Here is a 115,343-nt window from a genome sequence, read left to right on the forward strand (position 1 = left end):
GTCTTTTTAATTTATTGTGCCCGGCAATTTCAATGGCGGCGTTTATCACCCTTTGTGTATGTTCCAAATTATGAAAATACATAGTTGCCGGAAGGTTTTCTTCCATTAAGGAGGTAACGTAGGCAGCGGTCCTTTTAACAATACTTATGGCAGACATGTGAGTGATGCGATACTACCCTCACATTCTGTAGAAATTCTGGATAAATGATAGCCTGCATGCCTCTCAACAAAAAGATGACACTTTTATCTTATTTGTGTAAACATGGATTTTGCGTTTTTAAGCAGGATTTTAAACCTGTATTTTAGGTGCATAAATGTTGATAGATGAAAAATACACTTCAAATAGCACAACTTTATTTGCGCTTTGCTTTAGCGATTGGTTTTTTGCTGCCCGTGGCAGATCGCTTGGGTTTCATGGGGCCGGCAGGGCAAAATTCAGTAAGCTGGGGTAGTTGGGATAATTTTGTGGTTTATACCAATACGTTGATGCCATATTTGAGCCGGTGGATGGCAGGTGTCATGGGTTTTTTAGCAACAGTGGCCGAGGTTTCAATAGCCATCATGTTTATTGTAGGTTTTAAGACTCGTACGGCGGCTTATGCAAGTTTTGCCCTTACGCTTACTTTTGCCCTTTGCATGACCATATTTTCAGGAATCAAGGCTCCTTTTAACTATTCGGTTTGGGCCGATAGCGCGGGTAGTTTATTACTGGCAAGTATAGCTACTTATCGCTGGAGCATTGATTTTATATATGATGAAGCTTAGTGTTTGTTAAGGTCTTTTAGTTTCATTTACCTTTGAAGGTATCAAAATAACCGCTTATCAAACCTGGGCTTATTTCATCGCTAAGCAGGCCTATATAATTGTCGGGCCGTATTAACAGGTATAAACCTGATTGTACCCCTAATTTTTGCCAGCTTTCATTAAGGGGTAAATTAACTACTTTGATATAATTTATTAAGTGATCAGGAATTAGGCCGTCGTACCCAATGCTGCCAATACATAACAGGTGAAATTTGGGTTCCAGGAGCAAATGATAGATGCTTTGTAGTTTGCCTTCGTTAGTGGTCATAACGTAGGGGCACCTGTCGCCGGCACTAAATTTTAGCTTCTGTTTAATAAACTGCAGGGAAAGCGGGCTTTTTCTGTACGAATACCAAATTTGGGACAAGATCCTGAAAATGCGTTTTGAGATGCATTGGGTTGACAGTACGAGGCGTAAAATATTGGGCATAACGTAGGTGCGTAATTGATATAAGAACCAGTTACAGCTTGTCATGAATGCAAATATTTTATCGGTAAATTTCATGAGCCATTGGGCAAAAGGGTACCGTTCGTCATGATAGGTATTAATAAGTTTATCATCAGCAACGCCCTGCAGCACCAGGGCCAGTTTCCAGGCCAGGTTATGTGCATCCTGCAAGCCGGTATTCATGCCCTGTCCACCTGCGGGACTATGAATATGTGCGGCATCGCCCAATAAAAAACATCGGTTTATCCTGAAACTGTTAACACAGCGGTGATGTAGTTTATAAACTGAAAACCAGTTTAATTTTTCTATGTTCAGCGACAGCTTAATGTTGGCCGTGATCACATCTTTAAGATCATCAAAAATAACATTTTCTTTGCCTGCAAAACCTTCGGGGAGGGTACCTAAAATGCGGTAATTACCGTTGCCATACATGGGGAAAAAGGCGCAGAAATTAACATGCGACAGTGATGCAATGAGCTTGTTTGCTGGTTGCAGCCAGCTAAGCTTTACATCGGCCACAAAAAATTTATTTTGGTAGGTGCCTCCTTCAAAACTTAATCCCAGTTGCTGCCTTACCGGGCTCGATGAACCGTCGCAAGCCAGCAAGTAGGAGGCTTGAATACTTATTTTCCTGAACGGATCACTTTTATCGTAAAGACTGGCCACAACGTGATCATCATGCTGTTCAAAACTAACCAAACTGGTTCGCCACAAAACGTCACGGCCTGTAGCTTTTAATTGCTCGTAAAGCAGTTCCTCGTTTTTAAACTGTTCAAATGCCTGCAGGTTGGGGAAATCAGTGAGTCCGTTGCCTGCGTTGGCTGTTTCAAGTACTGCTTTTTCCCGGCCATTCATGTAAATTGCAAATTTGCCAATCACCTGTCCCTGTTCAAAAACAGTATCAGCCAAGCCCATTTGCTGGTAAATTTCCATGCTGCGTGCCGTAACCAGCATAGCCCGCGACTCATGGGTAGGTGCCGGCTTGGTATCGATAATAATAAACTCAACGTTAAAGCGGGCCAGCTGGCAGGCGGCCATTAAACCGGTTGGCCCGGCACCGATAATAATTACTTGTGTACGCACGATGTATTACCGGGCTTAAAATATGAAATTAATTGGCAAAGCTCGGCCATTGTTGCGCTATCGCCAGTAATTATTAGCTGCAGCTATTGTAGCAAATTCGGTTGCCACTGTTTGCCCTACGGCAATGAGCATCGCTGCGTCTTCGGCGTAAACACCTCTTAGCTCACCACGAATTTCGGCATCGGGCTGAGTTACTTTGATGATGAGCCTTGCCATTTTAATAGCAAGTTCACGGCCTTCCTGTGGAGTTGCTGTGATTAAGGAGTTGCCCGGGATTAATTGTACTTCTTCTGACATGATGATAAATTTAATTAATTGGTTATTAGGTTGATTAAATAAGATTGTGAATAGCTTATTAAAAAACAGGTTGCAATACAGTGCCCCTTTTCTTAAAATCAGAAAAGCTGATCCCGGTAGCATTTTTAAAGAATTTACTGAAATGGGCCATGTCGCAAAAACCCAGGTCATACGCTATTTTTTTCATGCAGTTGTCGGGGTGTATAGCTTGTTTTTTAGCTTCGGCTGCAACTCTTTGCCTGATGTGATGGCCGGCCGATTGTCCGGTCAATTTTTTTACCACTTCGTTAAGGTAATTGGGGGTTACAGATAATCTGTCGGCGTAATCGGCCACCATTTTATACTCCCTGAAGTTTTTATCGAGCAAGCTTATGAAGTTTTGTAATATGGAGGTATTGCGCGACTGTTTCGGCGCTTGTTCCATCGATTCCAACTGGCGTGAAAGATAGATGAGGAAGATCTTAAAATATCGTTTTAATATTTCGGCACGGTAAAGATTGTGCCGGCTATATTCTTTCATCATTATTTCGGTAATATCATTCATATCATCGGCCAGTTCGCTGTTAATGGTAACGATTGGTGTTTGATTAAATATTTGATGGATAGGGCTGTATATAAGGTCGCGGCCATAATCATCTACATCCAAAAACGAATCGGTGAACGATATTACGTAACCGTGCAGGCCATTGCTAAATTTAAGATCATGCAACTGGCCGGGTTTTATCAGCAGCAACTGATTGGTGTTAACCGCCTCCTTTTGCAAATTGAGCCTGTAATAGCCGTTGCCTGAAACTATCCATATTAGCATGAAATAATTGTTGGGAAGATCGACGCCGTTTTCTTTGATCCATTCGATAGTATGGATTTTGAAAGGGAGGCAATAAGATGCTTTCTCAAAATGTAGCGGTGCAAAATCGTTAAATTGTTTCATGGCTGCGAAGTTTAAAGCTTGTAAGGCATGTGCCTTCTCTCTATTTTCGTGCCGATGTTTTTATTTTATTGATAATCAGTTATTTGTATTTTGTTTTGAATGATGGAGCTTAACGAAATATCATCATATTGTTACTTGAGGAACGAAATATCGCATCTTTTTTATGTCTCTAAACACATATTCCCCGGCCATCACTTGTCAACAGAACGGGTTGTTAAATGGTATCAGGAAAAATAATTTTACCGTTTATACCGACATGAACGCGGCTTAAGGTTGGAGTATAATATATAATATCGCGGGGTATTAATTATATAAATTAATATTGGTTTTATTGCAGGCAGGTAAATGCGATATGTAATTTATACATCAAAATCCATGTTTAATACATCGGCCGGTTTTATGAAGTATATTATTTTTATAAGTTGAATTTGAGTACAGGTTTATGTGTGTGGAGTTATGTGTAGCGAACAAGAACCTGTTAGTTTTAGGCTGACCATAAAAATAATATCAAGTGAATATCAATAAAAACTTATCGCGGTTTTATTGCAAGCTGACACTAACGGGCATTTTGCTTTTGATATCCACAAACTCGCCGGCGCAGCGTCACGATCATATCTTCCAGGCTGTTTTGTGGGCAAAAAATAGTGCGTTTGTTATGAAATGGGATCTTATAATTGTCGGCATTGTGGCGTTGCTTTTCGTTTTTGGGGGGGCTTATGTTGGTTATTGGCAAAAGCAAATAAACAGTAAACGGTTGCAGCTAAAGGAGAAGGAGATCAGTGAGCAAAGTCAAATGCTGCAGCTTTTAACTGCGGATAAAAACCGCTTGCTTGATGAAAAGGACTGGTTACTGAAAGAGGTGCATCACCGGGTAAAAAATAACCTGCAAATAGTGATGAGCCTGCTTAACACCCAATCGGCATTTTTAAAAAATAACGCGGCACTTGCTGCCATCCGTGAAAGCCAGAACCGTGTACAGGCTATAGCGCTTATCCATCAAAAATTATACAGCAGCTCAAACGTAGCCTTTATTGATATTGCTGTTTACATCAACGAACTGGTTAATTATCTTGCCGATTGTTACGACGCTCATGAACGGGGAATCAGGTTTGAACAGCAAATTGAACGTGTTAAAATAGACGTTGCCCAGGCCGTACCTGTCGGCCTTATGCTCAATGAAGCTATTACCAATGCTATTAAGTATGCTTTTCCGCACAAGCGTGGCTTTATAAACATCTCGCTTGGAACACTTGATGATAATAATATCATGTTGAGGATTGCCGATAATGGTATCGGCCTGCCGCAGGGTTTTGATATTAAAGACGCTTCGTCATTAGGTATGGAAATGATGAAGGCCCTGAGCAAACAACTTGGCGGGAATTTTAAAATGGAAAATAACGAAGGCGTTGCAATAACCCTGGTTTTCCGGGCCGAAAGGAATTTCGGGAACATCGAAAATGAATACTATCCTATATAGTATTAACGCTCCATTTATCATAGGCATATGTAATTTGTACTACTGAAACCATAATTAGTACATTGATTTCGGGTATCTCCGGCCCGAACTTTACATTGTTAAATAACAGTTAATAATTAAGCATTAATTAATTGTGCGATAAATGTGTAAAGCCCTCATGCTATGAAAAAGTTTATTTGTTTGGCAGTTGCCTTCTTTACAAGTGTGTTGATGTTTATAGCAGCAGGTTTATTTATTAAGCTTAACACATTTTTGATGGAACCGCTAGTGCCCGCCAGGTTTTTCATAATCGTGCTTTATAGTATATGTTCATTGAAATTTGCTTTGCTGGTTATTATGCTTATGCCGGACAAACCGGTGCTTAAGCAAATAAGCATTGGTTTTATATCGGCCGATATGTTTTTACTGCTATCGGGCAGCGTTACCGATTTGGCAATAAGTGTACCTGTGCCGCTTATTGCAATACAAGCATTACTCCTGCTTTTTTACATGGCTTTGCAAGGTCGTTTATGGCTTTATAAAGCCAACGCAAACACTATTGAAAATGAATTGATGACATCACCTATTTAATGAATGACAATATGCATCACTATGATGAACAATTGATAAACCTCATTATCGATCTGCAGGAGCGGGGCTTTAATCACGATTTTGTAATTGAGAATGAATATATCAGGTGCTTACAATACAACGAACTGATCTTGCCCGATGATTTTGAGATCCTGGAAACTTATCACTGCCAATCATCGGGAAAGAATAATGATTGCAGTTTGGTGTATGCCATCCGGTTAATTAACCACGACATAAAGGGCATATTGATGAGCGATTACAGGGCATATATTAAAGGGATGTCATTAAGCTTATGGTCAAAATTTAATAATGTAATCAGGTTAAATCTATCAGTAGTAAAATAAAATTTAAGAAAAACATATCCAAATGAACAGGGAAATTAGAAATATGGAAAGCCGGGCGGGGCTAATGCCTGAACACACCATAGGAGCAGCATACATAGGTAATTGGAAAATTCAGCTCAGCTCAAATAAGGTATCTTTTTGCCCGCGGATGCGCAAGATGCTTGAGCTATCAAAGGGATATGATGAAAATATCGAAACACTTTTTGGGCTGGTTAAACCCGGGCAGTTGAGCGGACTTATCCATGAGTTTAAGGTTGCCTCCTTTAATGGTACCAAATTTGAAAAGCAGGTGCAAATTGTAACCCCATCCGGTACCGAAAAATGGGTCCGGCTTACAGGTGTTTTATACTCACGCAGGTGGGGTACTGCCGAACAAATGATTGGTACCATTGAAGATGTTACTCAGAAAGTTAACGAGGAATGCCTGAGCATGGCTATTGTAAATCATGAACTGCGTGCGCCGTTAACTATTATAAAGCTCAATACCCAGTTTTTAATTAACCATCTTGCACTCAGCATCAATAAACAACCGGTGAGGTTGCTGAACATGGTTGATCAGCACATTAACGGGATGACCAAACTGATTGATGAATATTTATCACCATCAACCGGCGAGGACAGATCAACACAGCTCAATTATAGCCTGTTTGATATTAACGACCTGGTTGATACAGTGCTTGGTGAAATGAGGATCCTTTATCCCGGACATCGCTTTTGTAAATATCCCACTGCCGATAGCATTTTGGTTAGGGGAGATAAATACAAGATTATCCAGGTGCTGATCAATTATTTAACCAACGCTGCCAAATTTTCGCCACCATGCTCACACATTAACATTAATATAGACTGTAACGAAAATGATGTTGAAGTATCGGTGCATGACGAGGGCGTAGGGATTAATGAGGAAAACAGCCAGGCGCTGTTCCAGAAGTTTTACCAGTGCAATCAAAAATCGATAAGGCAAAAAAACAGCAAAGGCCTGGGTTTGTATATTGTGAAAAGCATTATCCAAAAACATGGCGGTACAGTGAAGGCCGAAAACGGAAAGGATGGAGGTGCTGTATTTTCTTTTAGCTTGCCGCTTAACCAGCAAAATAAATTTAACGTCACCAGCCCGGAAGCAATAAAACTAATGGCATAAACTGTCAGGTTTAAGTAAACGAAACAATAAAAGATATTTATATCTTTTATTGTTGATTTAAATAATTACTTTTGCTTTATAAAGCAATGGGAATATTTTCAAAAACATGTGAGTATGCGGTAAGGGCGGTATTTTTTATAGCCCAGCGCACCGCCGACGGCAGTAGGGTAGGCATAAAGGAAATAGCCGTAAACATTGATTCGCCCGAGCATTTCCTGGCTAAAATACTTCAGGATTTAAGTAGAAGAGGTATTATTCAATCGGTAAAAGGGCCCAATGGCGGTTTTTATCTTGATGCACAAAGCCTGGCCCGCCCGCTATCAGATGTAATAGAAGCGGTTGATGGCGGTGGCATATTCAGGGATTGTGGTTTAGGGTTAAAAGAGTGTTCGTCAAAAAATCCATGTCCCTTGCATCATGATTTTTTAGATGTAAGGAACCGTTTACAAAACATGCTTGAATCTATCACTATAGGCCAGTTCAACGAAGACCTGAACCTGGGAATTGTAGTACTGAAAAAATAAATCGCCCACCCGAAAAGTTAGGCGCGGTCAAAGCATTCCAATTTTAATGAATTAAATAAAAGAGGATGTTGAAGTAGTTAATTAAAGGATAAAAAGGTATTAATATATTATATAAAAACCAAATTAATACCTCAAAGAAATCCGATGGACTTTGAGGTGATATGAAAAGTAGAAGACTTACGAAATTTCAAAAACTTCATAAGTCTGGCTCTGCAACTTGTCGCGAATAGCCGGTTGAAATACACTAAATGGTCTTTTTACGCGCGATTCTTAGACCGGTTAGCACTGGCAAGGTGGTTCGGCTCAATGGAATAATAATTGTGATGGTTACTGCTAAATAGCGTGTATTTCAACAAAATAAACAACTAATGAACGATATACAAGACATAACGTCAATCAAGCTACTGGTTGATGAATTTTATACCAGGGTGCGGCTCGACGGATTATTGGGACCCGTTTTTGCCGAAGTTATAAAAAACGACTGGCAGCCGCACCTTGATAAAATGTACGCTTTCTGGAATGCTGCATTGTTTGGCGTTGCTGGTTTCAGAGGCAATCCCTTTGCCAAACATGCACCGTTGCCTATAAATGACGAGCATTTTAACCGTTGGCTGGAGCTGTTTACCCAAACGGTTGATACGCACTTTGCCGGGCCCATGGCTGATGATGCCAAGAACAGGGCGGGCTTGATGGCGGTAATGTTTCAGAGCAAACTCGCTAATATGAAGGGTGGGACCGGCAGGACTATTGTGTAATCCCCGTAGCCGCGTAATTAATTATAAATATATACTGTTAAAATGATGATTACTAAAGAACAAAAAGAGCTGGTTAAAGCCACAGTGCCTGTATTGAAAGAGCATGGAGTATTATTAACAACTCATTTTTACAACCGGATGTTTACTCATAACCCCGAACTTAAAAATGTGTTTAACATGGGCAATCAGCAAAACAGCAAACAACAAACCGCTCTTGCCATGGCTGTACTGGCTTATGCCGAGCATATAGAAAATCCGGGCGTGTTAATGCCCGTGCTTGATGGCATTGGTCAAAAACATACAAGTCTTGATATCAGGCCCGAGCATTATGCTATTGTTGGCGGTCATCTGATTGCCTCAATCAGCGAAGTATTAGGCGATGCCGCTACACCCGAACTGCTGGAAGCCTGGACCGTCGCTTACAATCAGCTGGCCGCTATTATGACTGGCCATGAGCAAAACCTTTATAGTAAACAAGTGGCAAAAAAAGGTGGCTGGACAGGCTGGCGACCCTTTGTGGTAAAACAGAAAGTAAAAGAATCGGCAGAGATCATTTCCTTTTACCTTTATCCCGCGAACGGTGGTGCGGTACCGGATTTTACACCCGGGCAGTTTTTAAGCGTTCGTTTGTTTTTGCCTGAGCTTAACCTTTTGCAGCCCCGTCAGTACAGCATCTCAAGTGCACCTAATGGTGAGTATTACCGGATTTCGGTTAAACGCGAAGCTGGAACTGAATTGCTTGCCGATGGTATGATCAGCAACCGCCTGCATAATTTTGTTAATGAAGGTGATATCATCGAGGTATCTGCACCGGTAGGTGGCTTTGTACTAAATGGTGATGGTGACCACCCAATAGTTTTCATTAGCGGCGGCGTTGGCCAAACCCCATTAATGAGCATGATGGAAAGCTTGATTAAAAGCGGCAGTAAGCGACCAAAAACATGGGTTCACGGTTGCCGCGATAAAAATGTGCATGCCTTTAAAGAAGTTATTGAACACTGGGAAGGTAAAAACGAAGAGGTTAAAAAGCACATTTTTTATAACCAGATTGAAGAAGGGGTGACTGATGATTTATATGAAGGTTGGGTTGACCTGAACCAACTGGGTGATGAGATCTTTGAGCCCAATACCGAATATTACATTTGTGGACCGGCCGGGTTTATCGAATTGCATTACCGCGAACTGGTTGAAAAAGGTATCGATAAACAACTGATCCATTTTGAAGAGTTCGGCCCGCAAACTTTGCAGTTGAACTAAAAGTAATTGTTAATTGGTGCTGAAGCAGGTTATTTTATCAAAAACTACTTCAGCACCAATTAAACTATCCAATATAATTATCCATTCTTTAGCGTTACTATGCCTTCATTTGGCTGAGCCTGGTATAGTACATAAGTACCTTGTTCATCTTTCGCTGTACTAATCTTTTTGCTTTTTGAACCCTGGGTCACTGTTGCATTTGTCCAGCTTGGTGATACGTAGGTTTTGAGCGTTAATGGCAGATAATACATTCTACTATCAAGGCTATGGCTTACTTTTACCTGTATTATGTTTCCTGTAGTTGAAGCCACAGCTTTGCCGTGCTCACGTTCGCGCATGTAGCGGGTTACATCGCCAAAAGTTGCTACCCATAGTTTATCGTTTTTGCTTTTGATGTATTGGAAATATTCATCGAGCAGGGTGCTTGGCAAGGCTTCGTAACCCATACTGTCAACCCCATGGAAAACAAGTACCAGCCAGGTATTGGTATGATTAAGCGTAGTATCAACCCAAAGTTTCATCATAGGTAGCGGTGTTTTTGTAGTTGCGCCGCGCTGCCATTGAATATAATCTTTATCTGTTGAGCCGGGTGTTTGTTTGCTGGCGCGATCAATTTCCTTTAACCATGGTTCGGGCATGCGATTGCGCAGGGCTGGATAAATTTTGAGTGCGTAGCCCATCACACGGTCGTTTTCAAAACCGTACGGGCACTCGGCCGAAAAGGTATGTTTAGGGCCAAGCTGGGCCAGGATGTCGGCCTTACTTTTTTCCAGTTCCCAAAGCAGATTTGGTTCATCCAAACCTGGCATGCTGGGGTGGGTGATGGAATGACTGGCAAACTCGTAACCTTTGGCGGCATCTTTTCTGAAATCATCCCAGGTTGAACCTATGGATTGTTTAAACTCATCATTGGGTTCGTAACCCGGTTTCAATTCGCCATTGCGGGCTTTAGCATAGATGTCATCCAGCACTTTAAAAGCTTTTTCTTTTTTGCCGCTGTCATACAAACTCCCGGCTTGCGTATGTGATGCGATAGTACCCATATAACCTAAATATCCGGCAGCAGAGCACCGCTCAAAAAAGTTTTGGTTGTTGGTTGGTATGGTTGCCGATTCTTTAATGATCTCCTTTACCGGGCGGCCAATAAATTTTCCATGGTATTTTGAGCCGGGAATGGATCCGGTAATGATGAAAAATGTTGCTGGCATTTTAAGGCGTTCCATTACGGGTAGGGCTTTCCTGAACTGGTTCATGGAGCCGTCATCATAAGTAAGGGAAACAGCCCCGGTTTTGCCGTATTGCCATTTGGTTATTTCGGTTGTGCCCGGTTTGGTTTGGGCGTTGCTTTGCAAGCCTTGCAAGGCAATAAATGCTGTGAGCAGCAGGGTTTTAATTGGTTTATGATTGGTGGTAAGCATAACTAAAATTAACTTTTTAAATTAATTTACAAAGTAATATTGCTGTTTCAATTGGCTGGATATGAGGTGCCATTTTAAATTATATGCTATAATAAAAAAGAGGTTGTACCATGAACCAATTGACCGCCCTTGGTGTTATGCTATCGATAAATTGAAATTTGCCCGTTAATATTTATACAAAAGGGGGGTAACACTTTTTTGTATAAAAAACGATTAATTGTCTGATTGTTAAACATATATGTAAGTGTTTACCCTGGATTCTGTTAACCCTGTTAACCCCCTTTGTTAGCAAATACAAGCCAAACTATATATCGCTTATTAACTGAACAAGTAAAAAAATGAGGCTGATTCTGATTGGTGATACACCCTCATAATGTATTCTAAGTAAGAGGATAGAATTGCGATTAATAACAAAAAAACAGCCCGAAGTTAAAAACTCCGGGCTGTGGGCGTGATAAAGCAGTAGGTATTAAGCTTTTTTAAAAATGCTTGATATATAGCCAATTTCGGCACGTTCAGGTGCCCGGTCGATATAGATCTGACGGTCTTGAGGTGCCCAGGTTCCCAATCCATCAACATAGCGGTTGAACATGCAAAATGCAGCAGCGATCAATACCGTATCGTGGATCTCCTTATCATCGGCACCTTCCGCGCGGGCCGCTTCAATTTGTTCAGTAGTTACATGTTTACCTCCTTTTTGTACGCTGCCTGCAATGGCCAATAGTGCTTTCATTTTCGGTGAAAGATCAGCTGTAGAAAAATTAGCTTTGATGGCATCTATCTCGTCAATAGTGCAGCCGATGTAATGCCCGGCTACTGCGCCGTGCACATTCTGGCAAAAGAAACAATCGTTGAGGTAGGATACATAGGTTGCTATCAGTTCCCGTTCTCCGCGCGATAGGGAATTGTTGTCATCGCGAAGCAGTTGTTCGGCAAGGGCATTTAACGGGGCCTCTGTTTCCGGACTATAAAACATCAGGCCGCGGATGCCGGGCAGGTCGTTATTTAATTCTATATGTGCCATATCTGTCTGGTTAAAAATTAATGCTGCGGTTGTGGTAATACATAGCCTTTAGCCATACGTTTGCCCATTTCGGCATAAGCTTCCGGATCGGTAGGGGTGAGACTGGCGAGGCCGTCAACATAGCGGTTAAACATGCTGAAGGCGGCGGCTATTAACACTGCATCGTGGATCTCGCGGTCGGTAGCTCCTTCTGCACGTGCTGCGTCAACGTCTTCCTGTTTTACTTCTTTTCCTAAGATCTGCACTTTGCCTGCAATATTCAGTAAAGCTTTTAGCTTGGCGCTGATGGGGGCTTCGGTCATCTCGCGTAAAACCTCGTCCACAATTAGTGCATCATCCTCGTATAGACAACGGGCAGCGGCTGCATGACTGCTGTAACAAAATGTGCAGTTGTTACGATATGATACATAAGTGGCTATCAACTCACGGTCGGCCGCACTAAAGGTTGATTCTCCGCGTAATAATACTTCAGCCAGTTCATACAAATACTGACCGGTTTCGGGCCTGAACATTACCAGCGAACGGATGCCCGGAACGCCTTCGGGTACATTGATGTGTGCCATATTTTTAATTAGTGAATTAGTGAGTTATTGAATTAGTGATTTTTTTAATTTTCTAAGCTTTCGGCTTTAAGCCTTCAGCTTTTTGCTTTTTCCTCGCCTTCGGCTTTCTCCTGTACAAATAATACTACCAGCAAGCCTATTATAAATACCAGTGAAAAGATGAATAGCGAGTTACCGTAGCCTCCCAGGGTTGATACCAGCACGCCTACAAATAAAACCGCGGTAGCTGTAAAAATACGCCCGATGTTGAAGCAAAAGCCTGTTGCAGTTGCTTTGATGCCGGTTGAAAATAATTGGGGGATATAGGCTGATAATACGCCCTGGCTCGCCCCAAAGAATAAAGCCAGTATTATTATCTCGATATAAACTGCCGTACTGAATGTAGTATTAGTTTTAAACAGGACGAATGACATACCTGCGCAAACCGCAAAACAGATCACCATGGAGCGCCTTATAGATAGTAAATTAACAAGCCATCCTGAAAAGAAACCACCGGTTAACCCACCCATGCCCATACACATCATGCTCAGGCCGCGTTCTTTTGCGGCATCATGGTCGGTAATCAGGCTTTGCACCCAGGTAGGTAGCCACGAAAATATGGCCCATAAACCTATCAGCATTGTACCGAAGGTTAAGGAGCCAACAATAAGCTCGCGGCGATGGCTTTTAGAGAGGAGCTTGTTCAAGGGATTTTCGCGGTTGGCGATATCGTTACGGTAGTTGAGCCAGTTTTCAGATTCATTCAAAACCAGAGCGCCTATCAATGCCAATGCAAGAGGGATTACCCCGACTAAAAAGCCCGACCGCCATGACGATACAATAAAGTTGATTAGCCCTGCAGAGAAAATACCTACCGGGAAAGCTATGGAAAGAATGCCTATGATCACTGCTTTGCTTTTGGCCGGCCAGACTTCGCTCACCAGCGTTATGGATGTTACCAAAACGCCGCCTACGCCAAAACCGCTGAAAAAGCGGCAACACAGCACGCCCCACCAGGTTGGCATTAACCCGGTTAAAATGGTAAATACGCCATAGCTGCCAATGGCGAGCAGCAAGGCTTTTTTCCGACCCATTTTATCGCTGATTACCCCCCAGGTAAAACCACCAAAGGCCCAGCCGAATATAAAAATGGCATTGATATACCCGCTGATGGCGTTGATTTCATTGGCCGGAACGGCACCCTGTAGATCCTTTACCACAACAGGCAAGTAAACCGACATCAGCGTGGAAACCGAACCGCCCAGGGCAGTACTAAAAAAACAGATCACAAACAGCACCATCCTATAGGCGGCACTGAGGTTTGTTTGAGGTTTTGCAAGCTGCTGTTCTTCAATTGCTAAAGTGCTCATGTTATTCTATTTTAAAAGGTCATCAAATACTATTGAAACATAATAAATGGCGCCAATTGCCGGCGAACCATATGATTGGTAAATACGGTTGTTGAAGATATTGCTGCCACCAACTTTAATTGTTGATTTAAATTTTGGCAGTTTTTTGTTGAACTGCAGATCAACAACTGAATAAGCATCAACGCGACCGGGGCGGGTACCGTTAAATGTGCCATACCAGTCGTAAGCAGTTTGCCAGTGCCATGCCGCGTTAAAACCGAAATCATTGATTACGTTGCTGTTGCCAAATGTTGCATTGGTGCCCCATTTTGGTGTATTGAAAGCCGCAATATTGTTAGGATTAGCGTTGCGAAGGTTAAATACTGATAAAGTTGCGTTACCACCCAAAGCGTAACCGCCGTTAAGCAGGTATGTTAAACCGGCGCTTGCTCCCTGGGCCGATACTTTATCCGGTGCGTTGGTATACAACTGGAAGGCGTGAACCTTACCGTTAGGAATATCAGTTGCGGAGGCTGTGGTAATCTGGCCATCAGAACCAAGAATTGGATTGCTGGGTTGAATAACCACAGTATTCAGAATAAAGTTGGTGTAGCTGCTGTAATAGTAGTTTACGTCAATCAGTAATTTATCCATCATCAAGCCTTTATAGCCCACTTCAAATGCTTTTTGCTGCTCTGGTTTAATGTAGGCTACGCTTGCTTTTTGGAGCAGCCCCTTGTTTTGTTCGATAGCCTGTGGGAATGACGTACCGCTTTGTACCGCCTTGCCAAACGCAGCGCCAAAAGCGCTTACCGATGACGAGGTGAACGAGTTTTCATAAACGTTTAAGCCCTTGCTGTTATTAGGCGCACCGCCCAAAATAGTGATAGGGCCTACGTTAAGGTGGATAAACTGATCAACAGGGGTTGGGTTCCTGAAACCGGTTTGGTATGATGCCCTGAAGTTTGAGGTTTTATCAACCGTATAAACTGCCGAAAAACGAGGAGTGAAGCTGCCTTTAAAGTTTTCGTTTTTATCGTAACGGATAGAGGCTGTCAGTTTCAGATTATCATCAAACAGCTTTTTAGCAGCCTGTAAAAACGAACCGTACTCTTTAATGGTTACACGATTTACCTTGTCATCAAACAAACTGCCATTGGTAAACATCCTGTAATCGCGGAAACTGCCGCCTGCCAAAAGCTCAAACACTTTTATGGCGCTGGTAAAATCATACTGGCCTTCGGCATGGTAAAATTTACTGTTACTGAAAACACCCGCTCCGCTCAAGCCATAATTGTGGATAGATGCATTTTTGGCATTGTTAAATTCAGCAGTACCCGGTAAAAAACGGCCCTGATCAGCAAAAGTTCTTGCGGCAGAATTGCTATTTGGCGTAACACCACTTACCGAACCGTTAAACGCAGCCGCATAACGGGTAAACCAGGTATCATCGGCTTTATCAGGTGTTACAGTGTTTCCGTTCAGGTCTTTTACCCAGTCGCGGTTGATGAATTGGGCCAGGGAGCGGGTATTATATGAGTCGTGCGAATTTTCTTCAACCGAGTAGCCGCGGACGAAGAAGTTGCTGCCTTTTAACTCAATCCTGTGTGTTTGCAAAACAAAGTTATTCAGATCGAAACGGCTGCTGCCGGTATAGCTTGCAGTACCGCGGCCGTAGTTGTATTGGTAGATTGCCTCCAGGTTATTGCTGAAACGGTATTGTAATGCGCCGTTAAGTTTAAGGCTGTAAACGTTGTAGTTCATCAGGTCTTTTTCCTCATAACCTGTTCTGGAAACCAAGCCAATGCCGGGTAAGGTTTTTGTAACCTCATCTCCATAAATATTTAGCGCATCGCGCCCGGGGTTGTTAGGCCCACGTTGTGCTGCCGGTGTTGAAGCGCTTACGTCGGTATAGTTATCGGCATACCAGTCGCGCCCGGTCAGGTATGAGGCATTGATTTTAAACGCGAATTTATCGTTGAAAGCTTTGGCATAGCGGGCTGCAAAATCATACAAGCCCTGTGGTTTAACAACCGATTCGCCGAAGTGATTAAGGCCTGTTTTTACCTGCACGGTTAAGCCCTGGTATTTGAAAGGATCTTTGGTTTTAAGTGAAAGTAAGCCGTTAAAAGCCACCGGGCCATACAAAGCTGAAGCCGCACCTGGAATAACTTCCACGCTTTCGATATCAATATCCGAAGCGCCAAAAAGGTTACCAACTGAAAAGTTTAAGCCTGGTGTTTGATTGTCCACGCCGTCAACCAACTGCAAAAAGCGACTGTTACCCGTGCTGTTAAAGCCGCGGGTGTTGATCTGTTTATAGGTTAAACTGCTGGTAACCGCTTCAAGGCCTTTTAAGCTTTGCAAGCCATCATAAAAAGTAAACGAAGGGTTGTCCTTAATGGCTTTAAGGCTCATTTTTTCGATACTTACCGGCGATTGCAAAATGCTTTGGTTGATACGCGTTGCAGATGATACCACCTCGTTGAGCACAATTGCCTTTTGGGTTAGCTTTATGCTGATATCATTATTGGCAGAGGTTACCTGGCTTTCCTGCACTTCAAAGCCTACTGCCGATATAATGATAGTAAAGGGCAGCTTTAATTTATTGGCGTTTAACGTATAGCTACCTTTTGAGTCGGTAGTGGTGCCGGTGAGTTTCCCTTTTACGGAAATACTTGCGCCGGATACAGGTTTGCCTGTAGCTGCATCGGTAATGTTGCCCGTTATTTTAATTTCCTGTGCAAACAGGTTTATTGAGCTGAGCAGTAATATGATGAATAAAAGTTTTTTCATTGTGATTGGGTTTTACTTTAAATAGGGATTAGGATTATTTTTTCAAATGATCATAGCCTTGCGGCAGGCGGGTATAACCATGGTTAACAAGGCGTTCGGCCAGTACGTTGTAGTAACCGGCATCGGCTGGGAGGGCAGTGGCCAATCCGTCAACATAGCGGTTATAATAGCAAAATAGGGCAGCTATAAGCACGGTATCATGGATCTCAATGTCGGTAGCTCCGGCTGCTTTGGCACGGTCGATGGCTTCGGTAGTTACATTCCGGCCGTTTTGTGCGGTTAGTTTGGCAATTGTAAGCAGGGCTTTCATTTTCTCGGTAACCGGAGCGGTTTCGATGTTTTCCTTTACCTTTTGTGCTGTTTCGGCTTCGCCGGCAAGCAGATCGGCTGCGGCGGTGTGAGCGGTAGTGCAAAAGGTGCATTGGTTGTTGTGTGATACTATGGTGGCTATCAGCTCGCGATCAGCTTCGGATAGGGTGGATGGGCCGCGCAATAAAAATTGCGTAAGGTTACGGATAGGTTGTGCCGGTTCTTTGGCATACTCCAACAGGCCGGTAATGCCCGGCAAATGGCTTTCAAGGGTAATATAAGGCATAAATAATTTTTGAATGTTTGTAGGTTGGGGAAGGGGATGTACCTGTCTGGAGATTACTAATCTTATCGATATATAGCTATTTTCATAGCTCTTGAGCCACGAATAAACTATCGACAGAAATAAATAATAACACAACAGTATAGTGGCACAGCCGCTACCCTAAAAATGAATTAAAACAGGGAGAAGATTAACAAACAGCCTTTGGCGGTTGCTCCGGAATATCCTGGTGAGCAGGAATTAACTGTTGAACCGGGTGAACAACAATTTGTTGAGTATATTTTACAGGGCAGCCAAACTCAAAATGTACAAAAGTGAAATTGAGGTTATCCTGCATAATTATCTTACCAAAGGGTACATGCTCCTTTTGCGGTACAGGGTTCTCTTTTACATCCCTGGCGTTAATGATGTTCTTATCGGCCAGCCGGGTGGTTTCGTAGTTTGGGATGCACATCAAATAAATTGCGCGACTGGTTACGCGCATTTTTTGATAATTGTAGCTGTTGTTGCCAAACCGGATCTGCCCATGAATATTTTCGTAGTTTTTCCAGTCGGTTATGCCAGGCATGTTTACCGGGATTACTACCTCGGTAAGGTCTTTCACATTGTAAAAGCCTTTGGCAGTTTGTTCGGCAAAGTATTTATTGCTTTTGTAAACCATGAACTGATGCAATGCCAGTTGCCCGCCTATATTAAGCAGGTGAAAACCGAGCAGCATTAGAGCAATAAACTTCTTCAATTGGTTTACGAACAATGAGTTGCTTAAAATTGCTGTTTATAAACGTAGTATCCAAATTTATTTAGAATAATTACGCGTAATGTGTAGCTGGTTTTCTTATTCTTTACCGGTTGTGATTAAAAGTTTCAATAGCTCTCGTACTGGTTGAACTTTCGGCTTAAAGAATGTCTTGTTCACGACATGGCTTGTCCGGTTCACATAGTTAGTGATAGGGCACCGGGCGATATCAGGGTATCTTTGAGCATACAAAAAACAAAAATTAATAAATAAATAACACAATGGAAACTATTCAAGAATCAGGTATCAGTAAGATCAAGGTTATCAACGCTATCTCAGCTAATAAAATCGACAAAGTATTATATACCGGTAAAGTTCGTACAGTTGGCGGTCGTGACGGTGGTTCATCTGTTAGTACCGATGGCCAGTTGGATATCAAACATTCAACTCCCGGAACCCCTAAACCAGGCACAAACCCCGAGCAATTATTTGCAGCAGGCTGGTCAGCATGTTTTGAAGGCGCCATCGGTATTGCTGCCGCTAAAAAAAGGATTGCACTCCCTGCCGAATTGGCTATTGATGCAGAAGTGGATTTGGGTATCACTACCGGCGCTTATTTCCTTCAAGCCCGTTTAAATGTAAGTTTGCCAGGTTTGGATGTTGAAGTAGCCAAAGCATTGATTGAAGAAGCACACCAAACATGTCCTTATTCAAAATTGACTTACGGTAATATCAATGTTGAGATCAATTTAGTATAAACCCCTTCCGCCCCCTGAAGGGGGTACTTTAAAAGTCATAAAAAGGCCTGCTCCTGTTAAAGAGAGCAGGCCTTTTTATGTATGGAAAATCACAGATTTAAATCTCTATACTTTCGCCAATGGCTGGTAAAAACAATTTTATCCCTGCCTGTTCAAATTGTTTAAAAGCTTTGTCCTTATCTATTTTAATAAAGCCAAAAGTATCATAATGACCCCCCAAAACCTTATTGGCCTTAACAAGCTTTGCCGCTTCAATGGCATCTTCAACGCCCATCGTTAACATGTCCCCGATCGGGAAAACCGCGAAATCCAGATCAATCCATCTTGCCACCAGTTCCATATCTAAGGTGAGACCGGTATCGCCACTGTAATAGAGATTACCATCATCGGTCTTTAAAGCATAACCGCAGGCCACGCCTGCATAGCTGCCATCCGGAAAGCTGGCCGAGTGTTGGGCAATGAATGATTTGGCAATGCCAAAATCAAAAGTCACCTTGCCGCCAGGGTTTAAAGGATGCACATTTTTAACGCCTTTTTTGCTGAAGTAATCATACACCTCATAAATACCCACAACCATAGCGCCTGTACGGTTGGCTATAGTTTCTACATCCAAAATATGATCGTAATGCCCGTGCGATACAAAAATGTAATCAGCTTTTATTTCATCAATGTTGATTTCTTTTGCCAATTCGTTACCTGTAATAAAGGGATCAAACAAAATGTGTTTACCTCCGGCTACTACCGAGAAGCACGAGTGACCGTAATAGTTGAGTTTCATTGGTTTGCTTTTTTATGTTAATGATGATTAGTTTAAGAGCGGAGTTAAGGCGTTTAAGACAGGCATTGGCAATAGCTTAAAATGATCGTAGGCTGTGTAGGTAAATTTACCTGTTACAGCGTTTATTTTAGGATGTAGAAATGTCATCTTTTTAAGCAGGATATTATCGGCCGAAGAATAAGCTGTGTATGGATCAGGTTTTTTGTTAAAGCCGGCAGGCAGAATGCTATCCGCTTGATTTTGTTTACTGGTATTAGCACCCGGCAACCTGAACTCCGGTGATAATTGCGAAGCGTCAAAGCGGCCTGTTTGGGAAGAATAGTTGCGTCCACCCGCCGGCAGGTTTATTTTAAAAGTAAATGCCTGCTCGGTACAATTTAGTTCGTTTGCCTGGGCATAAACCACAATGCTTAAAAATGTTGCTATGGCAATTAGCAGTAATGTTTTCATGATAGTATTTATTAAAAACAGGATCGACCCTGCGAAGGGCCGATCCTGTTTATGTTAGATTTAGTTATTTTCCACCGGTTTTTTTCTCTTTCCCGTAACGCAGATCAATTCACAATCCTGCGGGTTACGTTCAAACGGTGCCCTTGTCAGGAATGATAAAGAGAACAGTGACAAGAATCCCATTAATAACCGGCCTTGTTTCAACTTGCTCATGATTTTTGAATTTATGGTGGTTATATTTTGGCTACGGCTTCGCTGGTTAAAACAGCTTTTGTTGCAGTTAAAACCTCACCATTATCTTTGTTTTGTATAAAGCCTACTACTTCCCATTCTTGCTGGTTAAATTCTTTAGGAACGCTAATAATGGTTTGGCCTGTTTTTACCTGGCTTAGGGCAACTGTTTTTAAGTCGCGTACAATTTGGGCGTGCGATAAAGTTCTGCCTTCGTTTTCGCCGCGGGCAACTTTGCTGATGGCTGTTTTTTGCACAACGGCTATCAGCAATTGCTGGTTATCAGTGTTGCCTGATAGTTCGTAATTTACAGCAAGCTTATCGCCGGTTTGTTGTGCTTTTAAGGAAACCTGAGCAGTTTGTGCGGTTGTTAATGCATTCGAAATCGCTTCACGAAGTGCCGGCTCATCCGAGCCAACCATCTCAGTTTTACCATTAACTATAACTTGGGGTGTATAAACCTGGGCATTTAAATAGTAACTATATTCTTTTTGACGTTTTGAAAACATGGCATTGCTGAATACATCTTTCCAGCCGAGGTTATTCCAATAATCAACATGGTAAGCTAATATGTAAACAGGCTTTTCCTGTGACTCTTTTTGGATCCTCGCCAGCAATTCATCAGCAGGAGGACAGCTTGAGCATCCCTCTGAAGTAAACAATTCTACCAAAGCAAAACCTTTTCCGGGAGTAGTGTTGTTTTCGGTTTTAGGCGCATTTATTTTACGATTAGCGTAAGCTGCGGTAGCAAGTGCCAGTGCCACGGTACCAACACAAAAGCTAAAAATTTTTAAGGTTTTCATATTTCTTTCGATTTTAATTTACATCAAAATTAGCCTCGAAATGGTCGCTAAAACAGCGTAAAAAAGCCCAACCGGACATATTGTAAGCTCAGTTGGGCATTGTTTGAGTCGAAAGTCTTTAGTCTTAAGTTCTCAGTTGTTTTTAATTGTAGAGACGCATAATTGCGTCCACCGTATGCAAATTACTTTAGCAAATGGTCTGCAAAGTCGCTTGTCCTGCGGGAGACGCAATTATGCGTCTCTACTTGAAAAAATTATACAGCTTTTTAGAACTTCTGACTCAACACTTCCGACTTCGAACTTAAAAGACTATCTATTCTCGAGCCAGCTTAAAAATACCGGCGCTTTTTCTTTATTGATGAGTAATTTCTCGGGAGTTGGAATTGTTAGTTTCACAAACAGCTTACGCATAAAATAATGCTCCACCTCTTTTATCGCACTGAAGTTAACTATGTATTGCCTGTTGAGCCTGAAGAACTGCTCCTGCGAGAGCTGACCGCTGATCTGATCAAGCGACTGGTTAACCACATATTCCTGCTGATCAAAAGTCATGATGGTCGAAAGTTCATTGCGGATGTAGAAGAAGGCTATATTATTGGACGCTATGCTGATATACTTATTATTTTTAAATACCAGGAAGCTTTTTTTACCGGCAGGAGGCGTAACCTGCGATAGCAGGCTGCTGATATCAGGAGATGAACCCTGCTGAAAGAAATTACGCAACTCGTCTACTTTTTTAAAGGCATCGGCAATATCTGTTTTTGAGAAAGGCTTGAGTACATAATCAACGCTGTTGGCCTTAAATGCCTCTAACGAATATTCATCAAACGCGGTACAGAAAATAATAGGGCAGGACACCTTTACCGATTTAAAGATCTCAAAACACAACCCATCCGACAGTTGGATATCCATAAAAATAAGATCGGGCTGCTTGTTCTCTGAAAGATAGGCAACCGAGCTTTCAACACTCTGAAGCTTGGCAATTATTTTTGAGTGCGGTCTTAATTCTAATATGATCGTTTCAAGCGAACGGGCCGCCTTTAATTCGTCTTCAATGATGATAATGTTCATGTATAATAGGTAGTTTAACTTTGAATATTTTATCTTCAGATATGATCTCTATATGTTTATCAAGCAGGTGATCGTAACGCAAATTGATATTCTTAAGCCCAACACCTGTTGATGGTTCTTCAAAGCGCTTTGGTTTTATTTCGTTTTCCATAACGATGTTTTCACCCTCAGTATACAGTTTGATATGCAGGGGATGATCTAATGATACCACATTGTGTTTAATACAGTTTTCTATCAATAGCTGCAGTGTGAATGGGGGAATTAGCGTACCGCGATATTGTTCATGTATAGTATTAGTGAAAATAAAACCGTCTTCAAACCTGGCTTTAAGTAAAAAATTGTAAGCTTCTACAATTTCCAGTTCGTCGGATAAATGAATGAGGTCTAATTTTCGGCTCTCAAGCGTAAAACGGTAAAAATTTGAAAGTTTAAGGATGAAATCTACCGAGTGTTGGTCATTGGTCTCAACCATCGCCTTTAGGGTATTGAGACTGTTAAACAGGAAATGCGGGTTGATCTGCTGTTTCAACAGTTCATATTGTGCGCCAAGGTTATCGGCCTTAATACGTTCCAACTCAACGTTAACCTGCTGGTTTTGGTAGTTCTGGTACAACAGGTTTATAAGCATATAAAATACCAGGTTAATAAGTATGCCCCTTACTTCGATCATCAGCATTACCGGGCCAAAATTCAAATGCGTTAGTATCAGTTGCTGTATGTAGGCTAAGGCCAGCATTACCCCCATACCTATCAGCAGTGTTGTAAGGAGCCGGGAATACGAGATGCTTTTATTCAGTTGTTTATTGCCCGATTGCTTTGGCAGCGTATAGATATTATAGTACCATACAAACAATGAAAATGCTGCCGTAACCGCCGAATTCACTGCCGCTTCAGCGGGTTTAAAATGGCGTTCGGCTATTTGGGGAACGGAGGCCAACAGGCCAAGGAAAATTGAACTGCTCCATATAATTCCGGGAGAGATTTTAAATGTTGTGTCTTTCATTTATTGCAAGGGTTTGCGGAAATAAAATGGTCGCCGGGCAAATATAAAGTTAATTATGGCCTATAGGCCAAATCTGCTGTTGTGTTACTAAAACCACCGTCAAACTTTAATCTGTTTTGACCAAACACCCCAATTATTTCCGTTTGCTGCTAAAATATAACAGGTTTCAATATGGAAATATGGGTTTATGGTACAAGCGGACATCTTATCACCTGAATTAGACATTTTAAACCGCGAATATTACGATAATAGAATTGCAGACAATCGGTTTTGGGCGATGAGCAGATAGGGGTTTCTTAAATCAACCTAAAATAGCTTTGATCAAGATTTTTTACTTAAAATTGTACATTATTTCAGTTAACTGTTCCCGTTAAAAGCAAGCCGCTCAACATTGGAGATTAAAGAACTTATAGATTCTATTCATTATAATAATGATGAATCTGCCTTTAATGAATTGTATAAGCTGCTGATCAATAATCTTAATCAGTTTGCCTGGTCCTTTTTGGGCGATAAGGAAGCTTGCGAGGAGATTATCAACGATCTTTTTGTAAATATCTGGACTGGCCGCCACAAGCTTAACAAGATCTCGAACCCTAAAGTATACTTTTATGTGGCTATAAAAAATGCCTGTCTTAACCATATCCGAAGTAACACCTCAAAAAGAAACCGCGACGCTCAACTTGCCGAAACCTATTATTTTCATTTATCGGTGGATCCCGCGCAATTGCTCATCAGCAAAGAGCTGCAAGCCGGAGTTCTAAACGCTGTAAACAGTCTGCCGCCCCGTTGTAAGCTCATTTTTAAAATGGTTAAAGAGGATGATCTCTCCTGCAATGAGGTAGCCGATATCCTTGGTCTCTCTAACAAAACTGTATTTGCCCAACTGGCCATCGCGTTGAAGAAACTGGATGAGGCACTTGGGAATAAATAGGTTGATCCCCTTCAAAAAAATATTTTAATTTCTTTTAGGAAAAACTGGGAACTGCTGTGTCCTTAAGCCAGAATACCAATTACTATGAGCAAATCCAGGTTTATTGAGTTAATGGCCAAAAGCATGGGCAAAACTGCCAGTGCTGAAGAATTGACCGAACTCGACATGTTTCTTGAACAATTTCCCGACTATAAAAAAACTTACAATGTTACCAATGCTTTAAAAGGAAACGGCACTGAAGCAACAGAAACAAAACCGGAAGAGATTAACGGAAACCTGGAGGAAATCTGGAACCGGATTAAAAGCTTGAACGAAAATTCGGCGAATGATACTAAGATAAAACCAATGTTCAGGTGGCAATGGGTTGCTGCAGTGGTACTGGTGCTTGTTACTACAGGCGTTTTATTTTATAACAGAGCGGTACAGCAGGATACTTTAACCACCGAAAACATATTACATGAAATTCGTGTGCCTTACGGTAAAACCGAAAAGCTCAAACTGCCCGACGGAACACAGGTTACCCTGAATGCAGGCAGTACTTTTTCATACCCTGAGGCTTTTGAAAAAAATAGCCGGGATGTAAGCCTTACCGGCGAAGGTTTTTTTGAAGTTACCAAAAATGCTAAGAAACCTTTTCTGGTACATACTGCTAAGCTTGTTGTAAAGGTATTAGGAACGGTGTTTAATGTTAAGGCTTATAATAATGATAAAACAGTTGAAACTACGCTGTTAAAAGGTAAGGTACAGGTTGAATTAAAAAACAATCCCGAAAAAAAGATTATCCTGTTGCCTAATGAAAAGCTGATTGTTGTTAATAACCGGGAGCCTAAAAGTGTAAAGAGCAAGGAAGGTAAAATTGAATACCAGGTAACCGAATTGCCTGATGTTAAGCCGGATGAAGTGAAAGAAACAGCCTGGGTTGATAACCGCATCCTGTTCACCAACGAGATGTTTGAAGATGTGGCTGCTCAAATTGAACGCAAATACAACGTGCAGGTTGTGTTTGAAGATCGGGCGCTTCGTACCGAGCAGATAAGCGGTTTACTTGATAAAGAAACGTTGAAGGAAGCTTTAGGCATTATTGAACTGACCACGCCGTTCAATTTTAGGGTTGATGGACAAACGGTGTACCTGTCAAAGAAAGATAAATAAAAACAAAATAAACTAACTAACCACTTAATTAACAGCTTATGATATTGAAAACTTACCTGTCAGATTCCTGAAATATCCTCAAATAAACAAGGGAAGAGCTGCCACTCCTCCCCGCAAACAAATAGGATTTTATTAACGGAGTAAGCTATTGTAACACAGCACTTACTCCATCCATTTATTTTCAAAACAAATGTAATGAAAAAAACAAGAAGGGTGTTCCCGCTTCGTGGCGCGCCCGTGTGTCTCAAAGTTATTTTGCTGATGAAAGCAGTATTTTTATTGGTCATGGTTACCTGTGTGCAAGTTTCTGCAAAAGTGTACTCACAGCAGAAATTTACGCTTAACCTAAAGCAGGCCGAAGTAAGCAGTGTCCTTACCAAAATTCAAAAACAAAGTGATTACCGTTTCTTTTACAACTATGCCAGTGTTAAAAAGTTGGGTAGGGTTGATGTGGATGTAAAAGACGCAACTATTGATGAGCTGCTTGCCGTTATCATTGATGATAAGCTCTCCTATAAAATGAGTGATGATCATGTAGTGATCATTGCCAACCAGGAGGATGCCAAAAACCTTGCCCTTATAAAAGGAAAAGTTGTTGATGCCAAAGGTGAACCGCTTATTGGTGTAAACATTAGGCTTCAAGGTACTAATCAGGGTACTACTACCGATCTAAATGGTAATTTCAGTATCGATGCCCCTGTAAACGGCGTGTTGGAAATATCTTATATCGGGTATGAAAAGAAGGTTGTTACTATAACCGGAAGCCAAACTTTAAATATCACCCTCGTTGCCCTGCCATCTGCCTTGACCGAAGTTGTGGTTGTTGGTTATGGTACCAGCAAAAAGGTTGATGTTACGGGTGCAGTAGCAAGCGTTAAAGGATCGGATATTCAAAACTTGCCTGTTAGTACAGCGGCCCAGGCTTTAGATGGCCGTGCAAGTGGTGTAAGTATTGTTCGTAACGATGGTTCACCTGGCGCTGCGCCGAGCATCAGGATCCGTGGAACAGGTACAGTGAATGATGCCAATCCGTTAATTGTAATTGACGGTGTACCTACCAGTAACCCTGACGCGTTAAGTGACATTAACCCCAACGATATTGCCAGCGTCGACATTTTGAAAGACGCCTCTTCAAGCGCTATTTACGGTACACGTGCTGCGAATGGTGTGGTTTTAGTAACTACGAAAAGAGGTACTTATAATCAAAAGCTGGCAACCACTGTTAACTTTTATAGCGGGTTTTCCAACACAACTAAATATCTTAATCTGCTAACGGCTCCAGATTTATTTAAATTAAAAAGGGAACGTTATACAAATGACGGCGTAGCAATTGATGCTCCATGGGATGATAATTATTATGCTACTCAAAGAACTGACTGGCAAAGGGCTATTATGGGTACCGGGCGTGTAACCAATGGCGATGTTAGTATCCAGGGTGGTAATGATGCTTCAAACTATTACTTTTCAAGCTCTATTTATAACGAGGATGGTATTATTGATAAAACCAACTTCAAACGATACAGTACACGTATCAATTCCGAGCATAAGATAACTTCATGGTTAAAACTGGGAGAGAACGTTCAACTGACCTACGGTAATAACAATGGCTTTGATAACAATAATTCGCAAACGGGTTTGATATTTTCGGCTCTGCGTTTTAACCCGGCTATACCGCTGGTAAATCCTGATGGTACTTACGGTACATCAAAGGCTTTTGCTAATCAGTTGGGTGATATCAACAGTCCCTATGCTACTATCCAAATGGCCGACAGGTACACTAAAAAGTACAGGGCCTTGGCCAACGCGTTTGCTGAAATTACCTTTTTAAAGGAGCTGAAATTGAAGGTTAACTATGCCTTTGACGGTACATTTATCCGCAATTATAATTTTAGTATCGCAGATAATAATCAAACAAGGCCAAACCCAAATTCTACCTTAACTCAATCTGAAGAGGAAGTATCGTCACAGTTGCTTGAATCTTTTCTTACGTATGATAAGGTGTTTGGCAAAAGTCACGTAACTTTTACAGGTGGTTATTCTTATCAAAACTTTAAAGATTACGGTTTTAACGCTCAAAGGGTTGGTTATGACGACACCGATCCCGATCAACGGGTGCTTAACCAGGGCAATGGCCAATTCAATTCAAATATCTTGCCTCAGCCATCTTCACTGCAGTCGGGCTTTGCAAGGTTATTTTATGATTTTGACAGCAGGTACCTGGCAACCGTTACTTTTCGTGCAGACGGTTCTTCCAAATTTGCGCCCGGCAAACAGTGGGGGTACTTTCCTGCATTCTCCTTGGGCTGGAGAATTACCAGTGAAAAATTCATGAAAAATATCACCTGGATTAATAACTTGAAATTGACGGGTGGTTATGGTGAGTTGGGTAATCAAAATGTACTGCCTTTTCAGTATCTAAGCTTGATCAAAATTGGCAGTACTTATGAAAATGGTGGTTATGCCTTTGGCGGCACGGGAGTAAGTGGTGCAGCTGTTACAAGTATTGCAAATCCGGATATTACTTGGGAGCGTACTGCTATGACCAACATTACCCTTGATGCTGGTTTCCTGAATAACCAGTTAAATACCACACTTACGTATTTCAATAAGAATACTAAAGATATGCTGATATCACCGCCGGTAGTAGGTTCAGCGGGTTCGGTAGCTATTCCAAATCAAAACATCGGTACAATGAATAACAAAGGTGTCGAAGTTGAAATTAACTATCAAGGCGGCGATAAACTAAAATATTCATTCGGTGCCAATGCTTCGTTTATCAAAAATAAGGTAACTAAACTTAATGGAGAAGGTACTTTCATTGGTTCGACAGTTTACGGGCGTTCAAGCCAGGAAATCTCAAGAACATATCAGGGTCAGCCGATAGCTTCTTTTTACGGATGGAAAACAAATGGCCTTTACCAAACCCAGGCAGAAATTGATAACGATCCGGCGCTTAAAAATGATTCGCGCAAGGCTAATATCAAACCCGGCGATGTGCGTTTTCTGGATTTAAATGGCGATGGCCAGATTGATGGTAATGACCGCACCAATTTGGGCAATCCAAATCCTAATGCTACAGTTGGTTTGCAAGGCAGTCTTTCATACAAAGGTTTTGACTTTGCAGCAAACTTTACCGGCGTATTTGGTGTAAGCCTTTATAATGCCGATAGGATGCAAGGTATTGATCCAACCTATCCGTTTAATCTTTATGCCGAAGACATGAACCGCTGGACAGGGCCGGGCACAAGCAACTCGATCCCGCGTATGTCATTAGATCGTGCTAACGACAATTATCGCACATCCGACCTGTTTGTCGAAAGCGGGAATTACTTTGCCCTCAAAAATGCCACTTTAGGTTATACTTTACCTGCAAGCTGGGCTAAAAAAGCGACACTGAAAAGCGTAAGGTTATATGCATCAGGTCAAAACATATTTTTTATAACCAATTATAAAGGATACACCCCTGAGCTTGGTTATACTAATGGCAACCTGCAGCGTGGGGTTGATGTGGCCCAGTACCCTACGGTACGTACAATTACATTCGGTATAACTGCTAAACTTTAAAATCATGAAATCGAAAATTACAATATATATGGTTATAGGGCTGGCGTTACTCAACAGCGCCTGTAAAAAAGCACTTGATCTTAAACAACAAGGGGTTTATACCTCAGATAATTATTTCAGGAACGAAGTTGATGCTGTAAATGCGGTTTCCGGTATTTATAGCCTTTTAGAAGAAGAGGATTATGTTGGCCACGCGGAGGCTACATTTGATGTTCCATCTGACGATTACTGGCGTTCAGGTGATCATAGCGAGGATGAGGGCATTGAGAACTTAACTTATGATGCTTCAAATGCAGCCATCAGGTATCCATGGAAATGGAGGTATGAAACCATCAACCGGGCAACCAATTGCATCATTAACATCCCAAAGATCACCGCAATATCTGCCGATATTAAAAATCGGAGTATGGGCGAAGCTTATTTTTTACGTGCCTTTGGCTACTGGCGTTTAATGATCATTCATGGCGATGTACCTATCATTACCGAAGATGATTACTCAAAACAAACTTTTAATGTTCCAAAATCGCCAATTGAAGAAGTACGAAAACAGATCGAGTCGGACTTGTTGAAAGCGGTGGATCTTTTGCCTGAAAGCTATGGCTCTGCCGACCGCGGCCGTGTAAGCAAAGGAACTGCATTGGGCTTATTAACCAAGCTTTACATGTATTGGGAAAAACTTCCTGAGGCAATTGCAACCGGTCAAAAAGTGATTTCCAATTCACATTACGCGTTGGCTGCTAACTACGCCGATAATTTTACCCGTGCTAACGAAACCAGCACCGAGTTGCTTTTTTCGATCCAGGCTGTACAAACCGTTGTACAAAATGACTTTACAGTTTATTACATTCCAAGATCATGGAACGGTTATGGCTTTAGTCAGCCATTACAGGGACTTGCCAATGAGTTTGAGGCAGGTGATCCGCGTAAACAGGCTACTTTATTAAGCGTTGGCGACAAGGTTGATCTGGGTGATGGCAAGGGCTTGACAACGTTTACCGCCGATCTTTCTGCTACTGGTTATGCATTTAAAAAGTACGCTGTATTTAATACTGAAGCTGATGGCGGTGGAGTTGACCACAGTTATGCTGTGCCTCTAATGCGTTCTGCAGATATTTATTTATTAGTTGCCGAAGCCTTGATCCGTACACAAGGTGCCGGAGCTGGTGACGCTTTGATCAACCAGATCAGGCATAGGGCTTCTCCACTGTTAAAACCTGTTTCAGGAGCTGGCATGAAAGAGCTGATCCATGAGCGTCGAGTTGAACTGGCGGGTGAAGATCAACGCCATCAGGACCTGATGCGCTGGGATAAAGCTAAAATTGTGGATATAGCGGCAATTTATAACCTTGCTGTTTCCAAAGCTCCGCTTGATCAAAACAAAACGGTAACCTTTGTACGCCCTAAAAACTATTACTTCCCAATCCCCCAGGTTGAGATTGATAAGAGTAAAGGTGTGTTAGTACAGAACCCTAATTTTAAATAATTATATCCTTATACCGGCAATAGGGGAGAGCCTCATGTTGCCGGTATTTATTTCCAGCGTTTAATTATCTGTTGATGAGAAAGTGTTTACTTGTTGTTGCTATTATTTCATTGGGTTTTAAAGCCAGTGCCCAGGTTGATCAGAAAGCCTCGTACGATTTTATTGAAAGAGTAATTCCCGGCAAAGGTAATTTGTTTGTTGTTGAGGCTATCCCGCAACAAAACGGCAAAGATGTATTTGAATTGGAAAGCCGTAATGGTAAAATTGTGCTGAGAGGTAATAATGGCCTTTCTATAGCATCAGCACTAAATTACTATCTTAAAAATTATTGCTTTTGCGATATCGGCTGGAATGGCACAAACCTTAATTTGCCTGCTACTTTGCCGTCAGTTAAAGGCCTCATCCATAAAACCACGCCTTACCAATATCGCTACTACTTAAATTACTGCACGTTTAATTACACCATGGCCTGGTGGGATTGGGAACGCTGGCAAAAAGAAATTGACTGGATGGCCCTGAACGGTATCAATATGCCGCTGGCCATAACCGGCGAAGAAGCCGTTTGGCAAACCGTTTACAAAGACATGGGGTTTACTGATAAACAACTATATGAGTTTTTTAGCGGCCCTGCTTATTTTTCATGGTTTTGGATGGGGAACATTGATGCCTGGGGCGGCCCGCTGCCGCAACATTGGATGGACTCGCATAAAGCATTACAAAAAAAGATTTTAGAGCGCGAACGCTCATTTGGGATGACGCCTGTATTGTCGTCATTTACCGGCCATGTGCCGCCATCATTTAAAGATAAATTCCCCGCTGCTAAGGTTAAAAGAACCAACTGGGATGCCGGGTTTCCAGATGTTTTTATACTTGATCCCGACGATCCGATGTTTGAAACCATCGGTAAAAAATATATAGAGGCACAAACAAAAGAGTTCGGTACCGACCACCTGTACTCGGCCGATACTTTTAATGAAAACGTGCCGCCAACAAATGATTCAACCTACCTGGATGGTATGAGTAAGAAAGTATTCAACTCTATGGCTGCTGCCGATCCTAAAGCTATCTGGGTAATGCAGGGTTGGATGTTTCACTATAATAACAAATTCTGGCAGCCGCAACAGATTAAAGCGCTGCTTAACGCTGTGCCAAACGAGCAGATGATCGTGCTTGATTTGTACAGCGATGCCCACCCGGTTTGGAACCGTACGGAAGCTTACTATGGCAAACCATGGATCTGGAGTATGCTCCAAAACTTTGGCGGGAACATCAGCCTGTTTGGTCGTATGCGCCATGTAGCTGCCGATCCGGCCATGGCCCTGCATGATCCTGAATCAAAAAATATGCGTGGTATTGGTGTTACACCCGAAGGTATCGAACAAAACCCTGCGCTGTTTGCACTAATGTTGGAAAACGTTTGGAACGATACCCCGATTGATGCCGATAAATGGGTAGCTAACTATGCGCAGCGCCGTTACGGACAAGCTAACAATCAGGCAGATGAAGCATGGCACATCCTGTTAAATTCGGTGTACTCAGGCGGCCTAACCGAAGGCGGCCCAGAATCGATCATTGTGGCAAGGCCGATAATAAAAAAATATATCGACAGGGTATTGACCAAACTGGATTATGACCCTATGCAATTGGTTAAAGCCTGGACGCTACTCATAAATGCTGCCGACAGCCTAAAACAAAGTGATGGTTTTCAGTATGACCTGGTTGATGTTACCCGGCAGGTGTTGGCCAATTATGCAAGTCCGCTACAGCAGAAAATGGCTCAGGCTTATCAGAATAAGGATCAGCAACAATTTAAATTATATAGCAGCCAATTCCTGGAGCTCATGGATGATATGGACGCGCTGCTAAGCACGCGCAAAGATTTCCTGTTAGGCAAATGGATCAACGAAGCAAGGACTAACGGCGTAACTGATAAGGAGAAAAACCTTTACGAGTTTAACGCCCGCGATTTGGTTACCCTTTGGGGCGATAAAGAAAGCGGTTTGCGCGAATATTCCAATCGCCAATGGGCGGGCTTAATTAAGGAATATTACAAACCACGTTGGGTAATGTACTTTGGGCAGTTGGATAAGTCGTTATCAACCAAAACCGACTTTAATGCCGAAGCCTTTGATAAGCAGGTAAAGGATTGGGAGTGGCAATGGGTAAACAAGCATGATAATGCTTATACCGATACAGCAAAAGGTGATGCCATTGAAAAATCAAAGCAATTGTTTGCGAAGTATAATGCGATGATTTTGGGGACGCGATAAAAAAATATGAAGTTGAAGACTTACGAAGTTTTTAAAACTTCGTAAGTCTGGATTTTTGATGAATCATGAGAATACGCTACGTTATATTTACATTTATTTTACTACTAACCGCTTTTACAGCAGCCCACAGCCAGAGCTCAAACGATCATATTTTTCCAGCCACAGCAGTTGCAAAGCCTTATATTGATTTTGACAGCAAAGGCTTTATTGTTCAGGGTAAACGCACATTTATCGCATCGGCCGGGTTGGAATACGCCCGCATCCCGCATGAACTTTGGTATGATAGATTACTGCGGATAAAACGGGCGGGTTTTAACTGTATAGAGATCTATACCATCTGGAATTTTCATGAAGAGCAGCCCGGTAAATTCAATTTTACCGGCGACCATGACCTTGGTAAATTTCTGGATATAGTTAAGCAACTGGGCTTATATGCCATTGTGCGTGTTGGCCCGTATTATTGTGCCGAATGGGATAATGGCGGTTACCCTATATGGCTTAAATTTAAAAAAGGACTGCTGGTGCGCGAGGACAATAAGCCTTTTGAGCAATATGTAGATCGTTTTTTTGACCATCTATTGCCGGTGGTATTCCAGAGGCAGATCAATAAAGGCGGCGCTGTGATTTTGGTTCAGTTGGAGAATGAGCACCCCAACGGCTGGGGAACAGTAATGCCTGATGGTTACTTTAAACACCTGCAGGCAAAAGCTTTGGATATGGGTATGCAGGTACCATATTTCTTCAGCGGATTACATCACGCCAGCGATCCGGCCGGTGATGGAAAACTGGATGACGATGAGCGGCCAAACCCATGGTTCTCTACCGAATTCTGGGCTGTTTGGTATTCACAATATGGAGCCAAACCCGGTGATGCCGAACTTTACGATAGGCGCACCTGGAAAATCATTGCTCACGGTGGCAACGGCTATAACTACTACATGGCGCACGGTGGTTCAAACTTTGGCTATACCAATAATGATGAGGACGCAGCTTCATACGATTATGGCACTGGTATAGGCCAGGCCGGTGATCTGCGACCAATCTATTACACTTTTAAACGCGCCGCATGGTTCTCCCGCAGTTTTCAGAATGTATTGGAGAACAGCACTAACGCTGCGGAAACATACAAAGGCATTGCCGTTAACACAACGGTTAAAATATCTGCCCGTACAAGCCCGGCAGGTGATCTGATATTCCTGGATAATCCGGGTACATCTAAGGTAAGTTCATCATTAAATATCAAGGGTAACGAGAACCTGTTTGCGGGAAAAAAGATCAGCCTACAGCCCAAAGAGATTTATCCGTTGGTACACAATTATAGGCTTAACGATGAGGTTACGCTTGATTGGGCACTTACCCGCGTGTTTGCTATTGTTAAGCAGGCTAATACCACAACTATAATTGTTGATGCTGAAGTCGGTGAGCCGCTGTTGCTTCGTTTTAATACAAAAGTGAAAGCCTCGTCGGTATTGTCTTCGGTAAAAATCGATAACAATAATGTGCTTATCGATGAGCAAATGCCGGCAATCGCGGAAAAGGTTGTTGAATATAGTTTTAACGTTGGTTCGCAAACTGTAAGGGTTTTAGTCATGAATCGTGCTTTAACCGATAAAACGTGGATTACCGAAAGCGAAGACAAAAACTACATCATCACTGGGTTGAACTATGTTGGTGAGGCATCGGTTAAAAATGGCCAGTTAAAATTAATAGCAGAAACGCCTTTAACCGAGAGCATAATTCAGAAAGCGGTATTATATACTGATCGCAAGGAGATACCATTCAGCCTTGATGCGCAGAAAGGCAATCAGCAGTCAACTATCAGCTTAGCTAACTGGCAATATAAAAACGCAGCCGTTAACGCGGCAACAAATGTAAACACAAGCAGCTGGCTCAAATCAAAGGATCCGAAGCCAATGGGAGCGGATGACGATATAACTGCCGATGCCTGGTATAGGACTATCATAAATATACCATCCAACGGAAAATATACCCTGCAGGTAAAAGGTGGCGGCAGGGGGCAAGCTTTTATTGACGGCAAACCCACGGCTAAATGGAAACTGAATGATAATGAATTAACACTTAACCTTATCAAAGGCAAACATACACTGGCCGTTTTTGCCGCGCACGACGGCAGGGATAAGTTAGCTGCTTATCTTGGGCCGATAGACCAGGTTGACAGCAAAGGCCTTTTCGGCAATGCGCTCATTAAAAAAGGCGGACCGTTCATTTCTGAGCTTGGCGACTGGTATTTTACCAAAGCAAACAAAAAAGACGATGTAAAACAGGGGCCACCGGCATTTGATACATCGGTTTACAAAAAATATAAAATAGGCGCGGATGTTTTTAACCTGAAAGAGGGTTATGCCTGGTTTCACACTACTATTCCTCAGCAGCCGGCGGGGACTTCAAAATTAGCAGTGCTGTTTAAAAGCGTTGACGAAAACGCCACCGTATTTATTAACGGTAAACAAGTAGCCCATCATGACGGCTGGAACCAGCCATTTGAAGTGAACATTACTGATGCAGAAACCTTAAAACACCCGGTTGATCTTACCCTTTTTATTGAAAATTACTCAAATGAAGGGGGCATCGATCAATCTGTAAAAATCAATGCCATAGGTGATGCCACAGCGGTAATCAACTGGCAATTAAAAGGTGGTCCGGGTGATGCGCAAGCTGTTCAGGGCTGGACGAAGCTTGAAGCAGTTAAGCAAGTAAAAAATGGACCAGCCTTTTATCGCACCATTTTCAGTCTGCCATCATCAGCAAGAAGTACATTCATCTGGCGTTTTGATCCCGATGGATTAGGACATGGCTCCGTTTGGGTTAATGGTCACAACTTAGGCAGGTACCCTGAAAAACTGGATATGAAAAGCCTTTATATCCCCGAATGCTGGCTTAAACCGGGTGTAAACCAGGTGGTGGTTTATGACGAAGACGGCAATAGTATCAATAAAACCCGTATTGTGGCCGAAGAAGCCGCAGGCCGGTTAATCAAAGAAATTTCAATACCCCTTAATTAATATAATTGCAAAAATGGCTGCAACAACCGAAAGATTTACCGCGCTCGATGTTTTCCGTGGTATGACCATTTGCTTCATGATCATCGTTAATGCCCCCGGTTCGGGGGCAAACGTATGGTCGCCGCTTGATCATGCATCCTGGATTGGTTTTACACCCACCGATCTCGTTTTTCCATCATTCCTTTTTGCAGTTGGCAACGCGCTTAGTTTCTCTAAAAAGAAATTTGAAACGGATGCCGCTTTTATAGGCAAGATCTTTAAGCGCACGGTGATCATTTTCCTGCTGGGGTATCTGATGTACTGGTTCCCTTTCTTCCATCGTGAAGCGGGTAATTGGGTGTTTAACCCACTAAGCCATACCCGTATCATGGGCGTGTTGCAGCGAATAGCGCTGTGCTACTTTTTTGGCGCACTGATAGTTCATTATTGCTCGCAAAAGACGGCCATCGTTATCTCTGCTGTGCTTTTATTGGGCTACTGGGCATTCCTGATATTTTGCGGCGAACAGGGTAAAGAGTATACCATGCTTGGCAATGCGGGCACCCGATTAGATATTGTGTTAATGGGAAACGATCATTTATATCACGATAAAGGCGGTCCGATAGCTTTTGACCCGGAGGGTTTACTCAGCACCATGACAGCCATTGTGAATGTAATTGGCGGTTATCTGGCCGGAGCGTTTATACAGCGTAAGGGTAAAAACTATGAGTCGGTTGCCCGTTTGTTTATGTGCGGTGTTTTACTGATTGCTATTTCCTTATTCTGGGCGCAATTTTTCCCGGTTGCTAAAAAACTATGGACGAGTTCGTTCACACTGCTTACCATTGGTATCGACCTTTTGTTGTTGGGTTTTATGGTATTTGCCATCGAAATAAAAAAGGTAAAGAGTAGCACAAACTTCTTTCTCATATTCGGGCGCAATTCACTGGCCATATATCTGCTGTCAGAATTGCTGTTAACCGTGTTCCAAACCATTTGGGTAAAACCACAGCTAAGTTTTTACGACTGGATAAACCAAGTGCTTTATCAAAAGATCTTCCCCGGCGCATTTGGTACACTGGTATTTGCACTAGGTTATATGATGCTTTGCTGGCTGGTGGCTTGGGTGCTTGATAAAAAGAAGATCTACATAAAAATATAATATCTACGTAGAGACGCATCACATGCGTCTCCAACCAAAAGGTCAACGTTGTATTATCAGATGCTGAAGACGCATGTGATGCATCTCTACAAAACATAATTTAAATTGAAGTCATTATCCCATATCGTTTTCGCCTTAGCCGCAGTTTTATTGGGCAGCAACCTCTATGCCCAACATACAGACCATCTGCAATATGTTGATCCGTTTATCGGTACATCACTTAGCAATGTGCTTACCAAATGGGGTAATAATGGAGGTTGTTATCCGGGAGCTGTTGCGCCGTCGGGCAGCGTACAACTAAGTCCCGAAACAAGGACTACAGGGACAAGGGGATATAACTACACCGATAGCTCAATTTATTATTTCAGTTGCTTTGGCCACATGAGCGGTTTTCCTGAAGGATCATCAGGCCATTTTTTTGTGATGCCGTTTAGTGGTAGTGAAAGTTTTGAACCGGGAAAGTCAAGCCTGCATTTTTCGCACAAAAAAGAAACTGCCGTACCGGGCTATTATAAAGTGGATTTTGATAACCAGCGGATTACCGCCGAAGCTACAGCTACTACGAGAACTGGCATGTTTCGGTTTATGTTCAATGGAAGCACTAATCCACAAATTTTCGTTGGAAATGCCGGTGAAATCCAGGCGATATCAAGTAAAGTGATCCATACTTCAGTTGCAAACGCTGTGATAAACTTTAGCGAAGGATATACGGAAAAAAAGGAAGTTAAAGGGAGCTGGGTTTTCACTTTCCCGAAGACTAAAGTGATTACTTTGCGCTTAAGTAAATCATCAGTTAGCTATCTCAATGCACAGCATAATATTGATCAGGAAATCGGTAGCTTAACTTTTGATGAGGTTCGCGCGAAAACCGGCGGCGAATGGGCTAAAGTATTATCGGTAGTTGATATAATCGACGGTAACGAGCAAAACAAAACAGTATTTTATACGGCGCTTTACCATTCGCTGTTATTGCCCTGGGTTGTTGATGATGCTGATGGCAATTATCGGGGGAATGATGGCGAGGTTCATCAAAAAACAGGGCAAAATCAGTACGGGGCTTTCTCTCCATGGGATACTTTCCGGTCGCTGCACCCATTACTTACACTGCTTTATCCACAGAAGCAGCAGGATGTGATCTTATCCATGCTTGATGTTTACAAGCAAAGCGGGCATCTGCCAACAGAAAGCATGACGGGCAATCATGCTATTCCTATCATTGTTGACTCATACTTAAAAGGCATTACCGGTTTCGATAAAGAGCTTGCTTACAAGGCTATGAAGAAGGATTTGATTGATGGCCCATTCGTGCAATCGGACATGGAAGTGTACCATCAAAAAGGCTACGTTCCATTCACCAAACCTGAGTCGGTTACCCGCACTGTAGAATATGCTTATGATGATTGGGCTTTATCGCAATTTGCCGAAAAGGCGATGGGAGATAAACAAACCGCTCAATTATTAGCAAACAGGGGATTTAGTTACCGTAATCTTTTAAATAAAGATGAACTCTTTATGCTTCCGCGTAATGGTGATGAGTTTAAACTGCAGCCCGGTACATCAGGATATAAAGAGGGCGATAAATGGGTGTACTCGTACTTTGTACCTCAAAACGGTAAAGACCTTATTAACATGACCGGCGGCAACGAACAATTCTCCGCCCGGCTTGACCCTGCCCTGCGCAATAATGTTATTCTATTTGATAACGAAACTGTTTTCCATTTGCCTTATATGTTCAATCAGGCAGGTAAGCCTCAGTTAACACAAAAATGGGTGAGGGATATTATGCTCAACAGGTTCAGCGCCACACCCGGTGGTTTACCCGGTAATGATGACTTGGGTTCAACATCAAGCTGGTATGTCTTTAGCTCGCTCGGGATATATCCGGTATGTCCTGGTAATCCGCTTTACACTATCGGTGCGCCTTTGTTCAAATCTGTAACGCTTCATTTACCCAATGGCAAAAAGTTCATCATCGGCAGTAATAATTCATCTGAAAAAAATAATTACGTACAGGCTCTGCATGTGAATGGCAAAGCCTGGCAGCAATTGGCCCTGCCACATTCGGTGTTGGTTAACGGTGGTGCAATGACTTTTGATATGGGGAAAGCCCCAGGTAACTGGCCAACCGATAAAGATCCGATTGAGCTATCGGCCACACAAAAAAATACTGCCTTTAGTATAGCGAGTTATTCGGTCGATAAAAAAAATGCAGTGCCTGACGAGCCGCTTGTGATAAGGTTTAAACTTAAAAATACAGGTAGCAAGGGCATTAAAACCATAAAGCTGTTGGTTAACGGAAAGCCATATAGTTATAAAAACTGCCTGGTTGAGCCGGGACAAACTGTTCAGGATTCTATTGAGTTTCGCCTTTACCCTGTGGGAAAAACGGTACTGAAGCTTGATAATACACTACCGTTGATTGTCGAAGTGAATCTGCCTGCAAAACCGCAGGAGCAAGCTTTTAAAATATCGGGGCTGGAAGTAAAACCGATGATCAGGTTGAATGAAAGCCAGGAAATAAAATACCGGATAAAAAATACTGGCGGATTAAAGCAAACCTTTATTATACCTGTAATCCAGAATGATTCGGTTGTTTTTACCGATAATATTAAACTTGATGCCGGTGAAGTTAAAACCATTAGTCATCATATAAAAGCGTCCAAAAACGGATTTGAATATGTGAGGGTCGATACGGCGAAAACTATCTACAAGGTTTATGAAAATGCTACAGAATCATTATTACTTGATTTCGCATCGATAGCCCGTGGTAAGATAGTAGCTGATAGTTCGGGCTTTCATAACAACGGAAATGTTATTTCATCTTCAGTAACAACTACTAATGATAAACTATTATTTAGCGATAGTACTTATTTGGAAGTCCCAAACTCACCATCTTTGGACAATATGGATGAATCCATTACCATGATGGGATGGGTTTACCCGATGGGCAATGAGAAAGGTTTGGTTGATATCATTACCAAAGGCGATAACGATGTATTGCAAATGACCGATAACAGAACCCTGACTTTTTTTGCGGGCGGATGGGGCAGGGGCGACTGTACTGTAAACCTCCCTGCCGACTGGCAACAACACTGGCACCACATTGCGGGCGTGTGCAACGGCAAAAAGCTGTATGTTTATATCGATAGTGTTTTGGCCGGAACCACGCTGTTAGAGGTAACCGCTGATCTGTCGGTAAATAACAAATGGACGTTAGGCCGAAACGAAGAGTTTCCATCGGAACGCGTGTTTCACGGCTTTATGGACAGAGTGAAAGTATTCAAAGCCGCATTATCTGCTGATGATATCAAAAATATAGTGTCGTCAGAAAAAAAGTAAGCTGGTAGTGTCTCCTACGTTTAAGAACGATATATAACAATCTCTAACTGGCTGTTGATGCTCTTGCTATCAATTGCGATGGCATTATCAGTTCCTGCTTGGCTTCATTAAGCCGCCCGGACAAGCGGCCGAAAAGGATTTCCGCTGCTTGCTTTCCCATATCATATGCAGGTTGTAAAATAGTAGTAAGCGATGGATTAAGTATGGCCGCGGTAATTTGATTGGTAAAACAAGCAACTTTTACATCACAAGGGATCTGTAGTTTCAGTTCATCGCAAGCCAGATAAGTTGCGGTAGCCAGCTGTTCAACGGTAGCTATGATACCATCGGGTTTAACGGTTGCCAAATGCGCTTTGATTATATTTACATTTTCGTCGGTATATTTGTTGGAGCAGGTTACTATTCCTGCATCTTTAACTACAAACCCATTGTCAGTTAAAGCGTTGCGATATCCTTGTTCCCGGGCGGTTAAAATAGAAGGATAGCCACTGATGGTAACCAGTGAGATGTTTTTACATCCGGCTTGCAATAAGTGTGTGGCTGCGTTGTAAGCGCTATTATAGTCGTCGGTTACTATTTTATCCGCAGTAATATCCTCGCACACCCTGTCAAAAAAAACTATGGGGATGCCTGTTTCCTGTAATGTTTTAATATGTCCTGTATCCTGGGTGCTGCTGGCTACGGACATAATGAGGCCATCAACGCGTCCGCTGGCCAGGTCATTAAACATGGATGCTTCCCGTTCATAACTGTCATGGGTAAGGTAGATCAGCGCATGGTATTTTTTTGGCGCGACAATACTTTCAATGCCGTTAATGGCCTGGCTAAAAAAGCTGTCGGCAATTTCGGGTATAATGATGGCTATAGTATTGCTGCTTTGTTTGCGGAGACTGCTGGCATAAGCGTTAGGTACGTAATTTAAACGCCTGGCGGCTTCCATTACCCGCAGTTTGGTTTCAGGACTTATATCATAGCTATCGCGCAGCGCTTTGGATATGGTTGCGGTTGAAAGGTTAAGCTCTTTCGCAAGCGTTTTCATATTCACCTTATCGTTCTTATTACCGCCGGTCATTTTTAGTATTGGTTGTGCTTAATTGTGGAGCAATATAACGAAAAAGATGTTCAGTAGTTTCGACGCGACTCAACCTGAACGGAAGAAGGGCGTTTATATGTTAAAACAATGCGGGGTACGGTTTAAATGAGAAAAGGCACAATTTCTTGCGCCTTTTGTGATCCCGCTGGGACTCGAACCCAGGACCCCAACATTAAAAGTGTTATGCTCTACCGGCTGAGCTACGGAATCATTCTTTAAATTTTTCGCTTACTAAGGCGTGGCTGTTTAAAGGCAGCTTTTGTTTTTAAATAAAAAAGCCTCTTTTCAAAGGCTTTGTGATCCCGCTGGGATTATATTTTGAAGGTATAATACCTCTATTTATCAATAAGTTACGACGATGAATTTGTAATGGGTCACCTAAAAGGTCACCGATTTACTTTGTACTTATATGTACTTGTTTGATGTCGTTTAAAGAACTAATTATTATTTACACAAAGATAATAATTTGCTCATTGAGTGCCAATTTTTATCTAAATTCAATTACGTTATAAGCTCATTGGTTTTATCTAATAAATTCATTATGCAATTTTGTAATTACATAAATTTGTAACTGCATATTTTAATAGGAAAATAAATTTTTATCAAATTTTTAACTTTTCGAATAAGATCTTGTTTCGCTTTTGTGCATCGTGTAATACCTTATCAAAAGGCATCACCTCGAAATAGGCAGAATAAAATTTGCTTTTTACCTTAAACCAACCCCTGCCATCCGGCGTTTTATCAAACTCACGCCTTTCTAAAATTTTGAGTAGAGATGGACGTATATCGCATATTATATAAACATAAAAAGGAGTGCGTTTATCAACTTCCACAACTTTGCCATTACGACCAGTTACTTTGCCGTCCAAAAGCAACTCTATATATTTTTCAGATTGCTCAATAGGGTTTTTACTATCATCATAGTCTTTATAATCATCCCTTTCCGGTTTCTTAAATTCTACGATAGTAAACGAATTATGAGGTGCACTTTTAGATTCTGAAAATGCGAAGGCTTCGTTGTAAATTAGCAAATCGCTTCTATCTGAATCTGTAGACGTTACTTGTTGAACGCTATTGAAGGTTTTATCAGAAGATAGAAATGTGTGATATGAGAGCCTTTCATCAATCAACCAAAGATTTTGTTTTTCATACGGTACTTCATCGGATGTTGTCCTAATTGGGAAAAAAACTGAATGAATAAGTTCCTCATTCTCAAATTTTCCTTGCCCATTAGTTTCAATTAACTGTTCTAATAGTTCTATGATAGTTTTTCTATGCACTATATATCGAGCCAAATCTGACTTTCCTATATCATTAAATTCACTTAAAAACTTTTCATATTTTCTTTGATAGTCTTGATGGGTCGTAATATCCTTTTTTTCAGATAGCAGGTTTATTTTTTCCTGCTTTACTTCAAGACGCCAATCTGCTTCTATTTTATATAGTTCGATATCCAGTTCTTCTTTTGTCAAATCGGGAGGCAATTTCTTTACTTCTTCTGATCTATAATGTAACACACTCCTATATTGTGGCAACTCATCATTTATGATAGGTCTGTATGATTCCACCTTCTTATTTCGGACAACACCTAAATATTCTGAAAGAAGTTCCTCAATAGATTGAATGGATGATCTTCTTACCTTTGCTAAGTTTATATCAATTGACTCGGTGTCCTCATCGTCACCATCTGGAAAATTAAATCCTATTCTTTCGGTATCTACATTTTCGTCCAGAATGTCACCTGTAACATGCACTTGATAAAAGAAAGTAGACTCACCGTCATTGATTGGCTTTTTGCCTAAATCAACAAGTTTTGAATATAAACCTTCTATTATAACACTTCTGTTGTGTGCACAAAAATGAATTTTATGGCTTTGGAACTCAGAGGACTTGGTTAAATATATTTTAAATTCTTTATCTCCGATTATGAAACTACTTGATTTAACCTCTGCTTTGAATTCAGTTCGAAACAACGTTTGTAAGTCGATTTGTAAATTATTCTGATTTCTTAAAATAATTTTAGGAACAGTATCGGTTATAAAGTAAAGTTGAAAATGTGCAACAATTTCGCGTGCTATCGTAAAAAGTTCCTTAGGCAGGGATTTTTGATATTCATCCTTAATTCTATTAAGAGTTATTATGGAACCTGAATGTAAACCATTAACAGGAGGATTGCTAAAATTATGAAAACCTTCTTTAGTTGCACGAAAATCAAATTGAATTGATTTAGTGATTTTATTCTCTTGATAAAAGCTTTTAACCTGAAGGTCTTTAAAGGCTTTTAAACAAACAAATCTACCTACGCCTTTACCGCCTATTCTATTTTGTGATCTGTATCTGCTTCAATATAAGCCTTTAAGTTTTCTTCATTTAACCCAATTCCGTTATCCTGCACAATGAAACTATGAATAGGATATATATCAATGTCACTCATGTTTGCGAGTACTTCCGGAGCACCATTCCTTAGGCATTCAATTATGACTTGGCCATCCTCACTTTTTAATCCTGCGTTTTTCTTCGCCTCCTCAATCGAGTGAATCGAGTTACTAATCAATTCAAATAACGGCATCAGTGGCTTCGTTCTTGGAAGCCTTGTGTTTCTAACCTTGTTGGCGATATTTGAAGTTGGAATAAAATTATTTGGTTCCATTATTTTTCAATTGGGCGATAAATTTCACCGTTAGTAAATCTAATAAATTTAGCTGACGGCATTAAAACTAAAGTTGAATTATAATTTAATAACAGCTGCCAAACATATACTGGAGGTGATTTCTCATTAAAAAAAAACACCTATCTCATACATGAGGTGTGAAAAATATTTTTTTTTCCTTTTCAGCTTTGTTCCATAAAATATTGATTATGGAAAAAGCTATTTCACATTTCGATAAACACGGGAAGATGTTCCGCGACCAACTGATTACGGTTGGTGACCTATTAGAATTTAAAGACTTACTGTTATCTGATATAAAATCTATGCTTAAAGACCAGGTTAGCGGTAAAACCAAAAAATGGTTAAAAGCTATGGAGGTTCGCAAGATGCTCAATATATCTCATGGAAAGCTTCAGGCCCTGCGGGATAACGGTAAAATCCCATTTACAAAATTGGGAAAGGTCACTTATTACGATGCCGATAAAATAGAGGGCCTGATGGAAACAGCGACCGTCGTTAAATTCTAAGCGATGCAAAAGCGTAGAGTTAAACGACGAATCATTGAAAAGCAGAAATCAGTTGAAGTTTTTGATGACATTTTGGCTGAAAACACAAACCAAGGGATGGGTCATCAAATACCGCCACTTGTCGGCTATGTGATAATTTATTTCTGTCAACAAAATATGGCTGTTGGTGATGCTCAAAGTTTCTTTCAACATTATGAAAATTTGGATTGGAAGACGGTGACCGGCAGGCCACAAAAAAACTGGAAAGTTTTGGCAAAGGACTGGATTTATAATGCTGTTCAGCAGACCAAATTTTTGGAACGTCAGGAGGCCAAGCGCGTAGCGTTCCCTGGTACATAATTATAGATTTCTGTATTTGCAGCTTTATGTAATTATAGAATTATGCAAGTAAAGAAAGCTGTAATTATAAAAATACAGCTTTACAGCAAAATGTATTTATAGAGCTCTGCAATTGAAGAGATATGTATTTAAAGATTTACAGCATTCTGCAATTACAGCATTATGTATTTATAACAATTTAGAATTACATAATATGGGAAAGATCATCACGGTGGCCCACCAAAAAGGGGGCGTAGGAAAAAGTACACTTGCCATGAATTTAGCGGTATGTTTTCAGGATCAGCTAAACGTTGCTTTGGTTGATACGGATTTACAGGGTAGCCTCCTTCAGATCAAAGAGGAACTGCCTGGACTGGCAGTTGTAGGTAACGAACGATTGCAGGAAATCGAAAGGTTGGATTACGATCTGATTATAGTCGATACACCGCCATATTTGTCGAACAAACTGCCGGAACTATTCAGTCTTTCGGATTATATCTTAATACCTACCAAAGCAGGTTTTTTTGATGTCATGGCTATTCGGTCAACTATTGCATTAGTAAAGGATGCTCAGGTTAAAAAGCCTGCGATACAAGCCGGCATCGTAATGAATATGATTAAACCCCGGTCAGGTATAACTAAAGAGGTGAGCAGCCTTTTGGAAAGCATGGAAACCCCTGTTTTGGCAACTATGATTCATGACCGGGTAAGCATTGCCAGGTCTTCCATTACCGCTGGGGTACTGCACGGAAGCGATAACAAAGCCATAGAAGAAATAACCTCTTTAGCAGAGGAGATAGTTAATCGCATAAGTGCATAATTACATAAATACAGATTTATGTAACCGTCAAAATCGCTCGTGCAACGACGTAACTAATAAAGTTTACTATGACAGATTATAAAGACAAGTTGGGTGGGTTAGCAGACAAACTTAAAAAGGACACCCCAAAAACGCCTATTCAGGAAGTTCACCCAGTTAAGCAAAGCACCGCAGTTAAGGAGGACGAAGCACAGTTAAATGTATGGATTCCAAAGACGCTTTTAAAGCGTATGAAATCTTACGGAGTACAGTACGATACTTCTTTAAAGGACATAAGCATCGATGCTTTAAAATTCTTCCTTGATACCAAATTGAAGAAGTCGACGGCAGGATAAAAGTCTTAGTGATTGCTGGAAGATTTAAGAAGTTTAAAGGGATGAGATTGCCTCTTAATAGCAATCAGCAAGATAAACGTTTGTCGGACAAACGGATCTTGCCCCTACCTTCCGAAGTCAGTCGAGGGACAGGGTAAAAATCCTCCAGGGTCAGATTTTTAAAGATTACAGATATGGAAAATGAAGATGAAAACAGGGAACGAAAAGTAACCACTCGTTTTAAGCCCAATGAATTTAAAGTACTTGATACCCGTTTTAAAAAAACAAGATTTTTAAAAATGAGCGAGTATATCAGATGTGTTTTGCTCGAAAAACCGATCACTGTAAATTATCGTGATAAGGCAATGGATGAGATGCTGGAAGAACTGGCATTGCTGCGAAAGGAGTTAAATGCTATAGGTAATAATCTAAACCAGGCTGTTCGACAAATAAATAGCGCACACGGTAATGCGGATAACCGACTATGGTTAAATCTTCTTTCCATCATCGGCAGCAAAGTCGATCCCGCGATTGATCAGATCAAAGAACGTATGCTAAGTTTTTCAGAAATATGGTCGCAAAAATTAAAACCGGCAGAAGCATCAGCGGTGCAATAAATTATAATGAACATAAAGTAAGGCTGGGCAAAGCGGAGTTGATTGCAGCGCAAGGCTACCTTAAAGATCCGGCTAATTTATCATTCACTGATAAGTTGGAAAGGTTGACGGACTTGACCATTCGGAATGAGCGAACCCTTGTAAATGCTTTGCATGTTTCTTTAAATTTTGCTGTAAGTGAAAATCTTGATAAGTATGTTTTACAACAAATTGCTGATGAATATATGGATGGTTTGGGTTTTGGTAAACAACCTTATTTAGTCTATCAGCATTACGATGCCGGACACCCTCACCTGCATATTGTAACGACCAATATTAAGCCGGACGGTAAACGCATCAGTTTCCATTTACTCGCAAACAGGGCCTCTGAAAGTGCGAGAAAGCAAGTCGAATTAAATTACAATTTGATAAAGGCAGAAGATCAGGGTAAAAAACAGAACGTTATTAGGAAACCATTGGAGCAAGTTGATTATGGCAAGTCAGAACTTAAAAGATCTATCACCAACGTGGTAAATGAAATTGTAAAAGCCTACAAATTTACCAGCATTCCCGAGCTGAACGCAATACTCAATCAGTACAATATTACTGCTGATCGCGGCTCTAAAGATTCAAGGATGTATGAAAAAAACGGGTTAGTTTATTGGGTGCTTGATGGAAAAGGCAACAAAATTGGGGTGCCAATTAAAGCCAGTAGTATCTATGGCAAGCCAACATTAAAGGTGCTCGAAGACCGTTTTCGAATAAATGAAGTATTACGTAAACCTCTGAAAGAATCAGTAAAATTAAAAGTTCACAAGGCTTTAGTTACTAAGATTTCTAAAACTGACTTCCAAAAAAGGTTAAAGGAAGACGGCATTCAAGTCATTTTCCGGCAGAATGACGATGGTCGATTATATGGGATAACGTTTGTAGATCATGGGTCGAAGTCGGTTTTTAACGGCAGTGATTTAGGCAAAAAATACAGTGCTGCCACATTGATAAATTGGTTTAAGAACGAAGAAATCAACCACACACGATTCGCCGCTAAAGTTGGAAATAACGTTAACCAAGCTTTAAAATTTCCTGACAATATTTCAGGTACAGTTACTGCTACCGGCGATGGGGATTCGCTATTGAATATTCTATTCAAAGAAGAACAACAAGACATGGCTGCTATTGGAAGGCTACAACAAAATAAGCGAAAAAAGAAAAGGAAAGGCCATTCACTTTAAAATTGAACATCATGCAAACAGGCGAAAACGAACAAGCATTAAGAAAGATTATTGACTTTACGAGGTTACTTAGTATTGCAGTTTTAATAGTACATTTTTATTTAAGTTGCTATCCGGCATTTCAAATTTTAGGGTTAACCAAGCCCTTTGTCAATCACATTTTGCTACCCTTATCGAAGATGGTAGTTTTTGCTAAAGTGCTATATGCAAAACTTGCTGCGCTTATTCTTTTGATGATTTCGTTAGTGGGCAGTAAGGGTAAAAAAGATGAATCTATTAAGGCAAGCAGGATTTTTATTTATTGCCTGATAGGGTTAATAATGTATTTTATCAGCGTTCTATTCCTTACAATACCTTATCCACCTACCACTATTGCAATTCTGTACATCGGCATAACTGTAGTTGGTTATTTGCTCCTACTGTCGGGTGTCAGCTTGTTATTCAGAATGCTAAAACTAAATTTAGGAAAGGACATATTCAATAAAGAAAATGAATCTTTTCCGCAGGAAGAGCGCTTTTTAGAAAATGAGTATTCAATTAACCTACCGGCTATTTATAAGCTGAAAGGAAAATCTCGTAAAAGCTGGATTAATATTATCAATCCTTTCAGGGGCACATTAATTGGGGGAAGCCCAGGTTCAGGTAAGTCTTATTTTATTATCCGTCATATCATAACTCAGCATATTCAAAAGGGCTTTACCATGTTAGTTTATGATTTTAAATATGATGATTTAACTAAGATAGTTTACAATGCTCTCCTAAAATACGGCCACTTGTACAAAGTGAAGCCAACTCAATATATTATCAATCTTGAAAATATTATGCACCGGGCTAATCCCTTAGAGCCGCATACAATGATTGATATTACTGATGCAATTGATTCAAGCCGAACGATCATGCTCGGACTTAACCGCGAGTGGATTAAAAAGCAGGGTGATTTCTTTGTTGAATCTCCGATTAACTTTATCACAGCTATTATGTGGTTTCTAAAAAAATATGAAGATGGGCGTTATTGCACATTACCTCACGTAATCGAATTAGCCCAGATTGAGTATAAAGATTTATTTGAAGTTTTATTACAAGAACCTGAAATTGAAGTATTAATAAACCCTTTTGTTTCTGCCTGGCAAAATGAAGCGTATGAACAATTAGAAGGACAAATAGCAAGCGCCAAAATTAGCCTGGCCCGTTTATCATCACCGCAATTATATTATGTATTGAGCGGTAATGATTTTTCAATGGATATCAATAATCCTGATGAACCTAAAATAATTTGCCTCGCTAATAATCCCCAAAAATCTCAAATCTACGGAGCCGTTTTATCGCTCTACATTAACCGTATAAATAAACAAGCAAACCGTAAGGGCCAACTAAAATGCAGTATGATTTATGATGAGTTTCCAACCATTTATTTCAATGGTATAGATAACTTAATTGCTACCGCAAGATCAAATAAAGTCGCGGTTACTTTAGCGGTACAAGATTATAGCCAGTTAAAAAAGGATTATGGGCGTGAGCAAGCTGAAGTTATTTTAAATATTGTTGGCAACATTGTATTTGGACAAGTAACCGGTGATACGGCTAAACAATTATCCGAGCGGTTCGGCAAAATTAACCAAGAAAAAGAAAGCGTTTCAATTAACAGTCAGGACACCTCTATTAGTAAATCTACACAACTGGATTACGCAATACCCGCATCTAAGATATCAGGCTTATCGTCCGGTGAGTTTGTAGGAATGGTGGCTGATGATCCTGATAATAAGATAGATTTAAAAACCTTTCATAACGCTATCCAAAACGATCATGAAGGCTTGCGCCGTGAAGAAAAGGGATACCAGGCCATACCTTTTGTAAGAAATATTAACCAGGCGGAAGTATTAATGGCTTATCATCAAATTAAAGAAGATGTCAAAGGCATTGTAGATAGCATTTTAAGCAAACTTTGTTAGAATAGGCAAATATTTTTCCTAATATTTCATATATAAGAATTAATACAACGTATCCGTTGTGTTAATTTCGTTCGCTTTGCTATTCTTTTATACTTCCGATGAAAAAGGAAGAACTATTAAAAGATTTAGGTGAAAGAATACGCGAAATCCGAAAGGATAAAGGTATTACTCAACTACAGCTTGCCCATTCCATTGGAAAAGACCAGCAATCGATACAACGTTTAGAAGCCGGGAATATTAATCCTTCTTATATCTACCTTCAAGAAATAGCAGATGGTTTAAGCATAACACTTTTGGAGTTGTTACAGTCGCCGGCTAAAACCTAATTTAAAAATTGATTTCCCGCAGAATTTGATTGCTACCCCCCAAGTAGTTAAGCTTTGCTATACAACTATTTTTTTACTTAAACCGTTACTATTTGCTTATATAAATTCTTTACTACTTCTAAACCTATACTTTATCATATGAGAACAATAACTGAGCGTTTCTATAGCGCTTTAGAAAACCAATTGAATGAAGTTTCAATTAATGGTGATTCATTAGCGGATCAATACAAAACGTCAATTCTGCTTTGCAAAAAAGCAATGGCAAAACTTAAAAATTATATCTCCAGTTACAATTTCGAGAGTACCGAGGATGAAATAGAATTTTTTAAAATCGTAAAACCCCAATTTTATAGTAAGTACATATACTTTATTAATGTCTATAATTTTTTGATGCAAAAGCCTTTGGGAAGTGAAGAGATTATCAAAGACTACATCAACTATGAATTGACCGATATAAAACGGTTTTTCGATCATAATCATGCTTTTTATCAGTATTATCGGTCCGGATCTACACAAATGGATGAAGTCTATTTCACTCGTGGCGGTTTCGACGTTCACGTAGAATTAGAAGATTTTGAAGAAGATGAGCTTTATTCCACCAGCCATGATTATAAGCTGTCTAAGATTATTGCAAATGAAAAGTATCAAGATTATCTAAACCTTGAACTGCAAAAAATAATGAATCATGATCAAGAACCACAAGAAATAGGAATTGAGCTGCCTTTAACCTGGACGGCAAATAAAACTGACTTGGTTGAACTAATTTATGCCTTAGTTGCATTGGGAGTGTTTAATAATGGAAACTCGGAAATCAAATCAGTAGTTAGCTTTTTCCAAACGGTATTTCATGTTGATTTGGGGTCTTACTATCATAAATATACAGATATAACACGGCGCAAAAAGGAACGTACATCTTTCTTGGATAAACTTAAGCTCGCATTACTTAGAAGAATTGATGAAAAATTAGATGAAGACAGTGGTCCGCAACAAAAAATGAAATTTGAGTAATTTATAAACCACTATATTTCAGCATTTTATAAAGATATAAATAAAAAAAAACACCTACCTCATGTGTAAGGTGTGAAATAATTTTTTTTACTACCCCAACCTTTGCTTTCACAATCGCCGCATGGTGCGGTGAGGATTAAAGCAAAATAATATGTTGTCCTCTATTTCCTGGCAGCACTATCTCACAGCTGTTGTAATCATAACAATTTCATATTACCTGTATGTGGTGCTCAGGTATTATCAAAAAGAGATTAGCGATCTCTTTAACCGCAAGTCGCAAACCACTGATATCTTTTCAGCAATTCATTCGCCTGCTATTACAGTCATGGGTCAGGCAAAACCTGATAACGGTGTAACAGTTAGCGAAACGCAGAATTTACCCTTCACAGATGTTTTGCCGGACGAACCGGAACATATCGTTAACAAGCCAATCCAAACTGAAATTCAAACCGACCCATCATCTGAATTAGTTTCGGAAGCTGGTAACCTTATTGACGCATTTATGGATGTTGACAATAAGCAGGAGTTTATAACGCTGGTTAATATATTGATTAGCTCTTACAAAAGGTTTCAAGAGCAAATAGACCTACCGGCTGCGCTAAACCACGTAGTGGAAATTTCCAAAGACAAATTAAAATTCACAGTTGCCTTATCCGACTTTCAAAGCACGTGGGCGTAGGCAACAATCCGTTTACACTAATTTAAAATTTATGAAATCTCAAAAAACAGACTTCCGTTTAAGAGCGGTAACATTTTTCAGGCATTTACTGACTACAATCACTTTATTGATAATCAGCCTAAGTCTTTACGCACAGGACGGCAATTCTGGAATAACGGCAGCAACTACACAAGTTAAAAGTTATTTCAGTACAGGAACAAGTTTAATGTATGCTATCGGTGCTATAGTCGGACTTGTCGGAGCGATTAAAGTATTTAAAAAATGGAATGATGGCGAACATGATACCGGCAAGGTTGCTTCAAGTTGGTTTGGCAGTTGTATCTTTTTAGTTGTAGTGGCTACGGTTTTAAAATCATTCTTCGGAGTATAAAATCAAATCATGGCATTATATCAAATAAATAAGGGCATAAATAAGCCAATTGAGTTTAAAGGGTTGAAAGCACAATATATCGGCTACCTGGCAGTTGGGCTGGTACTGTTGTTAATCGGGTTTGCAATAATGTATATCGTAGGCGTGCCTGTTGTGTTGTGTATCATCATCATATCCGTTTTGGGCAGTGCCCTATTTTTTCAGGTATTCAAATTAAGTCATAAATATGGCGAACACGGCTTAATGAAAAAAACAGCCAAAAGGTATTTGCCCAACCACTTGAAGTTTACCACCCGAAAAATCTTTTTACAGCTAAAAAAATAATTATGGCAACACACAGCAAAGCGGAACAGGTATTTCCTGTTTATAAGGTCGAACATAATTGCATGGTTTCCGCAAATGGTGATCTTACTATTGGTTACAAAGTGAATCTGCCGGAAATTTTCACCTTGTCAAATGACGAATATCTTGCCTTCCATGAAGTTATTATAAAAGCGCTGAAGCTTTTGCCTAAAAATACCGTATTTCATAAACAGGATTGGTTTATCAATGATCAATACGAAGCTGTGTTTGCTAAAGAGGGTCATCAGCAGGTCAAAACTTTCTTATCTCATTCCAGTGAACGTTATTTTCACGAACGCGAGTTTTTGCATCATTATTGCCATATTTTCATTACTAAAAAACCTGATAAGTTTAAGCAGTATTCAAGCGCTGTTACTTCACTTATGCGAAAACGTATTGTACCTGTACAAACTACGTGCGACGAACTATTTATAGATTTTCAGGATAGCGCCGGCCAATTTGTAAGAGTTTTGGAGGATAGTGGGTTAATAACCCTTTCACGGCTAAACGATGACGAGTTAGCAGGAACATTAAATAATGCCGGAGTTTTAGAGCAATATTGTTTTCTGCTTAATCAAAGCGAAGCACCAGTATTGAAAGATATTCATATTCAAGATGAGATCAGAATCGGTGACAATCATTGCCAGCTTTATACTTTAAGCGATGCCGAGGATCTGCCGCCCTTATGCGGCCCGAGGATTACCTATGATAAATACAGTACTGATAAAACAAAATTTAGTACTGGCTTTGCTACACCTATAGGTACACTGTTGAAATGTAACCATTTGTACAACCAATATATATTTATCGGTGACAGCCTGCAAACGATCAAAAAACTGGAAGCAAAAAAATTGCGCCTGCAATCGCTCTCAGCTTATTCTCGCGAAAATGCGATTGGCCGTGATGCTACCCACGATTTTTTAAATGAGGCTATTACTCAGCAGCGCTTACCTGTTAAAGCGCACTTTAATGTTTTAGCGTGGACGGATGACCCAGGGCATTTAAAAGATCTCAAAAATAAGGTTAGCTCTTCTTTGGCTCAAATGGATGCACAGCCCAAACAGGAAACCGACGGTGCCGCCCAGATTTGGTGGGCAGGATTGCCAGGCAATGAGGCTGCATTTCCAATGAATGATACTTTTGATACGTTCGTAGAGCAAGCGACCTGTTTCTTGAACCTTGAAACAAATTATCAGTCAAGTATCAGCCCTTGTGGTATTCGCTTGGGTGACCGTCTCTCGGGCAAACCGGTTCATGTGGATATCAGCGATGATCCTATGACTAAGGGAATTACAACAAATCGCAATAAATTTATTTTAGGACCGTCAGGAAGCGGCAAGTCTTTCTTTACTAACCACCTGCTACGGAGTTATTTCGAGCAGGGTTCCCATGTGGTGTTAGTCGATGTCGGACATAGTTATCAGGGGCTTTGTGACTTTGTAGGTGGTTATTACTTCACATATACCGAGGACGAACCAATCAGCTTTAACCCATTCTATATCGCTGATGGTGATTATCTGGACACGGAAAAAAAGGAAAGTATTAAAGCTATGATACTCGCATTATGGAAAAAAGAAGATGAGGGTGTACAGCGGTCTGAATATGTAGCCATATCTGACGCATTATATCATTACTACGAGAAATTGAAAAACCATCCTGATATTTTTCCGTGTTTCGATAGCTTTTATGAATTTCTTAGCGAGGACTTTTATGAAACGATGAGACAATCAAAAGTAAAAGATATACGTTTTGATATTGATAATATGTTATTTGTATTGAAACCATACTATAAAGGTGGTGAATACGCTTACCTGCTAAATGCTAAAGAGAATCTTGATCTTTTGCAAAAGCGTTTTATTGTCTTTGAGTTAGACAATATTAAAGACCACCCAATTCTTTTTCCAGTGGTCACACTAATAATTATGGAAACCTTTGTTTCTAAAATGCGCAAGCTTGCCAAAGATACCCGCAAAATGATTTTGATAGAAGAAGCATGGAAAGCAATTGCCCGGGAAGGTATGGCCGAATATATTAAATACCTATTTAAAACTGTCCGTAAATATTTTGGTGAGGCATTAGTAGTAACCCAGGAAATTGAAGATATAATTAGTTCGCCGGTAGTTAAACAGGCTATCATAAACAATAGTGATTGCAAGATATTACTTGACCAGCGTAAGTATCAAAATGACTTCCCTAAAATACAACAACTATTAGGGATTACTGACAAAGAAACTGCGCTCATTATGAGTATGAACCGCAATAATGATGAAAACTTAAAATATAAAGAAGTTTTCATCAGCCTTAACGGCCAGTTATCAAAAGTGTACCGTACCGAAGTAAGCCGGGAAGAGTATTGGACTTATACTACTGAAGCATCAGAAAAAGCCAAAGTTCATGCATACACTAAAAAATTAGGCAGTGTAAAGCTTGCAATAGCCGCCATCGTTAGAGAAGAATTAGAAAAAGCAGCATAAACTAAAACCCGTAATTATGAAAGCATTATTCGTTTTTTTAGCAATCGTAGCAGTATTATCAATAGGCTGCAATAACGCTACGAAAAGTAGTGAGAATATAGAAGGCACGTATGTTACTCATTTTCAAAATGAGTTTAATATAACAGATGATACTTTGATAATATCCTCAATTAAATCTTCGGATAATTCGTATGATGTGAAGCGGCAGACAGGTTTTAATAAAATCAGAAATGGTCAGCAACTACCAAAGGAGTTCAAAGTAGCGAAATGGGTTTCTTCATACAACTCAGACAAACAATTATTGCAAGAAACTGATTTAGGGCGACAAATCAGCATATTACCAGGTACTCATAAATTAAAACTTGGTGCATCGGAGTACACTAAAGTAAAATAGTCAAACCTACTTATTGATTCTAAAATTAATTGGTCAGAAATGACCAAACAGGGAGGTTTTTATGAAAAAATTTAAAGAATTAAAAGTCATTATTGTACTCATTGTCATTAGTATAACTTCAATAAAGCCAGCGAAAGCACAATTTGTAATTGGCGAAGTAATTAAGCTAACTGTTACCAAAATAATTAAAGCTATTGACCTTAAAGTACAGCGAATGCAGAATAAAACGATATGGCTGCAGAACGCGCAAAAGGTCATTGAAAATCAAATGTCCAAAGCCAGGTTAACGGAAATTTCAGGTTGGACAGAACAGCAAAAGAAATTATACAGTAATTACTATACGGAACTGGGAAACATTAAAGCCACCATATCAAAGTATCAGCGAATTAAGGATATCACGTTGAAACAGGCGGCATTGGTTTATGAATACAAAAAAGCCTGGAGCCTCTTTAGGCAGGATAATCATTTCAATCCTCAGGAATTAAATTATATGCAAAAGGTTTACACTGGCATCTTGGATGCAAGTGTTAAAAATCTCGATGAGATCATGCTCGTGGTAAGTCCGGCAAAAACACAAATGACGGATGAACAACGCCTGGAATTAATTAATAAAGCCAGCGATCATTTAGATGAAAATTATAATGATCTGCATCAATTTAATAATCAAGGCATTCAATTGAGTTTGCAACGCAGTAAAGATTTAAGTGATACACAATCAATAAAAAAACTTTATGGAATCAATTAATCAAATTAAGTCACGGGCAGATGAAATCCGGCGTAAAAGCAAGAAATTACTGGCTTTTACAATAATGACTGTTGCCGCTTCTGCGCTGGCAACTACCGTTAGAGCACAAACCTTTGCTGAATGGTTCCAACAGAAAAAGACCCAAAAAAAATACCTTTTACAGCAAATTGCCGCATTACAGGTTTACGCCTCATACTACAAAGCTGGTAATAATATTGCCCGTAACGGCTTAGGATCGATAACAGGCTATCTTAAATCAGAGAACAACCTACACACTACGTACTATAACAACCTGCAAAATGTTAGCCTTATAGTTAAAAATAATAAACAGGTGAAGGACATACTGCAATGGCAAAGGGATATACTTAATCGAATGAACACGCTTGACAAAACTGCTAATCTCAACGACGGGGAAAGGAAATATATTCTACAAGTTAGAACCGCCTTATTTAAAGATTGTGACCAGCAAATCACTGAATTACAAAATGTGGTTACTGACACCAAACTAAAAATGAGCGACGAAGAGCGGTTAAAAAATATTGGTGCTATTCATACCTCCATGCAGAACAATTACCGTTTTGCTTCATCATTCTCTGATCAGGTTAAAGTTTACGCAATTCAGCGGGTGCAGGAAAAAAGTAATGTGTTCACCCAAAAGAAGATTTACGGAATTCAATAAAGCCAGTTATTATGAAGAAGCAAATAAGGAATAGCCTAATTACGATAGTGTTTTTCGTTTGTCTGGTTACGACGAAAGTTGCAACCGCACAAGTTCAGGAAATGCAACAATTGATTTTAGATATTGAAAAGTTAACCCAATTAAAAGGCATACTGAGCGATATGAAAATGGGTTACCAAATATATCAGCAAGGTTATGGCAGCATATCCCAACTATCGAAAGGTAACTTTGATTTGCACAGCGTTTACCTTAACGGCTTGCTGTCAATAAACCCTGCTGTCAGAAATTATGGTAGAGTAGCTGAGATTATCTCGCAACAGGCCAGTTTGATTAGCGAATATAAAAGCGCCTATAAACGATTTGAGCATAGTGGCTCTTTTAGTGCAAGTGAATTAAATTATATGAGTAGTGTTTATACACAACTTGTCAACCAAAGCCTTCAAAATTTGGACGATCTGACTAATGTTCTCACCGCTGGTAAACTGCGGATGTCCGATGATGAGCGAATCAGGGCGATTGACCGAATATATGCCAGTAGTTCAGATAAACTGCAATTCCTCCGGCATTTCAATCGGCAAGGCATTTTATTAAATATTCAGCGCAACAAAGACAGAGGCGACACTCGTACGGTGAAGCAGATCTATGGTATAAATAACTAATCCCAATTTTATGAAAAAGAAGTTTTTTTTAACCGCAATTCTTGCGGTAACGGGGATGGCTTTTCCTTTGCTTTCCAAAGCAGACGGCCTTGCAACAGACATTCAAGGCTTACAGGGAACTTTAAACGGCGTATATAATGATATGCTTCCTATGTGCAGCCAACTCATCGGTGTTGGTAGAGCTATAGCTGGATTTGGTGCTTTATGGTATATAGGCAGTCGTGTATGGCGACAAATAGCCAGCGCCGAGCCAATAGATTTTTACCCGCTGATGCGGCCATTCGCTTTAGGTTTAGCCATTCTTTTATTTCCTACAGTAATCGCAATTATTAACGGCATTATGTCGCCTACAGTCAGTGCAACCGGTGGAATGGTACAAAATTCCGATGCAGCTATAGCCGCCTTACTTAAGGCCAAAGAGGCAGCTGTAGAGAAAACGGACACCTGGCAAATGTATGTTGGAGCAGATGGCGATGGCGACCGGGATAAATGGTACAAATACACTCACCCTGAAGATAAGGATGGTAGCGGTGAAGGAATGCTTGCCAGTGTTGGAAACGATGTAAAGTTCGCAATGGCTAAAGCTTCATACAATTTTCGCAATTCAGTTAAGCAATGGATGTCGGAAGTTTTGCAAGTGCTTTATGAAGCAGCGGCATTGTGTATCAATACCATCCGAACTTTTTACCTTATCATTCTCGCGATATTAGGGCCTATAGTATTTGGCTTAGCTGTATTCGATGGGTTTCAGCACACGTTAACAGTTTGGTTAGCTAAATATATCAATGTATTTCTTTGGTTGCCCGTAGCAAATATTTTCGGTGCAATTATAGGTAAGGTTCAGGAAAATATGCTGAAACTGGATATTAGCGAGGTTCAAAATGCGGGTGATACTTTCTTTAGTTCGACCGATACTGCATACCTCATATTTTTAATTATTGGGATCATCGGTTACTTCACAGTACCAAGCGTTGCAAATTATATAGTTAACGCAGGTGGCGGTAATGGCCTACTCCAAAAAGTAAACAGTATTGTAAGCAGTTCAAGTCATTCTGTTGCCGGAGCGGCATCGGGTAGTAGTATGTCAGCAGATGCCTTTGGTAATCAGAAATCCAATACCAACCAAAGCATGGCCGAAAGCGCAGTTTCCAGACCATATTTTCAAGAAAGGGGCAGTAACCCCAATAACGGACGGGCAAGCAAGATTGATCCACAGCAAGCCTAATTATTCACCTAAAATTTAATATACATGTTTACACATCTCAAAAACATCGAAACAGCCTTTAAGCATATTAAGCTTTTTAGCTATTTTTTGATTGCGGCATGCACAATTATTTCATGTTTCGCCCTCTTCAAAAGCTATCAGGCAGCAAACATCGCCAGCAGTCATATATACATCCTGGCAAATGGAAAGGCATTAGAAGCATTTGCAGCCGACCGAAAAGACAACATTCCAGTCGAAGCCCGCGATCATATAAGAATGTTCCATCATTATTTTTTCACCCTCGACCCTGATGAAAAGGTAATTGATGCCAATATAGGTAAAGCATTATACCTGGCCGATGAGAGCGCCAAAAATCAATACAATGATTTAAAGGAAAAGAGTTACTATAATAATCTCATTTCCGGTAATATCAGTCAGCAGGTTACTGTAGACAGCATTCAACTGGATATCAACCAATATCCTTATTACTTCAAGTGCTTCGCCACTCAAAAACTGATACGCGCTACTTCAACTGCGAATCGCAGCCTGATTACCCAGGGTTATTTGCGGAACGTAGCCAGATCTGATAATAACCCGCATGGTTTCTTAATTCTGCATTGGGAAACTTTAGCAAACAGGGATACCACCATTCAACATTAAAGCTATGAATTTATTAAACAGTAAAACTTCAATACAATTGAGCGACAAGGTTGCCGCGAGGTTGGCAAAACAGATAATAAATTTTCAAGATCTTTTTTCAGGCTGGCTTAACAGATGGTTTAATGCCTACACTATTCGGCAAAAGAAACAGATTGCTATTGCAATCGGACTCTTAACGTCAATCCTGCTTATTGGCAGTTCATTCTGCAGTTTTTATACACTTCCCAAACTATCACAAAATTATACCTCCGCCCATATTGGGAAGGCATCAGAGTTTCCCGATCCCCAATTCATTAAACGTCAATTAACAGATTCATTAACTATAAAAAAGTAAATCATGAATGCAGCATTAAATCGCGGCCAAATGCCGCAGCACACTCCCGAATTTATGAAGGAGCGCAAATTTTTAGTCATTATGCCCCTGCTTATTATTCCATTTTTAACAATGGCATTTTGGGCGTTAGGTGGAGGTAAACAATCAGCGTTGGAATTTGAAAATTCCAATCCGCAAGGCCTAAATGCTTCATTGCCGCAAGCACAATTTAAGGATCAAAAGGCCCAGGATAAAATGGGTGTTTATCAAACCGTTAAAACGGATTCCACAAGTTCAGCCAATAGCGGGGTTAGCGAAAGTTTCATCAAATCAATGGGACTGGATGCGGCTAAAGCTGGCAATCTTGATTCAAGTACGCAGCGTTCCACGGCTAATCTAACGGGAACCTCCACAGCAGATGTAAATGAAGCAAAAATTCAGGCAAAACTTGCCGCAATAAATCAGCAGATCAATCAACCGGAAACACCAAACTATGGTGGCGGCGGCGCATCCTTGGCGCAATCTGCGGCTGATGTAAAAAGGTTGGAGTTGATGATGAAAGCGATGAATGGCAACGGAGGAGGCAGTGATCCTGAAATGAAACAGCTAACGCAAATGCTGCAACAAATAAACGATATACAAAACCCAGGTAATGCCAATAACAGATTGCGTAACCAATCATTGAAAAATCACGGGAGGGTGTACGCGGTTATGGCTGCCAATGACGATGATGATGATAATTATACTACCGCCAAACCACAAGTTAGTTATGTTTCATACGATGGCGGCAACAAGGCAAAAAAGCGCCGCTCGGAGAATAATGCTGAAAACCCAGGGAATACCATTCAGGCGGTTGTTCATGAAGATCAGACACTGGTTAGCGGCGCGGTTATAAAATTAAGGTTGCTTGATGGCATTTACGTCAACGGTAAAATGATACCGAAGGGAAGTTTCGTATATGGCACCTGCGCATTAAATAATGAACGATTAGATATTAAAATAGCAAGTATTCGCTATCTCAATAATATACTGCCTGTAGCACTTACTGTTTATGACCTTGATGGTATGGAGGGATTATATGTTCCCGGTTCTATCGGCAGGGATGCTGCAAAAAATGGCGTTGGTGATGCAGTTCAGTCTATGCAAATTATGTCAATGGATCAGTCTGTTGCTACCCAGGCCGCAAGTGCAGGAGTGGAAGCCGCCAAAGGTTTATTCAACCGTAAGGTCAAACAGATCAAAGTTAAAGTAAAAGCCGGTTACGAAGTCCTCCTAAAGGATAGTAACGACCGTGATAATTAAATCAAATAAGCCATGAAAAAATCATTCATTATTTTCATTCTTGGTGCGTGGGGAACGGTTTCTCACGCGCAAGATACCGCCTATGTAAGCCGTGATAAAACCACCGCTTTGTTTTTTAAATCTGCTGTCAAAATTATCAGCAAACCGTCGTCAGATTTTGATGTGGATCAAAAGGAGGATGCCCTAATTACAATTAAAGCAATCGATGCGAATTTTAAGCCAACACGGATTAATGTGCAGGAAATTAGCACAGCCAAAATTTATCATATTCCTGTTGAATATTCTTACGGTCGAGCCGGCAGGAGAATTGACGTTGACGGAGCGGCGCCACTGACGGTAAAGGTTATTAATAGTGCTGAATATAATTATAGTGCAGTAGTAACCCAATTAGCTGAGGGTAAACGCAGAGATGTAGTAGACCATGAAAAAACCGGAGGGGTAAAAGCCTGGGTAAATAAACTATCGCTTGCCGGTAACCGGGTTTTCTTTAGGCTGGATATTCGTAACAAGTCCAATCTGCCTTATGAAATTGATTTTGTTCGTTTTTATATCAGAGATTTAAAAACTGTTGCCAGGATGGCTACTCACGAACAAGAGATAGTGCCATTAATCACTACACTTCATAAAAAAACTTCAATTGCACATAAACAGGAGATTGCAAAAGTATTCGGCTTTCACCGTTTTTCACTGTCTGAAGATCAGGCGCTAAACGTTGAATTATACGAGCGAAATGGCAACCGCCACCTTTACCTGCAAATTAAACAAAAGGATCTGGACGATTTAAAAACAATTACACCGGCACGGCAGCAACCGGCTAATACTTTAGCTGCCAACACACTTTAATTAACCATTTATTTCATCTTTAATCATTAAGTTATGAATACTCAAAATGCTGAATTTCTAAAAAAAAGCCTGCTTAATCTGGGTTTTGGCGATAAGTTAAATGCCGAACTGGATAAGGAAATGGCCGCTAAAACGCCTGAATTTAAATTAGGGCTTCAACACGAGTTTAACCAAAAAACGGTTGACTATACTTTGCACTTTAAGGCTGGAGACAGTCAGGACATGTATTTCTTCAACAAGTATGATGCAACTATCAACCACAAGCACGACCCGGCCAAAAATATCGACCAGACATTTTTTATCAATAAAGGTAGCGGCATAACCGCCAAAGAAGCCTTTAACCTGATGGAAGGCCGTGCCGTTCATAAGCAGCTCTATAATTTAGAGGGCCAAAAATATCAGGCGTGGTTAACGCTGGATGATAAAAACCTCACGGAGAATGGTAACAAAAAGATAAAGCATTACCATGAAAATTATGGCTACGATCTCGAAAAGACTATCGCAGGAAAAGGCATCAAAGAGTTGGACGACCCGAAAACTAAGGAAGAACTTTTGTACTCCTTGAAAAAAGGTAACGCCCAGCAAATTAGTATTGGCGGTGAGGATGGTGAAAAAAAGTATTTCATTGCAGCTAATCCACAGTTTAAAACCGTAGATCTATACGATCATCAAATGAAAAAAATAAAACGGGAAGAATTGCTGCACACTGATCAGAAACCAGCAAGAAGCTTAAAACAACGAGAGCAGCAAAAGGAGGATGCTCCTGCAAAAAAGCAGTCGCGTAAAAGAAAACTGACAGCTTAATATTAAAGGCAGTGGTCATATTATGGCTGCTGCCTTTTAAACAATATACACCAATCTCCAAAAGGATTTATAAAATTGTTAAATAAGTAAAGAAAATCAATTGAGTGCTCACAATGGATTTTCGGTCAGTTTAATTTGGATTTTCATACCATAGTTCGTTATTTGGATGGTCTAATGTCTGAAAATGCATCCAAATGGTCATCCAAACACTACCTTTCGATACCTTAATCTCAATTGATAGAACTTCTAAAACACCCATATTCCGGCAATTAGCAAACTCATTAACTACGCTGATTAGAAATGGTAAAATCAAGCCGGGGCATCAATTACCTCCCAGCCGGGATATGGCTGCCATGATCAAGCTTAACAGAACTACCGTAATCGCAGCTTATGATGAATTGAAAGTGCAGGGATGGCTGGAAGTTATTACAAAAAAAGGAATGTTCGTTTCTACGCAACTGCCGGTAATTGATCCAATATCTTTTAGAACAGATAATATGTTATCAGCAATGGTTTTAGTTCAACCGAACTTTTATCAGCAGATAAATTTCGACAGGCCTACTTACCGTGAAGTAAAGCCCTTTCATTTAATAATAAACGACGGTTACCCAGACCCAAGGATCGCACCATTTAATTCATTATTCAATCGTTATAAAACATTATTGAGTAAAGCCGATCTACACGGCCGTCTAATAGCTGGTAACGTGGCTGGTAGTATGTTATTAAGAAGCGAGCTGGCTAATTTTTTATCGAGAACGAGAGCTTTAAATATTGAAACTGAGAACGTGCTGGTAACACACGGCGCGCAGTTAGCTATTTATATTGCAGCAAGCATGGTCTTAAAAGCCGGAAGCACGGTCATTGTTGCTGATATGAATTACATATTGGCGGATAAGCTCTTTGAGCAATTAGGCGCAACGTTGGTGAAAGTTAAAGTAGACCACAATGGCATTGATGTAGATGCAATCGAGGAGATTTGTAGGCGGTCCCGACCGGATCTTTTATACATCATCCCGCACCACCATCACCCAACAACCGTAACCCTTAGTGCCAAAAGGAGAATGAAGTTGTTAGATATTATCAGAAGATATCAATTGCCGGTGATTGAAGATGATTACGATTATGATTTTCATTATAATAACAGCCCGATTTTGCCTTTGGCCAGTGCTGATCATAGCGGCTATGTACTATATGTCGGCTCTATCTCTAAAACTTTAGCACCCTCAATTCGGTTGGGCTACCTGGTGGGCGGCACCAGTTTTATACAACAGGCGTCAAGGCTTAAACAATTGGTAGAGATACGGGGAGACATTTTATTTGAAGAGTCTGTAGCCCATCTTTTCAGCACCGGTGAATTACAACGTCATTTACGAAGGTCGATTAAATTATACCGGGAGCGACGCGACAGATTTTGTGAACTTTTAAACGCATCATTGGGCGATTTTGTAAAGTTTACCGTTCCACAAGGGGGCATGGCTGTTTGGATAGTTTTTCCTGAAAATTATTCCATAAGCGAACTATCAAATCGCCTGTATGCTAAAGGAATCTACATGAATGATGGCAGCCTTTATCGTTACTCAAATACTGTTAATGGTATCAGGGTTGGATTTGCATCGCTTGACGATGCTGAGATGGACAAGTTTGCCCAAGTGCTCGCTCAGGTCAAATAACCGAAGGCACGCCCTCTTATGACCTGCCTTCGGATAAATATAGGTAGATTTTAGTTTGTCTTAAGCCAATTATCAAAAGTGATCAAACCTGCTCGGAATTCGCCAAGTGGCACTAAAAGGTCTTTGGGGATATCAAAAAACATGTATTTGTTATCGTCATTTGCAACAAGAGCTTTTCTATCACCTTTATGATTAAGATATTTTCGAACAAAATCGGTCATCGGAGCACGTTCCGAACCTGCGATTTCAACAATTCCATTTTTGGGTTTCTCCAACGCCAGCTTAACAACAAAATCAACCACATCTGCTGCAGCGATCGGCTGATAGTCGACTGTCGAAATATTAACCTCGTTTTCATTGCCCTGGACAGCAATTAAGGTAGTGATATGTTCATGAAATTGCGTCGAGCGAATAATGGTATAAGGAACACCGGATTTTTTGATGTTATCTTCTTGTTCTTTTTTCGCTTGAAGGTATCCGATATACGTAGCTCGGTCCGTGCCGACAATAGATAAGACGAGGTGATGTTTCACCCGTGCTTGCTTTTCTGAGGCAGCGAGGTTTTTGCCCGCAGCACGAAAGAAATTCAATGCCGTTTCATCATCTGGTGATGCAGAATTTGATAAGTCTATGACTACTTCCGTACCGTTCAGGGCTTCTGTTAAGCCGTCGCCGGAAACAATATTTATACCTTTTGACGGCGATCCAATAATCACTTCATGACCCGCGTCGGTTAATCTTCTGCTAACGTCTTTGCCGATTAAACCTGTACCTCCTATTACTAAAATTTTCATAAGTATTAATAATTTATTAAGTCAACCCGCCGATTGCTCCGTATTATAAACTGGCTTTTAAAAACACAAAAAATTAAGTTTTAACAAAGCTCTTACTTGGTGCAATCGATCTCAAAGACAAAATTCGAGATTAGTCAGATGATCTTAATCAACCAGTCTTTACAAATCAGGCCATCCAGAAGGTTTTACGATATAAGTGATTGATTTACATGTCTGCACACCTCAATGATCAATCTATTATCAATAAGGACTTAATGTCTGCGGTTAGACCATGCATAGGACAAACTAAATATCCTCCTTTTTCCAGCATTTCAGTACTAAAATGAGGGCACCTTTTCCCTTCACAACTTTTTCCTATATAAGTCCTATACCAGGAATGATATTTTTCAATTTTTAAAAGTTGTTTTTCGTTTGGACAATCAGGTAATTTTAAGCCGGTTTGCGTTCGCTCACATTTAACTTTAGTCGAAGCAATTGAAAGAAAGCTATAGCTTGATGAGTGTTCTGGAACAATAACAGCTGCGGTATATCCATCCCAGCAATTGAATTGCTGTTTCATTCGAGGCTCCATTTCAAAGCGGCCATCAATATGATAGTGTTCATCTCTAAAATCAAATTGGACATCTGAATGTAAATGATCAAAAATCGGGATATAATAAATCCGGCCATCTGGAATAGTCATTATTTCTGCGCATGGCCGCCAGTAATATTCACCTACCTGAAATTCTTCCATTACGCTTTAACCGTCACATGGTCCTGCCAATGATTAAATTGCAATTCTTCGGTATCGACAAATGTGGTATCAATTGCCGCTAATTCAGGATATTCAATTGGAGTTGCCTCCAACGTTTTGCGATAGTCCCGGTCAACAGTGCAAAATTCCAATAATGAAGAAGGAATTTGTGTACGGGCAATTTGGCTAAGCCGTGCCTCGGTTGGTTTCTCCATTAACCATTCCCAAGCCAAATCTTCTGTTAATATTGAGGGCATTCTTTTTTTCGAATTATGAATTTGTGACATTACATAATTGGAATCAGTAATGCCAAAGGCAACGGTGTTTACAAACTGCCCCGTTTCAGGATCAAGCCATTCATTGTACAAGCCTGGCAAGTAAAAGTATTCCTGATCTTTTAAGCCTACCTGATAAGGATACTTTATTGTCTCTTTAAGTTCCTGGCCTTTTTTACCGATTTTAGGAATATGTCTCGATTCTACTATCCCGCTTGATAAAACAAGACACCGGCGATTTTTTGCCGCGTCAGCCCACATGGATCTTTTACCATCTTCCTTAACAAAAAGATTTTCAGACTTAAAGTTGAGAGTCGTGTATTTTGCCCGGAAAATATTTGCTTCCGCTCGCGTCTTTACAAAACCGGGAACGTAACCCCATTCTGCTTGTGTGATTTCAAAGTCTTTACCATCTTCTGTAGGAACTAATATGGCACATGGTGCATAATTAAAACCGTTATGCACACCTACGTTTAAAAAGTCATAATTCCTCACAGGCTTCGCCAAGCCTTTAAGTTCGATGTATTCTGCTCTGGTAACTCTTTGGCCGTTATAATAACACATAATGCTTACATTCTTTTACTTCTTATAAACGCGGCAATTAGCTTGCCAACTTCTTCCGCTTCCTCTTGACGGCCTTCAGGTATGGAGGTCCAAAACTTTTCGTCACCAATGCCTTTGCCGACAGTAATTGTAAGCGGTCTTTTTCCATCAACAAATTGAACCTGGAAAATTCGGCGGCTCTTGATTTCAGCCTCAACAACTTTTGAAACATTCCCTTTGTAGTGAATCTCAAATGGCGGCTCAACTTCCCTCATTTTGTATAAAATTATGAGTTTTTTATAAATTCCAAAACTACCCCTGTCTTTTACAATGGTTGATAAATCAAGTTATAAGCTCAATTAAGCAATTTAAAATCAGATTGTTATTTCGCTTAAAACCTGTTATGCAAAATTAATCGAAAAAAGATTTTAAATACTAATATTTTTAGTATTAGTTTTGTAGGGATTCTCCTGTCGGTTTTTGGGGCGTGATCTAAACGCCAATTTCAGACCGAAAGAAATATAAAATTTTACAACAATAAATGTAATAGCAAACACTAACATGAGCGCCGACCGCCAAATAATTCACATGGATCAGGATGCATTTTTTGTATCTGTAGAGGTGAGGAAAGATCCTCGCTTAGTCGGCAAAGCTGTAATTATTGGCAGCCTCTCTGATCGTGGTGTGGTAGCATCATGTAGTTATGAGGCACGGAAGTTCGGCGTTCATTCTGCTATGCCAGCACGGTTAGCGCGTAGGCTTTGTCCGCAGGCGGTATGGATAAGAGGTAACATGGACGAATATACTAAGGCGTCACACGAGATAACCGAGATCATTCAAGAGCAAGTTCCTTTACTTGAAAAAGCAAGCATCGACGAACATTATATCGATATGACCGGAATGGATAAGCATTACGGCACACTCAAATGCGCAAAGGAAATCCGGGCGAAGGTAATGAGAGAAACTGGCTTACCTATTTCTTTTGGTCTGTCCGTTAACAAAACGGTTTCCAAAATGGCAACTAACGAATGTAAACCGAATGGTGAACTTAGTGTAGCCAAACGAGGTGTTCTGCCTTTTTTGAACCCCTTATCTATCCGCAAAATTCCTGGGTTAGGCGAGAAAACATTTATCAAGTTGAGCGATATGGGGATCAAGCGTATTCACACGCTTGCCCAAGTGCATCCCGAATACATGACGAGTATTTTGGGTAAAAATGGTATTTGGCTGCTTCTAAAGGCTAAGGGTATTGATGATTCGCCAGTCATTCCTTACCACGAAGCGAAATCAATAGGTACACAGTCAACCTTTAATCAGGACAGTATTGATGTAGAGACAATCAACCATCTCCTTACATCAATGGTAATGGATTTAGCTTTTGAGTTACGCCAAAGCAAAAAGCAAACGGCCTGCATTACGGTCACCATCCGTTATTCGACCTTTGAAACGGTTACCAAACAAGCGAAAGTTCCTTACACCGCTTTGGATAGCGTATTAATTTCCAAAACCAAAGAGCTGTTTAAGCAGCTGTATCAAAAACGCCTATTAATAAGACTGGTGGGTGTCAGGCTTTCCAACCTGGTTTGTGGGTTTGAACAAATCGATCTTTATTCCGAATCTGAAGAACAATACAGCCTTTGTCAGGCAATGGATAAGATACGCCGCCGTTTCGGGCCGGGTGCAATTAAATTAGCGTCGGGTATAGATTTAAACTTGTAGGTTATGTATCTGAACGTCCATTCCCAATATAGCCTTCGCTATGGCACGATGTCAATCCCTACATTAGTAGATGAGGCGGCTGCGCGTGGTATAACCCAAATGGTATTGACTGATATCAATAATTCTACTGGTGTTATGGAATTCATGCGGGAGTGTGATGAACGTGAAATAAAACCTATAGCAGGTATAGAATTTCGCAGAGAAAAACACTTGCTATATATCGGCATCGCGCAAAATAGAGAGGGTATGCGTGAACTGAATGAGTTTTTAAGTGAACATAACCTTGAAAAAAAGCCTTTGCCGGAAACAGCTCCATTATTCAAAAATGCTTACACTGTTTATCCCTATAGTTACAATAAAGAATTAAGAACTAATGAGTACCTGGGTATTCGCTACGATGAATTGAATAAACTTTACGGCAGAGATTTAAGCCTGATTAAAAAAAAACTGCTGGCCTTACAGCCGGTTTTTGTGCTCGATAAGGTTGAATATCGATTACATGAATACCTGCGAAGCATTGATTTGAATACAGTGCTTACACTGGTTAAGCCAGCCGATAAATGCGCACCTACTGATATGTTTTTACTACCAGGCCAGTTGGAAGCTAAATATGCTCAATATGCTTTTATTTTAGATAATACACGCAACTTGATGAATAGTTGTGTGATGGATTATCCTAAAGGTCGCATCAACCTCAACCGGCGAACATTTACGGGTAATAAAGAGAACGACAGGGAATTGCTTGAAAAGCTTGCAATGAGCGGGTTGGCATATCGTTATGGCAAGAGCAATAAAGAAGCGCTTAAAAAAGTCAGACATGAGTTGAAAGTGATTGATGAACTGGATTTTTGTGCTTACTTTCTGATTACCTGGGATATTATCCGTTATTCCTCTTCGCAGGGTTATTATCATGTAGGGCGAGGTTCAGGGGCAAATAGCATAGTTGCGTACTGCCTGAAAATAACAGATGTAGACCCTATAGAGCTAAACTTATACTTTGAACGCTTTTTAAATGCACAGCGAACTTCGCCACCCGATTTTGACATTGACTATTCGTGGGATGAACGGGAGGATGTTCAGGATTATATCTTTAAACGATATGGCAATTTACATACGGCCTTGCTGGGCACAATGTCAACCTTTAAAGATCGAAGTATAATCAGAGAAATTGGGAAAGTAATGGGTTTACCCAAAGCAGAGATTGACAGCTTTACAGATTCCCGTAAAGCCGCGGCTAACCGTAATAACCCAACTTTCAAAAAGATCACTGCCATCTACGAACGTATGTCGAACATGCCTAACCAGCGTTCCATACATGCAGGCGGTGTATTGATTACCGAAGAACCTATTACTTATTATACAGCCCTTGACCTACCGCCTAAAGGAATGCCAACCGTTCAGTGGGATATGTACGAAGCTGAAAAAATTGGTTTTGATAAATACGATATTTTAAGTCAGCGAGGTATTGGTCATATCAAAATGGCTGTTCAATTGGTTGAAGAAAATCAGCAGCGCAAAATTGACATTCACCAGGTAAAGGTTTTCATGAAAGACCCGAAGGTAAATGCTCAGCTTAAAAGTGGTAACACTATAGGGTGCTTTTATATAGAATCTCCGGCCATGCGGCAGTTAATTAGAAAATTGGAATGTGACAATTACCTAACGTTGGTCGCTGCCAGTTCTATTATCCGGCCAGGAGTAGCAAGTTCAGGCATGATGGGCACTTATATCAAATACCATCATGCTCCCGAAACTGTCAATTATCTGCACCCCGTAATGAAGGAGCAACTGGAGGAAACGTATGGGGTGATGGTTTATCAGGAGGATGTGATCAAGATTTGTATTCACTTCGCCGGCATGGATGGTACAGACGCCGATATACTAAGACGCGGAATGAGCGGAAAATATCGTTCAAAAAAAGAGTTCGACCGTCTCGTCGAACGTTTTTTTGAAGAAGCAAAGAAACTTGGCCGGCCTGATGACGTAGTAGCCGAAGTATGGCGGCAAGTATCATCATTTGCTGGCTACAGCTTCAGCAAGGCGCACTCGGCCAGTTTCGCGGTAGAAAGCTATCAGAGTTTGTTTTTAAAAACTTATTATCCAAGGGAATTTATGGTGGCTGTACTTAACAATTACGGCGGTTTTTATGCACGGTATCTTTATATCCATGAATTAAAAAAAGCAGGAGCTGTTATCCACCTGCCTTGTGTTAACCATAGTGATAGCATCGTCAACATTCAAGGCGTTGACGTTTACCTTGGTTTTGTTGGAGTGCACGGTTTAAACGAAGCATTTATCAATTTGATACCCGAGGAACGGCGGGAAAACGGCGCATACCAAAACTTAGAAGATTTGATTAAACGAACTGGCATCGGCTTAGAGCAAGCCATCATATTAATTCGTGTGGGGGCTTTACGATTTACAGGCAAAAGTAAAAAAGCGCTGCTTTGGGAAGTTCACCTCTTAATGGGTGCGAAAGTTAAAGTGACCAATGATGTTGAACTATTTGCAATTGAGCCTAAAAATTACAGCCTGCCAGTTTTAGTAAATACGTCGCTGGAAGATACTTACCATGAACTTGAACTGCTTGGTTTCCCTGTAACCATGACCAGTTTCGATTTGCTTCAAACCGATTATCGAGGTGAGGTCTATGCGAATGACCTGATTAATCATATCGGCCAGCAAGTAAAAATGGTTGGCTGGTATGTTTGCGAAAAGACAGTTAAAACAAAAACGGATAAACTCATGTGGTTTGGTTCCTTCCTTGATGTGGAAGGAAACTTTTTTGATACTGTACATTTTCCAAATACAACCAAAGAATACCCGTTTACCGGCGCTGGATGCTATTTATTATACGGAAAAGTGGTTGAAGAATACGGCTTTGCCAGCATTGAAGTGCTAAAGTTTGCAAAGCTGCCAATATTAGAAAACCCTGTTATCAATTAAAAATTATGAACGAACGATTTAAAATGAACTGTGAAATTGCTAACAAACAGGTAGAACTACAATTCGACTTAAAAAAAATACCTGGTGAAAAAGGCCCTTGTTTTATGGTTACGGTTGATGGTATGTTTAAGGGATACGTTACGAAGGAACAATCTGGTAACTATGGACAACTAATGAACTCAAATTTTGCGGACGCGGAATTACATGTTATTAATGAAGAATTGCGAAAAATATCTAATTAAGGCAGCCTAACTATTATTCAATTATCGTAATAGTGTGTCAGTTTAGCATAGCTTTCCAACCTTCCCATATCATGACCATAGCCAGTGTATCCAGTTCACAATAACGTAATAAAGATTTTCTAATCTTAGCTCTTTCTACATCACCCATTTGTGTAAACTGCATACGGGAATAAGCCATCATCGCCGCACCACCTTCATTAATCTCGGCCGTTTCGTCCATGATCATCGAATCCAGCAACTCTTGGTCTACGCCAGCAAATACTGGGTCCAGCAGTTTATAGGGGTTTACCACTTTGCCTTGTTCATCAAGTTTTATCCACGTTTGGTCTTTAAAATTCAAACTCGGAATTTTCTGGCCGTAAATAGGTTGGCTGTATTTTTCTTTTAGAAAATCACTATTATTTAAGATTGCAGGCAATATCTGTTTAATAGAATTAGAGCCACGGCATTCCGCTGCGAAATAGTATTTTTTTACCCAATCCCATAAATCAATCATATCTCTGTCGCCTTTCCATTTCAGGGTGTTGTCACCAGTTGAATGGGTAATGGTTTTTATCCAGGCGCAAAGTGAATCTCTATCCGCCTCTTCTGATAAATGAAGCTGCTCATGTATTTTGTTCAATACAGTATTCTCATGATTGGAATACCGAAAGATACTACCTTTATCACCCTCCAGGGCTAACTTCAATTGGCGTATAAAATCAAAGTTAGGAAAGCGGCCCTGCTGGTCATCCAGCCACTCGTCTTTATGCTCTAGCCGACCATCTTCATGCAACAAGTGATGAGAAAATTGAAAGGCGACCTGTTCGTAAGGTCGACGGCCTTTGTTAAACGGAATAGCAACCGCACTAGTTTCAAAATCAATAAAGTGCAAAGGGTAAACAACCCCTGCGAATTTTTCCTCTAAACCATCTTTGTCAAAGTGGATTTCCGGACTGGTCTCCGCGGATTTCGTGACTTGCAACCATTGCCGATCTACCCGGCTCAAGCCCGAGTCTAAATGTGGCTTCACTTTCTCAGCTTCCAGGTCGGCACGCGAAAGTTGGGCTAAAAAGTATTTTTTATCGGCGAAATAATTGTCCTTTTTCCTGAAGTCCCAAAGTTCCAAAATATGCGGGCGCGCAAAGTCATCCATCGTAAAACCCGCGGCACGCTGCCAGCATTCTTTAAAACCACTCTTTAAACCTAAAGCTTCTTCTTCCTGGGTCGCGTGAAACTCACATTTACCGCATCGGCCCAACAGTTTGCCCTGAATCACATTTCCAGCTTGGTAATTGTCTGCATAAAAGTGCACCCATTGCTTAAAAGTCTTTGGATCATCCGCCTCGAAGGGCTTATCTTCGAAAAGTTTGTTACAAATGTCATCAACATTAACTGCACACAATAGGCGTTCACCCAATGCTGCGAGTGAAACATCTCCAGTTTGCAGGATCAACCTACGACCATTTTCGTCCTCACTTAGCATAAACAGTTGGTTCAGGCCGTCGACCGTAGCGCGTTTGCTTTTATCTGCCAACATCAGGTAGGCCCGGACATCATAACCCGGTTTACTGCATTGGACTACGTATTTTTGAAAGGCAACGTCATAGACATATGGCTTCCATTTAGTGACGATGCCTTTGGTATTGGTAAGTGTATCATTTGCTTGATCAAAAGATTTGGCTTTTACCTCGTAAAGTTCCAGGCGATTACCTTTTTTGACCAGCACATCAGCCCGGATAAAAAGGTTCTCGAATAAAAAAGCGGCCTCGTAAATAGTCACCTCCTCTTGCGCCATTAGGGCATCAGTTTTGGCTAGCGCTGTCGCGTAATCTAATTCCCTTATTTCTACCCCTCCAGGGAAATAGCATTTGGCCAATTCGCCCACTTGATAGCCGCCTTCTGCAAGCGCTGCCAAAAAAGAGTCGTTAAGTTTTTGGTCCGGATAGGCTTTATTACCGGTGTAAAATAGTTTAGTGGGACATTCCAGCGCTAACTTGAAGCGGGACTTGGTCAGGTAACGGTTAGGATTCATCGGTGAAAGTTAAAGGCTCATTCAGTTCAGGGTAGTTGTTATGGATCTTTTTAGAGATTTTAACAATTTGTTTCTTCAGGTGTAAAGGTGCAATCACCGTCACTTTCGCACCATAGCCCAAGATGATACCGATCAATTCAAAATTGACGATCAGGCGCAACTGGATCACCAGGCCATCTTTGTCATCGGAAATAATTTCCTGTGACCGGTGCATTTTCTGCGTTTTTAAATAATGGCCTTCGGAAGGAATGAATTTAAGTAATATATCCTCTACTAACTGATCTTCTAAATTGATGCCGATGCAATCGCTTAAATAATCACGATCAACTGCGAAACCTTTGTTGTATTCACAAGCGGTTGTCGATAAAGAAACGATCCGATCAAGTCCATAGGTTCGCATATCCTTTTTTTGCTCGTTGTAGGCAATCACATACCAGCGATTGCGATACTCTTTCAGTAAATAGGGATGGATATCGAATTTCTCGGGCTTCGCACCAAATTTTTGATAACTGAGCTTAAGGCATCTTTGGTGTTGAATGGCGTCAGTCAACTGATCCATAAACTCCATTCCGGAGGCTAGCGGTGTACGTTCAAAATCTATAAACTCAAAAATTGAGCCTTCCCTAATTTTACCTTTTTCTACCACGTCTATTACCTTGCCGATCGTAGTCACTAATTCACTAAGCAAGGGCACGTTCCGGTATTGGTTCAATGTAGAGGCCGCCAGCTTTAAAGATTTTATATCATTGGCGGAAAGCGGCAATTTATCTATGGAATAGGTACTGTCCGTATAGTAGTAGCCATCATTTGCTTTGGAATGCTCAATTGGAGCATGATACTCCAACAAGCTGCTCTGCCGCATTAGCCGAATATCCGCAATAACGGTACGGGTCGAACACGGAAGCTGAGTCAGTTCACGGATTTCTTCGGCCAACTTTTCTTTTGACCAATATTTTTCTTTTCTGTGGCAAAGGCAATCGTTGATCACCCTGATACGCGCCAGTATATTTAGGTTGACAGGCAAGGTTTATAAATTAAAATCAAATAAATATAAGAAAAAAAGCAGCACGCATATACAGTGCGTGCTGCTCCTATACTTTTGTTCTCAAGCCTACAGTTGGGCTTTGTTTTATGGAGAAGGAAAGATTACAATTTAATATGCAACGTTTTGATACTTACTATAATAGTGTCAATAGTAAATGTGGCGTATTTCTCGCGCTAAGCACATTTATTGTCGGGGGCTTGGCAACAGCTTACTCACCAATCATTACAGCTGTGGAATGTGGCTGGTGTATACACTTACTCATGATAGTATTGATCGGATTAGGCGTTACCATTATGATTTTAGTAATTCTTGCTTCTACCCCGTTTCTTGATAGCAAAAAGAAGTCTCTGTTATATTTCGGGTGCATAGCCGATATGGGACGGGAAACATTTATTAACAAATCCCAAGCCTCCAGCGGGGAAGATGACTTGACCGATCTGCGTAACCAGGTCTATGATCTGGCGACTGGTTTAAAATCTAAATTTGTGCGTTTGCGTTGGGCCGGCTGGCTTTTTACTGCTCAGTTCATCCTATTTGTTCCGCTTTTAATCACCCTAATATATAATTTAAAGAAGACCCCATGAACATCTATGAGGATTACCTGCAACCTATCCGCAAAGCGATTGCGGCAGATGGACAGACCCGGACATACAGCGAACTTGCTGGTGGCAATGTCAGGAATAAAATCAACCTAAAGGCTTTGAACGAGGCGGTGCCCGAAAAAAGGTTGTTGCCGAGTTTGGAACAATTTGCAGACATGGTAGGCTTGAAGCCGGATTTTACACAAAAATTGGGTTCCCATCCTGATTTTGCACATTTAAAACATACGGAAGATACCGAGGAACATTACATCGTTTCTATGTTCGTTGATGTACGGCGCTCAACGCAACTTTACGGTCGTTATGAGCCGGCTACTGTATTTGTTATCAATAACGCGATACAGCGTGCAGCTATACATACCGCCCTGATATTTGGCGGTTACGTACATCGTTTACAAGGAGACGGGCTCTTTGCCTACTTCGGCGGTAAGAACATGTCTATCAAGGACGCGGTTAACCGGGCTTTACAATTTGCCAGTATTTATTCCTATTTTGTTAAACATGACCTTAAAGAAGTGTTTGAAGAACAAGGAATTGAGCAGATATACACGCGCATAGGCGTTGATCTTGGCTATGATGAAGATGTCGTTTGGGCTATGGCGGGAATAGGCGAAATCAGTGAAGTGACAACATTCAGTTTGCACACTAATTTAGCCTCAAAGATGCAGGCCAACGCCGTGAGTAACGGAATAGTCATAGGCGATCACATCAAAAAGGAAGCTGCCTTGTTGCAGGAGTTTTTTTCTCCCGTTTGCCTGCGTACCGGCAAAGAAGCAGATCGCTACATTTTCGAGATACCGAAAAAAGGGTTTAGATATACGCAACATGATTTCGACTGGCTGAAGTTTTTAAAAAAGCAAGATTATATCGCTTCTGATTTTTACGGCAACATTCAGCTTAAAAGAAAACAGGCCCCGGCGGTTTACGCCAACTCTAATAATTTAGCACCAATAGCCGTGAAGAGCAAGCCTTACTATGATTTTTAACAAGCCTTCACTTTTTGAAAAGGATTTTGCTGCTATCAGTAATTTATATCCTAAGCTCCGCTATTCCCTGAATGAAAAGTATAAAAGCTGGGTTATCTCAGGTCAGTTGGACATTTGTGACGCAACTGGGCTTTACTGGGATACTTTCGAAGTCCTGATCATTGTACCAAATCCCTATCCTGTCCATGTACCAGACGTATTTGAGATAACCAGCATTATACCACGAACAGAAGCCTGGCATATTTCTGAACATGGTCAATGTTGCCTAGATATACCGCACAATTTGAAATTGGCATTTAAGCGAGGGATGCGCCTGGCAAACTTTATGCATGAAAAGGTATATCCGTATTTCGCAAACCAATTACATCGCCTGTCCCGCCAAGACTACGCTGGTGAGGAATATGATCATCGTTTTGAAGGGGTAAAACAATACTATTCGGAGACATTGAATTTGTCAAAAAAGGGAGATGCAAAGCGATTCATTAAAGCAATTTTAGAAAAAAAAATTCCTGGCCGCAATGAAATGTGTCTTTGCGGTAGAAAAAAAAAATTGAAAAGATGCCATTTGGCAACCTTCGAATTGCTAAGTGAGTTAGGCACTAAAGTACTTGAGGAAGATTACAAGAATTTTGAATTATTAGAATGCGAGGAAATCAATAACAATTAAGTTTGTAAAGTCTTTTTTAAACGACTGGTTCAAATGCATGACTAATTGATAAAGGCTTGATTTCAATAAACTGCCTGTATAAATGTAGCCGCTGAACTTATTTTCTCAAGGTATTAAACATGAGGTGCAACACTGATTAATTTTCCTTTGAAGTCACGCTGATTTATGTACTAATATTTTTTAATATCGTGCATCTATTTCAGAATCGCTCAAAATAATGGTTATTTCTACCTTTGTAGTAGATGGAAATTGAAAACTCAGTTATAATAACCTATTCGCCGGCGGCGGTGTTAAACCTGTTTAACAATTCTATATCCATCAATCAAACTAAGCGCATTGTACAGCTTAAAGGAATTTATGTTCAGGGCAAAGGCAATCAATATAGTGGATATTATTATGATACGTTTCGGGACGAAGCTTCCGATGCTGCAATCACGATCTTAGTCCCTCCATTGATACGAAACGAGTTACAGCCAAATAAAACGATAACCGTAAATGGATTTGTGACTCGCAGAGTTATTAATACTTCCGGAAGCATTCAAATACAGCTAACGGTTACAGACCTGGTTGAACAAACCCAAAACAAATACAATGATGAAGATTTAAAAAAAATTGAATTAATGCAGCGTAAGGCTGTAACTGGTTATCGTGACGTTTATAGTTGGCTTAAAGAAAAAATTATTCAGGAGGAACCATTCAAAATAGGTGTTATTATTGGAAAAACAGGCATCATCGATAATGATATCAAACATCAGTTAAGGGAATCTATAGGATTTTATGATTTAAGTTTTCACCGGATCAGCCTTAGTTCGGAAGAAGAAATCATCACTACACTTGACCGCCTTGAAAATGAAAATTACGGTCTAATAGCGGTATCGCGCGGCGGTGGCGACAACCTGGAGATTTTTAACCGGCCAACGATCGCAGAAAAGGCCGCAGGCCTTAGGCCTTTATTTATTACCGCCATCGGACACAAAGACGACAATACTTTATTGCAGAAAGTAGCTGACAAAGCATTTATTACGCCTTCTGAATTAGGACAATTCTTAAATGATGTTTATAATCATACTGTTGAAGAGTTAGAAAATTCTAAAGCCAAACTAATTGAATCAGTGAAAACGCAGCTTACTGCTAATTATCAAACGCAAATTGATAACCTGAATGAAAAATTAAAAGCCAACGAAGAACTAAGATTGAAGACTTTAGGTGATTTAGAACAGGTTTACAAGGAAAAGATAAACGTGCTTAATACGCAATTGGCAGGAGATCAAAAAATACAGACAGAGCGGATTGGTCTTTTGAATGAGCAGATAAATACCTACAAAAACCAGCTTAACGAACTGAAAAATAAATCATCTGTTAATTGGACAGCGATTATTGTTGCCATTATAGTGGGTATAATTATCGGTATTTTAATTAAAGGACGTTAACATATGGCTGCCCCTTGGACGGGCTTTACGCTATATCTTTTCGATGAAAAGGATGCCACTCCAATCCCTTGCAGAATTATAGCATACTTATCAAATTCACTACTGCACTTTTGCTACGCGGCAAGAGCATTCGGTTTTAATAAACGGGCTCGAATCTCCCATTAAGAGCATCTTTCAGGACTTCACTCGTTTACCCGCTACATTTCATTACGCTGGGAAAAGCTTCGCTTGCCTTCACTCTGCACTTAATAGACTGCTAAAATATCAGATGCTTTTAAGATGCTATTTTCCAAAGAAAACGGACAAAAGCGGCGTCAAGATCGGTCAGCCCGGTCGTACGAACGCATAATGTCCTTCGCTGCGCTGCGGCCACCCTTCGGGACTTATAGTTCTCCCGCCCGTGCTTTACGACCGCCTTTTTGACTTTCTTTTTTACCGTTTTTTCTTTTGAAAAATAGCTTTTCAGGGAAAGTCTTCGGGAAAAGAGGGAAACAAAAAATCAAATTTTTAACCCTTTTAAATCATTCAAAAAATGAAAACAGCAGAAAAAAATGCAAACGGTGTACAAGGTGCAGCAGCAAAAAGCAACCAAACAGTTAACCGTATCGAAAACCGCCCAAGCCTTACAGGAAAGGAAGCCAAACAAGATGAAACCGCTAAAAATCAAACACCTGCCCAAACTTCGCAAGTTGAGAAAACCAACCCAGCCGAGGTTGAGACCAGTAGCCCCGCTACAGTGGATAACCAACCCGCTAACGTTGCGCCTTTTACCAAAGGACAAGGCATAGACGAGCCAAAATCAGAACCCGCCAAAACCGAAGAAGTAAAAGCAGATGAAGCGAAAGCAGCAACCGTTAAAGCCGACGAAGTAAAAGCCGAGCCTAAAAAGTTCGCTTTGAACTTAGAGCAAACCTTAAAATCGGTGGAGGGTTTGCACCGCCTAAGCATTCAGCGCATCACCTTATTATCCCGTATCAAATTACTGGAAGATTTTGAGGTGAAACTGATTGAGGAAAACGACGAACTGGAAAATAACCCTTATCAGGGTTGCAAACTGATTATCAAAGATGATAAAGGCCGGGAGTTTGTCACCAATACGCCGAACTTAATCCGCATGGTTTCACAATTCATTTTCGATGCCTGCCACGAAAAACTGGCCGAAATAGAAGCAAACATCATTTTCCCCAATGCTTAAACAGAATATGCTCCCATCCCGAAAGCTATCGGGATGGTGAGCATTTTTTTTATGGTTTCACAAAAAACAGCAATTCCTATGTACGAGCAATTTGTAGAACTGACCAACCAAATATTTTGGGATGGTTACGCCGAAACATTAGCGAAAGAGAACCCCGCAAGGTTTCAGTTAGAACTAAGTGATTTTATGAATACCTACCAATTTTAAAGCAATGGAGGACACGATTTTTTTACTGGTGAAAGTGAAAATTAAAACCAGTTACCAAAGCATACACGATGCTATTGCCGAACTGCAAGCCGAAACGGATTACACCATTGGCAGCACCGAAAATGTACAGGTTATTGAAACGCAAATAATTGACTTAAAAACTAAAAATTAACATCATGGCACATCAAATAAATTTTAATCAAAAAACAGGCAAAAACAGCTTTATGAGTGTAAAAGAAAAAGCCTGGCACGGGTTAGGACAAACTATAGACCGTTACCCAACTAGTAGCGAGGCGATACAGCACGCGGGTTTGGATTATATTGTCGAAAAACGTCCTTTGTTTACCTATGATACCGCCAACCATTTAGGGGAGGGTAGCGATGATATAATGATCCCCGAAATAGAAGTGCCTAATTTTTTTGCAACCGTTCGGGCAGATACCGAGCAGGTTTTAGGTGTAGTTGGCAACGATTATGAAGTAGTGCAAAACCGTGATGCATTTTCGTTCTTTGATGAAATCGTAGGCGGTGGCGATGGTATTTTATACGAAACTGCAGGGGCATTGGGAAACGGTGAGCGGGTGTTTATTACCGCTAAATTGCCCGATTATATCCGTGTTGGTGTAAAGGACTGGATAGAGCAGTATTTGTTTTTGACAACTACGCACGATGGTTTAGGAAGCATTACCGCAGCTTTTACACCGATTAGGATAGTTTGCAACAACACACTAAACGCTGCTATGAATAACCATTCAGGGGCAATTAAAATACGTCATACCGCCTCCGCTACCGAACGCTTAAAACAAGCCCATACACTTATGGGTATCAGCAAATCTTTAGGCGGTGAAATGGAGGGTTTATTTAATCAGTGGGCTAAGGTGCGTATTTCCGATGCCGAGGTTAAAAAATTGATACAGATTGCAATGGCACCTAATAAAGAGGTTTTAGAAAACTTAGCCGAGGGTAAATTAGATTTGCTATCTACCCACTACACCAATATAGTTGATAACGTGTTCGAGTACGCATTAGGTAGCCAGACCCAGCAGATGGAAACCACAGCCGGAACGGTGTTTGGTGCTTATAATAGCGTAACAGGATATTTTCAAAACGTGCGCAGTTTCAAAAGTGATGAAGCTAAGTTTAAATCTATCATGGACGGCACGGCCAAACAACGGGCGCAAAATGCCTTTAATCTTTGCCGTGATTTTGCGGTACATGGTAGTGATGCCCTGATTTACAATTAATCATAAAAGGGGGAGCAATCCCCCTTGTTTTTTAAATGCCCGGCGGCGGGCTATCGCCCGCCCGAAGAACGCCCCCTGTTTTCTTATGGTTTAATGATCTTTGGTGAAAACAGTGGGCGGTTTTAAGACATTACACATTCGAAAATTTGAAATCCTAAACCTTCTAAAATCGGATATTCAGTAACTTTGCATCTAAAAATAAATCTTATGAATATCTGCTATTTGTGCGGCGAAAACATGATCGAACGTACATTATACGATGCCGATCCGAACGCATTTGACATAAAACCAAAACTCAAACATGACGAGCATATATTGCAAGATGCCATTTACGGTAGGTTAATTGCAAATGATATTCTTTGCGAAACATGCGGTAGTAAGCTATCTACAGAAATAGATGCCGATTTCGTAAAAATATTTCAAACGCTTACCGAACAATTTTCGTCAATACTTGCTTCTAAAACGAAAGGCAATAATTTTGTCCGCTCCCTCCACGGCCACGTTATTTTAAAGAATCAGGAAAAGATTGAAGTATTTATTAAAGAGGGTAAAATTTTCCCATCACGACCGTTTTACGACCAGCCGGAAAATGGCATTGTAAAAGTTTACGGCGAAGAAAAAACCGCAAAGCAATTTGTCAACAAGGCAAAAAGCGATTTAAAAAAGAGTGGTGTAGATATAGAAACACTAAAATTTGAAGTTGTTAATGATTTACAGGATCATGTGGAATTAGGAATTAATTTTTCAGAAGGCATCGAGGACTTCAACAAAAAGTTCAAAATGGGTTTTGTAAAAATTGCTACAGGATTTGCAGCTAAAAACGGTGTAAGTCGAGAACATCTTACAAATGCAATTGATACCAAGACAAATAAATTTGTTGATGTAGCATGTTTAGTGCCTTTTGTTGGATGGGATATATTAAATTTGATTTACGATCCTTTACGATTGGCTATTGAACCAGAATATCCTACACATACACTCATATTGTACGTTGATAAATCTGCAAAGTCACATAAACTTGTATGTTACATAGATTTGTTTAGCACTTTTCAATATTATGTTATACTAAATAATGATTATAAGGGGCCGGATGTACATGACAGCTACTATCAAACAATAACACGTCTGGAAAAGCCGGAAGTAAATATAAAAGCAACAAGGCCTAAGCATCTATTAATTGTGCAAGAACTTTTAGGAGTTAAGCATCATGAAACTAGTGGTATGAATTTAGAGCAATTGTATGATTACCTTGAACAACGCTATGCACAATGGAATGTCACATATCAACTTGACCTTGGTACAACCTTAAAGGGTGTTTGTACAAAATTAATAATGAACATCATAGCAAGTCAAACTGGAAAAACAGATTTATTAACAGGGTTGGAAAAGGAGTTGGCGGATGCTATGCCTACTCTTGACGGTGGCGATTTTATTACCCTACAACAAGAATTTACACGGATAGAAAATGGTGATCCTGCTAAGTTTTATCGTCAGAACTATTTAGAGTTTGAAGCTAGCGATGGTATTAGTATCGTTTCCACTCTGCATAAAATGGTCGAGTTGCAACATGAAAAGCCAGAATTATTTCCTAAATACAATCATGCGAAATTTTACCAGCTTCAACATTTTATAGCTAATAATAAAGTATAATTCAAATTTTGTTACATTGCCTTAAATTTGGTGAATTCTACATTCACCTTGTGATAAGGTTTAGGTTAAAAGTCCCTTGCAGCGAGTGCTAAGGGACTTTTTTTGTTGTTCGTTATACTTCAGCGGCCTTCTACCATTAGGGGTATTGTTTGATTGATAAATTTTAATTATTAATATTGACAGCCTAACATAAATAACAATATGCCCTTTGAACCTGAAAAAATCACTAAAGAACATATCATAAAAGCTACGAAAATACTTGATAGTGGTGAAATAGGTATTCGACCTTCTATAAAATTTGATGTAATTGTAAATGGGAAAGCGTATCCTCCTAAAGATTTAATGCGACTTGCACACGAGGAAGCTACAGGAGAATATCTATGGCAACCTGGTGGTGGAGAACCAACAAATAGATATCTTACTAAATTGGGGTTTGAAATCCGTGAAAAGAACAATTCGGCTGACCCAATAGCGAACTTAGTAAAGATTTATAAAGATCGGGTGAAGGCCTCTGGGAATGCAGATGAAGTTTACAAATTTGATCTTATAACAGATTTCCAGAACAAATGGGATATTGATGCTCCTGATTTTTTCGGGATGTTTAAGCAAATAAATTTTTCTAACTTGCTATTTTTTAACGCGATAGGAGTTATTAGAGAGGTTGCGGCAAGATACCCTGAAGAAGTACGGGAGGCTTTTAGAGTTTTATACTATGATGAAATTATACTGACAGAAAGAATAAAACGATTTCAAACTGCGATTTCAGATATATATGCCAGATTAAAAAATTTGAATCACAATCAAGATGAGCGGACCATCGCAACTTATTTAACGTTTCACAACGCATCTATTTACACCTATTATAAATCGTCGTTTTATTCAAAATATTGCAAGTTATTAAACATCAAGAAAGCCAAAGCTGGTGATCGGTACATTCATTATCTTGAATTAGTAGATCAATTGATTGAAAATTATATTGATGAAGATGAAGAGTTGAAGCAAATGCATGCCAAATACCTCGAAAATAGCAGCTTCAAGGACGAGAAGTTTAAAATTTTAGCCCAAGACATTCTTTATCAATCATTGGATTTGGCTCAGCCAGAGGTCGTCAATTATTATATTGGTGGTTCGGTTTGGCAGGATGCTAAGCCGGCTGATCAACTCACACGATTCTTAAAAGACGGCATTTGGGAAAACGGATATGACGGAAAAAATTTAGACTTGGTCAAGTCTATCAAGCCAAGTAGTAAAATAGCGATTAAAGCCGTCCACACCATCGAAAAAACGAAATCCGTTATGACTATAAAAGCTCGCGGTGAAGTTGTGGAAAATGAGGATGATGGAAATGTCCTTAAAGTAAATTGGGAAGAAGGATTTAAACCTTTCGTAGTAAACTTCTCTGGAGGGTATTGGCAAACCATTCACTCGGTGACTAATCCGGAGCACATTGACGCTATTTTCAATAATTCAGCACAAAAACAGTATCCTGTACAAGCCTCAGAAGAACATCTATTTATGTCAAATGCTCCTTTGAATCAAATATTATTCGGACCTCCCGGAACTGGTAAAACTTACCATACTATGAATAAAGCGCTGGAGATTGTAGGCATCAATACAGCTTCCCTTGACCGCAATGGGATAAAAGCAGAATACGAAAAACGAGTAGCAGCCGGGCAATTCGTATTTACTACTTTCCACCAGAGTATGAGTTATGAAGACTTTATTGAAGGTATCAAGCCAAATGCAGAAACCGATGAAGGCGGACAAATTCGATATAAGATAGAAGATGGTATTTTAAAGCGGTTATCACGAAAAGCAGTAGCAGAATATTATCGACAAGATATAAGCAATAAAAAGCAGAATAGCACACCAATTGATCGGTTACAATTATATGATGAAGCATGGGATCACTTGGTTAAATCTGTACAAGAGAACTTAGATAATGGAAAAACCTTAGAACTTTCATCTTCAAGCGGGAAAACTTTAGATGCTATTAAAATTACCGCTCAAGGCAATATATTAGTTAAGCCTAGAAGTGAGAATGCAGAAGAGTACACGGTTTCATACACACGGACACAAAAGCTATTTGAAGCTTATCCTGATTTAAGTGTGGTCAAGAATATTGATAAAGAATTTAGACAGGTTATAGGTGGAGCAAATGCAACAACTTATTGGTGTGTAGTTGATTATCTTAATAATTGGATAAAGCAAAAACAAAACACCAAAGCCCCGATTGCCGAAGTTATTCAGGTTAACGAAGCGTTGGTTAAGTTTGATAATCAAATCGTAAAGGATAATGTGAAAGCCAATGTAAAGCCCTATGTACTTATAATCGATGAAATCAACCGTGGCAACGTATCTAAAGTATTTGGTGAGTTGATTACCTTAATAGAAAAGGACAAACGTTTAGGACACGAGGAAGCAATTGAGGTTACGCTACCCTACAGTAAGGAGAAATTTGGCGTTCCTGCAAATCTTTATATCATTGGCACGATGAATACCGCAGACCGTAGCGTTGAAGCATTAGATACAGCATTAAGGCGACGTTTCAGCTTTGAAGAAATACTACCTAACCCCACTTTACTATCTCCTGCTGCATTATATTGGAAACTATTATGGGACTATAAAGATGTCTCCTGGGAGGACGAGAACTTTATTACGAAAGAAGAAAACCTTTTAGAGCTTTTGGGAGCGAATGATGACCTGTGGAAAGCAAGAAAAGAGATTTGGGACGACATGGAAAAAGAAGGAAGAGATGAAAAGCAGATTTCATATTTCGATTCATATATTTTTAGTGGGGTGAGCTTGCAGCAAATATTAAACACCCTAAATAAACGTATTGAGGTATTAAAAGACAGGGATCATCAAATTGGGCACGCGTATTTTATAAATGTATGCAACTTAGCCGATCTGATGGCTGTATTTAAAGACAACATAATACCATTATTACAGGAGTACTTTTTTGGAGACTACAATAAAATTCAATTGGTTTTGGGAGATGGATTTATTACTTCGTCTTCAACCGAAGTTAAGTTCGCTATTGAAGAAGATGATGAATATGCTGACAGAATAATATATTCAATTGCGAGAGAGGTCTTCGAGACCGAAACAAAGTTTGCTACTGCTCTCGAGCGGATGAATATCACTAAATGAAACGCGCGATACTTCAATTTTTTGAATACGATCGAGTGAAATTTAGCTCATTTTACTCTTTAGCTAATAGTGATACACGCATTAAGTTTTCTCAAGGACAAATTAGCGCCCTCAGAAAGTATCATACATTATCAGCCGGATTGTATTATGATTTAATTGACAACGGAATCCGCTTTAAGGAACAGGTAGGAGTAATACAAGTGGGAGACTTAACCATAGAAGTATTACCTAAAATTGACCGAAAAGAGGACAACGCATCTAAATGGCATGATATATTGCTGGATATGCTTAAAGAGTGTAGGTTTATAGACCCTCATTCCACCGGTTATGCTAATTTGAAACTTAAACGAAACTCAGTATTGGAATTGTATTTTGAAAAATACGTTACCGAGTTAGAGAGATTACTACATCAAGGGTTAATTAAAAAATATCGTACAGAGGAAGGCAATCAAACTGCGCTTAAAGGTAATCTGCTATTTGCGAAGCATTTGCAGCACAACTTAACACATGCGGAAAGATTTTTTGTAAACTATACCATCTATGATGCAAATCACCGTCTTCATCAGATTTTGTTTCAAGCTTTGGAACTCGTGGGCGATTTAGCCCAAACTAATTTGAGCGACAGAATCAATACACTTTTGGTGCAATGGCCCCGCAGTAAGCCTGTTTTAATTACACCAGGCATTTTTGACACTATACCAGTTAACCGTAAAACCCAACCCTACCATGAGGCATTAATGATTGCAAGGATGATACTACTAAATTACCATCCCGACTTAAGAGGTGGAAGACACTCAATATTGGCATTAATGTTTGACATGAATGAGTTATGGGAAGAATTTATCTTTCGGCGACTTAAATCAATGGAAAATAAGTTAAACTGGAAGGTAAATCGTCATAAAGGATTAAAATATTGGGTTGGAGATTCAGGTTCAAAGAAGCTAATTCCCGACATTGTTATTCATCAATCAGAGGGCAAAAACAACATTGTAATAGACACTAAATGGAAGTGTCCAAGTAGTAACAAACCTGATGATAATGACCTTCGGCAGTTACTAAGCTATAAGCTTTACTACAAGGGAGACGAAGCTTATTTACTATACCCTTGCAGTAGAAATATAAGCAGTAAAATAGAGGGCGAATATGCCAACCGGACGCATCAAACTGATAGAGTTGTTTTTAAAGATGATTTAGACTTACACGGTGGTTTGTTATTTATTAATATATTAAATGGTAAAAGGTTAGTTGAGCGAAAACAGTTCCTTAACAATTGGAACGATCTTTTTGTAAAAATGCTTTAAATACTAAGAACTGCAAAGTCAACATTTAAGATAATTCAGGTGATATTACTTTGCGATTTTAATAGTTACAGAAAATGCGCTGATTAAAATTATCGATAACTTCAAAAAAGTCCATATCCACTTTAATGGGCTGGAAAAAAATTCACTAACAAAATATTGCCCTAATTTAATCTAAGGCTTCCTTAGCTAAAAATTTGCGAAGAATGGCTTTACTGCGTTCCGGCATATATTCGGCAGCAATTGACTGAAGAGCTTCAGCTTCTAATAATGACCCGCAACCGGCCTGTCGAAATAATTCACTAAGGTCATGATCTTCATGGATGCGGTATGCGGTAAATGTGGAAAGTTTGTCTATTTCTAAATATTTTTTGTCACGTTTTGCCAACCCGGTTAATGAACGTAAGCGCCTTCCTTCAGGTGTACCGTCATTAGTAAGAAATAAAAAGGTAAGGATTACTAATTTATCGTCGTGCATCGTAGTTACCAGATAGCCGACTTTATATTCATACATATTGTACTCAATCAAAATTCGACCATCAACTTTCACATAATTTACCGGTTGTTCGTAAAGGCTGAAAAATAAATGAGCATGAACGTTTTCTGCTTTTAAACCGAGCCGTTCATCTAAGCGCTGGAGTGCGTGCCGCTGTATATAAAGTGGTAACGGTTCATCCGTCACGGAATGGATGCCCAAAGCTGATGGTCGAAACTTCACCTGTAAACTTATTCCCTTTGGAACAAACCTATTTACTGCAATTATTTCACGTTTATATCCTTCAATAATTACCTTATCAACTATTGGCCTAAAAAAATGTACGAATATTGCATTTGGTGTTGCCGCAAGTTTTCGAAGGTTAGTTTGTGTCCGATCCGCGTGTAAGAATCCATCATTATAATTACCGTTACGTAAATCAGCTACAAACAATATAGAGGCAAGCTGATCTATCAAATATCCGTAATAGCTATTAGATGTAATCAAAAATGGGTTGAAAGCTGTTCGCAGTTCTTCCGACCGATCGAAGCGATTTGCAGAAATTGAAGATATGAAATGTATTAGCGTTAAACCCTCGCTAAGCATGGTTTTTAAAGGGATGCTAAACTCATGAATGTCAAAAGCAGGAACGTTTAATAACTCAGATAAGGACGTTCGGTAGTTTGTGAAGCGTCCTGGAGGCATTATCACGCCTGGACCCAATTTGATTGTTAGAGGTGGGTAGCGTTTTCCATAAAGATTATCAATTTCAGCTTTCGGAATTATCTCAAACCAGCCAGGGCCTACCAATTTATCACAAACCATCTTTACACGCGACATGTAATCCTTTTTGTGTTTTGCCTGGTCGGCTAACGGATTAGCCTTAATTTGGCTTTTCGCTCTCTTTTTACTCAAATGGATACTTTATTATATTTATATGAAAAATCAATTTTGCCCTGTCCCATTAACTTTTGAAGCCGTATTTTCTTTCTCTATACCTAAACGCATCTTCCCCTCCTTCTAAGATATCACAAACATGTTCCCTTATTCCCATTTGTTGCAAAATCCCTGCATTAGATTCATTTTTAAATGTATGTTCTAATGAACCCGCTACATATTCAAATTGAAATTTATCATTGGTCTTACCTTTGTCTTGACCATTTTGATTTGCAACGATTACCAATTCGGAGTCTGTTGAAACTACTAAGTTCGCATTGTGGGTAACCAAGATAATTTGTCTTTGAAATTTTTTATTCTTTATAAAAGTGTTAAGATCATTAAAAATGGTTCTATTATCTAAATTATCCTCGGGTTGATCAATTAGTATAGGATGCTCAGCATTACTTAAATGAAGAATAATTTGCATAAGAACTAAACCGCGTTTACCCGGAGACATTTGAAGTATATCGTCCGCATTATATATGATGTTATATTTAAATTTATATCTATCCTTAAGTAATTGAGTAATTGCTTCCTTAGGGCCGAAACCAGACCTAAATTTTATCCCGTTCTTGTCAGGTTGCCAAACCTTATCATACATTCCTTCAACATGTTTTATATAATCAGCTTCATTGTAAACAAAATCGTTAGCGGTATTAAAACAATTTCCAAAAAGGTTATTAAAATTCAACCTTCCATCAAGTGTTCCACAAAAACCGTTTTGGAAACCAGGAACATCTATTGTTAAAGAAGTTTTAAGTTGCAGTCCATTTCCTATCTGAGATAAATCAGAGCTTTGCATTTTAGCGAGAATTACTTGGTAATGGCTAACCAAAGTTTTTACACCTGTTAAAATTGCTGCCTTTAGCGCTGAACCCTCATCTTTGATTTTATTTAGTTGCTTCTGTTTTTCATCAATTTGTTTAATCTTATTTTGTTCTGACAGTAGTTTTAAATTTAGGGAATTAAGTAATGTTTGATTTGTAATTTTGGTGCTAAATTCTTTAAATCCTTCATCAACATTCTCTAAACTTAATTGTCTCGCACCCGACATTGTTTGGAAAGTTCTACTGATTAATTCGTACTTATTAATCAATTCATCGAATAATTTGTCTGATAATTTTTGATCAGCATTTAAATTTTCATTGATATAGACATGGGCAGCCTTATTATCTTGGAAGATGTCCCATGTTTCGGGTAGTTCCCTCAAAGAGTTTTTCGTTTGTTCCTTAAGCGTTAACAATGCTTGTAAATATTCATTACATCGATCTAAATAAACGTCGATCTTCTCTTTACTTCTCAAAAGGGCCGATTGTTGCTTTTTAAGTTTTGCAAAACGTATATCTTCATCAGGAGTAAAGCCTGCTTTCTGCTTTAAATCATTTATCTCATTATTTATTAGTAATATATTAGATTCAATTGCTGCTTTATCGCCGATACCTTTTAATTCTTTATAGGCTGTTTGATAATTATCTTTTACTATAAATATTCCGTTGATGTTATTGCTAATTTCGAGATTGGTTTGTTGAATTTTAGCGTCGTATGATTCCTTTAATTGCCTGAACTCTACATTTTGAAGTAAAATACTTTCAATAAGGTCAGCTAAGTTTTTTTCACCTTTTTGTTCAGCCAAATGGTTAATATACATCTGTGGTATATATGTTATTTGGCGCGATTTGGTGTCGATTAGATCATTAAGTTTATTTACTACACCATCTTTCCAATGAACTTCGAAGTCAAAACCCTTTACTCGACTTTTAAGGTCAAATTCCTTTTCACCGACTATGCCTAATTTCTCTGTAACTTGTAATGGATCGACAGATTTAGCGATGTGGTAAAGCAATAGTGATTTCCCAGATGATTTCCCACCAATTATCACATTAAGATTTTCATTTAATAGAATAGGCTCATTTGAAAAGAATAAAGTGTCTTTATCACCTAAAAATTTCAAAGAACTGATAACATTGTAACTTGTTTTGGAGGCTGGCCTTTCATCTTGAATGGATATCCTTGTATCAGGTTCATAAATTATTTGTTGAAGGCCTTCAAAAGTTGGATCTCCTTTTATCCAAGTATAACATTTACCAATTCGGTCCTTCTGTGAATTTTTTGAAGAATTGTAATGTGCATCGCTACAATCTAATAGTAGATTGTTAACCCCTTGTTCCGATAATTTATTCTTAGCATTAAGTGCAGCCGTCGGCGTCTCAGAACTGATGAACACAAGGTCAACCTTATTGATAATGTCTTTTTTTTCTCCAATGCTCTGATCATTCCAAGATAAACTTTCCCATTCAGTTTTCCCTACAGCGGTAATGGCCTTTCCCTTCAAATACGTATTTTCAGTAAGCAAGGTTATAATGTCTTTTTCTTCCAGATTTAAATTGTTAAATCCTTCAATCAAATCTGAGCCATAATTAATCAATTGTTCTATAGAAACTGATTTCTTTATCGCGGCGCCCAAATCAATTAAACTTTGCTTAGTAATTAAACCATTCCATACTATTCCTGAATGCCCTGGTGTCAACTGATATTTGGCACTGAGACCATTCAAAAACTGACTTTCAATTACATCTGGTGAAAGTTTATCCGAGAACAAAACGTGAAAATTGACTCTTTTAAAATCTTTATGACCAGCAAATTTTTTGACTCTAAACTCAACTACCGGAAACAATGTCTCAATATTTTTTAATCTACCAGCTGCACGGTATTCCAAAACTTTTTTATAACCATCAATAAATAGATAATCATTAATACCAATTACTTTAAATTCCGCTGGTAAATTTTCCAAATCCTTTATATAAGTTTCCCATACATCTTCACCTTCACCTGCTGCAAAATGTTGTACCATTGAAAATGGTGTGTGAACATGTAAATCCCATTTGCGCCATTCTGAACCATTAGGAAACTTAAAATTAATACTCATATTAAAAGGTTTAGTATATGCATAGTAGTATAAAGGTGACAATAAATATCAATTTATATATAAGATATATAGCGATTTAAAAAAATAAAAGTTATTAAATGCATGCAATTGAAATATTTGTACAACAATGGAAGAGTAATCTTCGCCTTGAAAATTAATTAGCAACTAAAATTTTATTGGTAGACTGACTATTATACCGGTGGAATGCAATCGCCCACGATTTTTATATCTTTACGATGAGAATATAAATGAATATCTGTGCTAATAGACGTCGACATATTAGAAAATGAGATTATTGAACAATATCCAAATGTTCTTGATATCTTATTGCGGGATAATACCACGGAAAAGAATATAATTTGGGCAACAAGTAATTATGAAGAAAATGGTATTTTATATAATTCAGATTGCCACATTTTATTGGAGTTGATCACAGGGGACAACGGTAATATTATACTGCCTCGGGTTCAAAAGAACAAGTTACAACAACAAGTTCGGTCAAAAGAAATGGCAGAGGTATTTACTCCATCATGGGTATGCAATGCTCAGTTGAATTTGATTGACAACGCTTGGTTTGGAAGAGATGACGTATTTAATACTGAATTATATTCGTCGGAAAAAGATAATACCTGGCAACCTAATCCTGAACAAATAGTTTTCCCTAAAGGCAAAACCTGGAAAGGATACGTTCGTGACGTACGTTTAGAGGTTTCCTGTGGAGAGGCGCCGTATATAACAAGTAGATACGACACGACAACTGGTTTATTTATTCCTATTGAATACCGAATAGGAATGTTAGACAGGAAATTGCGAGTTATTAACGAAAATGCTCACACAAAAAGTGAATGGTTAAAGGCTGCGCAAACCGCATACAAGAGTATTTATGGTTTTGAATGGCAAGGCGACAGTTTGTTACTTGCACGGGAAGCATTGTTGATTACTTTCATTGAAAACTATATGCACAAATTTGGTGAAGAACCATTATTAAAAACGATTCAATTTATAGCTTACATAATTTCTTGGAACATTTGGCAAATGGATGGCCTAAAAGGTGTGGTTCCTAATTCATGTAACAAAAAAGCAAATATTATTCACGAGTTATTTGGCGATTATCAAGCCACACCTGTTTGTGAAGGATGCGTAGCTGACAAAATTCTTAAACATAATGGTACTTATTGTCTAATAATGGATTGGACACGTAAGGACTTAGAATCTAACAGCCCAGGAAGGAAAATCAGGTTTATTGACCTTTTAAAAAAGCAGGGTAAATGAAATTCACGTCCTCATTAAAGCCAAAATTAATTTACGTATTCCGTATTAATGATACGGCGCACTCTGGTTGTCTAAAAATAGGAGAAGCTACTTCCGATTCTAATGAGCTATTTGGATTGGAACCCAATAGTTCTGCATTGAATAAGTCGGCTAAAAAGCGAATTGACCAATATACTCAGACAGCTGGAATTTCGTATGATTTACTGTACACGGAATTTGCGGTTTATTCTGATAAAGGAGTGATTAAAGCATTTTCAGATGCCGAGGTACATAATGTATTAATTCGGTCAGGAATTCAGCGAAAAATTTTTGATAATGAAAACAAAGCAAATGAGTGGTTTTTAACTGATTTAGAAACTGTAAAAAAAGCTATCATCGCAGTCAAAGCTGGAAGAGATTCTTTGAATAGCCATGAAATATCGGTTGTTCAAAACCCTGTGGCTTTTAGACCTGAACAAAGGTTTGCTATTCAAAAAACTATTAAACAGTTTAAGAAAGGTAGTGAAATGTTATGGTTTGCCAAAATGCGCTTTGGCAAAACTTTGTCAGCTTTACAAGTTTTGAAGGAGGAACAATTTACTCGAACTTTAATCTTAACTCACCGACCTGTTGTAGATAAAGGTTGGTTTGAAGATTTTGCGAAGATATTTTATGATTCGCCTAACTATTTTTATGGTTCAAAAAATCAAGGCCATCGATTTACTACACTTGAGAATCTTGCAAAAAACAAGGATTCAAAATATGTTTATTTCGTTTCGATGCAAGATCTTAGAGGTTCTGAAGTTGTTGGTGGTAACTTTACTAAAAATGATGAGATATATAATACTACTTGGGATTTTATAATTATAGATGAAGCGCATGAAGGCACGCAAACCGAATTAGGTAGAAACGTACTTTCTGGCCTGAAAAAGCCGCATACCAAAATTTTGCATCTTTCAGGAACCCCATTTAATCTACTCGACAATTACAAAGAAGAGGAAATTTATACTTGGGATTATGTGATGGAGCAAAAGGCAAAGGCCGATTGGGATAAAGTTCATTGGGGCGATCCCAATCCATATTCTTCTCTTCCAAAACTAAATATATTTACTTATGATTTAGGCAAGCTGTTGAACGGATATGTTGATGAAGAGGTAGCTTTCAATTTTCGTGAATTTTTTAGAGTAAACGAGAGTGGTGTGTTTATTCATGAAAATGACGTTATAGCTTTTCTAAATTTAATTTGTAAAGCTGATTCAGACAGCAATTATCCTTACTCTACTACGCAATATAGAGATAACTTCAGGCACTCCCTTTGGATGTTGCCTGGAGTTAAAGAAGCAAAAGCATTGAGTAGGGCTTTAAAATCTCATGCTGTATTTTCACACTTTGAGATTGTTAATGTTGCTGGCGAAGGAGATGAAGAAGAAGCAAATGAGGAGGCTCTTAAAAAAGTTAACAAAGCTATTGGTGAAAAACCCGAAGAAACATTTACCATAACATTGTCTTGCGGTAGATTGACTACCGGAGTATCAGTTCCGGCATGGACTGCTGTTTTTATGCTTGCCGGATCATATAATACATCTGCTGCTGGTTATATGCAGACAATTTTTCGTGTGCAAACTCCTGCTACTATAAATGGCAAAATTAAAGAAGAGTGCTTTGTTTTTGATTTTGCACCTGACCGCACTTTAAAAGTAATTGCTGAAACCGCTAAAGTGTCATCAAAGGCAGGTAAGACAACAGGCGAGGATCGGAGGATAATGGGTGAATTTTTGAATTTTTGCCCAATTATTGCGATTCATGGTTCCCAAATGAGAAGTTATGACGTCAATGGGATGTTGGAGCAATTAAAAAAGACTTATGTTGAACGAGTAGTACGAAACGGTTTCGAAGACGGTTATTTATATAATAATGACGAATTAATGAAACTGGACGCATTAGGCTTAGAAGAATTTGATGGTCTAAAGAAGATTATAGGTAGCACAAAAGCAATGCCTAAAAGTGGTGATATTGATATAAATACTCAAGGTTTTACAGATGAAGAATATGAGCAGTTAGAAAAAATTAAGAAGAAACAAAAAAGTGAACTTACGGACGAGGAGTTAAATATTTTAGGTGAAAAAACGGAAAAAAAGAAAAATCGAGACAGTGCAATCTCTATTCTTAGGGGCATTTCAATTCGTATGCCGTTATTAATCTATGGCGCTGACGTCACTGATGAAGAAGAAATTTCTATTGACAATTTCACAGACCTTATAGATAATCAATCCTGGGAGGAATTCATGCCAAACGGAGTTACTAAGGGTACATTTTTGAAATTTAAAAAATATTACGAACCTGATGTATTTCGTGCTGCCGGTAAACGGATAAGAGCGTTGGCTCGTGCTGCTGATCTTTTATCTATTGAAGACCGAATTGAACGAATAACGGCTATATTCAGTACATTTCGTAATCCAGACAAAGAAACTGTTTTAACCCCTTGGAGGGTAGTTAATATGCATTTGGGCGATTGTTTTGGAGGTTACAACTTTTTAAATGAAGCGCGTTCTAACACTCAGGCAATTTCAACCTATTCGTCCCAGGGGGAGGTTACAAAAAATGTTTTTTCATTAGAATCAAGAATTTTAGAAATTAATTCTAAATCAGGATTTTATCCATTATACGCTGCTTACAACATATTTCGCACAAGGATAAATACTAAATTTAATAGTGCTGATCCAAACACTTTAACGATTGCACAACAGTTGGCCGAATGGGATGCTACGATTGCAGAAAATATATATATTATTTGCAAAACTCCGATGGCAAAAAGTATCACTAAAAGAACTTTGATCGGCTTTAGACAAGCTAATTTAAATGCACGATATTTTGAAGATTTAGTTTTTCAAATTAAAAATAAGCCTGAAAACTTTGTGCGGAAAGTTAAAAACGGTCAAAATTATTGGAAATCAAATAATCATACAGAAATGAAATTTAACGCTATTGTTGGGAATCCACCTTACATGGAAATGGATGGGGGGGCACAAGGCAGTGCGAAACCTATTTATAATCAATTTGTGGAGATTGCAAAAAAAATCAAACCTCAATATATTTCAATGATTATGCCATCTAGGTGGTATTCAGGAGGTCGAGGACTTGACGATTTTCGAAGTGCAATGTTAAAAGATAAAAGAATCTCACTATTGCATGATTTTTTAAACCCAGAGTTAGTTTTCCCTAAAACGAATATTAGAGGCGGAATTTGCTATTTTTTATGGGACGAAAACTATAATAATGAAGTGAATCTTACAAAAGTTGTAACGCATAAAGAATCCGAAAAACCAACCTTTGTATATCGATCTCTTCAACCTACAGATGGCGGTACTTTTATAAGACATAATGAAGCTATCTCAATTATTGAGAAAGTGGCAAAAAATAAAGATTTCCAATCCTTTGCGGAATTTGTTTCGCCGTTGCGGCCATTCGGTTTCCGTGGCTATTTTACAAATGATGAAAAATTCAGAGATTCCGATGTTGGCTTAAAACACCCAATTATTTGTTATGGAAAGGGTAAGAAAATTGGGTATGTTGAGAGAGATGAGGTAAATACAAGAAAGTCTTGGATTTATAATTACAAAGTTTTTACACCAAGGGCCAATAATATTGGAACCGAATTAAATGATGATAACTTAAACACATTTGTTGGTGTACCAGGGACGATATGTACAGAATCTTATCTTGTAATGGGGGCAGAACTAAAGCTTGATGAACTTTCAGCTAAAAATTTATGTAAATATTTTTCGACAAAATTTTTACGGTTTATGCATAGTATTTCAAAGGCAAGCCAGGACGCTACATCGAAAACCTACAAATTTGTACCAGTCCAAAATCTATCTATGAACAGCGATATAGATTGGAATCAATCAATTTCAAACATTGATAATCAATTATACTCTAAGTACAAACTTGAAGAAAATGAAATTAATTTTATTCAAGGAATGATTAAAGAGATGAATTCATAGGGTTAAATATTATTTGTACTGTCAACGAATAGTTGATGAAACTTATTTTGTAAAAAGGTTTTATTAGGAAGGATAGTTTGATATTCCGCAACCAATGCTGGAGATAAGTTTCTACTCAAAGCGTATTCAACAACTTCAGTATCCTTGCTTTTACAAAGTAAAATTCCAATAGAAGGGTTTTCGTGGACTTTTTTAACGTCCCGATCTAATGCCTCTAAATAAAAGTTTAATTGACCAAGATGTTCAGGCTTGAACTTATCCACTTTCAGCTCAAAAGCAATTAAACATTGAAGGCTGCGGTGAAAGAAAACTAAGTCAATAAAAAAATCGCTGTTCCCTACTTGTATTCTATATTGTTCCTCCATAAAAAGAAAATCTTTTCCCAATTCTAAAATGACATTTTTCATTTGTAAAATTAGGGCATGTTGAAGATCTCCCTCGCTGTGGATTTCGGGAAGATTAAGAAACTCAAAAACGTAAGTGTCTTTAAAAGCATTTGAAATATTAGGTGTCATTTCTCTCATTACTGATGAGAGTTTTTGATTACCTATCATTACTCGTTCAAATACACCGCTGTTCATTTGTCTTTCTAATTCTCTGGAACTGTAAAGCTCTTTTGCACACAATCGGAGATAGAATTCTTTTTCTTCCATTGAACGACAACGACTAAAAATAGCCAAATTATTTGTCCATGTATTTTCTCTCAGCAGTGCCGAGAGATTTTGATGTTCCTTGTAGGTTTCATAAAATTGCTTCATGCGCCACAAGTTTTTATCGGAGAACCCTTTTAAATTTGGTTCAACGGTTTGTATATAAATCGCCAAACTCGATACAATTGATTTTCCCCATTCCTCGTTAGAAACCCTATTACTTATATATTCTCCAATTTTCCAATACAAGTCTATTAATTCCGTATTTACTGCTTTGTAAGCATTGAAACGTGATTGGTTAATTAATCCAATCACTTCTATAAACTGCTTTTCAACCTGCTTTTTCATAAATTGATTTTAAGATACCTTTAATAATCCTTGTTCGCCAAAAATTTTGCTTTCTAGCGCCAACATATTATTGCTGATTTTTCTTTTAGTGATTTTCGCATAAATCTGAGTAGAACGTAAATCTTTATGGCCTAACAATTTTCCAACGGTTTCTATAGGCACATCATTTTCAAGAAGGACGGTTGTGGCAAAAGTATGCCTTGCTGTATGTGTAGTGAGATCCTTTTTGATTCCACATATTGTCGCGACCTCTTTTATATATGCATTATATCGGACGTTGCTATTTACAGGCAATAGCTTATTTTCACTAACGCAATAGGAATGATTTTTATACTTTTCAATTATTGCCAGGGCAATAGGTAGCAATGGGACAGTTTCTTCGACACCAGTCTTTTGCCGATCTTTTGTAATCCATAGTTTGCCGTCTAAGCCTTTAAAGATATTTGCTGGTTCAAGATTATATACGGTTTCGTAAGCATAACCGGTGAAGCAGCAAAAAACATAAACATCTCGTACTTCTGCTAAACGCTCAATCAAGATTTCTTTCTCATACATTCCAACTAATTCGTGCATTTCAAGGGTTTCTCTATCAGGGTGTTTGTAAGTACATTTAAAACCTGATATTGTATTATGCTTGATCCAACCTTCATCAATAGCACGATCTATAATCTGCTTTAAGGTTTTAACATATTTCATAGCGGTATTATCACCAACATTCTCCATAGTCAGATGATGAAAAAAGTTTACGGCAAAGGCCATTTCAATTTCATCTAAAGCTATATCAGCTATTTTTAGTTTTTTCCTTAGAAAGTCCTGCACTTTATCTTTTAGGCGTTCATAGCGCGCTAAAGTGCCTTTACTGCCTTTATTTTTTTCAACCCTTTGAGCAAATTCATCATTATGCAGTTTAAAAGCTTGCATTAAAGTTTGTTTTATAACCAACTTGGGCATGTAGGCGTCTTTTATCATATCGGGATGTACATGCTTATGTACAGCTGATAGCTGATTATAGTGTTTTTCTAATTCAGCTTTTGTTTTATTAATGTAGCTATTGATCAGTTTGTAGTCAGCGCAACCACTTGTAGCTGTTGCGGACTCTTCATCCCAATGATCAGGATGAATTTTTTTGCCCGAGGAAAACTCTGTACGGCCACCTTTTACAGTTATTCGAACATAGATTGGCACCAAACCCTCTTTAGTAGCCTTCTGACGTTTAAGCCAAAATAAAATGGAAAGATCTTCATTTACTTTCATGCGATTTTTGTTTAAAAAATGAAACCAAAACGTTTTTAAACTGATAGTCAAACTGGTACAAATCACCATGATTAATTCGGTGACCTAATTTCGGAAGAAAGAATAGGTCACCGAATAGGTCACCGATTACTTTGAATTACATTGAACTAACTTGAATTGAAATTTTTTAGAAAACTGGAGGATTGGTTTTGGAAAAAGCTGGTTTTTAAGCTGAAAACCGCGTTTAAACAAAAAAAAGCCTCTTTTTCAAGAGGCTTTTACTTCAAAACGTTCGACCTGTTGGGTGGTCTTTGTGATCCCGCTGGGACTCGAACCCAGGACCCCAACATTAAAAGTGTTATGCTCTACCGGCTGAGCTACGGAATCATTCTTTAAACTTCTTTGGTTCGGTTAACCGTTTCCGTTTAAAGTGGTGCAAATATAGGGTTCTTAATTATTCCCTGCAAGCTATTTTTTAAATTAATATTAAGGTTTTTTTAAGCCGTTAAAAACCAGTAAACTACAATTTTAGAACGGCTATTTTACCACTATTCCCGGCTAATAATACAAGCTTACCATGTTTTGCCTTGCGGCAAACATTAAAACTTGTGCTATCTATTTGTTTCCATGTTTGGCCGCCGTCAGTAGTAATATTACTCCCGGGTGTGCCTGTGGAAAGAAATATCCCGGATTTTATGTGCTCAACACTTGATTGAAAACCTGCCGGCCCTGTTTGGGGTGGTGTAAATGTGAGGACAGGGTGAACCGCCAGGATAGTCGCCACTGAATCTGTTTTTTTATCACTGGCATAATCACCTCCGACAATAATACCGGCATTTTGCCCTATCGATATTGAAAAAGCGCCTTCACTGCTTTTTCCATGTGTAAGTGGAAGGTTTGAATACTGCCATTGATTATTGTGAGGCTGTAAGGAAATAAGCCTGGCGTTACTACCCCCTGAAACGATGTATATCGCCTCTTTGCCCGATACTCTGAGGCATGTGCCACTTGCGGCAAACGATGCCTCTCCCGGCAGTGCATTTGGGGCATTATTCGACTCGTTCCAGGTTTCACCGCCGTCTTTGGTTTCCAGCAATAAAAATTTATTGTTGATCGGGTCGCCCAAGATGTAGCCATGAAGGTTATCGGCAAAATCCATAGCGTCTAAAAAATAGGTAGTATCCGTTTTTCGATATTTTTCATGCCAGGTTTGTCCGCCATCAATTGTTTTCAAGATGAGGGACGGCGTGCCCGAACTCATGATTACAGCCTCTTTGTCGTTGAAAGCTTCAATATCCCGAAAGTCGGATTTTTCATAACCCTTTATTTGTTGCCAGCTCCAGGTTTTGCCGCCGTCGTTTGTTTTGGCGATGTATCCTTTGCTGCCGCTTATCCATGCCATATTATCATCAACTACAGATAAACCGCGGATGCTTGTTGGCTTATCCTGTTGTAAAACGGTAATAGTTTGTGCTTTCAGGGCAGAATTGAACCACAAAGAAAAAAGTAGGGTGCCTGAAATAAAAATGCGGTTTAGTTTCATTACGTTTGATATAAAGAGTTTTATGAAACCTAAGTTAGATTTTCAAAGGCCGTTAAACAACATAATATTGATTTTTTAATTTATTAAGTTGCAATTTGCCGGAAACGATTATATTTGCACGCTTGTTAATAAAACGATAAGCCCGGATGGCGAAATTGGTAAACGTTGCGGTCTCAGAAGCCGTTGAGAATTGTCTCTTGAGAGTTCGAGTCTCTCTTCGGGCACGCCTTTTTTAAAGTAAGAAAAATTAGAATGTGAGAATTGAAAGATTCTCACATTTTATTAAAAGCCCAGGTGGCGAAATTGGTAGACGCACCATCTTGAGGGGGTGGCATTCGTAAGGATGTACGAGTTCGAATCTCGTTCTGGGCACACCTCTTAAACAATTTATTTAAGATCTCTTCCCCTCTTTTAATCCACTGACTTCCTGTTGTAATACATTAACTTGTCCTTCCAGTACTTTCAACCTGATCTCATTGATCCTGCTTTGTGTTTCCTGCGATGAACGGATATCTTTAATGTCGCCTTTCAATTGGAAGTAGCCTGTCATTACCGAAACAACAATGCTTACGGTGCTGGCTATGGTGACTATCATATTCTTTATGGTAATGCCCCTGATCTCTCTGTGTTCAAATGTTGTCATGATGTAGATATTATAAATTGGTTAAAGAAGCACAGCATTTGTGCTATAATGGTTGTGGATGCTCCCTGAATTTATTGGAGGGGCATTTATTCCTGTGACTTGTACCCGTAGGTGAGGCATATCAACATTTTCGATAGCATGTGAATAGTCAGTTGATGCTAATCCCTTGTTAAGATTGCTTAAACTAAGCGTGGCAACATCAATAGCTTCTTTTCCTTTAAAAAGAGCCATTGCCCAGTTAATTATTTCGGGGCCATATACCGCCAGGATAGCCAAACCTCCTGTTAATGCGCCTTCAAAAAGTGTGAATGCTCCCTCAGCCAGTTCTGAGCCTTTTTTAATTAAGTCCAGTATGTCTTTCCAGTTAAGAAACGCGCTAATCATATCAGGGATCTTATTGGCAACTTTGTCGCCTGAATCAGCCAGTTTGAGATTTTGAGTATTTAATTTGTCAATGGCATCAGTCAGTTTAGGAAGATCGGAGCTTAAAGTATTCAAAGGTTTTGACATATCAGCTATAGCATTGCGGAAGTTGACAAAGGCTTTGGTATATAGGTCGAGCTGTCTTTGTCCATCGCTGTTAACCTTAACATCGACGGTTATTTTTTTTTCATCTGGCATATAATGTAAGTTGTTTTAATTGGTTGATCGTTGTTGGAAATAGGAATGAGGGGTAGGAGGTGTTGGAAAGAGCTACTGTCGGTATGCGTTTTGCAGGATGGAAAGAGGGTTTTCTGTTTGAGTTAAAGATGTTAATGTCGTTTTTGCTTGTAAGCCAATTGTTTGTGACTACTGAACGGGTTTTATGATTATGAATGTAGTTCCATATGGCATATTTATTACGCCGTTAAATACATCAGGGTTGGTGGTTTTTTAGAAAATTTGCCATCTCAAGTTATGGCTTATTTGACGGAAGAAGTAAATTGGAATGAACAAACAAATAGCATGGATTAACCTGTAGTGTGACCATAGCCATTTACTATTTATGAGGTAATATCCTATAATTACGTACACTAAATCATTTAGCCAGCAGTTTTTCTTAACGGTTTAAATCATGGCCGTTTGGTTATGCTTTGAATATTAAATTTAAACGTAGGGCTGTTAAAGCCTTCATGTAAATCGATGATATTATCAAAATCAATATTGTTTACGATATCCCTTACAAAGGTTCCTGAAACAATTACTCTGTCTCCGTCTTTCATTTCTTTCAAGGCATTTTTTACTGCGCCTGCGCTATCAATTTGAGCATCAAATATTATTGTACCAAATTCAGGAACTTTTTCGTCTAAATAATTATTCCTCGGAATCAATAATCTTACGCTGGTATCATAATCATCGTCTACAAGCGGTGTCGTTTTTATTGTCTCTATAACCGCTAACCATTGTTTTACATTCCCCTGCAAAGTATCTTGTACAAATTTTAAAATAGCCGCTTTATGGTATTTGACGGCATCGCCTTTTTTGATTGGGTTATCGTTAACTACTTTAGCGGAGTCGGCAATTTCAACTCTTTTAATGAGGGCCAGTTCCGGAGCAGGCATGTTTTTCAATTGGTCTCCCTGTTGTGTACTATCACTACAAGCAGCAAGGCAAAACCAAACGGGAATTAATCGTGATAATTTCATGATGTAGGTTTATTGATTTATTGTACAATAAAATGCTAATTTTTTTGGTAAATATACCATTTATATAATATCATACAAATGCTATTTAACAATTAATAATTATCATCCCAACTTCACCAATTCAACCTTCGTCGGCTGTCCTTTTCGCCAGCTATCAATTTTGTTGATGTAGTAATAGCAACTATCCTGTTCAAGATAAACAGGAATAAGTAAATCGAGCTCAAGGATATCGCGGGGTGTAAGCAAAAAATATCTGACTACCTTTTTGGTTTGCGAAAGTATTTTTTCGAGCTGCGGATAATACTTTGTTTTTAAGCCAGACTGTATGCTACCGTTAACTCCCGGTTTATCGCTAAAGCAAAGGTTAAATTCACCGTCGGGTTTATAAAAATAAGGTACCGATACAACGTCATTTACCTCAACAGTTTTCTCGCCATCGGTAAATTTTACAGTAGGGTAGTTTTTAAGACTAAGCAGGTTTAACTTTTGATCTATCAATATTCTTGGCGATGTCCCGATACTAAAATCGTTGTTATCGCTGTCAGGATCGAGTTTTTTGATTTGAGCTATGGTTCCACCAGTAAAAGCCCGGTTAAGGGTAGGGGCAAATTGGCTTTCAAACAAATCTGCACTGGCCGGCAAGGTTTTGTCATTAACCACAATTTCTGCGTCGGCAAACTTTTTAGGCAGTACATTATCATCATCCTTGTATTTCATGTAGTTAACCTGTGCATATCCACCAAGCTGGAAGTTAATAGTTTTGCCCTGATCGATGCATTTGCTGGTCCAGTTTTTTGCGATTGGGATATTATCTACAATATCAGCAAATGAGTTAAACGACACGGTGCGGGTACTGTTATCTGTTTGGCATACAATGCCGAAACGTTGTAGCGTATCCTTCAATAAATCCTTCTGACTAATATCCGGAAAAATACGTTCGCATTGAACCTGTTGACCGTATAAAATTGGTTTCTGGTCAACATCAAACCTAAATGCAGCACCTTTGTGAATGAATACCGTTGTATTGTAACGATGCAGGTGATAAGAGATAAAAACCGAATCCCCTTTATTAAGTTCAAAATCGTATGTGAGTTTTAAGTTCTTAACCGGTTCTGTGCGCTCCCTGGTGTTAGGCGGATAGGCCTTGTCGGTAAAGTTTATCGTTTGTTTTGTTGAAACACTTTCATGCCCATTTGCATCGCGATAGTTGATAATGAGTTCAAAATACCCATTATCGCCAGTATTGGCAATACCATGCATATCCAAATCCAATATCAGGCTTGCTGTTCCGTTAACCCGCTCTTTTGCGTGGTATTCCTGAAACCCAATTGGTAATGTTCTATCCGTATTGTTGTTAGCATGCATGCCTAATTGCCCGCCATCTATTACGAGGTCGTTATTTGTTACATACAACATCGATGCTGATTTACTCAAGCCTTCAACAGAATTTTGAAAATCTGAGCCATGCTCAAATTCATCATTGGCAAACTGGCAAATAAGTTTAGGATATAACTCATTTTTAAGCAAGGAGCCTGTTGCTTTATAACCTGTGTTTTTGATCATTAGTTCGATTGCTGTTTTAATGAAAAAGCCGGGGCGCATGGTGTACACATCTAAAGGTTTATCAAAATCAACTTCGTTTATCGATCCATAGTCCACAACGGGCCATATCCAGCCGTCTGTCTTTTTTTGTGAGGCGATAATAGTATCCAGATTCCAGGGGTGGTCAAAAGCCTGCCACGGCAGGTTTTTACCCAAATTGGATGTTGGGCTGCTGCTATCGCCCATGTCATAGATTTTTCCCTCCAACGCATCAAAAAAATCAACGTTACCGCTTAGTATGGTGATGTTGGCCATATCCTGTTCAATGCTGTTAAGTACAGCCAGCCCGTAAGGAATAATCTCCAGCCCATCCTGGATGATTTTTGCCTGGTAATTATCATAAGGGAGCATAGTAGTAAAAGCTATATCATCCGGGAAACCCAGGATTTGACGGTTACGCTGTGTTAGCGGGATCTTAAACTGGTTGCTGGTATTGCCCTGCTGGTTTTTAACTTCGGCCAGGTTATTGATCTGGAAGGTAAGCGCAATAGGGCTGTCATCAGTTAAATCAACCACTTGGTCATTAATATAAAGTTGTATCTGATTCATGAAATTAGCAAATGTTAGTTGTTGATCGTTGTTTAAAACAATTGGTTTATTATCAATAATTTATTTAAGTTTATGATCCCGACCAATTAACCTGAAACAGCATTCAATGCATGTAAAGTATCTTTTGATAATTGCCATATTGGTATGTTGCCTGGTATCATGCAAAAAAGATGATAAGGCTGCTAACCCTGTAGTTACTATTACAGGTAAATGGTACCTGAAAAAATATCATACCCGCAGTTATAAAAACAATGTACTATTGAGAGATACTGCCCGTATAGATTACTCGGCTGCTGATTTTGAAATTTTTAATAATGATGGTTCAGGTTATACGTCAAACCGCACTCCGTCGGGCGAAACGGCGCTTATTAAATATCAATACACTTTGAAGGATAAAGTATTAACCATAAGTAAAACAACACCGGCATTTTATGAAGGCACTTATACCGTTAATACACTTAGCGAAAATGCACTTGAAGTAAGTTATGAAAGTAGTATAACTGTTGATGGTGATTATTACTATGGGATTGATAACATTAGTTTTACGAAAGAATAGGGCGGTTATTGGCTTTGAATATTTATCGACGGCATGTTGAATGTTACGCTAAACGGGGCCTGCCCGTTGCGGGTTTCATATTCGCTGTAGGTAGCCGTATTTATCACAATGGTTTGCCACCTGACAGGATTTTTATTTACCAGCATTTGTACCTTTGGCGAATATTTAATTGACTGCAGCCCGCGGATATCATTTACAGAAAGGTCTTCGGCCATAACCTTCATTTTTTGCCCTGCACTTTTGCTGATCACTTCTTCAATTCCTTCCTGGGTTTGCCAGTTTTGTACAAAGTTTTTAATTATAACAGCATTTTGAACATCCAGGCTTATTTCCTGGTTAAATACAAAACGATAGTAATCCCAGGAACCACTAAGCCCGATCCATCTCAGGTATACTGAATTATCATCAACAGCATCATCTATCCGTATAGTTTGTGCTTTGGTTAACGAATGCGAGCCATTTTCATCATCATACCTGATCTGGATATTGAAGTAATAGGCCACGGCCGGGAAGTTTGCATTAACCATAAGCCGGTGCAGGCCGGCGGGACCTGTTAAAGGCATGATAAAAGATGTCTGGTTCCCAATACTAAATTTGCTGCCATCTTCATTCAATATCCATGAATCATCTTCGTTTTGTAAATAATCGGGTTGTGAACCACCCGGTAGCGGGTTCCGGTTAATATCAAGCAAAGTAAGCAGGCAATAGGGTTGGAGGCCGGCCATCTCATCGGTGCAGATAAACCCAATATCGAATGGGTACCCGGCCGAATACACAGGTTCTTTAAAATCTGTTATCCATTGTGCAGGTGAGTTAACGTTTGGTACATAAGCTGCAAGGTTGCCGCCATATTTATCCCCGAGCTGTTTGGCCGCATAAACCACATAGTACGGATACCGAATTTGACTGAAGCTGCTTGTAAATCCTTCGTTTGAGCCATCATCATAATGCTGGGCGTACTCAACCGTATAAGCGGCGCAGAGATTGGTATCGCGATGATCAACCTGGTTGTAATCGCTGCTGTCGGCCGGGCGCAGCAAACTCTGTAAAAAGTTTGACAGGTCCGCTTTTACTAAGCCGGTATTATCCGGCCGGTTTACTGATTTTATAGCGGATAGGTTATTGGTAAGCGGATCGTTATAGGTAATGCGGGTATGTAGCTCATAATACGGGTACATGCTGTTGATATTAATAAAACCGGTAGTGTCACCGTTTATAAAGGAAGTATCAATCACTATGCTATTGGTGCCGGTTACTTTTTCAATGGTATAAACTCCTTTATAAGCGTTCGTATTCAGATAGATTTTATCCCCTTCCTTGACTTTAACCAAACCTGTATTGGTGTCTTTAAAATTGGCGTTAACACTGATGCAGGCATGCCCTTTTTCGCCGTCGGCTGTTATGTTGTTAATCGTGAAATCTTTTCTTTGATAGGTAAACACGATAGGATTGAACGCCGCGCTCCAGCGTGATATATATCCATCGGGGAGCATTACCGAAGGGTCACCGGTTAACAGATTGGTGGATGTTGAAATACTAACCTCCGCGGTGTCTGTACAGCCTAAGGGGTTACTGTCTTTTACAAGTATGTGTTTTAACCCTCCGCTTAGGTTTGTGAAAACAGGAGACGCCTGCCAGTTTACACCCAGATCGATACTATACAATATGGATGCAAAACTTGAGGTCGCGTTAACTGTAATCTGAGCGTCGGCAGCTCCCGGGGCCGACTCGATCTTATTAATAGCTATATAATTTATCTTCAGATCACAAACAGAGGGATTGGGGGAAGGATTGTCACCGGCTTTGACAGCAATTATGCTGAACGATACATAATTACTCCGAATCATATCGCCCTGGGGACTATATTCGTAATCCCTGATGATACCTGAATAAAGTGGGAATGATTGCCCGGCTACAATAACGGTGAAGGTGCTTGTATACCCGTTTTCGTTACGCTGATAGGTGACTTCGCAGTTATTGCCATTGGTAGGCTGCCTGGTATCAGCATCAATAATGCTGATGAATACATCGCCCTGATCGATTTGTCCCCCGTTTTGGTCGGGGTAGGTTGTTGAGCTGATGGTTTCATTAATAGTGGCTGTTATATTCATTTTTTATTGGTTAGAATGAGGGTTTAAAAAGCATCAAAATACATGGCCGATAACGCTATGGTTAAACCAATACCGGTGGTGTTAACATCAAACTTGTTATAAACCGGCACACATTTGGCTTTTTGCCCTGCTTTGACCCTGAAGTACCGGCCTTCGCCTTCCCTGTATTTTGAGGCTTTTACCACAAATTGGTTAGCCATTTGCAGTGCCTGCGATATATAGGTTTCATTTTCGGCCGTGAACTGTCCAAAATCTGTTTTGAACAGAAACTCCATATAAACGGTGAACGTATTATCAACCGAGCCATTAACCTGCGGACTTACCTCAATAGGCTGAAGGGGGTAAAGAAATACGCAGGGAAAGCTGATATCATCTGCAAGGGTATTCAGTTCGGCCTGGGTGCCATAGGCAAAAGCCAGGTTGCCATTAAGTGTTTGTACAATAGCTTCTATTTGGTTACGCATAATAATTCAGGCCCCGATCCCTGGGTTGGGGTGGTTTGGTATTTAATAGCCTTGCAGGGATAAGGCGCTTTAAGTTGTAGTTTGAGATAGCTCGCTATATCGTTTTTGATATCCAGCTTCAGTTTTGTTAAGCAGCAGTTTGGTAAGCAAGCGCTCATATGGCATACTCATGATCAAGTCCCATTTGGTAATATCGCCGCCTGCTAATGAGTTTACAGTGTTGATGTATTTGAATTTTTCGAACGACTGGATTCCTGCCCTTTTTTCCAATACGGTAGGAACCGATGCCAAAAGCTTATTCTCGGCATCGATAAGCTGGGATAACAGGTAAAAAAATGCTTTGAGATGGGCAGTGCCTCCGTTACCCGTAGCTTTTTAACTTCATCAATAAAGTTTTCGACTTCATATTCGTTATATTTTTTACCCGTAGCCCTGCAATAAAAGTATTGTGCCAATACCTGGCAGCAGGCGTTTAATGATGGGTTAAAATGTTCCTGCCAATCATCTTCGCCATGGGTTTTTATATGGGTATTTATTTCTTCGGCTATGATATCGCGGGCTGCCATAAAAGCGCCAGCAGGCTCAACCGACAGGTTTTGCATTACTTTTACCTTTGTTTTTTGGAATGGTGCCCCGCTGTCCCCAGATAGCATAAAAATTACCTCTTTGGGGATCTCGTTACTGTTGTACAGGTGTTTAATCTGGTAGGATAAAGAAAGCACGGCATCGCCAAACTGGTGCAGATCATCATAGTTTTTGATGTTATGAAGCTCAATAACCGGGATGCCCGAAAGTATGCTGATGGCCTCCAAATCTGTTATATCGGGCCGGGCTTGCAAATCCATTAGTTGGCCCAGGGTTACTTCATTTAATTGCGTTGGTATCCGGACCCGCAACTTGCCCTGGGGTGTTTTTAATATTTGTTCTGTCATATCTATTTAAGCCTGTATCGGTTTTGTGGTTTTTGATTATGGATGTTTAGATAAGCCCGTGTAAAACCCCTGCCTGTTGAATGCTTTGCCTGTGCGGCAGGCGCGAGTGGAGTTTTCCGGTACCGTTTATTTTTAGTTTATTAAGGGCGATATACCTTAAGGGGTCTATCAAATGATTCCATGAGTCAACCGGTTCATTGATGGTTTTGCCTGTTACATTTACGCGCCATTTATAACGGTTAAGCTCGTTGCGCAGGTTTGTACTATTGCGGGTTATATTTATTTTGTAGCGTTTAAGGATATCAATAGAGTTTTTAACACTATCGGCACCTTTTTTTGCAGCTGTAACACGCCACCCCAGGCGTTTTAATTCTTCTATTGATTTGGGTTCTGCACTATCTGCAATAATTTCGCAGTTAAAACCTACACCGGCCTCTTTTAATTTTGAGGAAATATCTGTGTTGGTGAGGCCTGTTTTGTAGAGTAACTCGTTTACCCACAATTCGCCGTTTTGCTGGTATACTTCAATGCATCCGGTTTCATCATTGGTAAAACCAAAATCTAAGCCCAGGGCTATCAAACGGGCATCGGCCGGGATAGATTCGCAGATATACCAGTTGTCAAATATAAGCCCGGTTATTTTGCCGGTTAAACCACGGGCGTATACTTTCCATAGTTCAATATCAACAGTTTTTAACGCTTCTATTTTATCACGTACTTCCTGACCTAAAAACGGGTTATGCCGATGGTCGGACACTATAAGTTGTACCCCCGGTTTACCAATTAAGTGCTCATGTACCCAAAAGCCGGTATTGGGGTTATAGTCAATAAAAATGCGCTTTTTGGTACGCAGGGCCAATTCTGTATATACGTCCCATGTAAGGCCATTGGCTTCGTTGATAAACAGGTAGTCGCGCTTTCCGGATTTTGCGTCCTGTCCGTTGTCGTAGCTTTTAAACTCAATAATACTACTGTTAAAAAATTCGAAGATCCGGTCGCTTTTATTATAGCTTTTAATTTTTGCCTGTAATACCGGCGAAGAGCTATATATATTTAGCGCATCACGCAGGGCGCCTGCTTTAAGGTTAGGGATATCCTGTCCAACTATGGTGATCACCTGTTTGGGGTTTTCGCAGGCAAGGCAAAACAGCGCCTGCTCAATGGCAAATGTTTTACCGCTGCTGGTACCTCCCTGGTTAATTACCACATGCGCGGTTGAGAGATAATTTTGTTTGAACAGGACAGAGCAGTGAAAACCTTCCGGTTCTTTAAATGGAATGTCGGTGATTATTTCTTCATCGGTCATTGTTACTGATTTTAATCTGATAGCTGAGGTTGCAAACGGGTACCGGAGTTATAGTTTTACTTCTTTTTCGCTGCCGGCAGGGGGAGGTCCTGAGCTAAAGACCTTTACTGTTAAAATGTTCCCTGCTTCTGTATTTGGTAATTGATCATGTTTTTCGCTCCACCCCATATTTTTTAGCGCGAACATTGCCCCGGTTACATTTTGGTGCAGATGGGCTTCATAGCAGGCTTCTACGCGTAAAACGCCCTGTTTAACTGCCTGTGAAAACGGGCCGTGTTGTACATAAGTATAAAACTCCTGCCGGCTGCTAAAGCCAAGGGCAAGGGCCAGCCCTGATAATGTTGCAGGTTCGGGTTCACGGTCCCAAACCTTTTGTTCAATAGTTTCTGCATTGTCTTTACTGTTTTTTACCGGTTTTTGTTCAATATGATATTTCCCCTTTATATAGGCGAAATATTTGTCAATAAGCCGCTCAACCTGGGCGGCGTTATCAAAGGAAGATATATAGGGCTTCATTATGTTGTAAATGCCGATTGGCATAAAAGAATAATCAAATGTCGGGAATATTTTTTACAATTGCTAATTTTATTGGTAATTTTTTATTTAAGCAGATATAAGTGGATAGGCATAGGCGGTGGAATAAATAAAATGTAAATATTTTCTTTTTTAATAGAAAATATTTACATTTGTGTATGAGCAAAGCAATTAAACGTAATACAGCTATTGAAGGCAGGCAAGGGCAGGCTGCATCCCGCCCGTATGTATTTACCGATGCGCCTATGCAGGTTTTTAATGATCTGCTGATGCCTTATGAAACCTATTTTAAATCGCCTTTGGCCAAGCTTGGGGCTATAAAACAAGGGTTGCGTTCAAATTCCATCACTGATTTAGTAAAGGTAACCGGTGCTACTCAAAGTGATATTGCCAAATGGTTGCATATAACCGAGCCTACTTTGCGTAAGCATTTACAAAGCACACATGAGCTAAACCAGGGGCTGAGTGAGCACATCATTCAACTGTTTGAGCTTTTTGACAAGGGCCTGGATACCTTTGGCTCCCTTGATGAGTTTAAAGGCTGGCTAAAACATTATAATCCGGGTATTGATGCTATCCCATTTGATTTACTCGATACCATAACAGGCATTGGTATTGTAATAAGTCAGCTTATCCGTATTGATTACGGTGTGCTTGCCTAAAAATAATTATTGAATTAATGATTTAGTGAATTATTGATTGCATTTTTAACGCAAATTTATGATCACTAAATAGGTTATTAATCTTTCCTTCTATCTTTTGAACGTTTACCGGATAAGTCAAACCAAATATGCCCATGACCGCAAAGGCTCAGGAATTGACGGCCGATGGAATTCATTGGGACAATATATGATCTATACAGGCGGTTCATTGGCTCTTTCATGCCTTGAAAAACTGGCGCACTCGCCTGGCACTGCTTTATATGCAGGTGATTTTTCGGTTATTATATTTCAGATACCGGATAACCTGCCTGTTTTTGAAATCACTGTAAACAAACTCCAAAAACTTAATGCCAATTGGCACAAGGTAATTAACTACCCGGTTACTCAATTGCTTGGCGATACCTGGCTTCGTAAAATGGAAACGGCCGTATTAAAAGTACCATCGGCAATTATTGACCTGGAATATAATTACCTGCTTAATCCGGCCCATCCCGATTATAACAAAATAACTATCAGCAGTGTAAATAAGTTCACTTTTGATCCGCGGCTTAAAGCTCAATAAAATCTTGTACAAACAAATAACTTAAATAATTATTTTATAATTGCACGGATAAACCTTTACTTTTCCTGCATCGAATAATTATAATGGGTATTAATAAAACAAGCATTTTAATTTTTGCAGGGCTGCTCATAAGTATCAGAGTACACGCCCAGGATAAAAGATACATCCCGATAGGGCACACTAAATATAAAGATACAATACTGGTTACCCATCCCGATACCACTTTTGAAAAAGATATATTTGACGTTATAGGATCCATTTTTGGTGAAAGCAAGAAGCCCGGCAAAGTTGATTCTGTAACTTCAAAACCGGTAATATCAATTATTCCGGCTATAGGTTACACTTTACAAACAGGGCTGGCGGGTACTATATCAGGCAATGTGATTTTCAGATTAGCACCCGATACCCGGATCTCCACCATAACAGTAAACCCTGCCTACACTCAAAATAAGCAGGTGATCGTCCCCATCCAATCAAACATATGGTCGAAAAATAATAAATATGATTTTATAGGCGATTTCAGGTTTTACAAATATCCGCAAAGCAGTTTTGGCTTAGGCAGTAATTCTGACAGGGATAATGAAAATCCCCTGGTTTATAGTTTTTTTCGTTTTCATGAAACTGTTTTGCGCAATATAACCGGAAATTTTTACGCCGGTTTGGGATATATTTTTGACGACAGGTGGAATATGTACGAGAAAGGGCAGTTAAACGGAAAAACGTCCGACTATGAAAGGTACGGCCCTGTTAGCCGCGCTATATCAACCGGGATAACGTTTAGCGGGCTCTATGACAGTCGCGATAACCCGATCAATGCGTCGCGCGGATTTTACACCTCGTTACAGTACCGGGATAATTATACTTTTTTAGGTAGTACAACTGCCTGGCGCTCTTTAATTGTTGATGTGCGCAAATACTTCAGGTTTCCGGAAAGCTCGGATAACGTGCTGGCCTTTTGGTCATATAATTGGCTGGTAATTAATGGACGGCCGGCATATCTCGATCTGCCCGCTACGGGGCACGACCCAGGCTTTACTACCGGGCGCGGATACATACAGGGCAGGTTTAGAGGGGCGCAAATGGTTTACCTTGAAAGCGAATACCGGTTTAAAATAACCCGTAATGGTTTACTTGGAGGGGTAGCTTTTGTAAACGGCGAGTCGTTTTCGGCGGCACCGGGTACGGCTTTGCAAACTGTGCAACCCGGTTTTGGGGCCGGTTTAAGGGTTAAACTAAATAAGGTATCCAAAACAAACATAGCCATTGATTATGGTTTCGGGCGCGAAGGGTCAAAAGGCTTGTTTATTAATGTGGGCGAAGTGTTTTAATTGGCAGATATTGATTTGATTAACAGCATGTTGCCTGTAATTTGTATTTTAATTTTTACATTTTGGATGGTGGAAATTCCTGAAAATAGGCCGTAGCTTGTCTGTTTTTTGCATTTTTATTAAAAGTGCATTACCGCGCGTAAACCGGCAACTTTAGCATGACTATTGACGTATATTCATATAAAAGTTAAAAAAAGTTAAAAAATTAATTCGTTTAACCATATTTAATGAAATTTGTAATTATTTATTGCTATGTTTATTTGCCAATAAGCCTATGATACGTACCAGTTTTACTAAATGGTTTGTTTTACTAAGTTTATCCATCTCGGTGGCTTTAACTTCCTGCCAAAAAGACGAGGAGGTGAAAGATATCAGCGCGGTTAAAACATCAGGCAGTAAGGACAGCGTATCGTCAGTAAACATTATCAATACTCCGGGTAATTTTCTTGCAGGCAAAGGTACTTTAAAAGTTACCATCGAAGATTCAACTTACACTTTCGATGCCAGCCAGGATTCAATTGCATTCATAAACGTGCATAATGGCGATAACAAATACTTTGGCATCACAGCGATCAATAAAGCGCATAACATGAGTTTTGGCATCAGCTCGTTAGGATTGGCTTCTGTGAAAACCAGCAGCGACGTAGCCGGAAGTCAGTTTTTGTTTAAGGTTGATGAAAAAAAACCTTTGCTTCAATATACCCTGACCAAATATGCTGGACAACAGGATTTTGGTAAGATTGATATAGATCAGTATAATCACGAAAATATGATTGCTAAAGGTACTTTCTTTACCTTTTTAGCTAAAGACGATAAGTCTGACTCTCCCTTTTACCGCGTTGAGGGAAGCTTCGAGCTACAACTCAAATAAAATCCGGTTCTGTTTTTAACATTGGTTTGGAAATTTTACTCAGTAATATGAAGGTAAAAAAGCCATTACCTAATCATCATTAGTGCCGGGCGAGGCAGGAATCCGGCTCTTTTTTTGTACCTTTACGCAAATTTTAAAAACATTGATGAAAGTATTTATTGCAGGTCTTCCTTTAGAAGTAGATGAGGCCGAATTAACAGCTGTTTTTGGTGATTTTGGGCCGGTTAAATCGCTCAGGATCATTAAAGATCGCGAAACAAAAGAGAGTAAGGGTTTTGGTTTTGTGGAGATGGTTAACGAGGATGAAGCGAAAGAAGCGATACGTTGCATGAATGGAGCAAGTTATTATGGCCGCAGGATCACGGTTAACGTAGCCGAAGATAAAGGTCCTGGCTTTAACGGCGGTGGCCAAAAAGGTGGCTTCAGACGTAATTAATACCAACTAAAACATTATTCTTCTTTTTTAAAAATATTAGCCGGCTTAGTCCGGCTTTTTTGTTTTTGGTGATGTCGGATTTTATAATTTAAATTAATTTGTTGCTTTCCAAACAACAGCCCTGAAATTGATCTGTTTACGTGCGCAATTTAATGGGTACGTGCTGCCGGCCGGGACTTATTATTACGTGGTTGATCTTAAAGATGGTAAGAAACCGCTGTCGGGGTATGTAACACTTTTAAAGTGATATATGCGAGCCGGCGCAATTAAGTAACTTATTGTTTATGATGCTTGTGCCAGTGAATTGTTAACATCGAGGTTACTAAGTAAGTTGTCAAGCTTGAGGTTAAATTCTTTCAATTTGATATCGCCTTTTTCAAAAGCCCCTGTTAAGCGTGTTAACTCCTGTTCAATACTTGTTACAATGGTATTGTTGGTATTGGCAGCATTCTTTTGCAAATCTTCAATTACTTCTATTTTATGTTCTGCAGCTTTAAGCAGGTATAGCTGTTGCACATCGGCGGTTATATGACTACTATCGCCAGCTTTTGTGTTTTGCCGTTTGTTAAATTCAACTAAAATTATGGCAGCAATAATAGCCGCGATTACCAGTATCATGATAGGTTCCATCTTCTTCTCTTTTATTACAACTTTATCACTCCGGCAGAGGCCTGCGGTTTATAATTACTATAAATATAATTGAATAAAGAATAAACTAAAAAGCTATTGTTGATAAAATGCCCATTTGTGAATAACTATTGAGAAATGGTTGTAAGTTTTGTGTAAATATGTGAAGCTTTAAATAGATGGAAACAGGTTAGCCATGCCGGATAGCTGTTGTAATTTGTTATTGTTTGCTATTGAGCCGCTTTTCGTAGCACAAAAAACTTAAACCCGGCCTTATATCCAGGCTAATTTCGCCGGCCAAAACATAGCCCAGCTTTGGGAACAGCTTTTGCGTTGCCATGTTCGCAGTATTGGTGTCAATTCGTAATGT

The 115,343-nt window shown here is 39.7% G+C and carries 105 protein-coding genes and 4 tRNA genes (2 of these 109 cut by a window edge); 65 read left to right on the forward strand and 44 right to left on the reverse strand.

Annotated features, from left to right (window positions below):
• Nucleotides 1-157, reverse strand: partial view of an HD domain-containing protein gene (locus BLP33_RS00235; RefSeq protein ID WP_139159896.1) — the 5' end (the start) only. The gene continues 434 nt to the left of window position 1, outside the view; only the first 157 of its 591 coding nucleotides appear in the window; the start codon lies at nucleotides 155-157; its stop codon lies off the left edge, out of view.
• A gap of 167 nt (nucleotides 158-324) precedes the next feature.
• Between BLP33_RS00235 and BLP33_RS00240 the strand changes: the two genes are divergently transcribed.
• Entirely contained in the window at nucleotides 325-765 is a 441-nt protein-coding gene (locus BLP33_RS00240) for a hypothetical protein (protein ID WP_090523456.1), read from the forward strand.
• 22 nt (nucleotides 766-787) lie between these two features.
• Here the strand turns inward: BLP33_RS00240 and BLP33_RS00245 are convergent, their stop codons facing one another.
• The 3 genes from BLP33_RS00245 to BLP33_RS00255 are packed head-to-tail and all read right to left on the reverse strand — an operon-like array spanning nucleotide 788 to nucleotide 3,563.
• Nucleotides 788-2,335: an FAD-dependent monooxygenase gene (locus BLP33_RS00245; protein WP_090523461.1), complete on the reverse strand. Its 1,548-nt coding sequence runs from the start codon at nucleotides 2,333-2,335 to the stop codon at nucleotides 788-790.
• Between the two features lie 57 nt (nucleotides 2,336-2,392).
• Nucleotides 2,393-2,632, reverse strand: a complete 240-nt coding sequence (locus BLP33_RS00250) for a hexameric tyrosine-coordinated heme protein (protein WP_090523465.1) — start codon at nucleotides 2,630-2,632, stop codon at nucleotides 2,393-2,395.
• 58 nt (nucleotides 2,633-2,690) lie between these two features.
• Nucleotides 2,691-3,563, reverse strand: coding sequence for an AraC family transcriptional regulator (locus BLP33_RS00255; protein ID WP_090523469.1), 873 nt, complete (start codon nucleotides 3,561-3,563; stop codon nucleotides 2,691-2,693).
• A 511-nt stretch (nucleotides 3,564-4,074) separates the two neighbouring features.
• On the opposite strand from BLP33_RS00255, the gene BLP33_RS00260 reads away from it, so the two are divergent.
• From BLP33_RS00260 to hmpA, 7 genes are all read left to right on the forward strand, one after another.
• Nucleotides 4,075-5,040, forward strand: coding sequence for a sensor histidine kinase (locus BLP33_RS00260; protein ID WP_090523473.1), 966 nt, complete (start codon nucleotides 4,075-4,077; stop codon nucleotides 5,038-5,040).
• Nucleotides 5,041-5,202: 162 nt separating this feature from the next.
• Nucleotides 5,203-5,610, forward strand: coding sequence for a hypothetical protein (locus BLP33_RS00265; RefSeq protein ID WP_139159898.1), 408 nt, complete (start codon nucleotides 5,203-5,205; stop codon nucleotides 5,608-5,610).
• Entirely contained in the window at nucleotides 5,610-5,954 is a 345-nt protein-coding gene (locus tag BLP33_RS00270; RefSeq protein WP_090523481.1) for a hypothetical protein, read from the forward strand. The genes BLP33_RS00265 and BLP33_RS00270 overlap by 1 nt, the downstream gene beginning before the upstream one ends.
• Before the next feature lie 22 nt (nucleotides 5,955-5,976).
• Complete coding sequence (locus BLP33_RS00275; protein ID WP_090523484.1) at nucleotides 5,977-7,095, forward strand: PAS domain-containing sensor histidine kinase; 1,119 nt, start codon at nucleotides 5,977-5,979, stop codon at nucleotides 7,093-7,095.
• A gap of 86 nt (nucleotides 7,096-7,181) precedes the next feature.
• On the forward strand, nucleotides 7,182-7,619 hold the full coding sequence (locus BLP33_RS00280; RefSeq protein WP_090523487.1) for an RrF2 family transcriptional regulator: 438 nt from the start codon (nucleotides 7,182-7,184) through the stop codon (nucleotides 7,617-7,619).
• A gap of 368 nt (nucleotides 7,620-7,987) precedes the next feature.
• Entirely contained in the window at nucleotides 7,988-8,374 is a 387-nt protein-coding gene (locus BLP33_RS00285; protein ID WP_090523490.1) for a group III truncated hemoglobin, read from the forward strand.
• Between the two features lie 42 nt (nucleotides 8,375-8,416).
• The gene (hmpA, locus tag BLP33_RS00290; RefSeq protein WP_254780037.1) at nucleotides 8,417-9,631 is read left to right on the forward strand and encodes an NO-inducible flavohemoprotein; all 1,215 of its coding nucleotides are present in this window, start codon (nucleotides 8,417-8,419) and stop codon (nucleotides 9,629-9,631) included.
• Between the two features lie 77 nt (nucleotides 9,632-9,708).
• On the opposite strand, the gene BLP33_RS00295 is transcribed toward hmpA, so the two are convergent.
• The 7 genes from BLP33_RS00295 to BLP33_RS00325 form a co-directional block, all read right to left on the reverse strand.
• The gene (locus tag BLP33_RS00295) at nucleotides 9,709-11,049 is read right to left on the reverse strand and encodes a polysaccharide deacetylase family protein (protein ID WP_090523493.1); all 1,341 of its coding nucleotides are present in this window, start codon (nucleotides 11,047-11,049) and stop codon (nucleotides 9,709-9,711) included.
• Between the two features lie 469 nt (nucleotides 11,050-11,518).
• The gene (locus BLP33_RS00300; protein ID WP_090523499.1) at nucleotides 11,519-12,073 is read right to left on the reverse strand and encodes a carboxymuconolactone decarboxylase family protein; all 555 of its coding nucleotides are present in this window, start codon (nucleotides 12,071-12,073) and stop codon (nucleotides 11,519-11,521) included.
• A gap of 17 nt (nucleotides 12,074-12,090) precedes the next feature.
• Nucleotides 12,091-12,636 carry a carboxymuconolactone decarboxylase family protein gene (locus BLP33_RS00305; RefSeq protein ID WP_090523504.1) on the reverse strand — a complete coding sequence of 182 codons (546 nt, stop codon included), beginning with the start codon at nucleotides 12,634-12,636 and terminating at the stop codon, nucleotides 12,091-12,093.
• A 74-nt stretch (nucleotides 12,637-12,710) separates the two neighbouring features.
• A complete protein-coding gene (locus tag BLP33_RS00310) occupies nucleotides 12,711-13,985 on the reverse strand; it encodes an MFS transporter (RefSeq protein WP_090523507.1) in 1,275 nt (424 codons plus the stop codon).
• A 6-nt stretch (nucleotides 13,986-13,991) separates the two neighbouring features.
• A complete protein-coding gene (locus tag BLP33_RS00315) occupies nucleotides 13,992-16,760 on the reverse strand; it encodes a TonB-dependent receptor (protein WP_090523511.1) in 2,769 nt (922 codons plus the stop codon).
• A 34-nt stretch (nucleotides 16,761-16,794) separates the two neighbouring features.
• Nucleotides 16,795-17,355, reverse strand: coding sequence for a carboxymuconolactone decarboxylase family protein (locus tag BLP33_RS00320; RefSeq protein ID WP_090523513.1), 561 nt, complete (start codon nucleotides 17,353-17,355; stop codon nucleotides 16,795-16,797).
• Nucleotides 17,356-17,542: 187 nt separating this feature from the next.
• Nucleotides 17,543-18,091, reverse strand: coding sequence for a hypothetical protein (locus tag BLP33_RS00325; RefSeq protein ID WP_139159899.1), 549 nt, complete (start codon nucleotides 18,089-18,091; stop codon nucleotides 17,543-17,545).
• 278 nt (nucleotides 18,092-18,369) lie between these two features.
• On the opposite strand from BLP33_RS00325, the gene BLP33_RS00330 reads away from it, so the two are divergent.
• A complete protein-coding gene (locus BLP33_RS00330; RefSeq protein ID WP_090523523.1) occupies nucleotides 18,370-18,846 on the forward strand; it encodes an organic hydroperoxide resistance protein in 477 nt (158 codons plus the stop codon).
• Between the two features lie 97 nt (nucleotides 18,847-18,943).
• On the opposite strand, the gene BLP33_RS00335 is transcribed toward BLP33_RS00330, so the two are convergent.
• The 5 genes from BLP33_RS00335 to BLP33_RS00355 form a co-directional block, all read right to left on the reverse strand.
• Nucleotides 18,944-19,624, reverse strand: a complete 681-nt coding sequence (locus tag BLP33_RS00335) for a metal-dependent hydrolase (protein ID WP_090523527.1) — start codon at nucleotides 19,622-19,624, stop codon at nucleotides 18,944-18,946.
• A 27-nt stretch (nucleotides 19,625-19,651) separates the two neighbouring features.
• A complete protein-coding gene (locus BLP33_RS00340; RefSeq protein WP_090523531.1) occupies nucleotides 19,652-20,074 on the reverse strand; it encodes a hypothetical protein in 423 nt (140 codons plus the stop codon).
• A 233-nt stretch (nucleotides 20,075-20,307) separates the two neighbouring features.
• Nucleotides 20,308-21,108 (reverse strand): DUF1223 domain-containing protein, encoded by an 801-nt coding sequence (locus BLP33_RS00345; protein ID WP_090523536.1) that lies wholly within the window; start codon nucleotides 21,106-21,108, stop codon nucleotides 20,308-20,310.
• Nucleotides 21,109-21,417: 309 nt separating this feature from the next.
• Nucleotides 21,418-22,179 carry a LytR/AlgR family response regulator transcription factor gene (locus BLP33_RS00350; RefSeq protein ID WP_090523543.1) on the reverse strand — a complete coding sequence of 254 codons (762 nt, stop codon included), beginning with the start codon at nucleotides 22,177-22,179 and terminating at the stop codon, nucleotides 21,418-21,420.
• Complete coding sequence (locus tag BLP33_RS00355; RefSeq protein WP_090523546.1) at nucleotides 22,160-23,182, reverse strand: sensor histidine kinase; 1,023 nt, start codon at nucleotides 23,180-23,182, stop codon at nucleotides 22,160-22,162. Before BLP33_RS00355 ends, BLP33_RS00350 begins: the two co-directional genes overlap by 20 nt.
• A gap of 391 nt (nucleotides 23,183-23,573) precedes the next feature.
• Here BLP33_RS00355 and BLP33_RS00360 point away from each other — a divergent pair, with 391 nt between their 5' ends.
• The 8 genes from BLP33_RS00360 to BLP33_RS00395 all read left to right on the forward strand — a co-directional run bounded on the left by BLP33_RS00360 (nucleotide 23,574) and on the right by BLP33_RS00395 (nucleotide 40,085).
• Nucleotides 23,574-24,113, forward strand: a complete 540-nt coding sequence (locus tag BLP33_RS00360; protein WP_175489876.1) for an RNA polymerase sigma-70 factor — start codon at nucleotides 23,574-23,576, stop codon at nucleotides 24,111-24,113.
• 84 nt (nucleotides 24,114-24,197) lie between these two features.
• Nucleotides 24,198-25,265, forward strand: a complete 1,068-nt coding sequence (locus tag BLP33_RS00365) for a FecR family protein (RefSeq protein ID WP_090523555.1) — start codon at nucleotides 24,198-24,200, stop codon at nucleotides 25,263-25,265.
• Between the two features lie 195 nt (nucleotides 25,266-25,460).
• Nucleotides 25,461-28,829 (forward strand): TonB-dependent receptor, encoded by a 3,369-nt coding sequence (locus BLP33_RS00370; RefSeq protein ID WP_090523564.1) that lies wholly within the window; start codon nucleotides 25,461-25,463, stop codon nucleotides 28,827-28,829.
• Nucleotides 28,830-28,833: 4 nt separating this feature from the next.
• On the forward strand, nucleotides 28,834-30,312 hold the full coding sequence (locus BLP33_RS00375) for a RagB/SusD family nutrient uptake outer membrane protein (protein ID WP_090523568.1): 1,479 nt from the start codon (nucleotides 28,834-28,836) through the stop codon (nucleotides 30,310-30,312).
• A gap of 74 nt (nucleotides 30,313-30,386) precedes the next feature.
• Nucleotides 30,387-32,582 carry an alpha-N-acetylglucosaminidase gene (locus BLP33_RS00380; RefSeq protein WP_090523573.1) on the forward strand — a complete coding sequence of 732 codons (2,196 nt, stop codon included), beginning with the start codon at nucleotides 30,387-30,389 and terminating at the stop codon, nucleotides 32,580-32,582.
• A gap of 65 nt (nucleotides 32,583-32,647) precedes the next feature.
• Nucleotides 32,648-35,605 (forward strand): beta-galactosidase, encoded by a 2,958-nt coding sequence (locus tag BLP33_RS00385; RefSeq protein WP_090523575.1) that lies wholly within the window; start codon nucleotides 32,648-32,650, stop codon nucleotides 35,603-35,605.
• A gap of 13 nt (nucleotides 35,606-35,618) precedes the next feature.
• Nucleotides 35,619-36,746 carry an acyltransferase family protein gene (locus tag BLP33_RS00390; protein WP_090523577.1) on the forward strand — a complete coding sequence of 376 codons (1,128 nt, stop codon included), beginning with the start codon at nucleotides 35,619-35,621 and terminating at the stop codon, nucleotides 36,744-36,746.
• Between the two features lie 105 nt (nucleotides 36,747-36,851).
• Entirely contained in the window at nucleotides 36,852-40,085 is a 3,234-nt protein-coding gene (locus tag BLP33_RS00395; protein ID WP_139159900.1) for a GH92 family glycosyl hydrolase, read from the forward strand.
• A 43-nt stretch (nucleotides 40,086-40,128) separates the two neighbouring features.
• On the opposite strand, the gene BLP33_RS00400 is transcribed toward BLP33_RS00395, so the two are convergent.
• The 4 genes from BLP33_RS00400 to BLP33_RS00415 form a co-directional block, all read right to left on the reverse strand.
• Nucleotides 40,129-41,157, reverse strand: a complete 1,029-nt coding sequence (locus BLP33_RS00400) for a LacI family DNA-binding transcriptional regulator (protein WP_090523582.1) — start codon at nucleotides 41,155-41,157, stop codon at nucleotides 40,129-40,131.
• 158 nt (nucleotides 41,158-41,315) lie between these two features.
• Nucleotides 41,316-41,388 (reverse strand) — tRNA-Lys (locus BLP33_RS00405).
• 392 nt (nucleotides 41,389-41,780) lie between these two features.
• Complete coding sequence (locus BLP33_RS00410; RefSeq protein WP_090523584.1) at nucleotides 41,781-43,151, reverse strand: hypothetical protein; 1,371 nt, start codon at nucleotides 43,149-43,151, stop codon at nucleotides 41,781-41,783.
• Nucleotides 43,152-43,492: 341 nt separating this feature from the next.
• Complete coding sequence (locus tag BLP33_RS00415) at nucleotides 43,493-43,828, reverse strand: hypothetical protein (RefSeq protein ID WP_090523586.1); 336 nt, start codon at nucleotides 43,826-43,828, stop codon at nucleotides 43,493-43,495.
• Nucleotides 43,829-44,037: 209 nt separating this feature from the next.
• Here BLP33_RS00415 and BLP33_RS00420 point away from each other — a divergent pair, with 209 nt between their 5' ends.
• From BLP33_RS00420 to BLP33_RS00535, 24 genes are all read left to right on the forward strand, one after another.
• Nucleotides 44,038-44,355 carry a helix-turn-helix domain-containing protein gene (locus BLP33_RS00420; protein WP_217633088.1) on the forward strand — a complete coding sequence of 106 codons (318 nt, stop codon included), beginning with the start codon at nucleotides 44,038-44,040 and terminating at the stop codon, nucleotides 44,353-44,355.
• Between the two features lie 3 nt (nucleotides 44,356-44,358).
• Nucleotides 44,359-44,694, forward strand: coding sequence for a hypothetical protein (locus BLP33_RS00425; protein WP_090523588.1), 336 nt, complete (start codon nucleotides 44,359-44,361; stop codon nucleotides 44,692-44,694).
• Between the two features lie 193 nt (nucleotides 44,695-44,887).
• Complete coding sequence (locus BLP33_RS00430; RefSeq protein WP_090523590.1) at nucleotides 44,888-45,493, forward strand: ParA family protein; 606 nt, start codon at nucleotides 44,888-44,890, stop codon at nucleotides 45,491-45,493.
• Between the two features lie 68 nt (nucleotides 45,494-45,561).
• Nucleotides 45,562-45,828 carry a hypothetical protein gene (locus BLP33_RS00435; RefSeq protein ID WP_090523592.1) on the forward strand — a complete coding sequence of 89 codons (267 nt, stop codon included), beginning with the start codon at nucleotides 45,562-45,564 and terminating at the stop codon, nucleotides 45,826-45,828.
• Between the two features lie 173 nt (nucleotides 45,829-46,001).
• On the forward strand, nucleotides 46,002-46,424 hold the full coding sequence (locus BLP33_RS00440; RefSeq protein ID WP_090523594.1) for a plasmid mobilization protein: 423 nt from the start codon (nucleotides 46,002-46,004) through the stop codon (nucleotides 46,422-46,424).
• On the forward strand, nucleotides 46,379-47,635 hold the full coding sequence (locus tag BLP33_RS00445) for a relaxase/mobilization nuclease domain-containing protein (protein ID WP_090523595.1): 1,257 nt from the start codon (nucleotides 46,379-46,381) through the stop codon (nucleotides 47,633-47,635). Before BLP33_RS00440 ends, BLP33_RS00445 begins: the two co-directional genes overlap by 46 nt.
• Nucleotides 47,636-47,646: 11 nt before the next feature.
• The gene (mobC, locus tag BLP33_RS00450) at nucleotides 47,647-49,584 is read left to right on the forward strand and encodes a conjugal transfer protein MobC (RefSeq protein ID WP_090523598.1); all 1,938 of its coding nucleotides are present in this window, start codon (nucleotides 47,647-47,649) and stop codon (nucleotides 49,582-49,584) included.
• A 98-nt stretch (nucleotides 49,585-49,682) separates the two neighbouring features.
• On the forward strand, nucleotides 49,683-49,910 hold the full coding sequence (locus BLP33_RS00455; protein WP_090523599.1) for a helix-turn-helix domain-containing protein: 228 nt from the start codon (nucleotides 49,683-49,685) through the stop codon (nucleotides 49,908-49,910).
• A 138-nt stretch (nucleotides 49,911-50,048) separates the two neighbouring features.
• Nucleotides 50,049-50,918: an RteC domain-containing protein gene (locus BLP33_RS00460; RefSeq protein ID WP_090523604.1), complete on the forward strand. Its 870-nt coding sequence runs from the start codon at nucleotides 50,049-50,051 to the stop codon at nucleotides 50,916-50,918.
• A 151-nt stretch (nucleotides 50,919-51,069) separates the two neighbouring features.
• Nucleotides 51,070-51,597 carry a hypothetical protein gene (locus BLP33_RS00465; protein ID WP_090523606.1) on the forward strand — a complete coding sequence of 176 codons (528 nt, stop codon included), beginning with the start codon at nucleotides 51,070-51,072 and terminating at the stop codon, nucleotides 51,595-51,597.
• Nucleotides 51,598-51,628: 31 nt separating this feature from the next.
• Nucleotides 51,629-51,967 carry a DUF4134 domain-containing protein gene (locus tag BLP33_RS00470; protein ID WP_090523609.1) on the forward strand — a complete coding sequence of 113 codons (339 nt, stop codon included), beginning with the start codon at nucleotides 51,629-51,631 and terminating at the stop codon, nucleotides 51,965-51,967.
• A 9-nt stretch (nucleotides 51,968-51,976) separates the two neighbouring features.
• Nucleotides 51,977-52,291: a DUF4133 domain-containing protein gene (locus tag BLP33_RS00475; protein ID WP_090523612.1), complete on the forward strand. Its 315-nt coding sequence runs from the start codon at nucleotides 51,977-51,979 to the stop codon at nucleotides 52,289-52,291.
• 2 nt (nucleotides 52,292-52,293) lie between these two features.
• Nucleotides 52,294-54,783: a TraG family conjugative transposon ATPase gene (locus BLP33_RS00480; RefSeq protein WP_090523615.1), complete on the forward strand. Its 2,490-nt coding sequence runs from the start codon at nucleotides 52,294-52,296 to the stop codon at nucleotides 54,781-54,783.
• A gap of 16 nt (nucleotides 54,784-54,799) precedes the next feature.
• Nucleotides 54,800-55,177, forward strand: a complete 378-nt coding sequence (locus BLP33_RS00485) for a hypothetical protein (protein ID WP_090523617.1) — start codon at nucleotides 54,800-54,802, stop codon at nucleotides 55,175-55,177.
• Between the two features lie 61 nt (nucleotides 55,178-55,238).
• Complete coding sequence (locus BLP33_RS00490) at nucleotides 55,239-55,922, forward strand: conjugal transfer protein TraI (protein WP_090523620.1); 684 nt, start codon at nucleotides 55,239-55,241, stop codon at nucleotides 55,920-55,922.
• A gap of 64 nt (nucleotides 55,923-55,986) precedes the next feature.
• Nucleotides 55,987-56,601, forward strand: a complete 615-nt coding sequence (locus BLP33_RS00495) for a hypothetical protein (RefSeq protein WP_175489877.1) — start codon at nucleotides 55,987-55,989, stop codon at nucleotides 56,599-56,601.
• A gap of 11 nt (nucleotides 56,602-56,612) precedes the next feature.
• Entirely contained in the window at nucleotides 56,613-57,260 is a 648-nt protein-coding gene (locus tag BLP33_RS00500; protein WP_217633089.1) for a TerB family tellurite resistance protein, read from the forward strand.
• A 10-nt stretch (nucleotides 57,261-57,270) separates the two neighbouring features.
• Nucleotides 57,271-58,485: a conjugative transposon protein TraJ gene (gene traJ, locus BLP33_RS00505; RefSeq protein ID WP_090523625.1), complete on the forward strand. Its 1,215-nt coding sequence runs from the start codon at nucleotides 57,271-57,273 to the stop codon at nucleotides 58,483-58,485.
• Between the two features lie 24 nt (nucleotides 58,486-58,509).
• Entirely contained in the window at nucleotides 58,510-59,124 is a 615-nt protein-coding gene (gene traK, locus BLP33_RS00510) for a conjugative transposon protein TraK (RefSeq protein ID WP_090523628.1), read from the forward strand.
• A 4-nt stretch (nucleotides 59,125-59,128) separates the two neighbouring features.
• Nucleotides 59,129-59,458 carry a hypothetical protein gene (locus tag BLP33_RS00515; protein ID WP_090523632.1) on the forward strand — a complete coding sequence of 110 codons (330 nt, stop codon included), beginning with the start codon at nucleotides 59,129-59,131 and terminating at the stop codon, nucleotides 59,456-59,458.
• A gap of 3 nt (nucleotides 59,459-59,461) precedes the next feature.
• The gene (gene traM / locus BLP33_RS00520) at nucleotides 59,462-60,739 is read left to right on the forward strand and encodes a conjugative transposon protein TraM (protein WP_090523635.1); all 1,278 of its coding nucleotides are present in this window, start codon (nucleotides 59,462-59,464) and stop codon (nucleotides 60,737-60,739) included.
• A gap of 12 nt (nucleotides 60,740-60,751) precedes the next feature.
• Nucleotides 60,752-61,582, forward strand: a complete 831-nt coding sequence (locus BLP33_RS00525) for a DUF4138 domain-containing protein (RefSeq protein WP_090523637.1) — start codon at nucleotides 60,752-60,754, stop codon at nucleotides 61,580-61,582.
• 33 nt (nucleotides 61,583-61,615) lie between these two features.
• Nucleotides 61,616-62,386 (forward strand): hypothetical protein, encoded by a 771-nt coding sequence (locus tag BLP33_RS00530; RefSeq protein WP_090523639.1) that lies wholly within the window; start codon nucleotides 61,616-61,618, stop codon nucleotides 62,384-62,386.
• 194 nt (nucleotides 62,387-62,580) lie between these two features.
• Nucleotides 62,581-64,056 carry an aminotransferase-like domain-containing protein gene (locus BLP33_RS00535; protein ID WP_090523641.1) on the forward strand — a complete coding sequence of 492 codons (1,476 nt, stop codon included), beginning with the start codon at nucleotides 62,581-62,583 and terminating at the stop codon, nucleotides 64,054-64,056.
• A 50-nt stretch (nucleotides 64,057-64,106) separates the two neighbouring features.
• Here BLP33_RS00535 and BLP33_RS00540 read toward each other — a convergent pair whose 3' ends face one another.
• The 4 genes from BLP33_RS00540 to BLP33_RS00555 form a co-directional block, all read right to left on the reverse strand.
• Nucleotides 64,107-64,850: an SDR family oxidoreductase gene (locus BLP33_RS00540; protein WP_090523644.1), complete on the reverse strand. Its 744-nt coding sequence runs from the start codon at nucleotides 64,848-64,850 to the stop codon at nucleotides 64,107-64,109.
• 229 nt (nucleotides 64,851-65,079) lie between these two features.
• Nucleotides 65,080-65,583, reverse strand: coding sequence for a hypothetical protein (locus BLP33_RS00545; protein ID WP_090523649.1), 504 nt, complete (start codon nucleotides 65,581-65,583; stop codon nucleotides 65,080-65,082).
• Nucleotides 65,583-66,422, reverse strand: a complete 840-nt coding sequence (locus tag BLP33_RS00550) for an SOS response-associated peptidase (protein WP_090523651.1) — start codon at nucleotides 66,420-66,422, stop codon at nucleotides 65,583-65,585. The genes BLP33_RS00545 and BLP33_RS00550 overlap by 1 nt, the downstream gene beginning before the upstream one ends.
• Before the next feature lie 5 nt (nucleotides 66,423-66,427).
• Nucleotides 66,428-66,676 (reverse strand): hypothetical protein, encoded by a 249-nt coding sequence (locus tag BLP33_RS00555; protein ID WP_090523654.1) that lies wholly within the window; start codon nucleotides 66,674-66,676, stop codon nucleotides 66,428-66,430.
• Between the two features lie 286 nt (nucleotides 66,677-66,962).
• Between BLP33_RS00555 and dinB the strand changes: the two genes are divergently transcribed.
• Genes dinB through BLP33_RS00570 form a run of 3 tightly spaced genes read left to right on the forward strand, consistent with a single transcriptional unit; the run spans nucleotide 66,963 to nucleotide 71,308 of the window.
• Nucleotides 66,963-68,120: a DNA polymerase IV gene (gene dinB / locus BLP33_RS00560; RefSeq protein WP_090523656.1), complete on the forward strand. Its 1,158-nt coding sequence runs from the start codon at nucleotides 66,963-66,965 to the stop codon at nucleotides 68,118-68,120.
• 3 nt (nucleotides 68,121-68,123) lie between these two features.
• Nucleotides 68,124-71,066, forward strand: coding sequence for a DNA polymerase III subunit alpha (locus BLP33_RS00565; protein ID WP_090523659.1), 2,943 nt, complete (start codon nucleotides 68,124-68,126; stop codon nucleotides 71,064-71,066).
• Nucleotides 71,067-71,071: 5 nt separating this feature from the next.
• Entirely contained in the window at nucleotides 71,072-71,308 is a 237-nt protein-coding gene (locus BLP33_RS00570) for a hypothetical protein (protein ID WP_090523662.1), read from the forward strand.
• A gap of 37 nt (nucleotides 71,309-71,345) precedes the next feature.
• Here BLP33_RS00570 and BLP33_RS00575 read toward each other — a convergent pair whose 3' ends face one another.
• Complete coding sequence (locus BLP33_RS00575) at nucleotides 71,346-73,322, reverse strand: DUF2779 domain-containing protein (RefSeq protein WP_090523665.1); 1,977 nt, start codon at nucleotides 73,320-73,322, stop codon at nucleotides 71,346-71,348.
• Nucleotides 73,312-74,346 carry a helix-turn-helix transcriptional regulator gene (locus BLP33_RS00580; protein ID WP_090523668.1) on the reverse strand — a complete coding sequence of 345 codons (1,035 nt, stop codon included), beginning with the start codon at nucleotides 74,344-74,346 and terminating at the stop codon, nucleotides 73,312-73,314. Before BLP33_RS00580 ends, BLP33_RS00575 begins: the two co-directional genes overlap by 11 nt.
• A 107-nt stretch (nucleotides 74,347-74,453) precedes the next feature.
• Between BLP33_RS00580 and BLP33_RS00585 the strand changes: the two genes are divergently transcribed.
• The 11 genes from BLP33_RS00585 to BLP33_RS00625 all read left to right on the forward strand — a co-directional run bounded on the left by BLP33_RS00585 (nucleotide 74,454) and on the right by BLP33_RS00625 (nucleotide 86,799).
• Nucleotides 74,454-74,951, forward strand: a complete 498-nt coding sequence (locus tag BLP33_RS00585) for a Pycsar system effector family protein (protein WP_090523670.1) — start codon at nucleotides 74,454-74,456, stop codon at nucleotides 74,949-74,951.
• Entirely contained in the window at nucleotides 74,948-75,952 is a 1,005-nt protein-coding gene (locus tag BLP33_RS00590; protein WP_090523673.1) for an adenylate/guanylate cyclase domain-containing protein, read from the forward strand. The genes BLP33_RS00585 and BLP33_RS00590 overlap by 4 nt, the downstream gene beginning before the upstream one ends.
• Entirely contained in the window at nucleotides 75,942-76,619 is a 678-nt protein-coding gene (locus tag BLP33_RS00595; RefSeq protein ID WP_090523675.1) for a YecA family protein, read from the forward strand. Before BLP33_RS00590 ends, BLP33_RS00595 begins: the two co-directional genes overlap by 11 nt.
• 242 nt (nucleotides 76,620-76,861) lie before the next feature.
• Entirely contained in the window at nucleotides 76,862-78,049 is a 1,188-nt protein-coding gene (locus BLP33_RS00600; protein WP_090523678.1) for an exodeoxyribonuclease VII large subunit, read from the forward strand.
• A 532-nt stretch (nucleotides 78,050-78,581) separates the two neighbouring features.
• The gene (locus BLP33_RS00605; protein WP_090523680.1) at nucleotides 78,582-79,244 is read left to right on the forward strand and encodes a hypothetical protein; all 663 of its coding nucleotides are present in this window, start codon (nucleotides 78,582-78,584) and stop codon (nucleotides 79,242-79,244) included.
• 78 nt (nucleotides 79,245-79,322) lie between these two features.
• Nucleotides 79,323-79,451: a hypothetical protein gene (locus tag BLP33_RS27760; RefSeq protein ID WP_256382327.1), complete on the forward strand. Its 129-nt coding sequence runs from the start codon at nucleotides 79,323-79,325 to the stop codon at nucleotides 79,449-79,451.
• Between the two features lie 4 nt (nucleotides 79,452-79,455).
• On the forward strand, nucleotides 79,456-79,623 hold the full coding sequence (locus BLP33_RS27270) for a hypothetical protein (RefSeq protein WP_175489878.1): 168 nt from the start codon (nucleotides 79,456-79,458) through the stop codon (nucleotides 79,621-79,623).
• Between the two features lie 4 nt (nucleotides 79,624-79,627).
• On the forward strand, nucleotides 79,628-80,695 hold the full coding sequence (locus tag BLP33_RS00610) for a DUF932 domain-containing protein (RefSeq protein ID WP_090523683.1): 1,068 nt from the start codon (nucleotides 79,628-79,630) through the stop codon (nucleotides 80,693-80,695).
• Between the two features lie 207 nt (nucleotides 80,696-80,902).
• The gene (locus BLP33_RS00615) at nucleotides 80,903-82,345 is read left to right on the forward strand and encodes a hypothetical protein (RefSeq protein ID WP_090523685.1); all 1,443 of its coding nucleotides are present in this window, start codon (nucleotides 80,903-80,905) and stop codon (nucleotides 82,343-82,345) included.
• A gap of 201 nt (nucleotides 82,346-82,546) precedes the next feature.
• A complete protein-coding gene (locus tag BLP33_RS27825; protein WP_305777674.1) occupies nucleotides 82,547-85,498 on the forward strand; it encodes an McrB family protein in 2,952 nt (983 codons plus the stop codon).
• Nucleotides 85,495-86,799, forward strand: coding sequence for an McrC family protein (locus BLP33_RS00625; RefSeq protein ID WP_090523688.1), 1,305 nt, complete (start codon nucleotides 85,495-85,497; stop codon nucleotides 86,797-86,799). The genes BLP33_RS27825 and BLP33_RS00625 overlap by 4 nt, the downstream gene beginning before the upstream one ends.
• A gap of 166 nt (nucleotides 86,800-86,965) precedes the next feature.
• Here the strand turns inward: BLP33_RS00625 and BLP33_RS00630 are convergent, their stop codons facing one another.
• Together BLP33_RS00630 and BLP33_RS00635 are read right to left on the reverse strand one after the other, a co-directional pair.
• Nucleotides 86,966-88,186 (reverse strand): hypothetical protein, encoded by a 1,221-nt coding sequence (locus BLP33_RS00630; RefSeq protein WP_090523691.1) that lies wholly within the window; start codon nucleotides 88,184-88,186, stop codon nucleotides 86,966-86,968.
• Nucleotides 88,187-88,235: 49 nt separating this feature from the next.
• On the reverse strand, nucleotides 88,236-91,136 hold the full coding sequence (locus BLP33_RS00635; protein ID WP_090523694.1) for a TrlF family AAA-like ATPase: 2,901 nt from the start codon (nucleotides 91,134-91,136) through the stop codon (nucleotides 88,236-88,238).
• Nucleotides 91,137-91,394: 258 nt separating this feature from the next.
• Here BLP33_RS00635 and BLP33_RS00640 point away from each other — a divergent pair, with 258 nt between their 5' ends.
• Entirely contained in the window at nucleotides 91,395-92,408 is a 1,014-nt protein-coding gene (locus BLP33_RS00640; RefSeq protein WP_090523697.1) for a restriction endonuclease subunit M, read from the forward strand.
• Entirely contained in the window at nucleotides 92,405-96,391 is a 3,987-nt protein-coding gene (locus BLP33_RS00645) for an Eco57I restriction-modification methylase domain-containing protein (RefSeq protein WP_090523700.1), read from the forward strand. Before BLP33_RS00640 ends, BLP33_RS00645 begins: the two co-directional genes overlap by 4 nt.
• A gap of 2 nt (nucleotides 96,392-96,393) precedes the next feature.
• Here the strand turns inward: BLP33_RS00645 and BLP33_RS00650 are convergent, their stop codons facing one another.
• The 4 genes from BLP33_RS00650 to BLP33_RS00665 all read right to left on the reverse strand — a co-directional run bounded on the left by BLP33_RS00650 (nucleotide 96,394) and on the right by BLP33_RS00665 (nucleotide 100,165).
• A complete protein-coding gene (locus BLP33_RS00650) occupies nucleotides 96,394-97,389 on the reverse strand; it encodes a PDDEXK nuclease domain-containing protein (RefSeq protein ID WP_090523703.1) in 996 nt (331 codons plus the stop codon).
• A gap of 9 nt (nucleotides 97,390-97,398) precedes the next feature.
• A complete protein-coding gene (locus BLP33_RS00655) occupies nucleotides 97,399-98,643 on the reverse strand; it encodes a site-specific integrase (RefSeq protein WP_175489879.1) in 1,245 nt (414 codons plus the stop codon).
• A 293-nt stretch (nucleotides 98,644-98,936) separates the two neighbouring features.
• Nucleotides 98,937-99,009: transfer RNA gene (locus BLP33_RS00660), tRNA-Lys, on the reverse strand.
• A gap of 133 nt (nucleotides 99,010-99,142) precedes the next feature.
• Nucleotides 99,143-100,165 carry a WD40/YVTN/BNR-like repeat-containing protein gene (locus tag BLP33_RS00665; protein ID WP_090523709.1) on the reverse strand — a complete coding sequence of 341 codons (1,023 nt, stop codon included), beginning with the start codon at nucleotides 100,163-100,165 and terminating at the stop codon, nucleotides 99,143-99,145.
• Between the two features lie 140 nt (nucleotides 100,166-100,305).
• Between BLP33_RS00665 and BLP33_RS00670 the strand changes: the two genes are divergently transcribed.
• Both BLP33_RS00670 and BLP33_RS00675 read left to right on the forward strand, forming a co-directional pair.
• Nucleotides 100,306-100,389 (forward strand) — tRNA-Leu (locus BLP33_RS00670).
• Nucleotides 100,390-100,453: 64 nt separating this feature from the next.
• A tRNA-Leu gene (locus BLP33_RS00675) sits at nucleotides 100,454-100,537 on the forward strand.
• A 19-nt stretch (nucleotides 100,538-100,556) separates the two neighbouring features.
• Here BLP33_RS00675 and BLP33_RS00680 read toward each other — a convergent pair.
• From BLP33_RS00680 to BLP33_RS00695, 4 genes are all read right to left on the reverse strand, one after another.
• A complete protein-coding gene (locus tag BLP33_RS00680) occupies nucleotides 100,557-100,808 on the reverse strand; it encodes a hypothetical protein (RefSeq protein ID WP_090523711.1) in 252 nt (83 codons plus the stop codon).
• A gap of 21 nt (nucleotides 100,809-100,829) precedes the next feature.
• Nucleotides 100,830-101,429 carry a hypothetical protein gene (locus BLP33_RS00685; protein WP_090523714.1) on the reverse strand — a complete coding sequence of 200 codons (600 nt, stop codon included), beginning with the start codon at nucleotides 101,427-101,429 and terminating at the stop codon, nucleotides 100,830-100,832.
• A 431-nt stretch (nucleotides 101,430-101,860) separates the two neighbouring features.
• Nucleotides 101,861-102,433, reverse strand: coding sequence for a hypothetical protein (locus BLP33_RS00690; RefSeq protein WP_139159902.1), 573 nt, complete (start codon nucleotides 102,431-102,433; stop codon nucleotides 101,861-101,863).
• 102 nt (nucleotides 102,434-102,535) lie between these two features.
• Nucleotides 102,536-104,584, reverse strand: coding sequence for a hypothetical protein (locus tag BLP33_RS00695; RefSeq protein ID WP_090523719.1), 2,049 nt, complete (start codon nucleotides 104,582-104,584; stop codon nucleotides 102,536-102,538).
• Nucleotides 104,585-104,690: 106 nt separating this feature from the next.
• Between BLP33_RS00695 and BLP33_RS00700 the strand changes: the two genes are divergently transcribed.
• A complete protein-coding gene (locus BLP33_RS00700) occupies nucleotides 104,691-105,140 on the forward strand; it encodes a hypothetical protein (protein ID WP_090523721.1) in 450 nt (149 codons plus the stop codon).
• Nucleotides 105,141-105,145: 5 nt separating this feature from the next.
• On the opposite strand, the gene BLP33_RS00705 is transcribed toward BLP33_RS00700, so the two are convergent.
• The 6 genes from BLP33_RS00705 to BLP33_RS00725 form a co-directional block, all read right to left on the reverse strand.
• Nucleotides 105,146-107,251, reverse strand: coding sequence for a hypothetical protein (locus BLP33_RS00705; RefSeq protein WP_090523723.1), 2,106 nt, complete (start codon nucleotides 107,249-107,251; stop codon nucleotides 105,146-105,148).
• Between the two features lie 23 nt (nucleotides 107,252-107,274).
• On the reverse strand, nucleotides 107,275-107,715 hold the full coding sequence (locus BLP33_RS00710; protein WP_090523726.1) for a hypothetical protein: 441 nt from the start codon (nucleotides 107,713-107,715) through the stop codon (nucleotides 107,275-107,277).
• Between the two features lie 69 nt (nucleotides 107,716-107,784).
• Nucleotides 107,785-107,985, reverse strand: a complete 201-nt coding sequence (locus BLP33_RS27125) for a hypothetical protein (protein WP_139159903.1) — start codon at nucleotides 107,983-107,985, stop codon at nucleotides 107,785-107,787.
• Complete coding sequence (locus BLP33_RS00715) at nucleotides 107,928-108,647, reverse strand: hypothetical protein (RefSeq protein WP_090523730.1); 720 nt, start codon at nucleotides 108,645-108,647, stop codon at nucleotides 107,928-107,930. The genes BLP33_RS27125 and BLP33_RS00715 overlap by 58 nt, the downstream gene beginning before the upstream one ends.
• A 46-nt stretch (nucleotides 108,648-108,693) precedes the next feature.
• The gene (locus BLP33_RS00720) at nucleotides 108,694-109,953 is read right to left on the reverse strand and encodes a PBSX family phage terminase large subunit (protein ID WP_090523732.1); all 1,260 of its coding nucleotides are present in this window, start codon (nucleotides 109,951-109,953) and stop codon (nucleotides 108,694-108,696) included.
• Between the two features lie 48 nt (nucleotides 109,954-110,001).
• Nucleotides 110,002-110,469 (reverse strand): terminase small subunit, encoded by a 468-nt coding sequence (locus BLP33_RS00725; RefSeq protein WP_175489880.1) that lies wholly within the window; start codon nucleotides 110,467-110,469, stop codon nucleotides 110,002-110,004.
• Between the two features lie 176 nt (nucleotides 110,470-110,645).
• Here BLP33_RS00725 and BLP33_RS00730 point away from each other — a divergent pair, with 176 nt between their 5' ends.
• The 5 genes from BLP33_RS00730 (at nucleotide 110,646) to BLP33_RS00750 (ending at nucleotide 114,346) form a co-directional block, all read left to right on the forward strand.
• Nucleotides 110,646-111,149, forward strand: a complete 504-nt coding sequence (locus tag BLP33_RS00730; RefSeq protein ID WP_090523737.1) for an antitoxin Xre/MbcA/ParS toxin-binding domain-containing protein — start codon at nucleotides 110,646-110,648, stop codon at nucleotides 111,147-111,149.
• Between the two features lie 97 nt (nucleotides 111,150-111,246).
• Nucleotides 111,247-111,711, forward strand: coding sequence for an RES family NAD+ phosphorylase (locus tag BLP33_RS00735; RefSeq protein WP_167516197.1), 465 nt, complete (start codon nucleotides 111,247-111,249; stop codon nucleotides 111,709-111,711).
• Nucleotides 111,712-111,794: 83 nt separating this feature from the next.
• Nucleotides 111,795-113,039 (forward strand): BamA/TamA family outer membrane protein, encoded by a 1,245-nt coding sequence (locus tag BLP33_RS00740; RefSeq protein WP_090523743.1) that lies wholly within the window; start codon nucleotides 111,795-111,797, stop codon nucleotides 113,037-113,039.
• A 274-nt stretch (nucleotides 113,040-113,313) separates the two neighbouring features.
• The gene (locus tag BLP33_RS00745; protein ID WP_090523746.1) at nucleotides 113,314-113,910 is read left to right on the forward strand and encodes a hypothetical protein; all 597 of its coding nucleotides are present in this window, start codon (nucleotides 113,314-113,316) and stop codon (nucleotides 113,908-113,910) included.
• 145 nt (nucleotides 113,911-114,055) lie between these two features.
• Nucleotides 114,056-114,346 (forward strand): RNA recognition motif domain-containing protein, encoded by a 291-nt coding sequence (locus tag BLP33_RS00750; protein WP_090523751.1) that lies wholly within the window; start codon nucleotides 114,056-114,058, stop codon nucleotides 114,344-114,346.
• A 282-nt stretch (nucleotides 114,347-114,628) separates the two neighbouring features.
• On the opposite strand, the gene BLP33_RS00755 is transcribed toward BLP33_RS00750, so the two are convergent.
• Nucleotides 114,629-114,976, reverse strand: coding sequence for a hypothetical protein (locus tag BLP33_RS00755; protein ID WP_090523753.1), 348 nt, complete (start codon nucleotides 114,974-114,976; stop codon nucleotides 114,629-114,631).
• A 217-nt stretch (nucleotides 114,977-115,193) separates the two neighbouring features.
• On the reverse strand, nucleotides 115,194-115,343 hold the final stretch of the coding sequence (locus tag BLP33_RS00760; RefSeq protein ID WP_090523755.1) for a GNAT family N-acetyltransferase. Its footprint extends 363 nt past the window's final position; only the last 150 of its 513 coding nucleotides appear in the window; its start codon lies off the right edge, out of view — the gene reads right to left on this strand; it ends in the stop codon at nucleotides 115,194-115,196.

It is taken from the genome of Mucilaginibacter sp. NFR10 (genome assembly GCF_900100445.1).
In the GTDB taxonomy this organism is placed as follows: domain Bacteria; phylum Bacteroidota; class Bacteroidia; order Sphingobacteriales; family Sphingobacteriaceae; genus Mucilaginibacter; species Mucilaginibacter rubeus.

What these genes read in the sequence shown, in the direction of transcription:
- BLP33_RS00240 (WP_090523456.1), top strand. Translation starts at nt 325, where the DNA reads ATGAAAAATACACTTCAAATAGCACAACTTTATTTGCGCTTTGCTTTA.
- BLP33_RS00250 (WP_090523465.1), bottom strand. Translation starts at nt 2,632, where the DNA reads ATGTCAGAAGAAGTACAATTAATCCCGGGCAACTCCTTAATCACAGCA.
- BLP33_RS00255 (WP_090523469.1), bottom strand. Translation starts at nt 3,563, where the DNA reads ATGAAACAATTTAACGATTTTGCACCGCTACATTTTGAGAAAGCATCT.
- BLP33_RS00265 (WP_139159898.1), top strand. Translation starts at nt 5,203, where the DNA reads ATGAAAAAGTTTATTTGTTTGGCAGTTGCCTTCTTTACAAGTGTGTTG.
- BLP33_RS00270 (WP_090523481.1), top strand. Translation starts at nt 5,610, where the DNA reads ATGAATGACAATATGCATCACTATGATGAACAATTGATAAACCTCATT.
- BLP33_RS00275 (WP_090523484.1), top strand. Translation starts at nt 5,977, where the DNA reads ATGAACAGGGAAATTAGAAATATGGAAAGCCGGGCGGGGCTAATGCCT.
- BLP33_RS00280 (WP_090523487.1), top strand. Translation starts at nt 7,182, where the DNA reads ATGGGAATATTTTCAAAAACATGTGAGTATGCGGTAAGGGCGGTATTT.
- BLP33_RS00285 (WP_090523490.1), top strand. Translation starts at nt 7,988, where the DNA reads ATGAACGATATACAAGACATAACGTCAATCAAGCTACTGGTTGATGAA.
- hmpA (WP_254780037.1), top strand. Translation starts at nt 8,417, where the DNA reads ATGATGATTACTAAAGAACAAAAAGAGCTGGTTAAAGCCACAGTGCCT.
- BLP33_RS00295 (WP_090523493.1), bottom strand. Translation starts at nt 11,049, where the DNA reads ATGCTTACCACCAATCATAAACCAATTAAAACCCTGCTGCTCACAGCA.
- BLP33_RS00300 (WP_090523499.1), bottom strand. Translation starts at nt 12,073, where the DNA reads ATGGCACATATAGAATTAAATAACGACCTGCCCGGCATCCGCGGCCTG.
- BLP33_RS00305 (WP_090523504.1), bottom strand. Translation starts at nt 12,636, where the DNA reads ATGGCACACATCAATGTACCCGAAGGCGTTCCGGGCATCCGTTCGCTG.
- BLP33_RS00310 (WP_090523507.1), bottom strand. Translation starts at nt 13,985, where the DNA reads ATGAGCACTTTAGCAATTGAAGAACAGCAGCTTGCAAAACCTCAAACA.
- BLP33_RS00315 (WP_090523511.1), bottom strand. Translation starts at nt 16,760, where the DNA reads ATGAAAAAACTTTTATTCATCATATTACTGCTCAGCTCAATAAACCTG.
- BLP33_RS00320 (WP_090523513.1), bottom strand. Translation starts at nt 17,355, where the DNA reads ATGCCTTATATTACCCTTGAAAGCCATTTGCCGGGCATTACCGGCCTG.
- BLP33_RS00330 (WP_090523523.1), top strand. Translation starts at nt 18,370, where the DNA reads ATGGAAACTATTCAAGAATCAGGTATCAGTAAGATCAAGGTTATCAAC.
- BLP33_RS00335 (WP_090523527.1), bottom strand. Translation starts at nt 19,624, where the DNA reads ATGAAACTCAACTATTACGGTCACTCGTGCTTCTCGGTAGTAGCCGGA.
- BLP33_RS00340 (WP_090523531.1), bottom strand. Translation starts at nt 20,074, where the DNA reads ATGAAAACATTACTGCTAATTGCCATAGCAACATTTTTAAGCATTGTG.
- BLP33_RS00345 (WP_090523536.1), bottom strand. Translation starts at nt 21,108, where the DNA reads ATGAAAACCTTAAAAATTTTTAGCTTTTGTGTTGGTACCGTGGCACTG.
- BLP33_RS00350 (WP_090523543.1), bottom strand. Translation starts at nt 22,179, where the DNA reads ATGAACATTATCATCATTGAAGACGAATTAAAGGCGGCCCGTTCGCTT.
- BLP33_RS00355 (WP_090523546.1), bottom strand. Translation starts at nt 23,182, where the DNA reads ATGAAAGACACAACATTTAAAATCTCTCCCGGAATTATATGGAGCAGT.
- BLP33_RS00365 (WP_090523555.1), top strand. Translation starts at nt 24,198, where the DNA reads ATGAGCAAATCCAGGTTTATTGAGTTAATGGCCAAAAGCATGGGCAAA.
- BLP33_RS00370 (WP_090523564.1), top strand. Translation starts at nt 25,461, where the DNA reads ATGAAAAAAACAAGAAGGGTGTTCCCGCTTCGTGGCGCGCCCGTGTGT.
- BLP33_RS00375 (WP_090523568.1), top strand. Translation starts at nt 28,834, where the DNA reads ATGAAATCGAAAATTACAATATATATGGTTATAGGGCTGGCGTTACTC.
- BLP33_RS00380 (WP_090523573.1), top strand. Translation starts at nt 30,387, where the DNA reads ATGAGAAAGTGTTTACTTGTTGTTGCTATTATTTCATTGGGTTTTAAA.
- BLP33_RS00385 (WP_090523575.1), top strand. Translation starts at nt 32,648, where the DNA reads ATGAGAATACGCTACGTTATATTTACATTTATTTTACTACTAACCGCT.
- BLP33_RS00390 (WP_090523577.1), top strand. Translation starts at nt 35,619, where the DNA reads ATGGCTGCAACAACCGAAAGATTTACCGCGCTCGATGTTTTCCGTGGT.
- BLP33_RS00400 (WP_090523582.1), bottom strand. Translation starts at nt 41,157, where the DNA reads ATGACCGGCGGTAATAAGAACGATAAGGTGAATATGAAAACGCTTGCG.
- BLP33_RS00415 (WP_090523586.1), bottom strand. Translation starts at nt 43,828, where the DNA reads ATGGAACCAAATAATTTTATTCCAACTTCAAATATCGCCAACAAGGTT.
- BLP33_RS00420 (WP_217633088.1), top strand. Translation starts at nt 44,038, where the DNA reads ATGGAAAAAGCTATTTCACATTTCGATAAACACGGGAAGATGTTCCGC.
- BLP33_RS00425 (WP_090523588.1), top strand. Translation starts at nt 44,359, where the DNA reads ATGCAAAAGCGTAGAGTTAAACGACGAATCATTGAAAAGCAGAAATCA.
- BLP33_RS00430 (WP_090523590.1), top strand. Translation starts at nt 44,888, where the DNA reads ATGGGAAAGATCATCACGGTGGCCCACCAAAAAGGGGGCGTAGGAAAA.
- BLP33_RS00435 (WP_090523592.1), top strand. Translation starts at nt 45,562, where the DNA reads ATGACAGATTATAAAGACAAGTTGGGTGGGTTAGCAGACAAACTTAAA.
- BLP33_RS00440 (WP_090523594.1), top strand. Translation starts at nt 46,002, where the DNA reads ATGGAAAATGAAGATGAAAACAGGGAACGAAAAGTAACCACTCGTTTT.
- BLP33_RS00445 (WP_090523595.1), top strand. Translation starts at nt 46,379, where the DNA reads ATGGTCGCAAAAATTAAAACCGGCAGAAGCATCAGCGGTGCAATAAAT.
- mobC (WP_090523598.1), top strand. Translation starts at nt 47,647, where the DNA reads ATGCAAACAGGCGAAAACGAACAAGCATTAAGAAAGATTATTGACTTT.
- BLP33_RS00455 (WP_090523599.1), top strand. Translation starts at nt 49,683, where the DNA reads ATGAAAAAGGAAGAACTATTAAAAGATTTAGGTGAAAGAATACGCGAA.
- BLP33_RS00460 (WP_090523604.1), top strand. Translation starts at nt 50,049, where the DNA reads ATGAGAACAATAACTGAGCGTTTCTATAGCGCTTTAGAAAACCAATTG.
- BLP33_RS00465 (WP_090523606.1), top strand. Translation starts at nt 51,070, where the DNA reads ATGTTGTCCTCTATTTCCTGGCAGCACTATCTCACAGCTGTTGTAATC.
- BLP33_RS00470 (WP_090523609.1), top strand. Translation starts at nt 51,629, where the DNA reads ATGAAATCTCAAAAAACAGACTTCCGTTTAAGAGCGGTAACATTTTTC.
- BLP33_RS00475 (WP_090523612.1), top strand. Translation starts at nt 51,977, where the DNA reads ATGGCATTATATCAAATAAATAAGGGCATAAATAAGCCAATTGAGTTT.
- BLP33_RS00480 (WP_090523615.1), top strand. Translation starts at nt 52,294, where the DNA reads ATGGCAACACACAGCAAAGCGGAACAGGTATTTCCTGTTTATAAGGTC.
- BLP33_RS00485 (WP_090523617.1), top strand. Translation starts at nt 54,800, where the DNA reads ATGAAAGCATTATTCGTTTTTTTAGCAATCGTAGCAGTATTATCAATA.
- BLP33_RS00490 (WP_090523620.1), top strand. Translation starts at nt 55,239, where the DNA reads ATGAAAAAATTTAAAGAATTAAAAGTCATTATTGTACTCATTGTCATT.
- BLP33_RS00495 (WP_175489877.1), top strand. Translation starts at nt 55,987, where the DNA reads ATGACTGTTGCCGCTTCTGCGCTGGCAACTACCGTTAGAGCACAAACC.
- BLP33_RS00500 (WP_217633089.1), top strand. Translation starts at nt 56,613, where the DNA reads ATGAAGAAGCAAATAAGGAATAGCCTAATTACGATAGTGTTTTTCGTT.
- traJ (WP_090523625.1), top strand. Translation starts at nt 57,271, where the DNA reads ATGAAAAAGAAGTTTTTTTTAACCGCAATTCTTGCGGTAACGGGGATG.
- traK (WP_090523628.1), top strand. Translation starts at nt 58,510, where the DNA reads ATGTTTACACATCTCAAAAACATCGAAACAGCCTTTAAGCATATTAAG.
- BLP33_RS00515 (WP_090523632.1), top strand. Translation starts at nt 59,129, where the DNA reads ATGAATTTATTAAACAGTAAAACTTCAATACAATTGAGCGACAAGGTT.
- traM (WP_090523635.1), top strand. Translation starts at nt 59,462, where the DNA reads ATGAATGCAGCATTAAATCGCGGCCAAATGCCGCAGCACACTCCCGAA.
- BLP33_RS00525 (WP_090523637.1), top strand. Translation starts at nt 60,752, where the DNA reads ATGAAAAAATCATTCATTATTTTCATTCTTGGTGCGTGGGGAACGGTT.
- BLP33_RS00530 (WP_090523639.1), top strand. Translation starts at nt 61,616, where the DNA reads ATGAATACTCAAAATGCTGAATTTCTAAAAAAAAGCCTGCTTAATCTG.
- BLP33_RS00535 (WP_090523641.1), top strand. Translation starts at nt 62,581, where the DNA reads ATGGTCATCCAAACACTACCTTTCGATACCTTAATCTCAATTGATAGA.
- BLP33_RS00540 (WP_090523644.1), bottom strand. Translation starts at nt 64,850, where the DNA reads ATGAAAATTTTAGTAATAGGAGGTACAGGTTTAATCGGCAAAGACGTT.
- BLP33_RS00545 (WP_090523649.1), bottom strand. Translation starts at nt 65,583, where the DNA reads ATGGAAGAATTTCAGGTAGGTGAATATTACTGGCGGCCATGCGCAGAA.
- BLP33_RS00550 (WP_090523651.1), bottom strand. Translation starts at nt 66,422, where the DNA reads ATGTGTTATTATAACGGCCAAAGAGTTACCAGAGCAGAATACATCGAA.
- BLP33_RS00555 (WP_090523654.1), bottom strand. Translation starts at nt 66,676, where the DNA reads ATGAGGGAAGTTGAGCCGCCATTTGAGATTCACTACAAAGGGAATGTT.
- dinB (WP_090523656.1), top strand. Translation starts at nt 66,963, where the DNA reads ATGAGCGCCGACCGCCAAATAATTCACATGGATCAGGATGCATTTTTT.
- BLP33_RS00565 (WP_090523659.1), top strand. Translation starts at nt 68,124, where the DNA reads ATGTATCTGAACGTCCATTCCCAATATAGCCTTCGCTATGGCACGATG.
- BLP33_RS00570 (WP_090523662.1), top strand. Translation starts at nt 71,072, where the DNA reads ATGAACGAACGATTTAAAATGAACTGTGAAATTGCTAACAAACAGGTA.
- BLP33_RS00575 (WP_090523665.1), bottom strand. Translation starts at nt 73,322, where the DNA reads ATGAATCCTAACCGTTACCTGACCAAGTCCCGCTTCAAGTTAGCGCTG.
- BLP33_RS00585 (WP_090523670.1), top strand. Translation starts at nt 74,454, where the DNA reads ATGGAGAAGGAAAGATTACAATTTAATATGCAACGTTTTGATACTTAC.
- BLP33_RS00590 (WP_090523673.1), top strand. Translation starts at nt 74,948, where the DNA reads ATGAACATCTATGAGGATTACCTGCAACCTATCCGCAAAGCGATTGCG.
- BLP33_RS00595 (WP_090523675.1), top strand. Translation starts at nt 75,942, where the DNA reads ATGATTTTTAACAAGCCTTCACTTTTTGAAAAGGATTTTGCTGCTATC.
- BLP33_RS00600 (WP_090523678.1), top strand. Translation starts at nt 76,862, where the DNA reads ATGGAAATTGAAAACTCAGTTATAATAACCTATTCGCCGGCGGCGGTG.
- BLP33_RS00605 (WP_090523680.1), top strand. Translation starts at nt 78,582, where the DNA reads ATGAAAACAGCAGAAAAAAATGCAAACGGTGTACAAGGTGCAGCAGCA.
- BLP33_RS27760 (WP_256382327.1), top strand. Translation starts at nt 79,323, where the DNA reads ATGTACGAGCAATTTGTAGAACTGACCAACCAAATATTTTGGGATGGT.
- BLP33_RS27270 (WP_175489878.1), top strand. Translation starts at nt 79,456, where the DNA reads ATGGAGGACACGATTTTTTTACTGGTGAAAGTGAAAATTAAAACCAGT.
- BLP33_RS00610 (WP_090523683.1), top strand. Translation starts at nt 79,628, where the DNA reads ATGGCACATCAAATAAATTTTAATCAAAAAACAGGCAAAAACAGCTTT.
- BLP33_RS00615 (WP_090523685.1), top strand. Translation starts at nt 80,903, where the DNA reads ATGAATATCTGCTATTTGTGCGGCGAAAACATGATCGAACGTACATTA.
- BLP33_RS27825 (WP_305777674.1), top strand. Translation starts at nt 82,547, where the DNA reads ATGCCCTTTGAACCTGAAAAAATCACTAAAGAACATATCATAAAAGCT.
- BLP33_RS00625 (WP_090523688.1), top strand. Translation starts at nt 85,495, where the DNA reads ATGAAACGCGCGATACTTCAATTTTTTGAATACGATCGAGTGAAATTT.
- BLP33_RS00635 (WP_090523694.1), bottom strand. Translation starts at nt 91,136, where the DNA reads ATGAGTATTAATTTTAAGTTTCCTAATGGTTCAGAATGGCGCAAATGG.
- BLP33_RS00645 (WP_090523700.1), top strand. Translation starts at nt 92,405, where the DNA reads ATGAAATTCACGTCCTCATTAAAGCCAAAATTAATTTACGTATTCCGT.
- BLP33_RS00650 (WP_090523703.1), bottom strand. Translation starts at nt 97,389, where the DNA reads ATGAAAAAGCAGGTTGAAAAGCAGTTTATAGAAGTGATTGGATTAATT.
- BLP33_RS00655 (WP_175489879.1), bottom strand. Translation starts at nt 98,643, where the DNA reads ATGAAAGTAAATGAAGATCTTTCCATTTTATTTTGGCTTAAACGTCAG.
- BLP33_RS00665 (WP_090523709.1), bottom strand. Translation starts at nt 100,165, where the DNA reads ATGAAACTAAACCGCATTTTTATTTCAGGCACCCTACTTTTTTCTTTG.
- BLP33_RS00680 (WP_090523711.1), bottom strand. Translation starts at nt 100,808, where the DNA reads ATGACAACATTTGAACACAGAGAGATCAGGGGCATTACCATAAAGAAT.
- BLP33_RS00685 (WP_090523714.1), bottom strand. Translation starts at nt 101,429, where the DNA reads ATGCCAGATGAAAAAAAAATAACCGTCGATGTTAAGGTTAACAGCGAT.
- BLP33_RS00690 (WP_139159902.1), bottom strand. Translation starts at nt 102,433, where the DNA reads ATGAAATTATCACGATTAATTCCCGTTTGGTTTTGCCTTGCTGCTTGT.
- BLP33_RS00695 (WP_090523719.1), bottom strand. Translation starts at nt 104,584, where the DNA reads ATGAATCAGATACAACTTTATATTAATGACCAAGTGGTTGATTTAACT.
- BLP33_RS00700 (WP_090523721.1), top strand. Translation starts at nt 104,691, where the DNA reads ATGCATGTAAAGTATCTTTTGATAATTGCCATATTGGTATGTTGCCTG.
- BLP33_RS00705 (WP_090523723.1), bottom strand. Translation starts at nt 107,251, where the DNA reads ATGAATATAACAGCCACTATTAATGAAACCATCAGCTCAACAACCTAC.
- BLP33_RS00710 (WP_090523726.1), bottom strand. Translation starts at nt 107,715, where the DNA reads ATGCGTAACCAAATAGAAGCTATTGTACAAACACTTAATGGCAACCTG.
- BLP33_RS00715 (WP_090523730.1), bottom strand. Translation starts at nt 108,647, where the DNA reads ATGACAGAACAAATATTAAAAACACCCCAGGGCAAGTTGCGGGTCCGG.
- BLP33_RS00720 (WP_090523732.1), bottom strand. Translation starts at nt 109,953, where the DNA reads ATGACCGATGAAGAAATAATCACCGACATTCCATTTAAAGAACCGGAA.
- BLP33_RS00725 (WP_175489880.1), bottom strand. Translation starts at nt 110,469, where the DNA reads ATGAAGCCCTATATATCTTCCTTTGATAACGCCGCCCAGGTTGAGCGG.
- BLP33_RS00730 (WP_090523737.1), top strand. Translation starts at nt 110,646, where the DNA reads ATGAGCAAAGCAATTAAACGTAATACAGCTATTGAAGGCAGGCAAGGG.
- BLP33_RS00740 (WP_090523743.1), top strand. Translation starts at nt 111,795, where the DNA reads ATGGGTATTAATAAAACAAGCATTTTAATTTTTGCAGGGCTGCTCATA.
- BLP33_RS00745 (WP_090523746.1), top strand. Translation starts at nt 113,314, where the DNA reads ATGATACGTACCAGTTTTACTAAATGGTTTGTTTTACTAAGTTTATCC.
- BLP33_RS00750 (WP_090523751.1), top strand. Translation starts at nt 114,056, where the DNA reads ATGAAAGTATTTATTGCAGGTCTTCCTTTAGAAGTAGATGAGGCCGAA.
- BLP33_RS00755 (WP_090523753.1), bottom strand. Translation starts at nt 114,976, where the DNA reads ATGGAACCTATCATGATACTGGTAATCGCGGCTATTATTGCTGCCATA.